Origin of the sequence: Bernardetia aquimarina (genome assembly GCF_042180575.1) — a bacterium.
In the GTDB taxonomy this organism is placed as follows: Bacteria; Bacteroidota; Bacteroidia; order Cytophagales; family Bernardetiaceae; genus Bernardetia.
Genome location: NZ_CP170094.1, coordinates 3,027,672 through 3,143,014, shown reverse-complemented (window position 1 = coordinate 3,143,014; position 115,343 = coordinate 3,027,672). Strand labels below are relative to the sequence as shown.

Below are 115,343 nucleotides of genomic sequence, written 5' to 3'. Positions count from 1 at the left end.
AAGTTCATTTGAAATAGCTGATTCTATTTCAAATAATTGATTTGTTCCTTCTTCTTGTATAGAAATAAGAGTTCCTATTTCTTCAATAATTCCTGTAAACATAGTTTTGATAATATGATTTTTTGTAGAAAATGATAAAAATAGATAAAATTTATTTAAAAAAATTAAAACAGCTAGGTAAACGTACTCAGAACTTATTTTGATTGAATTCGTTTACTTGATTAGAATGATACTTGTTATATTTATAGATTGGTAATCTCTTTCTAATTACAAAACACAGATTATGCAAATTATTATAAAATATTCATAACGATTTGCAAGTGAGTGTGTTAGCATAAAAACAACTATCAATTTAATTTTGCTGAATTAATTTATTCTTTTCAAAAAAATATCTTTACAAACTCATTATTCTATCCTACTAATTTGATTTTTTTTACTTTATCTTTTTCAAAAAATTATAAAATAGATACAAAAATACACAAAAATTATTCGTACTCTTTTTTTAAGGTAATGAATAGTTTGAGGTTATTTGTATGCCTTATTTTGTTGTTTTCTGTTTGTTCTTTTGCTTCAGCTACTACAATTCATACTAATACTGTCGATGGCGATAATTTGTTTAAACTGATTGGAAAATCCAAAACAGACCCATTAGTAAGAGATTTTTTGAATAAATTAGGTGTAAGAGATGAGTCACTTAGCTCTACTTCGGTCTGGACATATCCAAATAATGGAATTAGAATAGGTTTTTATAAGGGAGATATTATTGATAAAATAATGCTTTATGATAATACATATTCAGCTAATGACACCAAATTTGCAGCCTACTCTAGTAAACTTCCAAAAAATCTAACTTGGAATGACACAAAATCCTCTACTATCATAAAACTAGGCAAACCATCAAAAGATAATGCAAATTATATGGAATACAATAGTCTTCCTGTGGAAGTAGTATTTTATTATACAGGTTCACGTATCAAGTCAAGATTAAGAGGAGTATTATTGCGTTTCAAAAATTGTATTTCTGGAGATTGCCAAGATGGAGAAGGCATTTATGTAGAAAGAGATGGTTCTCGTTATGAAGGTGAATGGAAAAATGGAAAAAGACATGGAAAAGGAAAACTTGTATATACAAATGGAGTAACAAAAAAAGGGTTTTGGGAAGGTGGAAATTATAAAGGACAAGATTTTTTTGCATCAAATGGCTTATACGACCTTTTAGGAAAACATAAAGACAGTGAAGAAATAAAATCTGCTAGTAACAAACAAAAAGATGGCTATCAGCAAATTCATCTTGCTTATGACCACTTTCAGTACGTTTTTAATAATAATAAATTGCGTTTTTATTTCAATGATTATGGATATTTGTATAAAGTAGCTGTCAATAAATCAGGTTTTGGTGATGTTTCTCATCCTCTTACAGAAAAAGTAACTCCTTATTCAGACCAAAATTATGTAGCCTATATTATGGGTTCGCCGTATAAAAAATATACTTATCGAACAGGTTCGACGTGGTTGTATAAAGATAAAAAATTTGACCTTCGTATTCGTTTTGACAAAGATGGAATTATGGATGGAATAGATGTTACTCTCAATGATGAAGATATGGTGGTAAATGCAGAACAAGGAGTTTGTAAAACAGGAAACTGTCAAGATGGTTTTGGAGAGCTTATTTCTGAGGTAGGAAGGTATGTAGGAAAGTTTAAAAATGGAAAATTTGATGGGCAAGGAACAATGTATTATGCTTCTGGTGGATATTATAAAGGAAATTTTTTGGCAGGAATGCGTGATGGACGAGGAACATATATTTGGTCAGATAATAGTAAATATATAGGAACTTGGAAAAACAACCAAAAACATGGAGTAGGTTCGATGCACTATCAAAACAAAAGTCGCTATGAAGGGCAATGGTATCAAGACCAACGACACGGGGAAGGCTCAATGTATTACCCAAATGGCGAACATTATATCGGAGATTGGTCGTATAACTCACAAACTGGAAAAGGAACACTCTATAAAACTAACGGAAAACAACAAACAGGAATTTGGGAAAATGGACGGCTTAAATCTACTTTGTAAAACAGTTTGTAAAATAAAATACACAAAAAAACAGCTATTCTATTTATTTCTAAATAAAATAGCTATTCGATTATTTTATATATCAAATTTGAAGTATAAGGTATTTAGTCTTCTTCTTCCATTTGATTTAAGACAATTTTCACGTCTATAATTTCTTGAAAATCTTCTCCAGATTCTTGCATGTCTTCATCATCTTCTTCATAAAACCAGTTGATGAGTACATTATCATTTTTTTGTTGTAGAGCTTCTAATTTTCTAAATATCTCTACTAAGCATTTTGATGAGCTTGTATTAAAATACTCCAACTTTACATCTAAAATCGTATTTGATTTTGCTTGACTGACATAATTATCTAACCACTCAAAAAGAGGTTTGTAAAACTCAATAGAGTTTTCTGGAATAGAACGTCCTGCGATAAGGAATCGTCCTTCATTAGAGTTAAAATCTAGCTGAGGTGTTTTATTAGTGCCTTCTAAGAAAAAATTTTCCATTCAAATATATTGTTTAAGCCGAAACTTTTACTTTCAAACTAAAAAAAGAATTATCATTGCCTGCATCTTCAAATGCATAGACAAGTTTTTCGCCCGAACGACGTGCGATATCAATTATTCCTAATCCTGCTCCCCCTTTTACAGAAACTTCTCCACCGTGTAGTTGTTCACGATATAGTTGTTTGATTTCATCAGCAGAAGACTGATTAATTCGTTCAATATGTCCTTGTAGCGTAGCGACAAGAGAAGTAGGGATATAATTTCCAGTAGAAATTTCATATCCTGTTGTGTTTTTGGAAAGAACAAACAATACTGTTTCTGGGCTTTCAGATTTTTGCACACCTTCTCCCTGCGTGTGATGGTATACGTTTTGAAGAGCTTCTATCATAATATGATAGACCTTTTTTCGAATTTTGGATTTTTGTTCAAGAACAGCTAATCGCTCATCTGCCACGCTCAAAATCCCATCGAAAAGAGGCTGTGATGGTGCTCCTTTATACGATACAATTACTTCGCCTTCCAGCATTTCTCTATAGTAATCATTCAGGTTCAAGATTCTTATACTGCTTTAGAGTGGAACTAAAATTTTCTAGAGTTTTCTAGTCTATTTTATTAATTTAGAATTATGCAATTTTATTATTCATTATTCAGGTAAAACTGACTAATTTTTAGAAATATACACAAAATACATGGTTTACAAAAGAATTATATCAAAAAAAACGCAATTCTATAATTTTGTTTTGCTTTTCGTATTTGTGTCTTCTTATCAAATTAAGAAAATAGAATCTCTCTATGTTTCGTAAATATATAAAATAATTTTAAAACACAAACATTATTTTTCTATTTTCTGAATACCTTTCTTGTCAATACTAATTTTTCGTTCTCTATAAAGATTTCCGATGAGTTTCTTAAAGGTTTTTTTACTCATATTAAAATACGCTACAATCTCTTCAGGTGTACTTTTATCAGAAATAGGTAAAAATCCATTATTTTCCTCTAATTTTTGCATAATCATTGTACTTTGGTCAGCAATTCCATCAAAGCCATCTTTTCGAAGTCTTAAATCAATACGACCGTCTTCACGTACTTTTTTGATATATGCTGTTCGTTTTTGTCCTTGTAGGTTTTCTTCTCCAAAAATTTCATTGTGATAGAGCATTCCATAATAATAAATCCCCTCTTTTTCTACAATACAACGATAACCAATTTCTGTGTCTGCACCAATGATGGCATTTACTTCTTCATCTTCTTGCAAATCAACTTCTTCTCTTTCTACAAAATTACCTAGCTTTCCTAAGCCAATAACCCGATTAGTTTTGTGGTCTAGTGCTAGTTTTACAAACATATAATCCCCTATTCGTATTGGTTCTTGGGTTTCTCTTGCTTCTTTATTGCCTTTTGGTACTTCATCATGAGGAAGAAATAAATCTTTTTCAATCAGTCCCCAGTCCAAAAAGAATCCAATTTTTGTAATATCAACTACTTTCAAAGCAGCAATTTCTCCAACAGTTGCCAACGGTTTTTCGATAACTGCAACAGGACGGTCTTGTGTGTCGGTATAAACAAAGACTTCTATTTCGTCGCCTTCTTTTGCTGTTTCGGGAACGTATTTTTGAGGTAAAAGTACCTCATCTAAAAGTGAACTTCCTACATATACACCATTAGGAGAAGTACGTAAAATGGTAAGTGTATTATATTGACCGATTTGTATGGTTTTGATGGGCATAACGTCTTTTTTTGTGCTTTATAAATTATACTACAAATTTAGCTTTATTTAGTTAGAAAGTTTATATAAAAAAATATGCGTTTCAAGCACTTTAAGCTATTTTCTTGATGTTAGGAAAAATGAAGGAAAATGTAATACAGACTAGAAAGTCTTTTACAATAACAGGCAAAAAAGTGCTTTTAAAGGCTTTTAAGCTATTTTCCTAACGTTAGGAAAAATGAAAAGCTAAAATAATAAGCTCTAATTTTCGGTATTTTGAACTGACTAGAAAGACATTATATAAGTAAAAAAGTGCTTTTCAAGCCTTTCAAGCTATTTTCCTAACATTAGGAAAAATGAAAAGCTAAAGTAATAAGCTCTAATTTTCGGTATTTTGAACTGACTAGAAATACATTATATAAGTAAAAAAGTGATTTTCAAGCCTTTCAAGCTATTTTCCTAACGTTAGGAAAAATGAGAACTTAAAAAAAGCTAGTCCAAACTCTTATAGTTGAACTAGCTTTTTTTAGTATTTACTTGAAATTTATAGTTGAAATCTAAAAATCTAATAAATCTAAATGATAACGCTTGATAATTTTCTTCAAAATTTCACCATAAATTGGAGAAGTTGCATAACCTACACCACCATATTTTGTAGAACCAATTTTGTCAGCCCAGTCTTCATAATTTTTTCCTTTTGTAAATAAAGGTGAATAACGTTTGTTGGTACTAAGAAAAACTGAGTGCGAACGAAACGAATGCCAAGGCGAATTATACTCTGCAAAATGGTCTTTTACGATACACTTGTAAAGTGTTTTTCCATTTTTTACTACTCGTTTCGAACTTACAATTATATTTTTATTGGCTTGCATTTCTAAAGCTGTATAATATTCTGTGGTGGTGGTAAGGCTACTTTTTTGTGCTTTGTCTTTTATTCCAAAATAATTATTATCTACAATTCGCTGTCCGTAAGCTGTTTCTAATGCAGATTGAGCCAATTTTATCGATGCAGGAACGTGAAATTTTGCTTGTTCCATTAGCGAAGTTTCAATTTTATTCAAATCTGTATTATCTGTAAAATAAGTATAAACGTGTTTTTGTGCATTTACATTATTCAAAACCAAATCAATAAAAAGCTGTGTAATTTCCTTGTTTAAATTCAATAACTCATCATCAGCCAATTTATCCAAACGAGAAGCCTTATTTTCTATTAAATATTTAGTAATCAGAAGCTGTTTTTGTACCAAAAAATTATCTCTTTGTTCTTGGTGTGTCTGTGGTGTTTCATTTTGTGATTCTTCTAAGTGTGTCATTATGTACGAAAGAACATCATTAATAGGCTGTGAAGCTGGCATAGAAGCAGGAATTACACTACTTTTATTTGGCATCTGAACAAGCATATTATCAATTTGTGTCGTGTTGCTGTTCTGTGGAATCCACCATTGAAGTCCGATAATCATTACTAAAATTGCAATAATTACCATCAGCCAACGGTCAGTAATTTCTATTTTGAAATCAACTGTTTTTTTCCAGTATGGAATTTCAAAACAGACAGGCTGTGAAAGAAGTTTTCTTCCATCATTTAGAGTTTGGAATGCGTCGTCGAGTATTATTAGTTGCTTCATCATGGTATTTGTTTATTGGATGAGTTTCTAAAAACTATCCGAAGTGATAAGTAGAAATAGGTCAATAAAAACAGAATTATTTGTTTGATAGAATATATAGAATATAAAGACGATTACGACCTGCAAAAGCAGCGAAGCTAATTACGATTGTAATCCATACTTTTTTGATGATTTTTGTAAAATGATTAACAAAACAGGCAAAAACTAATATAATTAGCAATTTTGGAGTAAAACTTATTTATTTGATAAATAATTCCAAAAAAGATAACAGATTGACAAGAATAATTTCTAACTTGCTGATTCTTTAGTAAAAAAAAGAGACAAGACTATTTTTTTTGTTTTCCTCTCCCAATTATCAGAGTTTTTTTATCTTTATTGCTAATATTATAAGCAAATATAAGAGTTGATTCGATAACGACCAAATATTTTGCTAAAAATTTTATCAAAAACCTATTATTTTTTTCAGACCTCACATAGCTTATGTTCTTCTCTTCTAACTTGCGCTACCTTCGTCGTGTCCATAATTTAACTCAAGAAGCCTTAGCAAAGCACTTAGGAGTGTCTTTAAAGAAGATTGGCTCGTATGAAGAGGAAAGAGCGACACCAAAATTAGAACCTTTAATAGAAATTGCTAATTTTTTTAGTGTTACACTAGAGCAGTTTATTAATCAAGATTTATCTGTCGAAGCTGAAAATAAAAATACACCTGAGTTGCCAGAGTTAAAAAAATATGCAGCAGCCGAAAGATTGCGTGTTTTGAGTATTACACAAGACCGAAATGAAAATGAATATATTGAGCTTGTTCGTTTGGATTCGGAGGAAGATTATGTAAAAGGCTATTCAGATATTGATTTTGTAGCAAACCTTCCAAAATGCCAGTTGCCAGCTTTACCACTCAATCACACATATAGAGCATTCGAAATTTCAGATTCATTATTAGCTGCACCAACAAATAGTATTGTAGTGGGAGAGTTTGTCGCTGATTGGAATGAGCTAAAAGATAATGAACCTTGTATTATTGTTTCTGAAAGTACAGGGATTATTTTTCGTAAAATCAAAAATCAGATTGCACAAAATGATACACTTCTTTTGGAAGATACAAATGGAATGTCTTCTTCTTATTCAGTTTCGGTAGAAGATATTGAAGAAATTTGGCGTTTTGCTGCTTATATTAGTTTGGACTTTCCAGAAGTTCCGACACAAGTAAATCAGTTGCGCCAAACCATGCAAAATCTTCAAAGTGCTTTAGAGGTTTTGGAAAATAAAAAAAACAAAGAAGAAAAATCTTAATTTCTTGGAAGAGCTAAAATGTTAGATTCAATTTTTTGGCTGTCTTTATGAAGTCGTTCTCCTCCAATTTCATTGACTCCAAAAAGAGAGTAGTCTAGTTCTTCAAAAAAAATATAGAAATCAATATAGCTTTTTTTACCTCTTTTTACACAATAATTATCATCGTATTCGAAAACTATCGAAGGACGAAAACGTTTTATACTTTCTTTTAAACCTATCAAGACTTGATATTCAAAACCCTCTACATCTATTTTGATAAAATCAAGTCTTTCTATTTTCATCTCTTTTAATAAATCATCTCCTTTTCTGACTTGAATTTCTGTGTTTCCATTGTCAGAAAGTGATGCTGTACCTTGGTTAGAGTCTTCTGGGTTGATGTTCATGGTAGAAGTTCCCGAAAAATCAGAGAGTGCATACGGCAAAACTTCTATTTGAGAGGCTTTATTTAAGGCAATATTTTTTTCTAATCGTTCTCTCAAATAACTGACAGGTTCGAAGGCAATTACTTTTCCCGTTTGTTTGGTTTCTTGTGCCATTCTCAAACTCTGAATCCCTACATTTGCACCAATATCCAAACATACATTTCCTACTTTTACTTGACTCTGAATAAGACGTGCTAGTTCTGTTTCATATTCTGCCATCGAAAATACACACCATTCTACATAGCTGCTTGTATCAATATGAAGTAATATATTTTCATTTTGCATCCACGAAATTCCCGTAAAAGAGACAGGTTTTGTTTTATTTTGTTTGGACATATAACGAGCCAAACGATATTTACCAGATAAAGACCACCCTCTTGAAGTGATAATTTTTATTTTTTCCCAGCGTGTCATTTTAAAGTAATTTATGAGTTTTTGACTAACAATTTATAAGGAGAGAATCTAAAATACTGCTTTTTTTATTAAAAATAAGCTCTTCTGACAATTTAGCGATAATTTACTAATTTAGCTTTCCTATGGAGACTAGACCACAGTTTCTATTTGCCATGGAAAAGAAAAGGATATTACAATTCTGAAAGAACTTCAATTTCCTCATTCTTTAGGACTTTTGTATTCTGCTTTTATGTATTACACAGATTTTAAAGTCAATTCAGGAGAATATAAATTGATGGGACTTGCTCCTTACAGAAATCCAAAGGCAGAACAAACCAAAGAATTTGTAAGAAAAATAAAAGAAACTCTTTGTCATGTTTGCTCTGATGGTTCGATTTGGCTTGACCAATCGTATTTTAATTATGCGACAGGTTTACACATGATTCAAGAAAAAAAATGGGAGCAACTTTTTGGTGTTCCGACAAGAAAATCGGAATCTCCTATCGACCAAGTGCATTGTGATTTAGCTATTCAACAAGTAACAGAAGAAGTAGTTATTTTGATGGCAAAGGAAGCAACGCTTAACAGATACAAAAAATTTTTGTATGGCTGGTGGTGTTGCTCTAAATTGTGTAGCCAATGAACTTGTTTAAGAATGTTGATTTATTTTTAAAAAAAGAGGTCAAAATAGTTATCATTAGACTTTATTACGATAATTTTTGATAGGTTATTCTTGTCTTTACCCTTAAATTATGAATACCACACGCAATTTCCATGACTTGGTCTCTTACCTCTTCTCCCCACAATCGGATTTCATCTAAGACAATTCTAAGTCTTTTTACTCCTGCTATGCTGTGTTCTGCACGTACTCTACGACTAGACTTTTTACTATTTTCAGCCTTGTCCTGCTCCGATAATTCTTTTCCTCTAGGCTTTTTTTTGGGTTGCTCAATAAGGACACCTTTAGGTCTATGACCTTGATAACCAGTATCTTGATGAAGAATAGTTCCCTCAGGAAAGGTAATATCATCTTCTTCTAATAAACGTTTATCGTGTACTTTTCCTGTTTCTGTATCTCCTAAAAAAACTACCTCTTGATGTTTATCTGTAACTAAAGTATTTTTTATAGTGTGCTTTTTTTTTTCCACTATATACTTCTTTTTGAGCTTTGTAATCGGAGGGACGAGGAATTTCACGTTCGCTTCCATCTACCCATAACTCTAAGGCTTTACCTGCTTCTTCAACACGATCTGCAAGTTTTATTGTCCATTCCGATTCATTTCTTGCAGGCAATACATTAATTTTTCTTAAACTTTCTTTTAAAATGGGAAGAAGGCTGTTAATCCATTGATTAACTTTTCCTTGAGAAACATCAAAAGTAAGAGCTAAAGATTCCTGTAAAGGGTTGTTTTTCAAGTAGTAAAGGATAAAAAAAAGTTTCATTTCACTACCTTTTAGTTGTATTTTTGCGTGTTCTCGGAAGGTGGGCTTATTTCTAGCCTTTCCTTTGAGGTCATAATACATATAATGTTTTTCCCAAAGTGGAGAAAAAGTAGCTAATAACTCATCAAACTCTTTGATAGTCAAGCTAGTAAGAGCCATAAAAGGCTTTTCTTTTTTACGTAAGTTAGGTAAATCAATCATAAAGTAAGGATAAAATGACCGCTAATATAATAAAATTTACGTTTTAAAGTCTATTGTAAATCATCACATTTTCAATCTAACTATTTTTCCCTCTATCTACGTAAACTTATCAAAAAATTTATAGCCGAAAATATTTTACCTTATTTACATCAATTTACAAAAGGTCGTCGGGTAAAAGTAGCTCTTTGGCGTATTATCCAAGCCATTGTGTATCACTTAAAATCAGGCAGTCAATGGCGAGAACTTCCTATGAAACATTTTTTTAGAAACCTATCAATTAGCTGGAATACAGTATATTACCATTCATACTACTAGACATTTTCAAATAAATAGGTCAGTCCCAGAGGGCAGACCGTCTATATAAAAAAAACAAGTAAAATTGACTATAAACGGTCTGCTCTACGAGGCTGATATACAGTAATTAGTAAAATGTCTAGTAGTATGCTCCTTTTGTATAAAAAATTCAATCACTTGATTATTTGTGGGTCATAAGGAACTCCCAACAGTCCTATTTTTAGTTTTAAGGTAACTTTATCAACACTTTTTATATAGTTCTCATCTTCCTTTTCAACTTTTAGTATGTCATATCCATAACCTTCAAAAATATATTTTTTGTCTGTGTAAGTCCCAAAGTATCCATTCTCAAGACTAGATTCTTTGTATAGTTTAAACTCTCTTTTTTCAGTTTTATCAAATGATACAGAGTTAAATTTTAATAAACAAACTGTTATTGCTTCCGAAGTTACATAAAAAGATAGGTAAGACAAGATAAGCATAAACAAAATTATTAGAATTTTACTCTCCTTTTTCCATTCTTCTTTATCAAAACAAATAAATATACTCAATAGAACTGAAGCTGTGATATTAAGAATAAATATTTTATCCTTAAATTCTCTAACATCACTTTTGATATAAGAATCAAGACTATCAAAAAAAGCAAAAGTTGGTAGTGTTCTAAATATAAGGATGGTTTAGTTGAAAAAATGGCAATGAGTTGTGATATTTGTAAAATGCAAACTAAACAAACTCACATTTGCCCTCATTGCCAAGGCAAATATACTGTAAAAAATGGTCAAACTTATTACAATAAGCAAAATTACAAGTGTAAAACTTGTAAACGCCAATTTGTAGAACGTCCTTTACCTGAAAGTAAGGAAGCTATTATTAGTTCTTACCAAGATGAGTTAGTAGCTCAACTTCTATTAGAACGTATTGCTTTAAGAGGCATTAGTCGCCTTTTTAAAAAAAGTGTCAGTTGGGTTACTTCTCGTATGAAACTCTGCTATGAGCGAATAAAAGAAGATTTGCCTATTGGTCGTTTAGCTTCAGCAGAGATAGATTTATATCTGGTAGAAGCCGATGAGTTATGGAGTTTAGCTACGCTGAGCTCGCAAGCTCGGTTTGTAGGTGCTAAAGATTGTCCAGAATGGATCTGGTTAGCTATCGAAAGACGTACAGGATTGGTAGTTGGATTTCATAGTGGAGGTAGAGATCAAGAGGGTGCATTAGGACTTTATTTGAGTATAGATAAGAAATTAAGAGAAAAAGCCATTGTTTATGCTGATGATTTTGCTTCTTATGGAACTGTATTTCCTAAAAAACAACTCCGACAAGAAGGTAAAAAAGAAACTACTAAAATTGAGCGTTTTAATAACACAATCAGACAGAGAAATAGCCCATTAGTTAGGCTTTCTTTATCCTTTTCTAAAAAATGGGAGAATCATTATAATTCAATCAAATATTTTATAGTAAATTACAACAATGAAATTATTGCAAAGAATCCATCCTTATAAAAAGAACACCACCTAAAAACCAGTTGCAAGAAGAAAGTGAAGAATTGTATGGAAGTACACAATGCATGTTAGAAAAACTGACTTATCCAGTTTTGATTGCTAGTCATATAAAGCCATTTATAGATTCTGATGAAAACGAAGCTTATGATGCCAACAATGGACTGTTACTTAGTCGAACTATTGATTCTTTGTTTGACCTAAAGTATATTTCTTTTACTGACGAAGGAAAAATGATTTTTTCAAAAAGAATTGCTGCTGATGTAAAAGCATTTTGGAGGAATTATGTCTTAGAAAAAAGTATTTTAAATGATGATAGAAAGAAATATTTGGCTTATCATAGGAATTTAATGATACAAATGGATGCAAAGTAATCTCTGCTATCTCTCGCAAGATTAAAATGGCTCTTGCTTGGCTTTGCCGAGTGAGCAATATGTATTTCAGCCGTATATTTTGTATTTCTAAACTAGAACAAATCTAAGATTTTATACTCAAAACCAAAAAAGTGTAGAACTAAAATACCAACTACGAAAACCACGGCTACAAGCCGAATACATCATAAATCACTCGTTAAAAACGAGCGATGGCAATCTTACGAATCCTATACATTCAGTTTCTATATAGAATTTAGTCTTCCCAAACGGTATATTTTTTAGTAGAAATGTAGGGTTTGGGATTTTTTTTGTTTTTGAAAATGGTGTTTTTGGGTGTTCAAAACCTAGTCTGTATATTTGTATTTCAGTAGCAAAGTTTGTGTATTGATTTTATAAGGAAATGAAACAAATAAATCTACAAACTAAATTATGTTTATTGAAGACAGAAAAAACAGAAACCTACTAGAGCTATAGATTAGTATATAATATAGGTTAATCACATCTAATTTAGGCATTTTGTAGGGAAAAGACATGTCTTTTTCTACCCAGTAGGAAATTCTATGAAGTGAAATCAACGACAACTTTAGGAAAAGGCGTATCTTTTAGCTTCGATGACTTGCTGTCTTCCAGTTCCCTACTAATTTCAAAGTTTCATTTTTTTATTCTCTATTGAGTTTAAAACAAATGATTTTCAATTAGAGAAAGCGTTGTTGCATCAACTGAAACGCAGTTCTACAAAACAAAGTAATGTCTTTTTGCTTATCAATCAGCTCTTTTTGTACCTATCTTTTGACAAAAATACGACAGAGTAAAAAACGGAAAATAGCAACAATTATTAAAAATGTCTAGTAGTATAACTCTACAAGTTAATCTTTGAAGAAGGCGTATAGTTTTTAAAGAATTATCTACTTTTACAAATAAAACTACTTTATTCGTATTTATCAATCACTAAAAAATACTACAAAAATGATAGAAATGTACACCGACGGAGCAGCACAAGGAAATCCAGGAAGAGGAGGATATGGAACAGTTTTGATGGCAAAATCATTAGGATTACGCAAGGAGTTTTCAGCAGGTTTTCGATGTACGACCAATAACAGAATGGAACTTTTGGCTGTCATTATCGGCTTAGAAGCTCTCAAAAAGCCAAATATGAAAGTAAAAGTCTATTCAGATTCGAAATATGTAGTTGATGCAGTAGAAAAAAAATGGGTCTTGGATTGGGAGAAAAAAAACTTTATCAATAAAGGCGAACCACGTCTAAATGCAGACCTTTGGAAACGATTTTTGGAGATTTATAGAAAGCACCAAGTAACTTTTCAATGGGTAAAAGGACATGCAGGAATTCCAGAAAATGAACGTTGTGATGAGTTGGCTGTGGCTGCTGCCTCTTCATCAAACCTTCCTGCTGATGAATATTATGAAAAACATCAAATGAAATAGAGTTGTTTTCAAACTTTTTACAGCTACAAATAGACTCATAAAAAAAACCACTATTTACTTACTTTTATATGAATGAAAAAGAAGCACGTAAAAAGTATTTTGAATCCATAGGAAATGAGCAAAAAATCGAAAGGCTTTTGAAAGAATTGCAAGATATAAAAAATCCATCTGCACTTTTATTAGCATATCGTGCTGCTTGTGAGTCTATGATGGCTCAATTTTCTTGGAATCCATACACAAAATTAGCACAAGTAAATAAGAGTTTTGATTTCTTTGAAAAAGCCATAAAAGAGGATTCCCAACATGTAGAAATTCGTTTTTTACGTTTTTCGGTGCAGCATAATGTACCCGATTTTTTGAGGAAAAATAGAGAATTTGAAGAAGATAAAACTGTTTTAGTAGGAAATTTTGATAAAGCTAACTTTGATACAGAATTTGCTCAGTTTGTTATTGGTTATTTGAAAGATTCGGGACGTTTTGAAGTGAGTGAATTGGAGGTTTTGGGGTAAAAGTTAATACAGGACCTGTTCATAAAAACTTAGTCATAATGCGAATAAGGAGTTAAATTAAAGATAGATTTGTTTTTTTTAATTTCTTGATTTTCAATTAGTTATAAACTAAAAAAAACAGACTAAGCAGTTTAGCCGTTTTAGATTTTATGCATGACCTAAAACTAATTTCGCTTTACTACAAAGTCTGTGAGTTATACAACTCGACTTTGCAATATAATGTTCAACGTTTCAGTAACAACGGTAATAAAGGAAATATTACCGATGAAGAACTGATTACAATGCATTTATTTGCTCAAATTTATGAACAGAAACACGAAAAAAAACAAGTCTATGACTACATCAAAAATCACTGGTTAGCTTGGTTTCCTACTTTGCCAAGCTACCCAACTTTTTGCAATCGTCTAAACAATTTAACGGGAGCTTATGAGCATTTTATTATTCATATTTTTGATAGTTTGTTTCCAAGCACACAGCAAGAATTGCATATTATTTTAGGAGATTCAATGCCTATCATAACTTGTTCTGGTAAAAGAAAAAACAAGGTAGCTACTCATATATGCGATAAATCGTATTGTGCAAGTAAAAGTGTATGGTATCAAGGCGTTAAATTACATCTTTTAGCAGACCGTAGAAAAGGCACATTACCAATGACTGTCTATATCAAAATAACACCTGCATCTGTTCACGATTTGACAGCCGTTAGAGAAGCTATTAAAAAGGAAGAAAACACTATTTTTGTGCTAGATAAAGCCTATTGTGATGAAAAATTATCAAAAGAATTGCATAAGAAAAACTCTTGTTTATTTACACCAGAAAAAGGCAAGAAAAATACACCTAAAACACTCAAACAGATGGATTTTGCTTTCAAAAAACAACTTAACACAGCAGTCGCAAAGATTAGACAACCTATTGAATCAGCTTTTAATTGGATACATCAAAAAACAAATATTCAAAATGCTGCTAAAATTAGGTCAGAAAAAGGATTATGGTTACATATTTTTTCTAAATTAACGGCTGCATTCATCATTCTAACAGAATTTTAACCCCTTATTCGCATTCATTAGTTTTTAGTAATCTAAAATAACTCTGACAATAGTTTAATGCAGAAGTGCTTACTTTTTTAACTATACTTTCAAACTTCAACTATTTTTTATGAACATGCCCTATATCTGTAATGAAGACTCTTCACTATTTAAACATTCCAAAAGAAGATAGAAAAATTTTTTCAATGATGAGTCTTAAAGTGATGTATCACAATGAGTTCCTGCTAAATATATTTTTTGATGCGTGTGGTATAAATCCCAAATAATACATAAATAATTCAAAACTAAATGGACTATTGTTTAGTTTGCATTTTACAAAAATTACAACTCATTGCCATTTATTCAACTAAAATATTCTTATATTTAGAATACTACCCAAAATACAATCTTTTTACAAAATAGCTTTAATTATGAAAAATACAATAAATAAGATAAAGTGGACAGGTGGATTATTGTTCGTTTTTTTCTTGATTTTGGCAACTAACCTTCTTGACAGAAGACATATCGAAGGTGTCCGAAATTCGGTTTCTGCAATGTATGAAGATAGATTAATCGTAAAAAATTTAATCTATAATATTTCTACACTCACAGAAGAGAAAAGGATTGCATTTTTACTTTTCAATACTGACTTTTATACAAAAAAAAGCACAAGTATAAATGATTCTATCTACACTTTATTAGATGAGTTTTCGAATACGACTCTCACTTACAACGAAAAAAAGTATTTAGACAGATTACACAATGACTTTAAAAATATAGAAATAATAGAAAAACAAACCCTAAATGATAGTAGCATTATAAAAAACCTAGAGTGGAGAACTAAAATGGAAATCCAGTTATCTTACCTGCGAAAAAATTTAGACAAATTGGCTATTATTCAAGTTGAAGAAGGAAAAAGAGAATTATCTAGGGTAAACAGAGCTTTTAGCACAATAGATTTATTTACAAACATAGAAATTATGTTTCTTATTGTGATTGGCATCATCGTTCAAATAATTATTCTTTATCCTGTCAAAAAATAAAAAAATAATCTTAACTGAGAATTTAGTTTTTAGTTAGAAACTCTTTCAAATCATCAATTTTAGAAGAAAGCGAGACAATTTTCTTTTCTTTTCTCAATGCTTCTTCCAAAAAAGGAGGCATTTCTAATTCTATATCAAAAATAGTTTGTTTTACTACTTCATAATACTTAGCTGGGTGTGCTGTGGCAAGAAAAATACCTACTTCGCTCTCTGGAGTAAGATAATTTTTGAGTGCAGCATAAGCGACCGTAGAATGTGGATCAGCTAAGTAATTATAACCTTCATAGAGGTCTTTGAGAGTATTTTTTGTTCTTCGGTCGGTTAGTCTGTATCCTGCAATATCTGCCGAAAAACGAGTATAAGAATGGTTGTAAAGTGTCAGTAAACGCCTAAAATTAACGGGGTTTCCTGTGTCCATCGAACTAGAAATAGTACGAACAGCAGGGCGAGGCTCAAAACTTCCATTCAATAAATATTGAGGAACGACATCATTAATATTGGTAGCTGCAATAAAACGACTGATTCGAAGACCCATTTTTTTGGCGATAATTCCTGCTGTTAGGTTTCCAAAATTTCCACTTGGAATAGAAAAAATAGCTGTTCGTTTTTCTCCTTTTAGTTGAGCAACAGCCCAAAAATAATACAAACATTGTGGCAAAAGGCGAGCAATATTATAAGAGTTTGAGGTCGTAACTTGTATTTTTTTATTCAATTCTTTGTCTGTAACAGCTTCTTTTACTAGTCGTTGGCAGTCTTCAAATGTTCCATCAATTTCTAAAGCTGTAATATTTTCTCCCCATGTATTGAGTTGTTTTTCTTGTAACAAACTCAATTTATTTTTTGGATACAAAATACAGACTTTTATTCCTTCTTTTTTAAAAAAAGCACTTGCTGCTGCACTCCCTGTATCTCCTGTGGTGGCTACCAAAACAATTACTTCTTTATTATTCTTCGTTTTTTTGTCTTTTTCTAGAAAATAACTCATTAGTTCTGCCATAAAACACATTCCTACATCTTTGAAAGAAAGCGTTTTGCCATGAAAAAGTTCTAGTGAATAAACTTCTTTTTCATAAATTTCTACTAACGGAATTTCGAAATCAAATGCCTTTTGTATTATTTTCTCTATGTCTTGTTCAGGAATTTCATCTCCAAATAAATTTATACAGATTTTCAAACAAATTTCTTGAAATGAAAAAGTATGAAGATTAGCTAAAAAATCTTTGGGTAAAGGATTTATAGTTTCAGGCATCAAAAGACCACCCTTTGAGCTAAAAGTTTGAAATAAGGCTTCACGCAATGAGCCAACTTGTGTATCTCCGTTTGTACTAGAATAATTCATTAAAAGGAATAAGAAAAGACGAAAGAATAAGATTTTGGATAAAAATAAAAAATCATTTTGCCAAAACCTATACTAACAGCAAGTTATTTTCCTCTAATCTTCTTTTGAAATACCGAACTCAATAAATTGATAGGTCTTTTTCCATCAATTTCTGTTTCAAAATCTACCACCTCTTGTTTCAAAAACTGAATGTAATTACGAATTGCTTTTTGATGCTCTTTATTTTCTTCATTAGTATATTGATTTTCCCGTTTACAAACTTCTAAAAGGTAATTATTCTTTTCTCCTGTGATATTTATGATAGATTTTTCTACTTTCAATCCTTTTTTTATCAATGCCTTTACAACAGGTTGAATAACTATATACCAATCTAGAAGTACATCAGAATAACAATTTAACTTTTCTAATAAAGTAGGTCTAAGACGGAAATAATCATTTTCTATAAGTAGTACAAAAGCAGGAATCAAACACTTATCGGCATTTTTTTCTAAATAACAACCCAAATTTTCTATATACAGATTCAAAATTTCTTTTGTGTATTTATTTTTATATCCCAAAATGGCTTTATTTTTAGCTAAAACTTCTACCGTTTTGATACTACACTCATCAATAGCATATTCTAAATATGTTTTCTCTGTCTTGCTATAATAATTCAGAACATAATTTTTAAATGTAGCATCTTGACTCATCAAACTTTCTAATTTCTGTGCATTATCTCTATCTATTGTTCAATAAATATTAATTTGTCTGTTTTTTTTAAGAGTTATCTTTGTTAAATCAAACTTCGCTTTTTTTATGACTAAATTTAGAATCCATTTAAGTCCTCTTGAACATTCAGAATTGGTAGAACAAGTAACAACTCAAAATATTCAATACGCTCATGTTCTTTTATCTAGTGACGAATCGGTTAAACGAGAAACAGCAACTACTATTTCACAAAACTATCATATTTCTGTAAAAACAGTAGAACGAGTTAGAAAATTATTTTGTGAACAAGAAATGGATATTTTTGTCAAAAAACCAAATAAGATAAGAAGTGATAAAAATTTTGATGCTAGACTAGAAGCTCATTTAGTTGCTTTAGATATGAATTTTCTTATCACTCTCATTTCATCTTGTAATTCTTGAAAAAAAATAAAGGCTTCATCAGTTGCATCAACTTCATTATTCAATATAGATAATACAACTTCAGCATAACCGACATCGCTTAATTCACATTGATTTAATTTCTTATTCAAATTATTCTCTATAAATTTTTCTAATGTTTGAATGCTATTTTCATTATTAAACTCTAATAAAGCATACATATATACCATTCTACCAATAGTAGCTCCTCCTTTTAAAAGGCAGTCAGATATATAAGATTGAAATTCTGTTGCATTAATAACCACACTAAACCAGCTCACTCCAACTTTTGTTCGCCAACCGTATATACTCACAGTATTTGCTACTATTCTGAGGTCTTTTATTATAGTACAAGTATGTGTAATGTCTTTTATTATTATGTAAAAATCATTTTTTTCCCTCGTCTGACATATCTAAATATTCAAAATTAAATACACCTAAGTACAAAGGCTCTATATATTTTTTGATTATGTTATACTCTTGATTTTTCATTCTATATCTTAAAAGTTAAGATTACTATTTTAGATTAAATTTTCTATAACTAACACTTTTTTACTTAAAAAAAGTAAAATTTATACGTTTGCACTTTGTTTTTTCGTATATAGTAGTGAAGTCAATTTTTATTAACTAATTATCAAATCTTGATTAATTGCAAATTTAATTATTGTCTTTATTTTTTAATCAAAACTGCTACTACGATTTAGCCAAAAATCAAATTTAACTAAAATCATTATGAAACCTTATTTTTTAATTGCTCTACTGAGTATTTTTTCTTTTGTCATTTTTGAAGCAAATGCACAAAACAAAACAGTAGAAAAAACCAAAAACAAAGCAAAAAACAAAACCAATAATCGCATTGATAACAAAATCGATAACAAACTAGATGAAGGTTTAGATGCCATTGAAGGACTTTTCAAACGCAAAAAAAAGAAGAAGAAAAAAGATGAAGAAGAGAATACAGACGATAATTCAAATCAATCCTCAGAAACAGAACAAGAAAATGAGGGTGTAGATTTTCTAAATAAAATGCTTGGAGGCGAAGGAAATATAGAGGTAAAATCTAGTTATAATTTCAATTCTAATTTTGTTATGCGTATGAAAACCTATAAAAAAAATGGAAAAGAGGATGGTGATATGTTTATGCGTTATTACAATTCGGCTGACCCCAATTATATGGCTATGGAAGTCGTGGAAGGCACAAAAGATGGAGAAACCAAGAAACCTCAATCAACAGTAATTGTTGATGGTTCGCAGCAAGCTATGATAACCCTCATGGAAGAAAGTAAACAAGCCATTGCCATGAAAATGCCGAATGCTGAAGATTATGAACAGACACAAGAGCAAAATCCTGAAGAAGCCATGAAAGATGTCAAAATTACTCGTACAGGACGTACAAAAAATATTTTGGGATATACATGTTCGGAAGTAATTATGGAAAATGATGATATGAAATCTGTTTCTTGGACAACTAAAGATGTGAAAATATCTCAATTTAAAGCCTTTGCAGGAATGTTTGTACAAGATAAAGAAAAGAAAAATCAAGTCATGGCAATGTCTGATGAGTTTACAATGGAAATGGAATCAACCGACAAAAAAACAGGCGAAAAAACAATAATGACTGTTACCGAAATAAACGAAAACCAAAACTCAACTATCAATACAGAAGGCTATAAAGTAATGGATATGTCTGGATTGATGAAAGGCAAAAACTAAAATATTTATACACTCAAGAAAATAATAAAATCACCAAATTTATCAATTTCTGATAGAGTTATGTGTTATGAAATTGAGCTTAGTTTTTTGCTTTAGCTCATTTTTATTTTTTACAGATACCTTTTCAGAATTATCAAATTACTTATTCATTTAAAAAATTAATTTAATGAAAACTCAAATTTTAAACTGTTTTTTTCTCACCTTTTTCATTCTCACTTTTGCTGCTTGTAATCCTAAAAAAGCATTAGAAGACAAAATAAATGAAACGATTGCTGAAGAGATAGTTAGTGCAGGTCTAGGAACAGATGTAGAAACTTCTAATATAAGCAATACAGAAAATGCTTCTGCTAAAGTAGATATTACCATGGACGGAAAATCACTAGACTTTGAAAATGCAAAACCTGTTTTCAATATTGCAGCAGGAAGTAATGATGAGGTTATTGTAGCTATTAATCTTGTACAAGAAACAGAAGGAAAACAGCGTACTTTGCAACTTGGAATTAGTGGAAAAAAAGAACTTTTAAAGCAATCACTAACAGCAAATTTTGAAAATAAAACAAGTGATGGAAAAGTAGTTCCAATATTTAATATTATGACAATTACTGATAATGGAATCAAAATGAGTACTGTCAAAAAAGGAACTTTCAAAGTTGTAGAGTTTTCTGATGAAAAAGTTGTGCTTGAAATCGATGCAGAAGGAGGAGAAAACAATGCAGAAACTCATGAAGGGAAAAATTTAGTTCCAGTAAAAGGAACAATCATCTGTGAAAATCCTGTCATGACATTTATGGGAGTAAAGAAAGAAGAAGTTTTTAACTAAAATTTACCTACTCCTATTGTACTTAACCCAACAAAAATGAATTTTTGTTGGGTTAATAGCATATTAATTTTCATAATGTTGAGAAAATCAACATTATTTATTTAATTCTTTCCATCAACAAACTTACTTATTCAAGATGAGAAATATTTTTATTCTATTTATATTAATAGCTTTTCTTAAAACAAACACTCTTACAGCTCAAAACCAAGATACTCCTGAAATATTTAAAGAGATTATTTCAAAGATGCTTTCAAAAACTGAGATTCAAGCTCTCAAAACAGTTAAACAATCTTTAGAAGCTGATGGGTTAGATGCTAAAGTACGTTTAAAAAAAGGATATAGAATAAATGGTTTATTTGATGGATTTAAGGAATACCAAATTGATATTAAAGATGAAACACTTACAGATGAAAAAGTAGCTACTGTAGCTAAAGATTTTAGTAGTCTAATCTGTTTGTTTTTCTTCATAAACTTGAGTGAGCAAGAAGCTGAAGATTACAAAGTGATATCTATTAAGCTATATAATAAAAATACAGTTGTCCTATATAAATACTCTAATAATCAACTTCATGATGCTAGTACTTCTGTAAAAAATGCACAACTATTTTTTAAAGGGATAATAGAAAAAGATAAGAAAAGTATACTATCTTCTTTTGACAAGAGTATGTCATCGGATGCTCTTATAGAGCAAATGATAGAAACAGAATTATAAACTCAAAAAAAATGGGTAAGACGACAACAATAGCTATTCATAAACTTATTTTTTATAAAAATAAAAATAATGAACCTAGGATAGAAATTCAATTTTTAGTAGAAAGAACCAATTTGGAAGAGTATCAACAGTTTGACATAATTATTAATCAAAAGAATCAAAAAATAGTAGGGTTAGACTTTTGATATAACTGCTACAAGCGAGTATTCTACAAATTCAAGTTCTTTTACAGACTAAACGCACTATTAAATGAACATTTTGGTAAAAAGTTGTTCAGCATAGCTTGTATTCCAATTAATTTTATTCATCATTTTTTTAGTGCTAAGTTTAGTTTCATACATTTTAGCAGCATTTAGTATTATTTTTCTGACTAGTGCTAAATTATGAACTGAATTGTCTTTTCGGTTTCTTTTTTCGTCTTCTTTTAAAATAACGTCTAGTTGCCAATGTAATTTATTTTCTATTGCCCAATGCCCTCTAGCTAATTTATAGGCTTGTTTTGCACTCAAATTTTTAATACTTGAGATATAATAGCGTATATGTTCTCCTCGTAATGAGCTATTTGTAGTTAATTTTATTAAAGTTACTAAACCTAACCAATTAGCTAGATTTTCTATCCATTTACAGTTTGAACTTACCTCTACTTTATATTCTACTACTTGATTAGCACTTGCTGACCAATCTTGTGTCTCAAATATATCATCAGCCTTTTCTACTTTAAAAGTAAGCTCTGTTTGCTCTAAAAGATGTTTTTGGTTTCCTTTTAGGGCTAAAAAATAATCTCCTTCTTTCTCTATAATCTGTTGAGCAATCGCTTGTTGTGTTCCCATAGCATCTAAAGAAACAACATATCCTTTCAAATAAAGCATTCCTAAAAGAGCTGGAATAGCCGTAATTTCATTACTTTTTTCTTCTACTTGAACCTGTCCTAAACTCAAACCTAGTTCACTAGCAACAGCACTAACTAAATAAATCCCCGTTTTACTACCCCGAAGAGCTTTTCCATCCACACTAATTTGCTGATAAGGTAAACCTAAATCTTTAATGCAAGCTGAAATCCAATCCATAAAACAACTATTAAAAAAAGCACTATCTAAGTGTAAAAAAACTCTACGTATAGTATCATGGGAAGGAATTCCGTTAGGCAAACGTAGAAAATTTTGTAAAAATTCCTTTTTCTCAATACCAAAATCGGCTATTTCTTCATAACCATCTGCACCATGAAAAATAGCACATACACTTAAAAGCAAAATATCCTGCAAATTGTGCAAGTAATTTTTATTTTGCCTACGAAAATCAGGAACTTCTGATAAATAAGAGCTTAAACTGACCATAAAAGAGAAAAAATTAAAAGTGAGAACGAAAATTAACTCTTTTTTATTAATTTTATAGTGCGTTTAGTCTGGTTCTTTTAGCTTTCCTTACAAAAATATTCAAACGACACATAAGATTATTTGTATTTTACAAAAGATAGCTGCGTAAAAAGAGGCCAACTTTTTCAGATAGCCTCTTAGTGATGAATAAATATCATATTTTGAACTTTAATGTGACATAATTTGGTTCTGATTTAATATATCAAATTATATTAACCCATAGGCCAAGGAAGTTTTGGTGGCTCTACATCATCATCACCACCACCATCAGTAGTCATTTCTAGTCTTTCTTCTAATTCTTCAATGTGAAGTTCATTTTCTAATTCTGAGAAAATTTCGTTTTGCTCGTCAAGTTTGTTTAAATTGTTTGGAGTGTTCATAGCGTAAAAATTTTGAAGTGTAAAAGTATATTTAATTGATAAATTAAGTAAAATATAAAAAAAGGTGTCTATTAAAATAATCTAATAAGATTACAAAACTAAGAGTGATAAAGAAGTCTTGTACAATTCCTTGTTTCTATATACTCAAAGATATAGCATAAGGTTGCAGAATCAAATACTGATTGTGGACTATTTATTACGTGAGTTATCTGAAAGTTATTTATAAGTCAAAATTAAATTTGGCAAATCAGCAATAAATCAAAACAACACAACAAAAAGGTATAAGCTGATTGATTAAAGTCATTCAGTATATAAAAAATCTAATTTTCAAATTTTTATAGAAAATTGATAGTGTAGTTTAACTTTAAAAACAAACTCTTTAACAAAGCCATAACACACTGAAAATGTGGGTTTTACAACAAAACAGTACACTAAAATCATTTTTTTTACAAAAAAATTAGGACTATTTTATGTTTTTTTTAGCTTAATTTCTCAAAAAAACACCCTGTTTTTTACTAAAACTTATTTTGGTTTATTGAATTTTTAGGGTCTGAGTGGATAGCTCTTCCAAAGAGTAGTCTAGAAAACGTTATCTTTGTTTTCTATTGATTTAGAATATTTCGTCTATTTATAAAACTCATCAAAAACGATATGAAACTTAACTATAAGGAATTAGGAAGTCCAGAATCACAACCTTTGCTTATTTTGCATGGTGTATTTGGCTCACTTGATAATTGGCTTACTTTGGGACGTCAGTTTGCAGAGCATTACCGAGTATTTTTGATAGATCAGCGTAATCATGGACGCTCTCCACACGACTCAGTAATGAATTATGTAGTCTTAGCAGATGATTTACATAACTTTATAGAAGAACATCAACTCAAAAACCCTTTACTTATTGGACATTCTATGGGAGGAAAAGTAGTAATGCAATATGCGCTTACTTACCCTAATACATTTGAAAAAATGGTAGTTGTTGATATTTCTCCTAGAAAGTATAATGTGTCACATCATGAAGCTATTTTAAATGGATTAAATGCAATTCAGGTAGAAAAACTAGAAAGTAGAAATGATGCTGATGAAATATTAGGACAATATATAGATGAAGAAGGGGTACGATTATTTTTACTCAAAAACTTAGCTCGTTCAAAAAATGGGTTTGAGTGGAAAATGAACCTACCTGCCTTAGAAAAGTCTATTATAAAAATAGGGGGGGCAGTAACCAAAAACAAAAATATAGATACGGCTGTCGATTATAATGAGCAATCTACCTTATTTATAAATGGAGGACAATCTCGCTACATTCAAGAAAAAGATATTCCAAACATTACAAAGTATTTTCCAAACGCTCATATACATACTATACATGAGGCAGGACATTGGGTACATGCTCAAGCACCAAAAGAGTTTTTTGATGTAGTAATGAAATTTCTTAAAGATTAATTTTAAATAGAATAACTGTTTTAAAATCGGTATTTGAAACAGTTATTTTTACTTCTGATTTTATATTAGTTTTACACCCCAAAATGTAATATCATCACGCTGTTCGGCATCTTGTTTATGTGTTTTTAGAAAATCAATCAGTAAGTCTTGCTGTGTAGCCATATTTTTATCTAAAATTGTATTGAGAAATAATTTCAAATTATGGCTACCTATACGTTCGGCTTGTGGAGAATTTTGGTCTGCAAAACCATCAGTAGTAAGGTATAAAGACGAACCAGCAGGAAGTTGAATAATATCTTCTTCAAAAAGTCGTTTTTGTTCTCGTTGTTTTCCTCCTATCGAACTTCTTGTAGCTCTAATTTCTTGTATTTCTGAATGTGAAGGTTCTGCATACCAAAAAGGACGTTTTGCACCCGAATAAGCGACTTCGTACATTGCAGAAGTGCGTTTTTCTATTCTACACAAAATCATATCCATGCCGTCTTTGTTACTTTTTGCCCTATTTTTGGCATTTGGTTTTACATCTTGTTTTAATAGTTTTCGTATTCTTTCGTGCATCAATTTTAATATTTTGGACGGTTGCATGTGTTTTTCTTGATTGATGAGTTCGTCCAAAAGCATATTTCCAATCATAGACATAAATGCACCTGGTATTCCGTGTCCAGTACAATCTACCACAGCAATAAAAGTATAACCATTTACTTTTGTGAGCCAATAAAAATCTCCACTTACAATATCTTTAGGGCTATAAATCAAACAATATTCAGAAAATTGATTCAAGATTGATTTTTCAGTTGGAGTAAGCACACCTTGTATTGTTTTGGCATAACGCATACTATCCAAGATATTTTGATTTTTATCTCTGATAAGTTTGTAAGCATTTGCATTTGCAACAGCAATCGACACATAAGTAGAAAGGTTACGCAAAAGAGCTAAATTATCTTCTGTATAAGGGTTTTTTGCAAAACTCTGAATAGTCATGACACCAATAGGACGTTCACGAATTCGAAGAGGAACAAAAAATGCTGTTTGAGGAACTTCTCCAAGAAGAGGAGCTAGATTTTGCTTATTTTTTTGGAAATATTCTTTTTTTACATCAATAATAAAAATTTCTTTATCCTCTAAAAAAGATTGTACTGAAAGACTTTTTGTACCTTCAGTCGCTGATTCTAAATGAAAAGGAAGCACCTCATTTTTTTCTATAAAATTATTATACTCAATGGCTTGTGAACGAGGATTATAAATTCCTATTCCAAATCCATCAACAGGCATAATATGTTCAATACTTTCTTTAATAATGGAGATAAGGGCATTTTCATCCATTGTAGCTGTTATTTTTCGTCCAATTTCTGACAAAATAGAAAGGCGTGAAAAAGTTTCTTTGAGTTGGTTATTTTGCTGTGTAATTTCTTCTTTTTGCTGACTTATTTCAGTGCTTTTTTCTAAAATTTCTTTGTTTTGGTTATCTCTGTCTCTTTTTTGAATGAATACTAAAATGGCAATTACAAGTAATAAAATAGCTCCACTAGCCAGCGAATAATTCCAAATTTCTTGGCGTTCTATTTCAGATTCGTGTAGTTTTTTTTGTTCTCTTAGGACTGAAATAACCTGTTCCTGACGTTCGCTTTCAAATACAGCTTGTAATCTTTTTATTTCATTGAGGTTTTGTTCTTGTTTGAGAGAGTCTTCTAAAACAATATATTTGGTTAGGTAATTTGTAGTTTTTTCAAACTCATTATTCTTCTTATGAATTTCTGCTAGAAGACGATATACATCGCCGACTTGTTTTCTCAGTCCTAAAGTTTGAGCAATACTTAACGCATTTTTAGCCAAAAACTCAGCTTTTTTGTTTTGATTATCAAAAAGGTAATATTCTGATTTACCCAAATTAATGTAAAATAGAATATCTTTATTTTGGAGTGATGAAGTTATTTTTTCAGCTTTATTAAAATACTCTAAAGCAATGGGTTTATTAGCAATAGTTTTTAGAGAATCAAATTTTGAGATACTTCGTCCTAAGTTAATATAATATTGACAAAGCAACATTTTATCATTTAACTGAATAACTAAAGGAAGCCCTTTTTTGAGATATGTAATGGTTGAGGGATAGTCTTCTTGTTCGAAATACACAGAGCTAATATTTAAATATCCTATTACAATTCCCAAACTATCATTCAATTTTTCTTTCATGGTAATAGCTTGTTTGTGCATCAGAACAGCTTTTTCATATTGATTGTTTCTTTTATAAATTAGAGCAATATTGTTGAGTGCACGGGATACTTGTAATTTTTTGCCATAGCGTTGCTGAATATTTAAGGCAATCAATAAATTCTCTAAAGCTCTTTCGTAATTTCCTTGGACATAATAGATACCTGCTAGATTATTTAAGACCAATGAATATTCAATAGAATCGCCTATTTCTTGGTATAAATTAGAAGAAGCTTTAAAAAAATGAATTGCTGAATCATAATTACTTTGATAACGATGATAAAGCCCAATAATATGGAAAGACTTTGCTTTTCCTTTAAAATACATCTGTTCTTCTGATTTCTGGATGCCTATTTTTGCCAAAATTTTACTAGAATCATGTTGCCGTTTGCTATAATATTCTGAAATATCTAGAAGTCTGTTTATTTGAGTTGTGTCTTCCAAAGCCATTTCCTTAGCTGATTTATAGACACGCCAAAGACTATCTAATTCTTTATTTTCATCTTTAGATATATCAGATTGAGCCAATACTTCAAAAGAAATAAAGGTAATCAAGCAAAACCAAGAAATAAAAAATAGAGCCAGTTTAAACATTATACCATTTATAAATTAGAAAATTAGGCTTTTAAGTGTAGAGTTTCCCATTTCACTTCTTGTACAATATCACTATGCAAACTAAGTCCGACAGGACATGTCATAGCTGCACGATGCAACTTTTCATGCTCCTCAACTGTAAACTGTAAAGTTTCAGGACACCTATAAGTAATCTTGATACGAGCTATTCGACGAGGTTTGTCTGTCATTATTTTTTCTATGTATGCCTCCAAACCTTCCAAGTTTATTCCCTCTCGTTCAGCCAAAATCCCCATGATTGTCATCTGACACGAAGCTAAAGAACTACATACCAAATCAGTAGGAGAAAATGCCTCTCCTTTTCCATGATTATCTTTTGGAGCATCTGTAATAAGTGTTTTTTGAGAGTTTATATGGGTGGATTGTGTACGTAAACTTCCTTGATAGACTATTTTTATCATAAAATTGAATTGATTTTGATACCTTAGTAAGAGATCTTATTATTTTCATTAAATAACTCGCTATTTTCCTCAAAAATGCTTTTTTTAGACTAAAATTATTTCATTTTTGCTAGTTAAAATAAAAATTTAAACAAGGTCTAATTGAATAAGTTAAAAGGTCTGGTTATTTTTATAATTAAAATTAGATAAAAAAGATGACTTTAACTGTATTTTGCCTTAATTTTTAATTACTTTTTCAGTATACTGATACATAAACGACTAATTATATTTTATTTTGAATATTGATTTTTCTTCTAATTTATTTCCTTCTTTATTCTCTTCTTTTCTTTCTCCTATCTTTATTTCAGACTGGAAAAATGAAGTCTTTGAGGACAAAAAACTGACTATCAAAGTTTTACGATTAGATGCAGAACATCAACATATTGGAGGAAATAAGTTGTACAAATTGTATTATAATTTGTTAGAAGCTAAAAAACAAAATAAGACTAAAATCTTAACTTTCGGCGGGGCATATTCTAATCATTTGAGAGCGACTGCCTTTGCAGCAAAAGAGCTAAAACTAGAAAGTATTGCTATAATTAGGGGAGAAGAACATCAAAATTTGAATCCTGTTTTGACTTTTTGTAAGCAGCAAAATATGCAACTTCATTATATTTCAAGGACTGATTATAGAGAGAAAAAAAATGTAGATTTCATAGAAAAATTAAAACAACAGTTTGGAGATTTTTACCTTATTCCAGAGGGAGGTTCGAATGCCCTTGCACTCAAAGGAACAAGTCATATTACTAAAATCGCTTATGATTTAGTCGAAAAAAATATAGATTATTTTGCCTTAGCTATCGGAACAGGAGGAACAGCAGCAGGAATCTTGAATGGAATGCAAGAAATAAATAATGAAAAACAAAAAACAAAAGTTTTAGCTATTTCTGCACTAAAAGGAGGAGATTTTTTAAGAAACGATATAGAAATGTTACTAAATGATTTTTATGGAAATAATGATGAAAGAACAGAAAGAGCAATGCAGAATTTAATATTAGAAACTAATTTTCATGAAGGAGGGTATGCCAAAAAATCAGAACGATTGATACATTTTATTACTGATTTTAATCAACAGAATAATTTTCAAATTGAACCAATTTATACAGGAAAAGCATTTTTTGCTGTTTATAATTTAGCTAAAGATAATTTTTTTGAGAAAGGAGCTACTATTGTTTTGATTCATACAGGAGGAATTTTTTAAACTAAAAAAACGCTACAAAATTTTTAAGCTTCATAACGTTTTTAAGTAAATTTGGTAATTATTATTATGATAACGTATTTTTCACACAAAGGTTCGTGTATCTTTTACAATTTCTATTTATTTTTTACAATTCTTCAAAAATTATTTTAGATTTTATATTGGTAATTAGCTTTTTTAAAGATTTTTTAGCAATTTGAATAGTCTGAATTTTTTAATTTTTCTTTAATAATAAGCAGCAAATACAATCATAATCAGATGAACAGTAAACAACAAAAAACAAAGGCAAATAATTGGACACTTTTTTTGGATAGAGATGGCGTACTGAATCGTAAACTAGAAGATGATTATGTCAAAAATTTGGAAGAATTTGATATTTTAAAGCATTCAAAGGAGGCTTTAGAGCTTTTGAGTAAACACTTCGAAACTATTGTTGTTGTTACGAATCAACAAGGAATTGGTAAAGAATTAATGACAGAAAAAGACCTCGAACTTATTCATAGTTATCTACAAGAAAAATTGCCACAAATACACAAAATTTATTTTTGTCCAGACCTTGCCAAAACAAATTCTCCACGTCGAAAACCTGCTATCGGAATGGCGATTGATGCAAAACAAGATTTTTGTAAGATAAGTTTTAAGCGTTCGGTTATTGTAGGAGATAGTATTTCGGACATGCAGTTTGGTAGAAATGCAGGAATGAAAACATGTTTTATCAATGAAAAAAATACTTTCGAACGAATAAAAAATAAAGCTTTGATAGATTTTGAAACGACTTCACTTATCGAAGCTGTTCCGTACTTGATTCATTTGACTAAATAAAAAATCCCTTTCAAAATGAATTGAAAAGGGATTTGGAAAGATTTTAGAATGAATGTTATACTTTGTGCAAAGTTCCATTCGTTTCGCTTTTTTTCAAACGAAGTGAATAAACAGATTTATAATTTTTACCTGTCTCTAAATAGTGTTGTAGTTTTTGAAATAAAGTTTCGTCGATATAGGCTTCTAATGCTTGTTCTGAATTATGATAAACGCCTAAGGCATCTTTTATTTCTTTGTCCCACTCTCCAAACAAAACATCAAAATCAGAAGGACTAATATGTTTTCTGCAGTTTTTTGCACTACATCCACATTCAAAGTTTTGTTCTAAATTAAAGATAGCATATTCATCTGTAACTTCTTCATTTAGCTCAATATCACGAAGTGCAATTTCGAATCCATAGCCTGTACTGACTGTATTTCTATTACAAGAATGATTGACATACTTTGCAAAATCCCAACTTACAATTCTGTAACCACGCTCATCACGATACGAATATTTATCGACAACACTACGAGCATACGTATCTAATTTTGCATATTTTTTGGGAGTTACCTCAATTTCTAAACTGTCTTTTACATAGACAATCGTTCCTTTCGGAATAAATTCTTTTGCGAAAACACCATAGCCAATTTCAGGACTTACAAAGCGAAGTTCGGTAGAAGGATGAATCATTTGTTATAAAGATTTTATAAAAATAATGAATGATTGAAAGAATTTTGAATAAAATGAAATTGATATACTAATTCTACTAATTAATAATATTTTAAGGTTTTTGTAGCAATAATTTAAAACTTTATCTACTAATAATTAAATAAATTAATGCTGATTAAGAACGTAAAAATGAGAAATAAGTTGCTAAAAAAATCTATTTTGAGAAGCTATTTGAAAAAATAGATTTTTAGCAAGAAAATAGTTGTTTTGATAATAAAATTTCAAAACAAGGCTTTTAATAGGTTTACTTTTTATCAAAAATTCAAAGATACCTACTTTCTATATTTAATTTTTAGACAAAAAAAAGCCAACAAAACTAAAATAGTCTTGTCGGCTTCTATTTAATTTAATTTTTGAGTTTTATTCGAATGAATAGTTTCAAAAATTTCTCTAAACAAACGATTTTTACATAGCTGCTTTTGCAGTAATATCAAATCCTACATTTACAGTATTATTGATAAACTTGTCTTTTACTGCTGCTGCACCTTCTGCCATATAGCTTACATTAAATTCAGTACGGTCAATATTAAATTTAGCACTTGCTTTTACTTCTCCTTCTGATGGCATAGTTACATTTGCATAAAAGCTAATTGCTTTTTCAGTATCCATTAATTTAAGGTTACCTGTAATTTTGTGAGTTGGGTTTTCAGTAGAATGCTCACCTTCTACAACTTCAATAGTTGAAGCATCAACTGCCTCTATACTAGCAATAGTAAAAGTAGCTGTTGGATGTGTTTCAACAGCAAAAAAATCATCACTTTTAAGATGTCCTACCAATTTGGCATTATCTTCAGCAGCTTCGATATCTAATACTGTGATATTCGTCATATCAAGTACAATCGTTCCACCCACAAGCGCACCATTATCTACCATTAAAGAAGAACCTTCTGCAATGCCGATAGTTCCATTGTGTTGTCCACCTGGTTTTGAACCAATCCAAGTAACTGCACTTTCAGATTGTGCTACTGGGAGTTCTTGTTGTGCAGCAACTACTTCTTTTGTATCGACAGTAGCAACTGTATCAGCTACTGCTGCCTCTTGGCTTTTAGGAGCATTGTTACAGCTTGAAAGGAATGATAATGAACCTGCTACCAAAATAGCACTAGCAAATAAAGAAATACGTTTCATAAAAAATGAGGTTAAGTTTTGAAAATACAAATTTAATAAAAATAATTGTAGGTACAACTATTTTTTTCTAAACTGTACAATTTTTTTACTAAAAATTCAATCAAACAATTTAGTTTTTGTTTAATTTAGAAGGAACAACACATAGTTGCTCATATTGTTTTTGTATTTTTGTTCTCATATAAAATCTTGATTTATTGATATTCATCCATTTATAACTAAACTTTACCAAATGACTACTCTTCCTATCCTATACGAAATTTTTTTAGAATCTTCTGGTGTTTCTACGGATACTCGCCATGTAAAAGAAAACGAACTTTTTTTTGCTTTAAAGGGAGGTAATTTTGATGGAAATAAATTTGCCTATCAAGCCTTAGAAAAAGGAGCTTCTCATGTTGTCATTGATGATGCAAGTGTAATTCCTAGTTTTGATGAACATGACCAAAAGAAACTCGCTTATAAAAATAAGTATTTATTGGTAGAAAACGTATTAGCATCACTTCAAAAACTAGCTAATTTTCATAGAAAACAGTTTACTATTCCTTTTATCGGAATAACAGGAAGTAATGGAAAAACAACTACAAAAGAACTTTTACGTTCAGTTCTTTCTCAAAAATTCAAAACCTACGCCACCGAAGGAAATTTGAATAATCATATTGGTGTTCCTCTTACTGTTCTCAGAATGCCAACTAATACAGAAATTGCCATTATAGAAATGGGAGCAAATAAAGTAGGTGATATAGAAGAACTTTGCACAATTACAGAACCTAATTATGGAATGATTACCAATATTGGAAATGCACATTTAGAAGGTTTTGGTAGTTATGAAGGTGTTTTGAGAGGAAAAACAGAATTATATCAATCACTTATCAAAAATAATGGAACTGTCTTTATAAATAGTGATGATGCTGTTTTGATGAATATGGAAAAGCGTTTTGAGAATGGAAAAGTAATGAAATATGGAACAGATAATGTAGAAAATTATTATTCGGCTACACTCTCTGAATCTGTACCTACAATTATTTATGAAGACGAGGAAAATAATAAAGTTCAAACTCAACTAACAGGCGCATACAATTTTCCAAATATTTTAGCAGCCTTAGCATTTGGTAAATTTTTCGGTCTTTCCAATTCTCAAATAAATAAAGGGATTTCAGATTATCTTCCAAAAAATAACCGTTCACAAGTCGAAGAGCGAACAGAAACAAAAAATACTCTTCTTCTTGATGCCTACAATGCAAATCCTGATAGTATAAAAGCTGCTTTGTTGCACTTGGAAGCAATGCCAAAAAATGGAAAAAAGAAAATCGCTATTTTGGGAGATATGTTTGAGCTTGGAAAAGAGTCATTTATCAAACACAAGGAAGTTTTAGGACTTGCCTTGCAACTCAAAATTGACAAAATAATTGTTTGTGGGAAAGACTTTACAAAAGCCAAAACGGCTGGAAATATTGTTTCTAGTCTGATTTTGAGTTTTGCAGATAAGAAAGAATTAGCTGACTATTTAGAGAAAAATTCTCTTCAAGAAAGTATTATTTTGTTGAAAGGGTCTAGAGGAATGGGCTTGGAAACGGTGGTGGAGCTTCTTTAATAATGCTTTCTAATTATTTTATCAACCCTATCAATTCTGTGTCTTTTTTCTTGCAATCAAGAGCCTGTAACTGATAATCAAAAATCTTATTTTAAAAAATAGAAAGAGTAGTAATGACTGTCCTTAGTGCAAAAATTAGTCAAAAATGAAATATCCTTTTCTATTAATTCTTACAGGAATATATAGTCTATTGAGTACTAGTGAAATTCTATCTATTCGCTTTGATTTCATTTCTATACTCATAAAACTGATATTTATAGGATTGCTATTTTGGAATGTAAATTCATTGTATCAGAAAAATTATAAAGCTATTTCTATCATATTTTTTTCTATTGGAATTATGATGACTGTATTTTTTTTAGGAATTTATAAACAAGTTGCCTTTTTTCCTACTTTTGGAGATTATCAAATAGCTGCTACTTATTATGACTCAAAAGAAAAATCTATATCATCACAATCAAGAATAGAATATTTTAGAAAAGAATATGGATTATCTGATACAGCAGAAAAATATGAAAAAATAGAAGTGTTTTTAGATTTTTTCGAAAGCAGAGAAGTTATTTATCCAAATTATGAAGAGCTAAAAGAAATTGAATTTGTAGAATATCACAATAATTATAGACCTGTTTAAATTATTACCTTATTTTTTCTAAGATAAAGTCTGCTGCTTGGTAATATTTAGTAACAGAAACGTCATTAGATACTTTTCTTTCCCCTATAATCTGTTTTTCGACAATTTTATTTTCATAATCCAAAACATAGACTTCCTCTTTGAAAACCTCACTGACTCCATTTTCATAGTCTATACTCAGGTCTTGGTTGAATCTAAAATTTTCTTCAATTTCAATAATTTTGATAATTTTATTATTATCGAAATAAAAAATTGTGGATAACCTTCCGTATGAAGTTCCAATTTCTCTATGTATCTTTTTGATATTATCTTGTATCCAATACAAAGTTATTGCAGCACCTCCATCAAAAGCCTGTTCATAAATTTTATTAGCATCTAATGTTTCTGGACGCAAAGCTGAATAATGATCTATTGCATTTGTAATTTCATCAATTTCTTTTTTGCTATATTTTTTTACTGCAAAAGCTGAAAGAATTATTCCTAAAAATAAGACAATAACTGATATTTTTTTCATAAGACTAGAAAATTATAAAACCTAAAAATGAGCGAATCTGCTAACAAAATAAGCAATTTTTTTCGTAAATTCGTAATAAAATAGAATCAAAGATTAATTACGCTTTGCCGTTGTCGGTGTCCCCACCAACAACAAAACACTACCATATATGTATTTAGTATTCGACACCGAAACCACAGGACTTCCAAAAAACTTTAATGCACCAGTTACAGATTCTGAAAACTGGCCTCGTTTGGTTCAGATTGCTTGGCAGTTGCACGACAAAACAGGAAATCTGTTATCTGCTCAAAATCACATTGTTTATCCAGATGGATTTACGATTCCTTTTAATGCCGAAAAAGTTCATGGGATTTCTACCAAACGAGCAGAAGAAAATGGAAAACCTCTTTCTGATGTTCTGAATGCTTTTGCTGATGATTATCAAAAAGCTGATATTCTTATCGGACATAATGTAGAATTTGATGTCGCTATAATGGGCGCAGAATTTCATAGAACCAGTATTGAGCGTGGTTTTATGGAAAAAGAAACGCTTTGTACCAAACTTACTTCGGTAGATTTTGTGGCAATTCAAGGTGGACGTGGTGGACGTTTCAAATGGCCTACGCTTACTGAGCTTCACACCAAACTTTTCGGAGTTCCCTTTGCAGATGCTCACGATGCTGCCTATGATGTTGATGCGACGGCAAAATGTTTTTTTGGATTATTACAAAATAAAGTAGTTCCGACAGTAGAAGATATTACGCCTGAAATGGTCGTTTATCAAGCTCCAGAACTTGATGAAGCTAATTTTCAGCAAGTACAAAAGAAAAGTAAGGCAAGCGATAGACTAAAAAAAGATAGAAAATTAGATGAGATTTTGCCATTTGTACATCTTCACAATCACTCTCAATTTTCTATTTTACAGAGTACGGCAAATGTCAAAAAATTAGTTAGTACAGCTAAAGAAATGGGAATGCCAGCCATTGCCATTACTGATATTGGAAATATGCATGGTGCTTTTTATGCTGTTGGAGAAGGTGAAAAGTTAGGAATAAAAGTCATTATTGGTGCAGAATTATACCTAACAGAAGACAGACACAAACATAAATTTACCAAAGACAATCCAGACCGTAGAACAAAACAAGTTTTCTTAGCTAAAAATCAAGCAGGTTATCATAATTTGGCTAAAATGTGTTCTTTTGGATACGTAGAAGGCTATTATGCAGGTTATCCACGTATTGATAGAGAGCTTGTTGTAAAATATAAAGAAAACGTAATCGCTACAACAGGAGGAATTGGTGCAGAAATTCCTCAACTGATTTTGAATGTAGGAGAGCTACAAGCAGAAGAGGCTTTTCAATGGTGGTTAGAAGAATTTAGAGATGATTTTTATATTCAATTACAAAGACATGGATTAGAAGAAGAAGAGCGAGTAAATGAAATTCTTTTGAGTTGGGCTGACAAATACGATGTAAAATATTTTGCTTCCAACGATTGTTTTTATCTCAAAAAAGACGATGCAGATGCTCATGATACGCTTTTGTGTGTAAAAGATGGCATTCCAAAAAGTACACCAGTAGGTCGTGGACGTGGGTATCGTTTTGGTTTTCCGAATCACGAATTTTATTTTAAGTCTGTCGAAGAGATGAATCAACTTTTTGCAGACCTTCCAGAGGCGATTGAAACGACAATGGAAATTGTAGATAAAACGGAAGTCATAAAATTAAAACGTGATATTTTATTACCAAAATATGATATTCCAAAAGAGTTTGATAATGAAGATGATTATTTACGTCATTTGACTTATGAAGGTGCAAAAAAACGCTACAAAGAAATTACTCCTGTCATTACAGAACGCATCGACCACGAACTCAAAATCATGAAAAACATGGGTTTCCCTGGTTACTTCTTGATTGTACAGGATTTCATTAATGAAGCTAGAAGAATTGGAGTTGCCGTGGGTCCAGGGCGTGGTTGTTTGACAGCCGATGCAAAGGTGGTTTTGCATGACGGAACAACAAAAAATATTTGTGATATAGTCGTAGGCGATAAAGTAATTACAGAAAGTGGAACAATTAGAAAAGTAAAAAATACATTTGTTTATCCTACTAATAACAAAGAGGAGTTACTAAAAATAAAAACTTATTACGGAGAAACAGAAGGAATTACACTTACCAAAGACCATAAAATTCTGACAGAAAAACAAGTATTTCCAAAGAATTATGAAAACTGGGCAGAAAGCACAAAAAAGAAAAGGTCAAAACCACGTCCAACAGGAAATTTAGAATGGAAACAAGCGCAAGACATTTCTGAACATGACTGGCTTTTTGTTCCAAAACCAAAAGTTGAAATAAAAGAAATAAAAGAATTTGATTTGGCTGATTTGAGTGAAGATTCTCTTCTAAATGATTTGCGTTTTGATGAAGAAACAATTTATCATGACGTTCAAAATACTCTTTGCAATACCATTCAACGAACAAAAACCCAAGAGAGAAAAATAGTTTTAGATAAAGATTGGTATAAAATATTCGGAATTTTTACTGGTGATGGTTGTTTCCGAAAAGATGAATATCCTATGATTGGTTTTGCTTTTCATCAAGACGAAAAAGAAAGTCTAAATTTTGTAAAAAATAAGTTTGAACAAATTGGTTGTCAAGTAAGTGAGCAACATTCAAAAACTAAAAAACTGATTCAACTGGCAGTAAATAGCAAACCTATTTATCTATTATTCAAAAAGTTGTATGATAAATACGAGTTTACATCAGCAACTAAATATGTTCCCAGTTTTGTTCTTTCTGCATCAGAAGAAAATGTAGCTTCATTTTTAGAGGGATATTGTGCAGCAGATGGACATGAAGATGAGAGTAAATTTAGATTTACAACAGTTTCAAGAAAATTAGCTGACCAAGTTCGTTTTCTTTGTTGGAGAATTAATATTCCTGCTTCTCTAGGAGTTGATAATCGAATAGACAAAAGAGAAGCCTTCAAAAATACGCAAACAGCTTATTATGTAACCATTCCACAAGATAAACGAATTGGAAAAACAAAAGCTAAGGCAAACTACATTTATGAACCAATCAAAAACGAAACACATGATGGTTTTTTAGTAAAAATAAGAAGCATCGAAACCGTTCCTAATCAAACCCTAGTTTATGATTTTGAAGTAGAAGAAGAACATAATTATCTCACCTCTTCGTTTTTGGTTCATAATTCAGCAGCAGGTTCAGTAGTCGCTTACTGCATCGGAATTACTAATATTGACCCAATTTTATACAATCTACTTTTTGAGCGTTTCTTGAATCCAGAACGTGTATCTATGCCAGATATTGACGTTGATTTTGACGACGTAGGAAGGCAATCGGTTATCGATTATGTAGTAAAAAAATACGGTCGTAATCAAGTAGCACAAATTGTAACATATGGTACAATGGCTGCCAAAATGTCTATTAAAGATGTTGCTCGTGTGATGGAATTGCCTTTAGATGAATCAAATAGAATTGCCAAACTTGTCCCCGAAAAACCTGGGACGACACTAGACAAAGCCTTTGATGAAGTAGAAGAATTAAGACAAATCTTTAGAGCAAAAGACTTGCAAGGGAAAGTTTTGCAAAATGCTAAGGTTTTGGAGGGTTCTGTTCGAAATACAGGAACACACGCAGCAGGGGTAATCATTGCCCCTGATGATATTACCGAATATATTCCTGTCTGTACAGCCAAAGATGCCGAACTTTTTATTACGCAATTTGATGGAAAAGTAGTTGAAGATGCAGGAATGCTAAAAATGGACTTTTTGGGTCTGAAAACTCTGACTATTATTAAAGATGCCATTGATTTAATAGAAAAAAATCACGGTGTAAAAATTGACCCAGACGAAATTCCGATTGATGATACAAAGGCGTATGAACTCTATCAACGTGCTGATACAGTTGGAACATTTCAGTTTGAGTCGGACGGAATGCGTAAGTATTTGAAGGAGTTAAAACCGACAAATATTGAAGATTTGATTGCCATGAATGCCTTGTACCGTCCTGGTCCGATGGATTTTATTCCTTCTTATATCGACCGAAAAAACGGAAAAGAAACCGTAGAATATCCTCATGAACTCTTGCGCCCAATTCTTGAACCTACTTTTGGGATTATGATTTATCAAGAGCAGATTATGCAAGCAGCCCAAATTATGGGAGGGTATTCGCTTGGTGGTGCAGATATTTTGCGTCGTGCAATGGGTAAGAAAAAAGCCGAAGAAATGGCAAAACAAAAGGTCATTTTTGTAGAAGGTGCAAAGAAAACTCACGGCATTGACAAGAAAAAAGCCGAAGAGGTTTTTGAGGTAATGGAAAAATTTGCTTCCTATGGTTTCAACCGTTCTCACTCGGCAGCTTATTCTGTGGTTGCTTTCCAAACAGGTTATTTGAAGGCGCATTATCCAGCCGAATATATGGCAGCCGTTATGACCAATAATATGAGCAGTATCGATAAAATCACGTTTTTTATTGATGAGGCGCAGCGTATTGGCGTTCCTGTTTTGGGACCTGATGTCAATGAGAGTATTGAGCGTTTTGGTGTCAATGATAAAGGACAAATTCGTTTTGGACTTGCAGCCATAAAAGGAGCAGGAGAAACAGCCGTTTCGCATATCATTACCGAAAGGGAAGAAGAGGGAAAGTATAAAGATATTTTTGATTTTGTGGAACGAATGGATTTGTCGGTTATCAACAAAAGAACCTTTGAAGCCCTTACTTTTGCAGGTGGATTTGATTGTTTTGAAGATGTGCATAGAGCGCAGATTTTTGCACCCACCGACACAGGAAAAACAAATTTAGATTTGCTTTTAGCCTACTCAAAAGCACAAAAAGAAGAGGCAGCATCTTCACAAGTTTCTATGTTTGGAGGAGCAGATGGAAAAGTAGAAGTGATGCGTCCACGGCTTGCCGAAATAGAACGTTGGACAGAAATAGACAAACTCAATAAAGAAAAAGAAGTCGTAGGTTTTTTCATTTCTGGACACCCACTAGACCAGTACAAAATCGAAATGAAAACAAACTGTTCTTCTACCCTTCTCAACCTTGCCAACGCACGAAAAGGAGCAGAACTAAAAGTAGGAGGAATGATAATCGAAGTAGCACACAGAAAGACAGCTTCTGGACGTGATTTTGGATTATTTACGCTAGAAGACTACTCTGGAACATACAAATTTGCCCTTTTTGGGAAGGAATACGACCATTTTAAAGGCTTTTTAATAATGGGAGAATTTCTACTTATTACAGGTAGAATGGAAGAACGCTATAAAAGTCCTGACCAAGTCGAACTCAAAATAAAAAATATTTCGCTGCTTAGTGATGTCAAACAAAAACCGATTTCAAGTATCAATATTGCCATTAATTTATTGAATCTAAATGAAACATTGATAATGGATTTAGAGAATTTATTTAATGACTGCCAAGGGGGAGATTGTAAAATAAAAATGGAGTTTTTCCACCAAGCACCACAAACAGGACGTACTTTTATAAAAACCGTTTCGCACCATTTACAGATAAATCCGACCAGTGACTTGGTTAGGGATATTGAGCAGTTGGGCGTGGTTTGTCAGGTGGGGTAGATTCATAGGTTTAATAAATCCATATTATTTTTTCTAGAAGATTCTATTTGCTGTTTATAAGATTGTATTTTAGATTCTATATTAGCAACTAAATTGTGTATATCTTCCTTAGCTTCTAACTCTAGGTAAGACTTGATAAGTCTGTCAATTCCTTTTATATTATCAGTATCACTAAGCTTCAATGTATACTCACCTTGTTTTTTATCATAGTTTAACTCAATAACCTCATCAAAAGCTGAATCAAAATAAGGTGTTAAATTACGATGACCTAATCTTTTTGTATATAGATTACAAAATCTCAAAACCATAAATTCTTCCACTACAGCAGAACTAGAGCGAGTCAATGTTGTTTTGTTATCTTCAAACTTTAATGTAACCTGTAACTGCAATAAGCTCCATAATTTCTTTATCATTTCAACATCTGATAGATATTTTATAGATAACAAAAATTTACTGAGTTTAGGTATTAAAATATTTTCCATAAAACCTTCTTTATCTAGCTCCTTCAACAAATACCATAAATTAAAGTCATATAGTCTAATCGACTTTACTTTTTCTGAGTTTTTATATGCAATTTTTTTTTCTTTAATGGTCAATTTACTTATAAATAGTGCTGTAAAATACTCTTGCAAAGAGCGATGAGGAAAAGTATATTCTAATCCATCTAGCAATAAAATAGAAATAGCTGTATGTAAATCCTCTATTAAATAAGAAGTATTGTAATTATAGTTACTAAATTTATTTATTTTTTGTAAAACATCTGTTAGATACTCTTCTGTAAACGAATATTTTCCCTCTTTCAAAGTTAGATAAGAAAAGCGAGATAAAATGTCTTCAAAATCCTCCCTTGTAAGTTGTGTCTTTTTTTCTCTAGCAAAGCTGTTTTTAGTAAATCCGTCATGTTTTGAGTAAAGAGTATCAAATACATTCCTATAAAAAGCACTTTTCTTCTCTGGAATTTCAGGATGACTTTCAAATGCTAGGATAAACATAGAAAGCAATAAGGGGTTTCTTAAATATTCTGTATAATTATTATGTTGTGGATTTTTGATAACATTGAATATTGCTTCTTTTCTTTCTTCTTCATTTACTACTTTAGCCACAAAATTAGTAATATCACTATCTGATAAAGAACATACTTTAAAGTCTGTAAATCTATCAAAATTTTCTATCCCACTCCCTTGACGTGTAGTTATTACAAATTTATTCTTCGAATATTTATCTACAAAATCTTCTATTTGAGCATTTATTTCTTGCTTTTTTTCTGAATAAATTTCATCATATCCATCTAATAAAAAAAGAAATTTTCCTTTTTTTAAAGCTCTTTCTACTATCTTATTACTAGATTTTGCTCCAAGTTTTACTATTTTATCTAAAAGTAATTTTTCAAAATTACCTTCATATTGATTTAACCTTCTAAGCTCAATAAGTATTGGTATTCTACTCTGTGACTTTATAGTTTCTAAAAATATATATTTTACTAAAGTCGTTTTTCCACTTCCAGCCGACCCAACTAAAGTAATATTACTATAATCATCAAATAACTTATCTAAATCACTAAAGTCAGTATTCAAACTTTTGTAGGTCGCTTTTATAGGAAAATATATATCATAGAATCTTACTTTTTCTTGTCTATGCAAAAATGTATTTGTAGAATAATATTTGTCAGTTTGAGAACGTAAATATTCTTTTAAATCGTCTCCTATTAAATTTTTCCACTCTGCATCTCCTTCTTCTAGAAGTTTTATAAATGGTGTAATTAAATTTGTCGCTTCTGCTTTTAAATCCATCAGTTTGTCAAAAATTTATGTTATATATTTAGGATAATTCTACCATATACAATTTAGAAAAAATAACTAGATTAGTAAAATATTTTCTCATTAAATAAAAACAAAATCTATAGGTCAGATAAATCAAAAAGAGGAAAAAAAAGCAGCTAATTGAAAACTTACTCTATCCTTTAAACTATCAAAATGAAACTTTTTAGGAATTGATGGAATATGCTAATTCGTATTTTTCTAATTAAAATGAATAACCCAAAATCTGTTTTTTTTATAGTAGTGCAAAAAAACACTAATTTTTCTAGATTTTATATTGAGAATTAGCTTTTTAAAAAATTAGGCTAATAAAAAATGAATTGCAAAACAAAAAGACTTTCCCAATAAATAGGAAAGTCTTTTTAAGGTTTTTTGAAAGAAGTATTATTGAATTTCTTTAAGAGTAACAAAACCAGTTTCATAATTTTGAGAAAGTAAAAGAGATTTTCCTCCTCCCATTATATTATTGATTTCATTAAAATCAATTTGATTAGGAGAAGAAAAAAAATCATTCAAATCTACTCTCAAAACAATTTTCTTATTGTCTGTACTAAAAACTCCCTTTTCATTGACAGTATCAAAACTCAAACTAACTTTTTTATAATTTTGGTTTTGTCCAATATGAAAAACTAAAGGAATAGAAGAATCTGAGTTAGAAGGATTAGTATAATACTTTCCTTCCATGACCACAAATTTATAACCTGTATTCCAATCCCACGCCATACTATTACTAATATCCAAGTCACCAGTATTGTCCAAAGAAGTATTTTTGATAGAATCTATTCCAATAGAAAAGGTCATTTTACTAAACTCTCCTTTTTTTATCAAAATTTCTCTCTCAAATGTATTTTTTTCTCTATTTGCTGAAAACAAATAATAAGAATCTTCTACTTTGAAAGTTTCATTTGTTGAAGCAGATTCAAATTCAAAATTACTTAGATAGAACTTAAAACTTTCTAACAAATATCGTTGATTTAAGTCATTTTGATATTCTTGCAATAATTTTAAAGGCTGATTTCCTACAAAAAATTCTACTTCTAAAATTACTTTTTCTGTTTCGTCTTCTTTTTTAGATTCATTTTCAGAACAGGAAAAAAACAAAATCAATACAACAAATAGCGAATAATAATTTAATTTTTTCATAACTTTTAAACCTGAATTAGATTATTTTTTATTTGCTCTATATTTATCTAAGGCTTTTTGTGCTGTATCTTTAATTTTGCTTTGCATAAAAGAACTCCAACCCAAAAGTTTTCCAGATATTCCTAAAGCCATTCCAGACCATTTCCACAAATCAAAATCGTCGGTATGACGAATAATTTTGCCATTTTCAAATTCAAAAACAGCCTTTATTTTATTATGAACTGTATTTCCAGTTTTGCTAAAAGGGTAAATTGCTTCCCAGTTGGCAGAACCTTTAATTCCATTCGTTTCTACATTTGAAAATGAAACTTTCAAGTTTGTTGCACTTCCAAGCAGCATTCGCCACATATCTCTCGCTTCTTCTCCTTTCAGATTCTTAAAAACAGGGTCATTAAAAACTATATCATCAGCATAACAATTTGCCATTTTTTCTGCATCTTTATTCATAAATGCAGTATAAAAATCAGTAATTAATTGTTCTTTTTCTTGAGTAGTCATAAATTAGTTATAAAATAATAATTGATATAAAACTTAATTTTGCCATTATTTGTGTCCTCACAAACGACATACAAATTCTTTCTTTTAAAATGCAAACAAAGTAACTCCAATCGTAATTGGGCTTCCTCCATTACAGTCGCAATCTAACTTATCTTTTTGGAATAAAGAATTAAATCCATAATATCCAAACAAATAAAAGCTACCATAACCAATACGAGCCAAAGCACCATAACGCACCTTTGAAACGAAAAAATTATTTTTAGTTTTTTCTATAAAATTAGCTCCATCATCTTTATATCTTACTTTTGTAGCTCCCGAAACAGGAATTCCAAACTTTCCACCCAAGGCAAATCGTAGTCCTTTTTTGGTAGGATTAGGAATATAATGAAACTCTAAAGGAACATCTATATAAGTTACTGAAAATTTACTTTTTATAATTTCATCTTTTTCAAGCTCATAAAACTGTATTTTATCTTCCCCTATTACGTTTTTTCCTCTAAAAAGACTTACATCATCTTTAAACATATAATTATCTACGGCAAGCGAAACTCCAGGTAAAAATTTTACTTTTGTACCCAAATTTATATTTCCCATATATGATAAATTGAATGACCATGAACCCCAAATCTTCAAATCCATTGGGTCAGGTGCATCTATCAAAGAACTTACACCAAAATCAAGAATAAAATAACCAGGGATAATTTCATCTCTCGTCGTAATAATATCTTTATCTTTATCAATACGCATATCTTGTGCAAAAATAGAAGTACTAGGAAACACAAAAACTATCGAAAGAAGCAAAAAAATAGAGTAAGCAAAAAAACGAGTCATAATCAGAAAAATTAAAGAAATAAAACAGAGTTGAAAAGAATCTAATACTGAAGTTGTTTAAGAATGAGTTTTTTTGTACGTATTTTTGTTGGTGTCGCTACGCTAAAACACCAACAAAGGCAGTGTTATTTTTCCATAAAATTGGGATTGCAAACCCAATTCTATGGAAAAATGAACATTCTTAAACAACTTCATTAACTTAAAACTTTCGTAAAAAATAAAACTTGCCTTTTGTTCATTAGAAGTTTAAATTCTATCTAAAGATTAAAACTACACCAAACAAAAGTCTGTGTGAACTTTTAAATTACAAAAATCCTAATTACTTAAAAGATAAAACTTAAAAGATAAAAAAGAATTTTAATTCAATTAATAACTCAAAGTAATTAGGATAGTTTTAAGTTTTGTAAGATACACAGACTGATATAAATCTATCCATTACTTTCATTTTTCATCCAAACTGTACGTTGAGGAAACGGAATTTCAATTCCAGCCTCATCCATTTTGTATTTTAGTTCTTCAATCAAATCATTGTGTACAGACCAATAATCAGATGTTTTTGACCACGAACGAACAGCAATATTTACCGAACTATCTCCCAAACTCGTTACTACAATAACAGGATTTGAAGGTGCATTTTCTTGTCCTTCTTTCAAAACAAGTGGGTGTGCATTAGCAGATTTTGACATAATTTCTTTTGCTGTTTTTATATCATCACCATAGCCTATTCCTATAGTAATATCGACTCTTCTGATAGGTTCTCTTGAATAATTGGTAATCGGACTGTTTGAAAGTTCGCCATTTGGAATAATAATACGTTTGTTGTCGGTTGTATTCAGCATTGTATAAAAAATCTGAATCTCTTTTACTGTTCCCATCATTCCTTTTGCTTCAATAAACTCTCCAATACGGTAAGGTTTTAGAAGAATAATCAAGACACCACCAGCAAAATTGGATAAACTTCCCTGTAATGCCAAACCAATAGCCAAACCAGCAGCACCAATAATAGCAGCAAAAGAAGTAGTATCAATTCCGACAATGGAAGCAACAATGACAAATAAAAGAACCTTTAAAACAACTCCTATAATACTAGACAAAAAATTAGCAAGAGCCACATCAGGTACTCCTTTTTTTAGGGCTTTTTTAATAAGACTACTAATAAACCCAACGATTATCCAACCAACAATAAGAGCTACAAGGGCATAGATGACCTGTAAACCATACTTGACTACAAGTTCTTCAATTTTAATTTTTGATAAATCAAATTCCATAAAGTATTTTTATATTAGATGAGAAAATAGAGTAACCCAAAACAAACTATTGCTTGTTTTATATGTTATGAACTATAAAGTAAGGAAATTGAACGTAGCATTCCAAATAAATTAGACTTTAAAACGTAAATTTTATTATATTAGCGGTCATTTTATCCTTACTTTATGATTGATTTACCTAACTTACGTAAAAAAGAAAAGCCTTTTATGGCTCTTACTAGCTTGACTATCAAAGAGTTTGATGAGTTATTAGCTACTTTTTCTCCACTTTGGGAAAAACATTATATGTATTATGACCTCAAAGGAAAGGCTAGAAATAAGCCCACCTTCCGAGAACACGCAAAAATACAACTAAAAGGTAGTGAAATGAAACTTTTTTTTATCCTTTACTACTTGAAAAACAACCCTTTACAGGAATCTTTAGCTCTTACTTTTGATGTTTCTCAAGGAAAAGTTAATCAATGGATTAACAGCCTTCTTCCCATTTTAAAAGAAAGTTTAAGAAAAATTAATGTATTGCCTGCAAGAAATGAATCGGAATGGACAATAAAACTTGCAGATCGTGTTGAAGAAGCAGGTAAAGCCTTAGAGTTATGGGTAGATGGAAGCGAACGTGAAATTCCTCGTCCCTCCGATTACAAAGCTCAAAAAGAAGTATATAGTGGAAAAAAAAAAGCACACTATAAAAAATACTTTAGTTACAGATAAACATCAAGAGGTAGTTTTTTTAGGAGATACAGAAACAGGAAAAGTACACGATAAACGTTTATTAGAAGAAGATGATATTACCTTTCCTGAGGGAACTATTCTTCATCAAGATACTGGTTATCAAGGTCATAGACCTAAAGGTGTCCTTATTGAGCAACCCAAAAAAAAGCCTAGAGGAAAAGAATTATCGGAGCAGGACAAGGCTGAAAATAGTAAAAAGTCTAGTCGTAGAGTACGTGCAGAACACAGCATAGCAGGAGTAAAAAGACTTAGAATTGTCTTAGATGAAATCCGATTGTGGGGAGAAGAGGTAAGAGACCAAGTCATGGAAATTGCGTGTGGTATTCATAATTTAAGGGTAAAGACAAGAATAACCTATCAAAAATTATCGTAATAAAGTCTATTATAGTACTATAAAAACTGAAAAATTAAATTTTGAACTTTATTACTCTACTTATTGGTTAGGCATTTGTAGTAAGATAGTTGTAATTTTTAAAACGAAATTATTTCATGTAATTTGCAACTAATTATTTTTCAGACTTTTATTTAGGAAAAAGATTTTATTAAAGCAAATACTCAAAACACAAGTTGTTTATAATCAACATATTAAAATCATAATTGATTTCGTTATCTTTCAATTCGTAATTGTTCCTTATTCTTATAAATCGCAATAAAAACAAAGAAAATAAAGGAATAAGACAATTATTTTTTAAACTAGATATTTTAACAAACACAATTTAATCACTTAAAGAAATTAGAAGAATTAATTATACACTAGAAAAGAACACACAGTTCGGATTTCTGACTTCTAACTTCTAACTTTATTATATGACAAAGAGAAAAAAAACAAAAAACGAGAAAAACCCTCGTCTTAGCCGTGAAGAAATTCAAAAATTAGCCACAGGGCTTATAGAAACGCTTGCTCAAAGCAAATCTGAAAGTTTTACACTTCGCCAGCTCTACAAAAAAATGGGCTTGACAGAAAAAGAAGACAAAGAAAATATAAGAAATATTGTAGAAACAGCTTCTACTCCTGAAAATTCACCTTCAAAAAAACAAGAGCCTAAAAAACAAGAAGACAAAGAGGAAGATAAACAAGAATCTCACAACAAAACTACTTCTACTACTCAAAAACAACAAACTCAAAATAATCAAAAGCAACCTTCAAAAGAAGTAGCTAAAGAAACAGTTAGAGCAATTCCTGTACAGAAAAAAGTTCTTTCTGATGAGAATAATGAACCAAAACGAGACGTAGAAGAAATAAAATCAGATGATGTAGAATTACAAAAAGATGAATATATTGGTACTGTTGATGCAGGACGTGATTCTTCTTACATAATCTGTGAAGGGCTAGAAGAAGATGCTTGGGTTGGAGGACACAAAATAAAAGGTGCAATTACTGGAGATACTGTCAAAATTAAATTAACAGGAAAACAAAAAGGAAAAAATCCAGAAGCCGAAGTACTAGAAATAGTCGAACGTGGAAGAACTGAGTTTGTAGGAAATGTACAACTACTCAATCGCTTTGCCTTTGTAGTAGTAGAATCCAAAAAACTCAAAATGGATATTTTTGTTCCTTTGGATAATCTAAATGGAGCAAAAAATGATGATAAAGTAATCGTTAAGATTATAAAATGGACAGAAGAAAAAGGAAAAAATCCAGTAGGAGAAGTAACCGAAATTTTAGGGAAAGCAGGAGAGAATGAAGCCGAAATACATGCTATTATGGTGGAGTTTGGCTTACCAATAGATTTTGATGAAAAACTAATCAAAAAAGCAGAAGATGTACCTGATGATTTGACTGAAAAAGAATTCAAAAAACGTAGAGATTTTCGTCCTGTATTGACTTTTACCATTGACCCACACGATGCAAAAGATTTTGATGATGCTATTTCATTAGCTTATTTACCAAATGGAAATTATGAAATAGGTGTTCATATTGCAGATGTTACACATTATATTCGCCCTAATACACTATTAGAAAAAGAAGCTCAAAAACGTGCCACTTCGGTGTATTTGGTAGATAGAGTTGTGCCAATGCTTCCTGAAAGAATTTCTAATAATCTTTGTTCTTTACGTCCACAAGAAGAAAAATTAGCTTTTTCAGCAGTATTCGAATTAGATAAACATGGAAGTGTTCATAAACGTTGGTATGGCAAAACAGTCATTTATTCAGACCGTCGTTTTACGTATGAAGAAGCACAAGAACGCATCGAAACCAAAGAAGGAGATTATGCAGACGAAATAAATGTCCTTAATGATATTGCCAAAAAACTACAAGCTAAACGATTCAAACATGGTGCAATTAGTTTCGAAACGCAAGAAGTAAAATTCCAGTTAGATGAGAATGGAAAGCCTTTAGGAGTCATTCCAAAAATCCGAAAAGATGCCCACAAACTCGTGGAAGAATACATGTTGCTTGCCAATAAAAGTGTTGCCGAGTTTGTCTATCGTTACAAAAATGGAAAAGAAAAAAATACAATGATTTATCGTGTCCATGATGATCCAGACCCAGATAAGTTAGCAAATTTGAAAGCCATGGCAAAAACATTTGGTTATGATATAAATACTGAACCAGAGCATTTTGCTGCTTCTTTAGCAAAATTAGTTCAAGAAACAGAAGGCAAACCCGAATACGAAACCCTTCAATCATTAGCTATTCGTTCGATGGCAAAGGCAGTTTATACCACAAAGGCAACAGGACATTTTGGTCTTGCATTTGAACATTATTCTCACTTTACATCGCCTATTCGTCGTTATCCTGATATGATGGCGCACCGTCTTTTAGAAAAATATTTAAAGAAAAATATCAAGTCTGTCGACCCTTCCAAATACGAAAGTATGGCTCGTCATTCATCAGATATGGAAAAACGAGCTTCTGATGCCGAACGTGCTTCTATTCGTTACAAACAAGCTGAGTTTATGTCTGCTCATATTGGAGAAGTATTTGAAGGAATGGTCTCAGGTGTAACAGAATGGGGCTTGTATGTAGAAATTACCTCAACAGCTTGTGAAGGAATGATTCGTTTGTCAGACTTGAAAGGAGATTATTTTGAATACGAACCAAAAAACCAACGAGTAATTGGTCGTAAATCTAATAAAACCTATACGCTAGGAAACAAAGTAGAAGTACGAGTAAAAGGTGTAGATATGGAAAAACGAACGATTGATTTATGGATGGAAGTAGAAGAAGAAGCGTATGTTAGTTCAAATAAATCTCGCAAACCTCGTGGAGGTAGAAGACGCTAAAAACTTTTTTTTAGACTTTAGAAAAGAACTTAATTAAATTAGGTTCTTTTTTTTGGATAAATACAATCTAAGAAGCAAATAGCATCATAAACAAAAGTAGTAAACAAATACTTTGAAAAAGTGTGCTTTACTTTCTAAAAAAATACACAATAAGTAACGGAGCAAAATATAACATCTCTAAAAAAGAATTAGAAAGTGGGAGTCTAAAAACTGTCAAGACACCTTTGAGATGTCAGACAAATTATAATACCAATATAAATATTGCATTTCCCTTTTGCTGGCACAAGATTCTATCTTGTGTCTGTCTATTCTGTCAGCATATGCTGACAAAAAAGAGCGTCCAAGCAAAATGCTTGAACGAGAAATATGTAAAGGAAAAAATAATTTTTATTTTGGTATAATAACCTATAAACAATTTTACCCAGTTACTTAATTTTATTTATTAAAAATAATAACTAACATGAAGAATATATTATTCTTTGGTGATAGTCTAACAGAGGGTTATGGACTACAATCTAACCAAGCTCCTCCTGCTCTTATTCAACAAAAAATAGACAGGTATGGGTTACCTTATACTGCTATTAATGCAGGTGTCAGTGGTGATACTACTCATAGTGCTGTTATGCGTTTGCCGTCTATTTTACAAACACAAGAGGTAGATATTTTTGTACTTGCTTTGGGAATAAATGACCTTTTTAGGGGAATTAGTCCTGAACAAATGCAGCAAAATCTTACTCAAATTATTGAACGTACAAAAGCACAATACCCTCATGCAATGATTGTGTTAGCAAAAGTAAAGTTACCTATTGAGTTACTTGTAGGTTTTGGTATGATGGGACAAATTGCTGCACAATATGCTGTTCAGTATCAGAAGGTATATGAAAACTTAGCTAAAAAATATGGTTCACCTCTGATTCCTTCTTTATTAGAAGGAGTAATGGGAGAAGTTCATCTCAATCTTTCTGATCGTTTGCACCCTAACGCAAAAGGATATGAAATTGTAGCAGATACAATTTGGAAAACTATTTATCCTATTTTACGTCAGACTTATTCTAATTGAAATGACTTTTTATAAGTTGATTAATTTGGTTGTCTGACAATTTTTGCACCTTATTGATTTTTTCGAATTTTGAATATTGGTGGTCATCGGTGGAGACACCAACGACATAGTGCAAAAATTGTCAGAGAACCATTAATTTACTATAAAAAAAATAGAGTCCTTAACTTATAAGATACAAAGGTCTCAGTAAGTACTCTATAATAAAGTAAAAACTATTTATTCTATATTACTATTTTTTTAAATCTATTAATACTGTTACCGATATAGTAAGTCCATCTTCAGTTTCTTCTTCAGAATAAGACAGTTTTAAATCGCTTGAAGAAAGGGAAGTAATAGTAAATGTCGTTTCATCATCTGTTCCTTCATCAAAAATAACATCTTTTTCTCCATTAGAAAATTTCCAAGTACCCGAACCATCAAAAGTTCCATTATCATCAGAAGTATAAGTTCCATTTGATTTGAACTCAATAAAAGAACCTGAAAGGTCTTGTACATCAACAGGAAATGCTACTCCATTGAGTGTTGCATTAGTAGTAACTGTTTCACCCTCCCAACGAGATGCAAGAAGATCTGTTTTAGTTTCTTCATCGTCTTTGTTACAAGAAGAAAAAGATAGGGAAGATACCAAAAGAATCAAGACAATAAATAAAAAGTTTTTTTGCATAAAATAAGTCATCAAATAAAGTAATAAGTTTCAATAAAAAAGTCAGGTTTTATATTCTGACTTTTGTAAAGACGTGTTAAACTCTAAAAAAGTTATGATTTTTTATGATTTGTTTTAAAAAAGTTCATCGCCTGCCAAATATTCATCTTCATCTACATCAAAATTGGTTTCTTCTGGTAATGGATATGCTGCAAAAAATCCTTTTTGGTCTTGAATATGCTTACAAATTCGTTCTACTTCTGGCGTATCTACAAAAGCACACTGCAAACGCAAAATATCCGAACCATTAGAAAGAAGCATATCGCCTTGTCCAACAAGCTGCTCTGCTCCTCCTGTATCCAAAATAATCCTAGAGTCAATTTTGGAAGTAACACGAAATGCCATACGAGCAGGAAAATTGGCTTTAATAATACCTGTAACTACATTTACTGACGGACGTTGCGTAGCCACAACTAAATGAATACCAATAGCACGAGCCATTTGAGCCAATCTAGCAATCGGTTTTTCGGCTGCTTTTCCTGCAATAATCATCAAATCAGCAAGCTCATCAATTACCAAAACAATATATGGTAAATAACGATGTTGCTCATCCAAAAGCTGATGTGTTTTGAATTTTTGATTGTATTCTTTTATGTTTCTACAATCTCCATCTTTTAGAAGGTCATAACGACTATCCATTTCTCTACAAAGAGCTTCTAATGTTTTGACTGCATCGACAGAGTCTGTAACAATCGGTTCGGCATTTGGAAGATGTGCTAAATAATGTTTTTCTAGCTTAGAAAACAGCGAAAACTCGACCTTTTTAGGGTCAATCATCACAAATTTGAGTTCACTAGGATGTTTTTTATAAATAAGTGAAGTCAAGATTACATTTATACCAACTGATTTTCCTTGCCCTGTTGCTCCTCCGATAAGAAGATGAGGCATTTTGGTAAGGTCAGCAATAAAAATTTGATTCGAAATATCTTTACCCAAAACTAAAGGCAATTCTTTTCTTGAATGTTTAAAAGATTCGTGTTCTAAAAGCGTTCGGAGAGGGACAATTTCTCTGTCTTTATTCGGAACTTCAATTCCAATAGTTCCCTTTCCTGGCATTGGAGCAATAATACGAATTCCTAAAGCTGAAAGATTGAGCGCAATATCATCTCCCAAATTTCGGATTTGTGCAATCTTTACACCTGGTGCTGGTACAATTTCATAAAGTGTAACAGTAGGTCCTACTTCTGCATGAATTCTTTTTATATCAATTTTAAAATTTTTGAGTGTTTGTTCGATTCTCAATTTGGTTTCATTGAGTTCATCTTTATCAACTTGATGCTTTTTAACAACAGGATTATCTAATAAATCTGTTGGAGGAGATTGGTATTTTGGAAGTTCATCATTCGGATTATAAACCGTAATTCCTGAATAAAGAGGTTTTCCACCTTCTTCTTCGATTAACTCCTCTATATTTTCACCATACAAATCCTTTACTCTACTTACAGATGGAGGCATTGGCAAATCCAAATCTAGTTCTGATTCTGCATTTTTATCTTCTTCTTTGATTTCTTGATTTTGAGAAGATATTTCTTGGTCTTCTTTTTCTGTATTTTGTATTATGTTTTCTACGTTTTTATTTTTTGGAATTTCTTGCTTTGGTGTTTTGGTAGAAGGAATATGAATTGCAAAAGGATTTTCATCTTCTGTTTCTTGATTTTTATTTTCGGAGTCTGTAACACCAAAATCTCTCGCTGAAGGAATAAAAAAACCATCTTTGTCTTTTTGGTCTTCTTCTCTTTTTCCATCTTTTTTAGCTAACTTATTTTTACTATTTGCTTCTTCTTTTGCTTTTTGTATTTCGCTTTTTAGGTCATTTTCTTCGTTTTTCTCTATTTCTTTTCCAAACTGCTCGTTTTTGAGTTCTTTTTGAGGAAGTTGTCTATTTAGATTATCTTTTATTTTAGTGTTACTTTCAAAAGGATTTTCTTGTTTAGTGTCAGTTTCTTTTTGCTCTGTTTGTTTTGTTGTATCAGCACCAAATATTTTCTCAAAGAAAGTTTGTTGTTTGGGTTTGCTCTCTTTATTTTGCTGTTTTGAGTCTTGTTCAATTCTTACGTTCGGTTGTTTTTCTGTTTTGTCTTCAATTTTTATGTTTGGAGAAGATTCTTTATTTGTTTTTATATTATTTTCTTGATTTGTATCTTCAACTTGGTTTTCGGTTTGAGTATGTGCTTTAGTGGCTTCAATTTCCTTAAAGGCATCAACAGAAGCAGAAGGCACAGGATTTTGAACACTTGTTTTTTGTTTATTTGTATCTTTTTTGTCTTTCTTATCTGAAAAGTTAGTGTATAATTCGATATTCAAACGGTCTTTTCCAAAGAAATAACCAAAACCCACTAAGGCAGTAATAATAAAAATAGGCGTAAAAATCTGTCCAAAAAGAGCCGAAATAGCATAGCCAATTCCACCACAAAGAAATGCCCAAGCTGTTTGAGTTTCGGTCATATACACCAAATACCCCAAAATAGAACTCATCAAAAAAATCACAAAAAACAAACTAACCGATAATTCTTTCCATTTATTAAAAGCATATTTTCCTATCAAAACGAGTCCAGAAGTCGCTCCAATAACCAAAAGCAGAAAAGCACCAATTCCAAACCAACGCTCAATCAAAAAGTGAGAAAGTACTGCTCCAAACATTCCTAACCAATTTTGAGGCTTCTCTTGGGTAGGCGTATCTGAAAAGAATCCCAAAACAAGGCTTTGGTCAGCTTCCCCTGTATAAATAAAAGATACAAATGAGATAGCCAACAATACAACAAAAACCCAAATACCAATCGCAGAAATTAAATTGATTAGTGAAGAGGAAGTAGAGTTATTTGTAGTATCTTGATTAGAAGACGAAAAAACATCTTTCATTTTTTGAGAAAATGAAGATATAGAGTTTTGTGTATTTCCATTTTCTATTATTTCTTCCTCTGTTTCTTGAGAAGAACTTTGATTATCAAAAATGGATTTTTTAAATGAATTATCTGCCATAAAAAATGAATGTATAAAATACTGGCTTGTATAAATGATGGTATCAACTATCTTTAAAAGTAGAATGACTAACTAACAAAAATAGCAATTTTTAGCATTTTTGCTACTATATTTTAATTATTTTGCTTAAATTTTTATCAATTAATCAAATTTAAAAAAAAGTAAGACATTAAAAATGAAATTAAGAAATAAGTTAATCTTCTCAATAGGTATAATTGGATTAGGAAGTATTGCATTTTATAACCTTACATTATTTAGGAAGATATTTATACACCCATTTTTTTGAAGTGAAAACCATAGTTGGTGTACAATTAGGACTTGCTATTAAATTCTACTCTATTATTTTATTTGCTTTACTTGCTGTATCTGTCTTGTATCAATTATTTTTCAAACAAAAAAAATACGTTCATATTTTTGCTTCTCTTATATTTCTTTCTTGTTTAGTAATTGGAGGTTTTTTTCTGGTTCATCCTCTTAGGGCAACTCATATTACACTTTGTGCAATAATCAGCTTTTCTATTGTTCAACTTTTAATTATTAAAGCAAATGAAACTTTTCTAAAGTTTAAGTAATTTATTCTCTATAAGATTCTTCAAAGGCTACTTTAAGTCAGAAATTAAAAAACATGAAATCACAATATATTATTCTTCTACTGTTTGTTTTCTACTTTATATCTTCTTTTCAGTTATTCAAAACAAATAGCTGGAATGAGCTAAAAGAAGCAACCCATCAATTAGGTTTTTGTATTTATAAAATCGATGAACCTAATTGCAAAAAACATAGCCAATTGGATAGTACTACAAATTTGCCACGAGTATTTCCATTAGAAGAAGAGTGGGCATCAGAAAGACTTAAAGGTTGGTCTGAAACACAAAACACAAATATTAATGATGGATTGATACTTTTTGATTTAGTTCAAGAACACACTCTTCCAAAAAAATCTTTTAATAGCTTTTTGATACTCAATTTATCTACTACTCACTTAGAATCTTCTCAAATTAGTATTCAAAATGAGATAACCTACCTTACATTAAAAGGAAATAAAATAGTTTATTGTACTATGTGGCGAGAATTTGGAACTGGTAGAGGAGGGGTGTTAGTAGAAGAAATGAATATAGAATTTAGAAATAATAGTAGTACAAAAGTCAAAAATTTTATTGAAAAATTAGACAAATATCAAAAATTAGGTTTTAAAAAATAAGATTAAAATGAATACACACATCAATTCGAAACAAAAATTTCTTCAACTCTCTTTTTATAGTGGACTAATTGCTATTATTATTTTGCTTGTTATTAGTGTTTCTCCGTTAGAATTTATTTTTATTAAACATCAACTTATGTATTGGAGAGTTTTCTTGTATGGAAATATAATTACGTTTATTATTTATGTGTTGTTCATTCGTCATTTGATGAGGGAAAGAGTTTTAATACATCTGTATTGGTGTGTCTGTTTTTAGCTTTTATTTTGCTTGTTTATTCCAACAAACCAAGTAAAGATAGTCAATGGAAAGAAAATAAGGTCTTGGCAGTCAATAAACAAGACAAATCAGAAAAAGTAGTTATGCAATCAAAAATTAGCTCTGGAATTAAGAGAGAATATGAAAGAAGAATAGTAAAGAAAACCCAACTAAATAACTACCTAAACTGGTGTGAAGAAATTTATGATAAAAACAAATTAGATGGAAATTGGGAAGTTTATGAGGATTTTTCATTTTAAGAATTGTATTACATTAAATAATTGAAAATGAGGCCTCTATCAAAAATTAATTTTCTGTTTGCATTTTTTTATTTTTGACTATTTTTTTTGATTTTCTAATTGTTTTAAAAGCAGTTCTATTTTTAATCTTTCTTGTTCTATTAAGTAGTTATATGCTACAATTTTGTTAGATTTGATTTTTTATTTCAAAAAACACAATTTTATATTTCTGATGCGTTTTATAGCTCCCCTAAGTATTTTTCAAGAACAGGAACTTCGTCGTTATTTATCTAGTAGTGATGTAAAACTCTTACCAAGAGAACGTAAACGATTTAGTTCAATTTGTTTGAGTTCCAAACATAAGTTTACTATTAAGGAGCTTTCAGCACAATTTGATGTGAGTGAAAATAGTATAAAAAGTTGGTTTGATAGGTACGAATCAATGGGCTGTTTGGGGCTTTTAGATAAAAACATGGCTCATTCTCAAAGTAGTTTAGCTACTGAAAATGCAGAAATTATTTTAGAAGCTGTAAAACAAACACCTCAAAATTTAAAAAGAACCGTTGTTTTATTGAAAAAAGAACATCAAATTGAAACTAATCCTTCTATTCTAAAACGTTTTCTTAAAAAAAAAAGTGGAGTTGGAGACGAATACAAAAATCGCTAAAATCTCAACGAGATGAGTGGATGCACGACTTTTTTAAGAAAGAGCTTGACTGGTGGTTAAAAGAAGAAGAAAAGGGAGAGGTAGAAGTGTGGTTTAGTGATGAGAGTAGTTTTCATCTAAATCCTAATAGTATGTATGGTTGGCAAGAAAAGACTTTGGAGACGCTTAAAAAAGTATTTTTACCTGCCAACCGTGCTAGAGGAGCAAATATCTTAGGATTTATGCGAACTAATAATGAAAGCGAATTTTATGAATTCTATCAATCTATGGATGCAGATACGTTTATTGCTTGTGTAAATAATTTTATTGAAAAACGAGCAAAAGGGCAGAAAATACTCTTGATTTTAGATAGAGCGACCTCTCACAGCAATCATAAAGTAGATAAAGCAATAAAAAAGTGGAAAGAAAAAAATGTATTTATTCAATTCCTTCCTTCTTATTGTTCAGACTTAAATTATATTGAAATGTTGTGGAAACATATTAAGCATTATTGGTTAGATATAGCAGCTTGGACAAATGTGAAAACGCTCCAAAAGGCTGTTTTAGATATATTAGCTCAGTTTGGAAAAGAAAAAGAATATACTATAAATTTTGCACCCTCTTAATTAAAATAGCATTATTAATAAGAGAAAATCAAAAATAACAAAATTGTTATGAGCAACTACTTAATTTTTCAGTTTTTGCTTTACTTTCAGCTAGTGCTTGTTCTAATTTTTGCTTTTCTTCTTCTAGTTGTTTTTGTTTCTCCTGTTCTATTTTTTCAATTTCTACACGCATTTTTTCTTGTATTTCTGCCTTTGTTTTTTCAAAATCATTTTTGTTATTTTCCATAATTCAAGTTTTTTAGAGTTGATTGTGTACGCAAAAATGCTAAGAAACATGTTTATTTCCTTCTTTTTCTACCATTCCTTTACAAACTATGGCTTTTTCTTAATAATCATCGCCTTCTCCTTCTTCTTCCTGTATTTTTTGTTGTAGAGGTGTTCCTTTGATATAGAGTTTTTTAAGACTTTGCTTTTTGAGTTGTTCGGCTATCTCCATACTATCTAATTTTGTATCTATCAAAACCAGTGTTTCAAGTTTTTTACAGGTTATGATAGGAGTAAGGTCTTGAACTTCTGTTTTTTGAGCATCTAAAATTTCTAAATTGGGTTTGTTTTCCAAACCTTCTAATGACTTAATTTGTGTTTCACCACAAAATAATTTTTCTAGTTTTACCAACTCAGAAAGAGGTTTTAAGGTTTTTATTTGAGTTTGATAAATATACAAATCCTTTAAATTTACTAACTTTTCAAGCCCTTTCAATGAATTTAACTCTGTTTCACCTACCTCTAAAAGCTCTAATTTTGTAGCGTTTTTTAGAGAAGAAATACTTTTAATTTTGGTTTTGTTGAGAAACATTTTTTTCAAATGAATGAAGTTTTCTAATACATCAATTTTTTCTACTTCTGTTTCTGAAACAGAAAGGATTTCTAAATTTTTGGCGTTTTTGAGTGGCTCTATATCTATAACTTTACTATCATTTAATTGAACTTCGGTAAGTTGTGTCATATTCGAAAGCACAGAAATATCACTTATTTTTGTATTCCCCAAACCAATTACACGAAGTTTTACAAGATTTTTGAGAGAGGAAATATCTTCTACAAGTGTCCAGTTTAGATACAACTCTTCCAAATTTACCAGTTTTGATAAGGGAGAAATATCTGTTACAGGAGTTCGCCACGCTAAAATAGATTTTAATTTTTTGAGTTTGGATAATGGCGAAAAATCTTTGATTCCTGTTGCTATAAAACTCACTTTTTCCAAATTATCAAGATTTTTGAGAGCCGAAATATCTTTAACTTTTGTATGTGCTAAATAAAGACGTTCAAGACTAGAAACCGAACTTAAAGCAGAAATATCAGCCACACCAGTTCCAGAAAGAGATAATTTTTTAAGATTTTTGAGAGAAGAAAGTGAAGCAATAGAATTAATTCCTGCACATTTTTGCACCCAAATTTCCTCTAAGTTTTCCAGTTGAGAAATAGGAGAAAGGTCTGAAAGAAGTGTTCGTTCTGCATCTATTTTACGCAAGTTTTTGGCATTTTGCAAAGGCTCTAACGAACTGACAGGGCAGTATGAAAAATTGACTTCCTCCAAAAAAGGTAAATCTTTTAATGGATTAATATCCAAAATAAGTTTGTTGTAATATTCTTCTGTTCCTGCACAATCTATTTTTTTGAGATTATAGATTTTTTCCAAATTTTGAGCTGTTGGAATGCTGTCTATTTCGTGATTATATCTAAAATAAAGCTGCCAACCTTCATTCAAATCATTCCACCATTTTTGATTGATGTTGTTTTTTTGAGCAAAAGTTGATAGAGAAATACATATAAAAACAGAACATAGAATAAGAAAACGAAGGGTTGCCATAGATTTTTTTTAGAATAGTAGATTACTTTTTTGACTATATGAGAATTAACGACAAAAATTTGATTTTGATATACTTTTACTTTCTTACAAATAGAAAATTGATGCCAAAATCTATTTTTCAGTAAAATCAAATATGAAATGCTTTAAAATTCCAATTTCAATATGTTCTGACTCATAATAAAAATCATGTAAATCAGATTTTTTGAAATTTAAAAACTCTGCATCTCGTTTGTCTTTCTTTAGTAGAGAGTTGATTCCTTCTACTGTAAGTTCTAGATTTCCTTTTAACAAATAACCCACTAAACAACCATTTTCATATTTCTTTGATGTGAAATTATCTATTCCTGTATTTATATATCTACGTTTGAGTTGTGAACCTTTTAAGCCCTTCTGCTCAATATTTTTAGCTTCAATAAAATAAATATGTTCAAATGCAGAAACAAAATTTGAAAATCTTAAATCTATTCTAGCAAATTTTGCAGAAAAACCTTTCGTTTTTTGAGTATCATTTTTAGGTAAATGATGTTCGACATTCGTATGTATTTGCCATTCTAATCTAAGTGGATTCTCACTAATGTAACGATTTAGTTCAGCAGTAATATCATTTTCCTCTAAATCTATCTTTACAGAATTATTCTTTATGGCAGATTTATAGGCTGAAACAAATAACTTTAAACACTTTATTTCAAAACTATCCTTAAATTTCTTGCGAATACTTTTTTGTACGGACATAGTAATTTAGTTATCTGTTAGAATTTCAAGAATTAGTTCAGAAGCATCTTCTAAAGCCATTGACTTTGTCCAAAAACGTCTTTGATTTGGACGTATTATATAAACATCATTACCTGTTTTATAATTGAGTTTTTTTCTAAAATAGATATTAGTAGATTTTTTTTCCACCAAATATTTATCTAATTGTTTGAGTTCATTTGTTAGTTGTTCTTTTGATTCAAAAACTTCTTTTTTTGTATCTTCAAAAGAAATTTTTATCATCATTAAAGGAGAAAATCTATTAACTTTATATATCATAGCATTAGCAAATAACTCATCTCCTTCAAGAAAATTATTTATCTCTTCACAAAATATATGTGTATATTCTGATGTATTGATGATAGGTAATAGGGCTTTTGAGTTTTGTTTGTTTTCAAATAAATCTAAGCTTACTTCTAACATATCATTAATATATATTAGTTGTTTCTTAGATAAGTTTAAAACATCACTAAATAAAATTTCATCAATATACTTTTCTATACTAGAAGATTCATCATATAAGCCGTAAGTATTTCTAGCATCTAAAATTTTATCAAAGCATTTTATTATTTGTGCTTTAGCTTTATCACTTGTAAGTGAAAATAATTCTGGTATTTCTAATACTTCATCTTGAAAAATTTGTTCACGCTCAATTCCCCAAGAAGATCCTACAAGAAAAAGAAAGTATTTTGTTATACTAGAATTTAGAAAACATGTTAATAATTTTTTCTCTGTACTATTTACTTTTCCATTAAATATATAACAAGCTGTGGTACAATATGTAAAATAATCTATGTAAGAAGAAATAATTTTTTTGTCTGTCTGTCCTTTCTTTAATATCACAAAAGGAGGCTTGAATAGTTTTTTATCAATATTTCTAAAAAACTTATCATTTGGCTTACAAGCATTTTCTAAAGTATAATATCTTTCTATGAGCCTAGTATCTAATATTTTTTTAGGTATAAAGTCTTGTTTTGCAGAAGCTCCATGTAATCCCACTTTAGGAAGATGCCATCCATTTTCTTTATTTTTGAAATATGTTTTTAGTGTATCTGAAGTTTTAGTTAGATTATTTACTATCTCAAAGTCTCCCATTCCACCCCACATTGCGATTTTCCAAATTTTGGTATTTGGATTTTGACATTCTTCTCTAGGTAAATATTTTACATCTGTACTATCAAGACTTATTCCTTCAATAATATTTGTCTTAATAAATGTCTTAGGAGCATAATAAATAATTCTATTTAAAGGCTTTTTTGGAGATTCTTTTCTGTAAAATAGAATACTAATTGGTACAGTAACTGACTCAAAAAGTTGTCCTCCGAAATTTTTTGGAGCATTTCTTAAAATAGAAAAATTATAAATTTTTTCTACATAACAATCATTGAACAGCCATTTTCTGAAATTTTGGTATGTTCCACGTGTATTTGTTAAAACTTTTGTATTAAAAATAAGTGCAATTTCTCCATTGGGCGAAAATTTAACTGCCTTGTGCAAGAAAGGTAATACCATTTCTTGTGCAAAATTATGTTCAGTATTATAACTACTAATAGATGAAAGTAGATTGTTTGTACCAAAAGGAGGATTTCCAACAACTAAATCAAATTCAATTTTTTCAATTTCTTCATTTTCTAAAATTGTATCTCTACAATAAAGATTTTTTCCTTGTTTCTTGACTGATTTACTTTTTGGATCATTAATTAAATAAGGAAGTTGATGCTTTTTGTCTTGCCAAATTGTTTTTGGGTCTAAATTATCTACCAAAGCTAAATACAAACTAAAAGCTGCTACTTTTATTGATTGGGAATTTATCTCAATTCCAAATATATTATCAGTAAGAAGTTTTGACAATGTTTTAAAATCATCAAGTTTTGTATTGTGATTATTTTCATATCGCTTAACCAAACGTTTAAAACTTTCCACTAAAAAAATCCCAGAACCACAAGATGGGTCTAAAATTTTTACATTATATTTTTTTTCATGATTATGTAGTGGTAATTTTTCATTCAAAATCAACTCTACTAAAGCAGGAGGAGTATAAAAAGAACCAGTTTGTTTTTTAGACTTCTTATCTATTTCAGACAGAAAGTTTTCATAAATTTCACTCAACAATTCTATCTGAATAATGCTAAAATCAAATAATCTCCAATTGGGAAATAAATTAATTTGAGCAGTTTTATCATTTCCACGAATAAAACATTTTTTGATTAATTGAAGCTGTTTTACTGTAATATCTTCTTCATTTTCTAACGCAAATACATTTCCATTAAAATGTGTATCTAATTTCTCAAATAATGAATTAGTATCTTCTACATTATCAAGAATATCAAAATAAGATGTTGCTCCTTTTTTAATTTTAGAATAAAAAGTTTCGTCAGTTGCTCCTCTATCTTCAAGATATAAGAGAAAAAGAGAACGCATAATAATTTTATGAATAAAATCAATACTTAGTCCTTGATGTTGAAGTTGCTTGGCTGTATTTATCAAACTTTCGACTAAATATTTATCAACTCTTCTTTGCAGGTTTATTTTTTTTCTAATCTTGGCAGCTTCTTCTATTGTCCAAATTATACCTGTATCAATAGCTATGGAAGAAAATAAATTATTTAATTCTTGTAAATCTTTTTTATCAGAAAATTCATAAGATTCTAGTTCAACCTTCTTTATTTCACTTTTAAAATCAAAGTTTTCTTTTTCAATCAATAATGGTTTTTCTGCACAGTTATAAATTTTTATATCTGTTTCTGAATAAACATAGAGAAAAAGAACTTTCTTATAATTCCATGCTTTTTTTTGAACTTCTGCTATTCTTTTAAAAGTATCTTCATCAAAACAATCTACCTTTTTTATAAAAACAGCAGGATAACTAATATTATTTTCATCAGTACAAAAATAGACAGCATCAATACCAAAATCTTTTACTTGAGTTAGGACAGTATTTTGACTTTCAGATACTTTGTTAGCATCTGTAAAAACAGAAATTGCTCTGTCTAAGCCTAATTGTTCTAAATTATTATTCGTTTCCATTTTGTGTTTAGCTGTTTATCTTCATTTTCAAATAAAGAATTTTGTATCAAATATACAAATGATTTTGCTAATTTTATTAGAAAAATCAATTATTTTTTTGTAAGACATTTTTCAACCTTACAAAATTCTAAGAAATCACAAAAGGTTGAGGAGAAAAACAAAGAATAAAAATGATAAAAGTAATTATTCCCAAAGTCATTCTGTTTTTATCTAATGGTGTAACTTGGTTTTGAGTAGGTGGGTGAGAGAGTCCTAAAACTCTTCCCAAAAGAAAGCCAAAAGCTAACCAACCGTAATAACCTTTTGCTTCTGGAAAAAAGCTGACCACCAAAAACTGAAAAGCATAAATTCCTAGAGCAAAAACAACAGCATTAATTGGTTTTTCGGTATTTTTGAGAAAAATAATAAACAAGAAAAAGAGATAAAAAATACTGTACAGCGCAATATCTTCAATTGGGTCTTGAGGTGAAATAAGTCCTAATCCTGCATACGTCAAGAAAAGAGTAAACATTCCCATTGATATTCTTTTGTGCCATTTTTGCCCAAACATTGCATACAAAACGTGTCCACCATCAAGCTGACCAATCGGCATAAGATTCAGAGCCGTAAAAAATAAAGCTAAATAACCTGCAAGCAAAAAAGGATAATGAAAAATTTCTCTATTATTGGGTACCCATTCAGGATTTGGAGCGACATAATTTTTGAAAAATTCAAATAAAAGATTTGTTCCCAGTTCCATACTTGCGCCTTCTGGAATGGCTTTATACACAAAATTTGCATAGTCCAAACCATATTTTTGCCAAGACGGATGCGCTACTTCAATGACATATTCAGGGGAAGGAAGATTTAGAAATCCATAAAAAAGAACACCCAAAGCAATCACAAAACCAGCCAAAGGTCCTGCAACACCAACATCAAAAAGTGATTTTTGAGAAGTAAAAGGCGATTCAATTTTGATAAATGCACCCATTGTACCAATAGTAGAAGCCATTCCCAAAAAACCAAGCCACATAGGAATATAAAAAGGCAAAGAAGCACGAATATTGTGATATTTAGCAGCAAAATAATGTCCGAACTCGTGAACAGTCAAGATTCCTAAAAAGGGAATGGAATAAGCCAGTCCAGCCACAAAACCATCAAAACCAAGTCCACCTCTTCCCAAACCATTAAAACCATCACTATCAAAAAGAAGAATTACAAAACTTTTTTCTCCAAAAATCCATTCTGCACCAGCAAAAGTAGTTGCAAGAAAAGTAATTACAAATAGTAAAATGTGCAACCAATATTTTGGTTTTTTCTTCTTATAAATAACTTCTTCATACAAAAATGGGTTAGAAGTGTTGTTATAAGAAGGTGGATTAAATAAATTATCTTTTTCGTTTTGCATAGTTTATTTGATAGAATACGTTTTATAACACAGAGTTCACGGACAAGCACAGAGAATAAAAATACAATTTTTATATTTTAATGAATACTAATTTTTCTTATCTAAAGTTTTTGTTTAGTCTTACTTGTTTTCTTTTTTTAATATTATTTAATATAGAAAAAGTAGCTGCACAGATTGAAATTACCATTTCATATCAAAATTCTTTTGAAGCAAAACTTCCAAATATTGAGATTCCCAAAAAAACACAATCTATTTTAGAGTTAAATGAGCTAACCACAAATCTACTCCAAAATCTACACAATGAAGGCTATTGGAAAGCAAAAATACTTCCTTTTACAATTAAAAAGAGTAGTGATAGTCTAAATAAATCAAATTCTAAAAATAAAATAGAACTTATTATTGATTTGGGAAAACGAACTTTTTGGAAAGAGTTAAGCACAAAATCACTTCCTAGTTTGATACAAAAAAATGTTATATCAGATTTTCAGCGAAAAGACTTTTTGAAAAAATTACTAAAAAATGACCCAAATATACCTGTCATAACTCAAGATATAAAAAAAATACAAGAAGCTATCTTAAAATATGCCGAAAATAATGGTTATCCGATGGCTAGAACAAGTTTGGACAGCGCAGAAATTATGGAAACTGAAAAAAGACTTTATTTTTCTGCAAGCCTAACTTATCAAAGTGGTGCATTCATTCAATTTGATTCTGTGATTATTGATGGTAATGCAAAAATAAAAAAAGATTTTTTGATGAATTATTTACATATCCAACAAGGAAAAGTATATCAAGAAAATACTGTCAAAAATGCTATTCGTTTACTCAAAACAATGCCTTATCTGAAACTAAATGGAAAACCAAATGTAGAATTTCGATATGATAGAGCTTATCTACGACTTCCACTCAAACGAGTAAAAAGCAGTCAGTTTGATGGTGTAATTGGTTTTTTACCTAAAAGCCAAGCAGGTGGAAGTTCTTCAAATGAAAACGGCTCTTCTTTGCTTCTGACAGGACAAGTAAAATTAAATCTTGTAAACCCTTTTGGAGCAGGAAAAACAATCGCTTTCGAATGGCAACGAATCCGACCCGAATCTCAAACACTTTTTGCCAATTATCAACACCCTAATTTTTTAAAAACAAGTTTGGAAATAGGAGGAAATTTTAATTTTATCAAAGAAGATTCTACTTTTAGTATCGTCGAAAGGCGTGCAAATATAGCTTATCCGAGTGCAAAGTTTGGCAAAATAGGTTTCTTTACATCCCTTCTTACTAGCACACGAACTGGAATTATCAGAAATGCAGATACGGCTAATGTTCCGACAGCAGATAGTCGTTTTTGGCATTACGGAATTTCACATTCGTATAATACCTTAGACGATGTTTATTTTCCAAGAAAGGGTTTTCAAATTGTTACTGAAATCTCAACAGGAAACAAAACTTTTACTGATTCGCTGAGTAGAAGTCGAATTTCGGATACTCAAAACCCAAATACAGAAAATGATGATTTTAGCAATCCTCAATTAAAATTTAGTACAGATATAAATCTATTTTTTAAAATAAATAAATTATCTTCTCTTCGTCTTAAAACACAAATTCAGTTTATAGAAAGTAAAGATTTATTTTTGAATGAACTTTTGAGAGTAGGAGGATTGCAAAATCTTCGTGGTTTTGACCCTAATAGTTTTTTTGTTTCTCGTTATGGACTTTTGGGGGCAGAATGGCGTTTTTACTTCGAAGAGCGTTCTTATTTGATGGCTTTTGCAGAACAAGCAGCAGTTCGGGCGCATACTCGCAGGAATGAAGCCTATTTAGATTTGCCTACTTCGGCAGGTGCAGGAATTAGTTTTGCAACCAAAACAGGGTTTTTTTATTTTGTTTATGCGATGGGAAATTCGAAAACACAACCTATTTCTGTTATTAATTCAAAGATTCATTTTGGTCTGATAAGTCAATTTTAATAAAAGATGTAATGTAGCCTTTAGGCTGCAAAATTCTTTTAAAAAAGAAAAGCAGATAATCAATCAAATTGACTACCTAAGTAGTTAGACATAATTATCGTAACAATTTTCCTTTATATATAGTAAAATCAATTTTATACTTTTTACTATTGTATTTTTTTAGAATATTTTTTACAGCTTGATGTAAGTCTTCTTTACTCGTGAAATCTTGAGGTCTTAACCACTCTATTTTGATTTTTCTCCATAGTGTTTCTATGGGATTCAAATGTGGACTGTAAGAAGGTAAGTAGAAAATAAGTACTCCTTTCTCTTCCCATTCCTCTATTTTCTCTTCTATTTCTTTAGAAATATGCCAAGGTCCATTATCTAACACTAGAACAGTCGTTTTTTCAATTGTTTCTACAAACTGATCTATACAATCAATGATAACTTTAGAATTAATGTTTTGGGTGCTTACAAAACTGCTTAGTTCTCCACGCAAGTTAAGCAATCCAAATACATTTAAATTACCTCCCTTACTACTTTTAATGCCTACTTGTTCTCCTATTCTACACCAACCATAAGGAACATTGGGTTCTAAATTGAAGGAAGACTCATCACAAAAACGCAAATCTATACAGCCTGCTAAAAATAAAAGAATGAGAAATTCTAAACTACGTTTTTTTTCTTCATATACAACAGGGTCAGGTTTCTTAACAGTTACTTTTCTGAAGCGTTTCCAACACCATTTTTTTTTTAAGCAACCTTTTTAAAGTCTTGACTGACATAGATTTACCCAATTCCTCTTCCAATTGAGAAACAACTACTTTCAAACTTTGAGGACTGGCTTCAACTAGAGATTCTACTTTATTCATTTCTTCTTCATTATCTATACGAAGAATAGGGCGACGACCTTGTCCTTTACTCGTCTCTAATCCTGCTATGCCCTCTTTTTCATACCGATTAAACCAACGAATAACTAATTGGCGAGTAACTTGATAAAAATCCATTATCTCACTAACCTTTTTTCCTTGATGGCTTAAAAGAATGTAATGACAACGAGTACGGAAAGTTGATGATTTACCTTCTTTCCAACCTTGCTCTAAGGAAGATACTTCCTCTATACTCAAACTAATAAAACGTTTTTTTCCTCTCATAAAACAAAGATAAAAAAAATATTTAATAATTTTGTCTAACTACTTACTTCCTTTTGGACGATAATAGTTTGACAAAAGTACGATAAAAACTTTGATATTGATATTTTTATCTTGAAATTGTCTATTAACAAGTGTTATAAATATTTTTATATCAAAAAAAATAAAGATACATTATTATTCTACTTTTTTTATAATATTTTTGTAAATTAAATATTTTACCAATTTTTATTTTCTAAAAAATGATTGATGATTAGATGAATTATTTTTTGCTTAGATTAATAATTTGAGTAGTATTTTTGCTTAATTATAAACTTATACTTTGTGCATTTTAATTTTTTCTGTTTTCTTAGTTTAACTTTTATAGAATGAAAATCAAATTCGCTTTATTTTTTGCTGTTTTCTTAATTTCCTTTTCGATATTTTCTTTCGTTTCTGCTCAAAATACAGACGGCAAAGTGGAGGGCAGATTAGAAAATAAAATGAAAAATATCACAGGTAAAAAATGGGGTTTGGCTCATTATATAGAAATTTATATTGATGAATCAGATACTCTCTTTAGTGTCAGAGATTGTGAAAAAGAATTTTTAGAACTAAATGAAGATAAAAGTTATAATTTTTCTGCCTTTGATAGAACGGAAAAAGGAACTTGGCAAACTGAAAATGACTCTACTTTTGTCTTGAAAAAACAAAATGGAAAAGTGCTTCGTAGATATGAAATTTATGGAATTTCTTCAACTGGTAAATTTGACAGTATGGCAATTTTAGATATTACGCAGCGAAATAGCTACTTAGAAGTTTATGCTGAATGTAAAAAAGATGATGTTAGTCAGTTTTATGATTCTCGTTCTTTATTTCAAGAAACTGTTGGTTGGGGAATTGTTGGGGGATTTCATTATTATTACAGTCCTGTTTTAGAACTCGGAATTGCCAAAGCAAAATGGAATTGGAAAAAAACATTTTTTGCCGTTTCGCTTTCAGGAGAAATTGCACCTTTCAACAACTCATTTAAAGAAGAATATGACGTTAGACAAAACTCAACAGGTACACTAGATTCCATTCAAACCTCTCCTTGGAACAACTATTATGGACTTGCTCTGACAGGCTGGACACAGTCTTGGGTAGCTTTAGGAGGTGCTGCAACCATTCATACAGACGGAGAAAAAGTAAATCCGGGAGTTCGTATTTTGATGGGAGTTTCGCCCAGAACTTTATTTGGTGCTGGAAATATGGGTAAAATCGGAAATGGTTTGCATTTTACTTATTCCTATCAATTTCTTATCGTTCCACAAGGACTTGATAAAGTAATTACTAATCTAAACCGTCATGCTTTTTCGCTTCGCTTTGTGATTCCTGTCAAAACTAGAGAAGTAGAAACTCGTAAGATTTTGGATTATGAGAATTAGAATGTAGTAGGGTAGGATTGGCGAGTGATTTTTATGGTCTATATGATGAATGAAGATAAATACAATTTCAATACGTAATTAAATTTCCAATTGCGTTTATCCTGTAATTATCATATAAATTACTCGCTAATCAGTTACAGTATTTTTCTTCATCTCATTTACTAAATCCTTTGTCGTTTTTCGGCTTCCGTCATGACTCCACCCTGGAGGTTGTATCAGATAATTAATTCTATGTTTCCATGAGATAGGTTTTCTAATATCTTCCCAAATTTTTTCATATTCATAAGAAGCAATACGAATTGGATTGTAAGTTTCTAAATTCTGAACAAGTCCGTAGATTGGTTTCTCTTGGTCTTCTTTTATAAATGTTCCGAAAAGCCTATCCCAAATAATAAAAATTCCTGCATGGTTTTTATCTAAATATTTGACATTTGTAGCATGATGAACTCTATGATGAGAAGGTGTATTCATAAAATACTCCAAAAAACCAAGCCTTCCAACAGCTTCTGTATGCAAAAAAAACTGATAAATAAGACTAATAGACATCATCACAAACATCATAATTGGATGAAAACCAAGCAGAGGCATCCACAGCCAAAAGATATATTTATAAAACATCTCTGTCCAACTTTGACGCAACGCAACAGCCAAATTATAACTCTGTGCCGAATGATGATTGGAATGTGCAGCCCACAAAATACGCACTTGATGACTTAATCTATGATGCCAATAAAAAGAAAAATCATCTGCAAAAACGAGTAAAATCCAAACCCACCAAACATTAGGCAAGGTAAAAAGACGGAAATTATCATAAATCCACATATAAATTCCGATATAAAAAATTTTGGCTAAAAGACTCAAGAAAATAGAACCAATTCCCATTGCTATCGAAGCAAAAGCATCTTTTTTAGTGTACCATTCTTTTTTTTGAGCTAAATCAATTCCTAACTCTAGTAAAATCAAGAGTAGAAAAAAAGGGGCAAAATAGGTAACTGGGTCGCTCTGACTTATTTTGTCAAAAGAATCTTTTATGTGTTCGTAATTCCAAATCATTTTTACTGTCTCAATTATTTTGTGTTTGTTTTACTAATTATAACGTATTTGTTGAATCAGAAAGTTTTCTCTAGTAATTTTTTTCTAAGTAAATTCAGAACTGCATTTGTAGTAAGTTGAATATTTAAGTTTCTGTTTTTAGTAAGTTGATAAGTTTTTGAAATAGTTTCATTTTCATCAGAATAGGCAACCCAAACTGTTCCAACAGGTTTTTCTGGTGTGCCTCCACCTGTTCCTGCTACGCCTGTTGTAGAAATTCCAATTTTTGTTCCTAGCGTTTTTCTTACTCCTTCTGCCATTTCTAAGGCTGTTTGTTCGCTGACTGCTCCATGTTTTATTATAGTGTCTAGTGTTACTCCCAAAACTTTCATTTTGACATCGTTTGAGTAGGCAATTACGCCACCTTCAAAAAAAGCTGATGCACCTTCATGCTGTGTAAATGTGCGAGCTGCATATCCACCTGTACAACTTTCTGCAATCGATAAGGTAAGTTTTTTTTCTTTTAATAAATCAGCTACAACTCCTTCTATTGTTTCATCATCAAAACCATAAACATATTTTTCTATAAGAGGAACTACTTTTTTTAGTTGATTATCTAGTTCTTTCTCAATTTTTTCTTTGTCATCTCCTTCACTTGTCAGTCTCAAAGTTACTTTTCCCAAATGTGGAAGATACGCCAAACGAACATGAGTAGGTAATTCATTTTCCCATTCTTCAATCGTTTGAGCCAAAATAGACTCTGGAACTCCTATGGTTTGAATTTTTTTATGAACAATAAAAGGAGGTTTGAAAAACGCTAGTAATTTAGGAATAACCTCTTTTTGCATTATATTTTCTGTTTCATACGGCACACCAGGCATTGAAACAAATACACAACCATCTTTCTCAAACCACATGGCTGGAGCAGTTCCATATTCATTATGAATAACTTGACAGTTTGTTGGAACATCAGCTTGTGAAATATTTAGATCTGTCATCATTCTTCCTCTACTAGAAAAAAGATTTTCAATGTGTTTCAAAACGGCTGCATCTCTTCGCATTCCTACCTTAAAATATTCTGCAAATGTTTTTTTTGTAATATCATCTTTTGTAGGACCAAGTCCTCCAGTAATCAAAACTACTTTTGCCACCTTTGCCATTTCCTCAAAAGAATCTAAGATTACTTGCCTCTCATCAGCAATAGAAATATGTTTGATAACCTTAAAACCAACATCAGTTAGCATTTTGGAAAGAGAATGAGCATTGGTGTTGAGTGTTTGTCCGTAAAGAAGTTCGTCGCCGATAGCAACAATGTAAGCTGGAATCATTTTGGAAATAGTTGGTATATAACAGATTTAATTGTCTGTATAAATTTAAGTAGAAACTTTAGAAAGAAATTAAAGTTACGAACAAAATATCACTTTTTTGCATAGCTTGAGAAGTAATACTATTAGGCTAAAATTTTGTCATTTGTACTTATTTGATTCAAACATAATAAAATGCTATGAATATATAGTTTTTATTTAAGGCAAAAATACGAAGTTTATTTTTCAATTTTTTCGCTTAGGAATGCTTTATTTTTGAAAAAAATGAATTAAACTTTATAAACTTGACTGATAGGATAGCTACTCAACGAAAAGGATGTTTTTACCGTACTAAAAATATCTTATAATTTAAACCCTCATCAACTATGAAAACCACTTACTTATTACTTTTCCTAGCCTCTACTTTTATAGCCCTAACTAGCTTTTCTATTCCTACAAATTCTATTTCAAAAATGAATGAAACAGAATGTGTAATAGAAAAAGATACACTCAATATTATGGCTTCTCATGGAATTTATTTGAGAGATAGTGCCAATCTAACTTCAAATAAACTAGCAAAACTTCCTTATGCTACAAAGCTCATTTTATTAAATCAAGATACAATTTCTATGGAAATTACTGTTCAAGAAACGAAATATTTTGAAATAAAAGGAAGAATGCAAAAGGTAAAAGTCATTAGTCAGATTGATAGTTTGAATAATTTGGAAGGCTATGTTTTTGATGGATATTTGACCAAGTTTCCTGTGCCTGTTTTGAATTATGAAATAAAACGAGAGAAAAACGACGAGTTTGTTTACGCAGATTTGAATTATTTAAGAAGTAACTTTGAAAGCACTAAGAAGCAAAAGGTAAAGAAATTTAATTTGTTTGAGAAGAGGAAAACATTCTGTGCTTGGGAACAAAATTTTGATAAAGACATAAGATATGAATACTCAATTTGTACAGAAAGTGGTCAAGACATAGAAATACAGTTTGCAAATTTGACTTTAAGAGAAGCCTATTTTTTTTCTCTTATCTTATATTATCCTAAAGAAATTATGAACCAAGAGTATTATATTTTCATTTTTGATAAAGAGAAAAATCAAATTACGATTGAGCCAAAAGATGGAGGGGCAGGTTGTTTTTATAAAATAACTCAAAAAGAAAAGGACATTTTGATAAAGTATGAATGTTGGGGCTGTTAAAATTCTTACAAAAAATTGCCTTACTTCTATCAAAAAAAGTAAGGCAATTTGTTTATAAAAGCGTTGTTTGTGTCCCTACGAGCCACTTACAAATAAACCTACTCCATTTCCTTCATAATTTTCAAACGTACCATTTCTCTATTTGCAGGTTCTACTTCTTCGGAAGTTGGATAAAGAACCTCTCCTTTATGTCCTTTCCAAGTATGAATTACCCAACGTTTGGTATAAGCAATCATTCTACGCATATCATTGACGACAAGAATAATAACTGGGAAAATAAGTAAAATCAAAAACGTACCAAAACCAATTCCATACGCTACCGAAACAGCCATCGGAATTAAAAATTGAGCTTGAAAACTCGTTTCCATAATTAGAGGTGCAAGTCCTGCCACAGTTGTAACTGTTGTAAGTAAAATTGCTCTAAAACGAGAAATTCCTGCATTGTAAATGGCATCAGGCATAGTCATTCCTTCCTGTAAATTGGAATTGAATTTACTTACCAAAACCACGGCATCATTGATAATTACACCCGAAAGTGCTAAAATTCCCCACAAACTCAAAAGTGAAACAGGCTTATCAGCAAAGAAATGACCAAAAACAGCACAAAATAATCCTAAAGGAATCAAACACATCACTAAAAGTGATTGACTAAGCGAACGAAAAGTAAGCGTAATCAAAAGAATAATTACAAAAAGCATAATCGGAAGTGCAAATTTTAGTGATTCTTGCGACTGACTACTACGCTGCTGCTGCCCTCCAAACTCAAAAGAAAGACTAGGATATTTACTTTTCATATCTACAAATGTAGAATCTTTTAGTTTTGCAATAATATCAACAGGCGAACCATTTGGGTCAGCTAACTCTGCTTCTACAGCAATTTCTCGTGAGCCATTGAAATGTTTGATATCTACAATTCCTCTGTCAATGGTATAAGTAGCAACTTCTGAAAGTGGAATTTCTTTTCCATCTGCTGTTTTGATACGCATTGTTTCAAGCTGTCCTAAAGTTTCTCTACTTTCTTCTGGATAACGTACCCAAACACGCACTTCATCCGTTCCTTTTTGAAGACGTTGTATTTCTTCTCCAAAAAATCCTTGTCTAATTTGATTTGTGATGTCTGCGTGAGTAAGTCCTAAAAAGTAGGCTTTCGGTTTGAGTTCTAGTTGTAACTCTCTTCTTCCTACTCGTTGATTATCTGTAACTTCTTTTAGACCTGCAAAATTTTCTAATTCTCGTTTTAGTTCTTCAGTAGCTTGGTCTAAGGCTTCATTGTTTTTGGATAATAAACGAACTGAAATAGGTTTTCCAAAACGATTCCTTCCTGCCACAGTAAAAGTTTCTGCTTCTGGAATTTTACCTATTTTTTCTTTTACTCGGTTTGAAATTTCATTACTGGTAATCTCTCTATCATCCATATCCAAAAGCGAAATCGAAACGTGTCCTGCATGCGAACCACTTTCACTTCCGTCTGATGTTCTGCCTAGATTTCTAAAGGTAAAGTTGATGAAATTCTTCTCATCATTGTATTCTTTTTTGAGTTCGTCGTTTACTTCCCATGTAGCTTTTTCGAAGCGTTCTAAATAAGAAATCACTTTTTCTTTTGGCGTTCCTGCTTTAAAGGCAATACTAGCATCAAAACTATCAAAAGGAATATTTGGAAAGAAAACTACTTTTATAAATTGTCCATTTATCATTCCCAAAACAAGCATTACAAAGACAACAGGAACAAAAACATAGACATAACGGAAACGCAAAACGTGAGCAAGCGCAGTTCCATAAACTTTATGACGTAAAAAATCAATCCCTTTGTTTAGTGTTGTTCTGAATTTCCCTTCACTTTTTGTATCTCCCATATCTTTATGTGTAAGGTGAGAAGGCAAGACAAAAAAGGCTTCAATAAGTGAAACTGCCAAACAAAGCACTACAATTAGTCCCATTTCTTGCAGGAAATCAAAGCCTTCAATACCAATAGCAATAGGCAAAAAAGCTACAATCGTTGTAAGAACAGACGTAAAAACAGATGGCATTACTTCAAAAGTACCATCAACAGTTGCTCGCATAGGCGACTTGCCCATTTCAAAGTGCGTAAAGATATTTTCTCCAATCACAATACCATCATCTACCAAAATACCCACTACGAGTATCATTCCGAAAAGAGAAATCATATTAATTGTAATTCCCATCAAAGCAGCAATAATAAACATTCCTGCAAAGGAAATCGGAATCCCAAGAGCCACCCAAAACGACAGACGAAGACTAAGAAACAGTCCTAAACAAATCAGAACCAAAATAAGTCCGACAATACCATTATCGATAAGCATTTGAAGACGTTGAGAAAGTAAATCAAAGAAATCAAAGGAAACGACTAGTTCTACATCAGAATGTTTGCTATTGAATTCTTCTACGTATTTATTGGCATAAATAGAAATCTCTTCTAAATCTTCTTCTTTAAGTTTGGTAAGTTCTAATGAAACAGCTCTTTCTCCGTTGATATGTAGTGCATTAGGAACATCTGCAAACTGTTCTTTTATGGTCGCAATATCTCTCAAACGTAAGTTACTTCCATCATCATTGGCACGAAGAACAATATTTCCAATTTTTTCAGCCATTTTTTCTTTGGCTCTAGAACGGATTAGAATTTCTTCTTCTTTTGACTTTATTGCTCCTGCCGAAATATCACGGTTATTGAGTCTAACGGCTGCTGCAATCTGCTCAAAACGCAAATTATAACGCAAAAGTGTAGCTTCTGGCACTTCAATAGAAATTTCTATATCTGGATAACCACTGATATTAAGTTGAGAAATAACACCTGAGGCAAGCATTTCATCTTCAATCTGTTCAGCATATTTTTTTAAGAGAAATAAATCTAATTCTTTTCCTTCTTTTGCTCTCAAACCCAAATACATAGTCCTGCTTCGTGGTTTGACTTTAAAAACTAAAGGTCGTTCTGCATTTGTTGGAAAAGAGTTGATTCTATCCACAGCATTTTTTACTTCTGCAAGAGCTTCATCGGCATCCACTCCACGTTCTAACTGAACAATAATACTCGCATTATTTTCAGAAGAAGTAGAGGTAATTTCTTTTATTCCTTCAATTCCCTTCAAAGATTCTTCAATTTTGATAGTAATTCCTTCTTCCATTTCTTGAGGAGAAGCTCCTGGCATTACTACACCCACCGAAATATTAGTAGGGTCAATTTCAGGAAAAAAGGAACGTTTCATTACCATTCCATAAGAAACTGCGCCAAAAATTACCATTGTAAAAATGATAGCGTTTGCCCAAATTGGATATTTTACAAAATATTCTACAAGTTTTTTCATAGATTTTAAATTTTGTTGTTGGTGTCATTACACTAAAACATCAACAACAGCATGGAATTTAAACCCTAAGAGTCTTCGAAGCCCTTTAGGGTTTGTAGTTATTTAACTGATAATTTTGTTTCAGAACTTCCTGTATTTTCCTTCAAAACTTTTACAACCATTTCATCATAAGCATTTATCAAAGGTTCTGTTACTACTTTTTCGCCTTCATTTACTCCAGAAATAATCAATGTTTCTTTATTTGATTTCTTTATTTGAATCCTCTGAAGATGCAAAATAGAATCATTTTTGACAGTATAAATTTCATTGTCATTAAAAACAGCTCTTCTTGGTACTTCAATAGCATCTTTGATTGTTCCTCCTTGCATAGTTGCACGCAAATACATTCCTGCATAAATCGGTTTTTTTCCATTCTGAATTTTGACATATACATCCAAAGATTGCGTTGCAGGATTGACAATATCTCCAATTCGTGCAATCGTTCCTGTCCATTGTTGGCTATCATCTTCTGTGGCTACTCCTACTTTTGTTCCTTCTTTTAACCAATGTACATCTCTAGTATCAACAGGCACTTTGAGTTCTAACTGACTATTTTGAGCCAAACGCAATACTTTACCATTAGGAGGAGAAACCGAACCATTTTGCAAATAAACTTCAGTAATAGAACCCGAAAAAGGTGCAGTTACGATGTATTTATCTAAAGTAGCTTCTTGTGCTTTTATATTGTAATAGCTCGTCAAGATTCCTTTTGTGGCAAGAAATGTTTTTTCTTTTTCTGATTGATAGGCAGGCAGTTTGGGTAATGCTTTTTCTACTTCCAAACTTGCAAAATAATTACTCCAATCTTGATAACGATTCGAATAATCAATTTTCATATCAGGTAAAATCATTGCAATTTCTCGCATAAAATTACTTTTCTGTGCTTGAAGACCTAACTCAAATGTTTCTTTTCCAAGTGTAAATAAAACTTGTCCTTTTCGGACTGATTGTCCTACTTGCAAATGAACACTTTCACGGATTTTTCCAGAAACCTCAGCAACAATATCAACAGGCTGCTCAGATTCTACTCTACCAAACGTAACTATTTCGGCTTCGATAGTAGAAGGAGTTGCATTTTGGATTTTGACAGACATTGCTTGTGGTTTGGCTACTCGTTTGGGTGGGGCTTTTTGCATACTTCCGAGCCATACGTAAAGACCATAGCCTCCACCTAAAAAAATAATTGCAGCAGCAAGAGAGAGTAAAACTTTGTTTTTCATAACGTTTTATGGCTATTTTTATAGATAAAAGACTAAAAAAATAGAGAGTTTATCATATCTTTCAACTAGAAATAGCAGAAAGTAAAAAATAAATTATTGAATAAAAATTTGGCAAAATAAGGAAACAAAAAAATAAAAATTATCTTGTAACAACTTTATAATCAAGCTATAAGAAATTATTAGATAGACTGTAAAATAAAATCACTTCTATTTTAATAAAATAAGTAGTCGAAGTGTTTGCAAAGTTACGAGCTATGTATGTATATTTGCAGATAATTAACACTCTTTATTGTAAAGGTTGTTAAGATAAACACAAAGGACTATTAGCTCAGTTGGTTTAGAGTACTACCTCGACAAGGTAGGGGTCATTGGTTCGAATCCAATATGGTCCACACAAGTAATTATGATGAATATGAAATCCTCTTTAAAAGTTGTTCAACTTATTAAAGAGGATTTTTTGTTTATACCAACTTAATATCTAAGAAAAATGAATAGTAAAAAAGAAAAATTAGAATTTATAAAATTTTTGCCAACTGCATTTTTAGAAATACTCATTATTCTGTCAATTTTGATAAGTTTAATTTCAAACTATACAATAGATTATAAAGAGTATATTGGTTTTATACTAGCATCAGTTGGAACTGGTTTATTTTTTATACGGACTATTTCAAAAAAAATATATCCCATTTATACCCTTGTTATAATAACTTTAGGTGTTTGTGATGTTATTAGTTTTAGTATATATCATTTGGTATTTACATTAAACTCTCTTTCTTTTCAAATTATTCCCTGTATATCTTTGTTTATATATTTTTATGCTTTTAAAGAAGGTATAAAAAATATAAGGAAAAATATTAGTAGAGAAAGCGAGTTATCAAAAACAGAACAACAATCAAAACAAAAAGCAGACTATAAGACAAGATTTGAAAAGTTATCTGATGAAGAAATAGAGAAAAAATTGAGTCAAGGACTTGTACAAGAAGCTATAAATGCATTAAAAGAAATTCAAACTGAACGTGTTCAGAATAAATAATGTGGACTAAAATTAATTATGTCTCTTATCTAAGGAACAATTACGAAATGAATATTCAGCGTAGCTAATTAAAGATTGCGAATGTAATACGCTGAATATAAATGATTTGTTGTTTTAAATGAGTATGTTATTTAATTTCAATTCTTGATATTGGAGTGATAAAACTTTAATCACAAAAAAGCCTTTTCAAAATATGTGAAAAGGCTTTTTTATTTTCAGAAATTACAAATTATTTATTCTTTGTATTGTTATAACGACGACGAGGATTTGGCGTTTTTAAGTCTAATTCTATTGGAGGACGAACGTTTGTACGTGGTCTTCTTCTAGATACTTTTTCTTCTGTATCCTCTTGTTTAAGTCTAGCCAAACGAGAGCTTTCTTTTTGTTGTTCTTTCTGCTTTTCCTCTTTTGGAGCAATAGATGCTTTACTACTTTCTTGTAGGTTTTGATGTAATTTTTCAATTACGTTATCTTTTTTGTTCTGCTCTTTGTTCTCATTTTGCTTGCTCTCACTTTTGGTGTCAGTTTCTTTTTCTTTGTGGTTTGCTTTACTTTGAGATTGAGCTTTTTGAGCTTTATTCTGACCTTGTGGAGTTACTTCTTTTTGTTTTTGAGTATTCTCTTTTTTGGGTTGTCTTTTTCGGTTTTGCTGACTTTTTTGTTCAGTATTTGATTCCGTTTTTTGCTCATTTTTCACCTCATTTTTAGAAGTTGATTGCTCTGTTTCTACTGTTTTGCGAGTAGGTCTTTTGTTGCTTCTAGTTTTTCTAGTCGACCTTTTATATTTGTACCTACGGTTTTTCTTAGGTACATTTTTTTCTTCAGAAGCATCAGAAGAGTTTTGCTTTACGTCTTTTACCTCTTCAACATTCTGTTTTTGTTCAGTTTGCTGCATTGCTACGTTTTCTTCTTCTTTTTTATCAGAATTAGAAGTTTGTTTTTTGCGTTGAGAAGCTCTAGCAGGAGGTGCTTGCTTTTTGTTAGTAGGCAAACTCTTTGTTTCTTCTTGTTTTGCTTCTAGTTGCTCTTTCTTTGTGTCTTGTTTTTCATTCGGATTTTCTACAACAGGTTTTTGTATTTTCTTTGGATTAAAGCTACTTTTTTGTTCTACTTTATCCTTAAAGCCCTGTTTTGATTCATTTACTGAATCAGCAAAATCTTCTTTAGATTTCGTTTTCTTAGATTGTTTTCTTTTAGCAACTCTCTCCATAGCTAACCTTGCTCTTTCCGAACGAGCAGCTTTTTTTCTTTCTTCTGGTGTTTGAGTTTCAGTAGAATTATCATTTTGAGTGCTACTTCTATCTTTGCTATTTTTTTTATTTGAAAATTTGGAATCAGTAAGACTTTCTTTTTTATCCCTACGCTCTACTCTGTCCATCAAAGTAACAGGAGAGGAAGGTATTTTGTGTTGGCTTTTTGTTCCTTTTGAGCCATGAATTTTGGGATTATATTCACTTATTTTTTCATTTGTAATCTTTATTCCACTTGGATTGCTATTTTGGTCATAATGATAACGAATGATATGTTCATTTAGAGATTGATACGTTTGAATATTTTCTCTAATATAAAGTCCAATAATTCCACGATAGACTTTTCCCTTTTCACAGTTTTTTTGTAAAAGTTTGTCATCTACGATTGCCGAACTACAATTTGTACAAAAGTAATTTGTTGTTGAGATAATAATTTGAGGGAGCGTATTTGTAGCACATACAAAAGTAGCTACTTTTTTTTCTGTTTCAGATTCGCATCTAGGACAAACAGAAGTTTGTTTGATACGCTGTGTACTGTACAAATTTTGAACATTTCCTTGAAAAAGGTCGAGGTTTATTTTTTCTGCAAATGCTTTTATTTCTTCTTTGCATTCCTCTTCATTTAGTGAAGTCAGATTTTTCGCTGTTCCACCCAAACCAATGAGTTTGCGTAGCCAATTCATCATAATTACGTGTTATTTTTTAGTAAGAAAGTCTTTTTTACTTTCCTTTGTTGTACTAGTTTTAAAAATGTACTTAGAAGATAAGGAGTAACTTACAAAGCGTTTTTTATCAAACTTTATTCCTTATAGAAAGATGAAAATGATTGTGGAATAGATACTATTTACTCTTTAATGAATTCTGATATAAAATTCTTTATTGTAATTCTCTTTTCTAAATCTTGTTTCCAAAGTTTTTAACTTTAGATTTGAGTATAAAAATGTTACTTTTTACTATTCTACTTCCAAAATTTTCTATCTTAATCTAACTCTTCTAAATATGTATTGATTTAATGTTGTCAAAACTTATGAAATAGTATTTATCTTCCTTTATTCAATTAAATATTAACTCATTACTATCTCGAAATTTCTGCAAAGTTCGTTAAAATTTTCGATTTAATATTCAATTTATCATGAAGAATACGAATTTTTTATTGTATTTCAAACATTTTTTTTATAAAATAATTAACTGACTAGCTATTTAGTTTGTTTTTTTTGTAAAAACTCCATTCATTCTCTCAAATTATTTCATCAAAATAGTATGACTACTCAAAAATCTAATCTCAAGCGAATCCAAAAAGACGAAATCCTAGACATGGAAAAACGTTTTCGTGCTAATTTTATCAATTCTATTTCAGGTTTTAAGAGTGTCGGACTGATCGGAACAATTTCGAAAGAAAATAAAACCAATTTAGCTATTTTTAGTCAAGTTTTTCATTTGGGAGCAAATCCTGCTTTGATGGGTTTTATTGTTCGTCCAGATATTTCTCCTCGTCATACCTTAGAAAATATTGAAGAAACTAACTATTTTACTTTCAATCATATCAACGAAGAGTTTTACAAACAAGCACATCAAACTTCTGCTCGTTATGCAAGAGAAATTTCAGAGTTTGAAGCCACAGGACTAACTCCTCATTTTGAAAATGATTTTATTGCGCCTTACGTAAAAGAATCTCATTTCAGAATTGGATTGAAATTAGAAGAAAAACAAGAATTAGTCATTAATAATACTATTTTTCTGATAGCTAGTGTGCAAGAAGTAATTTTGAATGAAGAAATTATAGAAAAAGATGGTTATGTTGATATTGAAAAAGCAGGAACAATTACCTCATCCTGTTTGAATAGTTATCACACTACCAAAAGATTAGAAAGACTTTCGTATGCAAAACCCTAAATAAAGTCAGAAGTTAGGTTTCAGAAGCAGGGTTTTCTTATTATAAAGATATTTGGTCTCTTTTTGTATTTTAGACCTCTACTTTCAACTTGTAGTTGTCGGTGTCGCTATCGCTAAAACACCAATAACGGCATTTTTCTTTTTTTATAAGAAAACCCTACTTGTTATAATCAATTTTGTTGAAATCTCAAAAACACATATAACTAATGGGAATAGATATTTACCACATGAAAGCAACCTTTTAAAAGCCTAATGTTATTATGCAGTGTGTGCTAGAAGAAGAGTTTGAAGGATTGGACGTTCCTTTCTCATTTTTTAAGGCATATATCCAAAAGGTAAAATTTAGTAGTATAATAGAGAAGATTGTAGTTTTTGATTATGAAAAACACTTATGAATATGTAATGAATGAATTTTAGGCGTGGTACTCTTCATTAGGGTTCTCGTTCATATAAATCAGCATAAACCACAACTTTTTTTTGCACTACCAAAAAGACTACTTAAACGGGATTCTTGAAAGAGAGGACGAGAAATATTTTTAGGCTCTTCCGACTTTTTAGCGATTATATGAATTTGACTATCATTCTCAATCTAAAATTTTGAAAGTTTCTAAACCCATACCCACTCCTTTTGAGGGTCTTAATTTTATTATTAATTCCCTCTACTATTCCGTTAGAATATCTATCTTTGAAGAAATTAATAATATCATTTTTCCAAGAATTAAACGTATTTATAAATCTATTTAGAGCCTTATGATTTATTTTTTGAGCTTCTTCTATCCATTGGTCTAGTAGTTTTTTAGCTTCTTGTTTACTCAAATCAGTATTAAATATATTTTGTAATTCCACTTTCATAAAATACACCTGTCTAAGCGTTGAGCTAAACCTAAACGCTTTAAGTAAAACTCGTCTTTCTTTATAAGTAAGGTCTTTCCATGCCTTGTATAAAAGCCATTTTATTTGCTTGAAATGAACGTTTTTATCATCTTTTCGTCGTAATTCTTTACGAATGCTATCTAGCACTTTATTACAATGCTGAAAAAAATGAAAGCGATCTATTACTACATCAGCGTTAGGAAATACTTCTTTTGCTGTATTTGAAAATCCCTCCCACATATCACAAGAAAATACTTCTATACTAGTACAAAAAACTTCGCCTTTGGATAAAAAATAGGCTTTTAAATACTCTTTATTACGGTATTCTAAAATATCCCAAACTTGACCTGTATCTAAATCTACTAAAACAACAGCATATTCCTTTTTTCCTTTTTTGTAAGCAAATTCATCAATACCTAAACGTCGAGGAAAATAATCTAGGTGTTTTTTTATCTCACGTTTACTATAGGTTTTAAAAATACCATCTAAAACATCCCAAAGTATGTTTTCTCGGATAGCTACTTCTTTGAAACTGCTATCTTTCAAACATAAATAAAGATATTTTTCCAAACGATGAGTTTGATTTTTTTGCTTAGAAACAAAACTAAAAACTTCTTGAAAGTAACGAGTACAATCTTGACAATGAAATTGACGAGAAGTTAAGTGTAAATAAACCTCTTTGTCTAAAATATTTCGGTCACGAACAATACGTTCTGAAGTAGAAGTCACTTTATTGCACTTTTTCAAGCAATTAGGACAAATAGAATCGGCTAAATTACTTTCTCCATAAATAGTTAAGCGAAGTGGAGAAGATTCTATTTTCGTTACTGAAAAATCTGAAAAACCTAATAAAATTGCTATTGTGTTAGTATCCATAGAAAGGCTAAATTAAGAAATTATCGCTAAATTGTCGGAAGAACCTATTTTTATTGGTATAAAGCATCTATTTACTAGACATTTTTGCATCAAAAATTTCTAGTAAACCTTTAAGTTCGTCTTGGTTAGATCACTAAAACTCCTAAATTTGGAATCTGCTTTGGGAATAGTTAAAATTGTATTTCGCATTTACAAAAATAACCGTGATAATGTTTAAAGAAGTAACATACAAAAAACCACCTAGAAAAATCAATTATTGATTCTCTAAGTGGTTTAATATTTTAAACTTAGTTGTTATTGATCTCCACCAATAACATATTTATCTTTATTCAAACGCAGGAATTCCAGTAATTTCTCTTCCTAAGATAAGTAAGTGAATATCATGTGTGCCTTCATAAGTCAATACAGATTCAAGATTTGCCATGTGGCGCATAATTGGATATTCTCCTGTAATTCCCATTCCACCCAAAATCTGACGAGCTTCTCTTGCGATATTAATAGCAATTTCTACATTGTTGCGTTTTGCCATCGAAATTTGTGCTGTTGTGGCTTTTCCTTCGTTCATCAATGTTCCTAATCTCCAGCTAAGAAGTTGTGCTTTTGTGATTTCGGTAAGCATTTCAGCTAATTTCTTCTGAATTAATTGAAAACCTGCAATCGGCTTACCAAACTGAATACGCTCCCCAGCATAACGACGAGCCGTATCATAACAATCCATAGCAGCACCCAAAGCACCCCAAGAAATACCATAACGAGCCGAATCCAAACACATCATTGGTGCGCCTAGTCCGTCCTTGTTTGGTAACATATTTTCTTTAGGAACTTTTACATTATCAAAAACGAGTTCGCCTGTTACACTTGCACGAAGCGACCATTTGTCTTTGATTACTGGAGCAGAAAAACCTTCCATTCCTTTTTCTACAATAACACCTTTGATACGTCCGTCTTCATTTTTTGCCCAAACAACAGCAATATCAGCCTCTGGAGAATTTGTAATCCACATTTTTGAACCATTCAGAAGATAATGATCGCCCATATCTTTAATAGTTGTGAGCATTCCAGAAGGGTTTGAACCGTGGTTTGGTTCTGTCAATCCAAAACAGCCTAGCCATTCGCCAGTTGCTAATTTTGGTAAATATTTTTTGCGTTGTTCTTCATTTCCAAATTTATAAATTGGATACATAACGAGTGAAGATTGCACAGAAGCCATCGAACGCATACCCGAATCGCCACGTTCCACCTCTTGCATAATCAAACCATACGAAATGTAATCCATTCCACCACCACCATATTCGGTAGGAATAGAAGGACCAAAACAACCCATTTCGCCAAATTTAGGAACTAACCAATTTGGAAAAATATGCTTATCAGCGCATTCTTCAATGATAGGAGAAATGTCTTTTTTGATAAATTCACGAACCGAATCACGAATAAGTTTTTGTTCTTCTGTAAGAAGTGAATCTAAAGCATAAAAATCAGGAGAAACGAACTCGTCGTTTACATTTTTTGGTGTAATGCTAGATTTTTCGGACGGTTTGTAGTGTCCGTTTTTTTGTGTTTGATTATGTTCAAGTGTTGTGTTCATTATTTTTTTATAATTTTTTTGAATTGATTTCTTTGTAAATTTTCCTCTAGTTCAAGCGTCGACGCTTGAACTAGAGGAAAAACATTTTTGCAAAAATACGTATTTCTTTACAAAAACTACGATTTTATAGAGAGAATATATTGTGAAACAAGAAGGCTTTGAGGTTTTAATGAACTGAATTACAGCTTGTTATCGGATTAGCTGTACTATTAATCAATTACAGTTTTTTTTATCTATCAATTTCTTTCCTTCTCTAGTCAATCTTCGCTTTACTTTTTTTACATCTTCTGCTACTGGCAAATTTTCTGGAACAATTCCTCTTTCTATCATCAGTTTTCGTACACCTTGATTATTTAGCGAATGTTCGTTTGAAATTCCTTGCGTATCATTCAAGTTTTTGATATTATCATTGGTCAAACTGGCTGCAAAATCTTTACCTTTCAAAAGTGTATTTGTAGATAATTAGATAAGGGTTTATTTGCTGTACCCTACCTTTTTAATTAAACACAGAGTTACAGAGAACACAGAGAATGCAACTATATTTTAAAAAAAACAGTCTTTAAATTAACTTATTCAAAGAGTATTTTGTATTATCTGTATTTTAAATCCTACAAATCCTTAACTAATCATACCTTACAAAAAAAGTAGGGTGCAGTAAGTTATTGATATTCAATGTATTAAATTTGTAATTAGCTTCGCTGTTTTGACAGGTCGTAATCTTTAATTCGTAATCGTTCCTTAGATTTAGAATCTACAATTATTTTTCTAAAAAACTAAATGCTGAACCAACTTCATAAATCGGTTGATTTTTTCCACACACTCAAAATATGACAAGATTTGTGCAAATATAACATACTTGCACTCCTTTTATTTTTTATAGAGAAAAGCCTCATGTTTAATAATCTTTCCATTACTCAACTTTCTATGATTGTAGAGTTTGGAATCGCAAAAAATTAAGTGTTTTTGCAGCCAATTTAATATATCATTTCGCCTGTTTCCTTTTGCATTTTGTGTCAATAAATTGAAAACGATATATCCACCCTTATTTAAAAATGTTGTATATTTTATAAACTCTTCTAATTGCATGTGGTTTGCAGCTCCACTAATTGAAACGCAATTAAAAGAATAACTGTGGAGGGATATGAAATCTTCCTTTTCCCTAACTGTGTAAGTTTTATCATAAATACTAGGATAGTCTCTTTGCAAAGCTGTAGTGGCTTCTACAATAATATCTGAACCTATTAATGATTCAATTTTTACAGGACTATTTTGTTTCAAATACTTTCCCATTAAGCCACTACCACAGGCCACATCCAACACTCTTAACTCCTCGAATTTATCGGAAACATTTTCTAATAACATTTCGCCAAGCACCTCAAAAGCCTTGTAGTCAAGCAGGTCACAATAAAGCTTTTCGTATAAAAATGGAACAGAATAAATAAAGGTATAATCCCAACTTTTTATTACTTCCTTCTGACCATCTGAAAATTCTATTTCAAAGGATTCATGTCCTTGAACATCTCCAGACAAAGGAGAGATCTTTGTTACAACATTGGACATTTTTTTCTCGTGGTTTTTCATTTGCTTTTAATACTTGTGACTATTCATCTTGCCAAATGCCTTGTTGTTATTTTTTTTTTAGGTTACAAGTAATGAAGCAAGAATTTACGAAAGTAAAAAATCTGAGTTTAAGGAGCAAATTTTCAATTTTATAATTTTTTCAATTTCGTGTTAGGTGAAGTGTCATAGTGAAGCAAAGATATTTCACACCCAATGTTTATATAAACCTTCTACTGTACCCTACTATTTTTTTGTAGGGTATGATAGTTAAGGATTTGTAGGATTGATAGGATTTATTTTTAGGAACACCAAGTTTACTCTTCATTTGTTTGATAAATTGGGACATTATTTTTTCTCTAGTTGTTACTCGTTCAGATTCTAAATAGCATTTTTCTATTAATTCCTGTTTGCGTGTCTGTACGGCAAAATAACTTTGTGCAAAAGCAATTTCTTCTTTGCTTGGGTCGCCATTTTGTGCAATCAAGTAACAAACGTAACGAGTAAGTGCGTAATCTTTGATTATTTTTCCCCCTCCATTTGGCAAAATGTATGACTTGCTGACCTCAACAAAATCTAATTCCACGCTCTCAGAGGTGTTTTCGACTGAAATGGCAGCTTTTTGAATTACCTTTTCAAAGTTTTTCCATTGTGTATAATCGAAAACTTCCTGCAAATCTCTAGCAGACCAGTATTCTACATTTTCGATTTCTTTTCTAATTGTTGGAACAGTTGATTTGATAGTACGCTTTTCATAATGAATAAAGTTTTTTAGCGTTATAATTTTGAAAGCAATTACAAGACAGCTAATTAAAATAGAATTTGCTTTAAATATTAGAATAAAACTTTAACTTTTTTAAAGTACAATCTTTTTTCAATCCATTTTGAAATTGATTAACTTGTATAGTTATTAGTGTACCTTTCTATAAAAATCAAAAAAAATGTCAAAATATCTTTTTATTTTTGTTATCTGCCTACTATCTAGTTTTTCTGTTTTTCAAGAAAAAGAAAACCAAAAAAGTTTTTACTTCGAGGAGTTTGAGCCTCTTGATTACAGATATGCTCTTGAAGATAGTATTTTGCTGATGTACAAAGATAAAATCAAAGAAAATAAGAGTTTGGAAGCAAAAGCTAAAGAAGCATCACGTACTTTTTTCCATAAAATGGAGGATAATCAGAAAGAAGAAAAGCAACAAATTCTGAAATTGATAGATAAAAAAGGATACAAATTAGTACAAGAAAAGGAAGAAAATGCATACGTAATTCAGTCAAAATTGAATGTACTGGCTGGAGAAAGTAAAAAAGTGACAGAAATTCTGTATGATATATCTCAAAATAGTCAAGAAATAAAAAAAGACTTAAACTTGAAAAAGCTAAAATCTTTTCTAAAAAAAATATAGATAGTAAAGTTTAATTGAATTAGAAAAATAAGAATAAAAAAAATGAAAACATCCATAGAGGCATTATATGCCAATATCCAATCCTATAAAAGAAAATATTACAAAAATTTACTCCTAAAAGGTTCTCTACTTGCTATTTCGGCATTTTTGGGAGCGTTTGCCATTGTGAGTATTTTGGAATATTTCGGTAATTTTAGTTCTACTTTTAGAGCTGTTTTGTTTTATAGCTTTATTTCGGTCAGTATTTTTTCCCTTGTTTATTGGGTAATTATTCCGATTTATCAACTCTTTACGCTAGACAAACAACTTCCTCACAATGAAGCTGCAAAACAAATTGGGCGATATTTTCCACAAGTTCAAGACCGTTTATTAAACGTTTTGCAATTACATTCTACAAATTCGAATCCTCAAAATTCAGATTTGTATCAAGCCAGTATCGAACAAAAAGCGTCGCAGTTTGCACCTATTTCCTTCGCTGATGCAATTGAATATGAACAAAACCGTCGTTATCTTAGGTTTTTATTTATTCCCATTGCTTTGATTGGGGCGTTTTTGGTGTGGGATATGGATTTTTATAAAGCAAGTGCCGTTCGTCTTGTTAATTACGAACAAGATTTTGCACCAAAAGCACCGTTTCAGTTTTCGGTTGATACCAAACAACTGATTGCTTTTAAGGGAGAAGATTTGAATTTTGATGTAAACCTTAGTGGAGAAGCATTTCCGAATGAAGTTTTTTTGATAACAGATAATGGTCGTAAAATTAAGCTAGACAAAAATTCGGCTTCTTCGTATTCCTATCAATTTACAAATATTCAACGTCCGTTTGAGTTTTCGTTAGATGGCGAAGGTTATACTTCAAAAATGTATGAAATTATTGTTCGTGAGCGTCCACAACTTCGAAACTTTGTGGCTTATCTCAATTATCCAAACTACACAGGAAAAAAAGATGAACGTTTAGAAAACACAGGAAACCTTATCGTTCCAGCAGAAACACAAATTGAATGGCGTTTTCAGACACAAGAAACTGAAAAGCTAAATTTCGTTTCGATTATTTCAGACGATTCTACCAACGTAAAAACAGCCAAAAAAGAAGAGGATGGGTTTTTACTTCAAACAACAGCTTTAAATTCTGAAGCCTTTGAGATAGAATTAGAGAATAAATACAGCAAAAACAAAGAAAAGATTAGTTATTTATTGACAGTCATTCAAGATGAGTTTCCGAAGGTTTCGCTTAATCAATTTCAAGATTCGGTAATGTACGATTATTTGATGTTGGGAGGGAATATTTCTGATGATTATGGAATTACAAATCTGCGTTTTAATTATCGTATTACCTCAAATAAAAAGACAAGTGAGTACAAATCATTACCATTAAAATTCAATCCAAATGCTATCAATCAGCAGTATTTTCATCAAGTAGAATTAGCTCCTCTTGAATTAAAAGCTGGAGATGAGCTAGAATATTTTGTACAAGTTTGGGATAATGACGGCGTAAATGGTCGTAAAAGTAGCAAAACAGGAAGTTATCGTTTCCAAATTCCGAAAGAATCAGAAATGCGTGAATCGGTTTCAGAAACAAGCAAAAGTGCAGAATCTCAAATCGATAAAACGTTAGAAGAAGCACAAGATTTAAACAAAAAACTAAAGAAACTTGCCGAAGATTTAAAAGGAAAAAAGAATCTAAATTGGCAACAACAAAAGGAATTAGAAAAATTATTGGAACAGAAAAAACAGCTTGAAGAAGACATCAAAAAGATGCAAGAGCAAAACAAGCAACTCAATGAACAGCAAGAAAAATTTACAGAACAAGATGACCGAATTGCTGAAAAGTCAAAGAAATTGCAGGAATTGATGGACGAACTTATGGACGAAAAAACAAAAGAATTGTACGACAAATTACAAGAGCTTTTGCAAGAACAGTCAAATAGTGAGGAAATAAAAGAGGTTTTAGAAAAACTCCAAAACAAGGAAATGAATCTTGAAAAGGAGTTGGACAGAACGCTTGAAATGTTCAAAAAATTGGAAGTCGATAAGAAAATGCAAGACATTGCAAAACAGCTTGAAGAGCTTTCAAAAGAACAAAAAGACCTCGCCAAAGAAACCGAAAAACAGCAAGAAAAAGAAGAGAAGCAATCTAAAAAAGACAAGAAGGAAGAGGCAGACAGTCGTCTGTCTGAAGAAGACACTGCCAAAAATGAAGAAATCAAAGAAAAGCAAGAAGAACTCAACGAAAAATTTGAGGAAATGAAAGAGCAGATGGAAGAGTTGGACAAAATGAATGAGGAACTCAAAACGCCAAAAGACTTAGAAGACACAAAGAAAAAAGAAGAAGAAGTAACCGAGCAGCAAGAACAAAGCAGTGAGCAATTAGAGCAAAAAGAAAAGAAAAAAGCTGCTCAATCTCAAGAAAATGCTGGCGAAAAAATGGAAGAAATGGCTCAACAGATGCAGCAAATGACTTCTTCTGCCGAAATGGAACAGGCGCAGGAAGATTACGACGATTTGCGTCAGCTTTTGGAAAATTTATTGAAACTTTCTTTTGAGCAAGAGGAAATAATGGATGGTTTTAATGAAATTGACCAGCGAGACCCAAAATATATTACGCTTTCTCAAGACCAATTAAAGCTAAAAGACGATGCCGAAATTGTAGAAGATAGTCTTCGTGCGCTTGCCAAGCGTGTTTTTCAGATTGAGAGTTTCGTTATGCGTGAACTTACTGATATGAATGATTATATGGATCAAGTTACGCAGGAAGTAAAAGACCGTAAAAATCCTCGTATGCTTGCTAGTCGTCAGCAATCTGTCATGACTTCGATTAATAATTTGGCGTTGATGCTCAATGATGTTTTGGAACAAATGCAACAATCTATGTCGTCGATGGGAATGGGAAAACCAAAACCGAGCAATCAGAGTGGAAGTCCTTCGATGAGTGAAATGCAACAATCTATCAATCAGCAAATCGAAAATCTAAAGAAAAGTGGAAAATCGGGAAGACAGCTTTCTGAAGGTCTTGCCAAAATAGCAGCCGAGCAAGAAGCCTTACGCAGAGCCTTACAAAAAGCGATGCAACAAGGAAAAGGCAAAGACGGAAAAGGAAAAGGTGGGAAAGAAAGCAAAGAAGGAGGGCAAAAAGGACAAAACGGAATGCAAGACGGAGAAGGCGAAGGTGGCGAAAATGGAAATCAAGACGGAGGTTCGCAAGGAAACGGTGGCAATATGTCCAAAATGATAAAAGACATGGAAAAAACCGAAGAAGACCTAGTAAACAAACGCCTAACCCAAGAACTCATCGAACGCCAAAAGCAAATTATGACACGTTTGTTGCAATCTGAAAAAGCCGAAAGAGAGCGAGATTTAGACGAAAAACGAGAAGCCGAACAAGCAAAAGTAAACAAGCGAAGAGTTCCACCACAGTTTGAAGAATATTTCAAGCAAAAGGAGCAACAAATCGAACTTTTGAAAACGATTCCTCCTGCGCTTAGTCCGTATTATAAGCAGCAAGTGAATGAGTATTTTAAGAAATTGGAGGAGTAGAAAGTTTCAAGTATTATGTTTGTATTTTGCCACAATAATAAACAGAAATTAAAAAAGAACATAAAAAAAATATGAGTAAATATGCAGTTATAAATTGGAATGCAGAAAAATTAAAATCTGTAAAAAGAGATATTTTATTTTTTGAAAATGTTTATTATGATTCTTTTTTCTTCAAGTTAAGAATAGATTTGATGATTAATGTAGCTAAATTGATGAAACACGAACCTGTAATTATAGATGAAATACAGGCAAATATAGACTTTCTAGAGCAACAAGAAATATTGAAAAAATTTGACATGAGAGAGATAAAAGAGGGAAAAGTAAAATTAACCCAATTTAGTGAAGAAGAACATAGACGTACATTGCAAGCAGTAACAGATTATGATAAAGTACACACAAATTTTCTCAATAAATATAATGAAGTTGTAAATTTATTACAGAAAAATTATAATAGTGGATTTTTGAAATTTATCAACTTATTAGAAGATTTTGAACAAGTTGCAAAGTATCATTCTCGTGTATCTTCTTTATTACTTAGTAAAATTAATGTCAATAATACATTTACTTCTGTTTTGGAAAGTGTTGATGATTTTCAAGAAGGTAAAGAGAGTACAACGATACAGATTATTGTTTCCAAATTTCCAATACCTAATAATAATTTTTCTTTGCAGGATATATTAGATTTTAAAAATGATTCTGACAATAAACGTAGGTATTTAGGTTTAGTTAATTGGATAAATGAAATCTCAAAGTCTAATCTAAGTGTAGAAGAAATTAAAGACAAATTAGAGTATTTGACTCTAGAGTTTGAAAATAAAATGAAACTTGAAAAGATAGATTATAATATAGGTACAGTTGAAACAATAATTACTCTTCCTTTGGAAATAGTAGAAAATATATTAAAATTAAATTGGAGTAAAATTCCTAAAAGCATTCTTCAAATAAAGCGAAATAAAGTAAAACTATTGTTAGGGGAAAGTGGAGCATTCGGAAGAGAGATAGCTTACATCAGCAAAGTAAATGAAAAGTTTAAATAGAAATTCTCATTTATTTTTCTACAACTTTATCAACAAAAAATGCAATACATAGAAAAAATAACAGACAAAGATTATTTCGTAACAGAAATAAATGCTTCTAAATTTAAAGGCTATAAAAATTTGATAGAAGAATTTAGCCTTGCTTTTTCTATTCCTTCTACTGTTTCAAATCTTGATGCTTTAGATGAATATTTGTGTGATTTGGAGTGGATCGAACAGAAAAACTACAAACTCATTATCAAGAATATGAATAAAGTAGAGAAAAATAAAAATGATTATGAACAGTTTTTCTCTATAATTGAAGGTTTAGAAGACCATTGGAAAACTAAAGAGAATGATTTTATTGTAGAATATGTGGGTAATTTTTGAAGAACTTTATTAGATTTAAAAACCTATATCACAAAAGAAATGAAAACAGTTTGGAAATTCGAACTCAAAATGGAAGCTATGCAAGAGATTAGCCTTCCCAAAAACTACAAAATTTTGTCCATCGGAGTAATAAAAGGTATTGCTTATATGTGGATAGAAGTAACAGGAGATATTTCAAAAACTCACAAGATAAAAATTCTTACCATTCCTACAGGAGTAGAATACAGCCAAAATGCTGAATTTATAGGAACACTTTTTTACAAAGATGGAGAGATTGTCCAGCATGTTTTTAAAATATAATTCAATGAAAAAACTATTCATTCTATCTATTTTTTGTTTATTTAGTTTTTCCTCTTTTGCTCAAATAACGATTGAGTTTTCAGACTATATTAGAAATGCTAAGAAAAATCACAAATGGAAAGTCAATGGAGCTACCTTCAAATCTGCTAATGAAAAAGTAGAAATAAAGACCAATTATCCCAAAATGGATACTATATTTTTTTGGGATGAACGTGGAAGAGATACAGTTCTTACTCGTTTGAAACCGAATAGAGAATATATAATGACAATAGGCTGTTGTGATGCAGGTTTTGATATTTATTACAAGGAAACTTTCAAAGAATATCAAGCCGTTTTGGATACCTCAGAAATATGGTTTAAATGGATAGAAGTTGGAAAAGTAAAAGTAGAAATTCAGAATAATTCTGAAAATGACACACTAATTTTTGTTTATGGAGATTTTGCAGGAGTTCCAACTGGACAAGTCCTTATTGGCAATCAAAGTTCAGAATGGACATTGCCTTTTAAAGGATATTATACAACTAATAAGTAACTGAGCAAAATAAAACATATCTAAAAAAGAATTAGAAAATGGAAATTTAAACTGTCAAGACACCTTTGAGGTGTCAGACAGATTTTATTAACCTATAGATAATTTTGCCCAGTTACTTAATGATAACTTAGTCATAGCTAAATATACTTCTGTTTTAGAATCTGAAACAGAAAAAGGAACTGTTAATTGGGATACTTTGCTTGATTATTCAACACTAGATATTATTTGGAGTGAAAGAGTAAGAATTTTTGATAAAGAAAAAATCATTATTCATTATGACCATAAAACTAAAAAAGTGAGATTAGAATGGAAAAAATAGAAACCCTCTACTATTGCTAGATTATTTTGTAGCAGGAGCAATAAGTAATTAGTCCCTCCTTACAAATTCAAAAAATAGCTATTTAAGTTGCAAAATGGCTGTTTTTTACTATGTTTCATGGAAAATTTAGTGTTCCTCTTTGCAATATTTTTTGTTTAGAGTCGTAAAAATCTTGTAGAAATTGCTTTTTTTTATGGTCGGAAGTAGCCCTAATCAACCTCAAACAAATCTTTTTTCTCCTCATTTTTCTGCCTATTTGAACATGAAACATGAGCTTTTTTTACTGGCTCATTAGATAGACTGGAAATATTTTGAGGATAATTTTAAAGTTTATTATTCTCATTTAGGTCAACCAGTTCTTCCTACTCGTTTGATGGTAGGTTGATTGATGTTGAAGCAACTTTACAATTTAGGAGATGAACCACGAAGTAGCACTGAAGGTAAACATTGTTTAAAACACTAAAAGTGCAAAGTTTTAACTTAGAAAGCACAAAACTAACAGAGCCAGATAAAATGGCTAAACTTATTGCTCTGTATTCTATTGCATTCGTTTGCAAAGTAGGAGAATGGAAACATCAAAAAATAAAAATAAGGGTATGTACAAATGGACATAACGAGTACTCTTTTTTTAGGTATGGATTAATCGAAATCAAAAATACACTTAATAATCCAATGATTAAAGAAGCAAAATTTAATCAGAAAATTAAAGTTTTGTCAATGGAGTGAGCTATTTTTTTTCAAATTTACATTCAAAAAATTAATTCGTAAGGAGGGACTAAATACTAATGGTAGCAAAAAAAGAATTGCAGGTATCATGTAATGATTAAAATAATCAACTTTATCCAACTTTATTCTTTTGGTTTTCATCATTTTAAAGATTTCTTCTTAATAAGAATTCAAATTTTGCTTTTTATTTATCCTTTTTTTCTCTAACTTTTTTTCGTTGTCTTTTGTCCATAATTCTAAAAAATTTAAAAGTATATTCTAACAAATTTAACTCATTTGTATTCTATTTCTAAACCATTTTTAGTACATTGATATAAATTGATTAACTTTCAGTTATAAAAACTAGAATTTACAAACTTACACATACAAACACATTTTTTATGAGCAAAATAAGAAAAGATGAAGCCTTACGCTATCATTCAGAAGGCAAACCTGGGAAAATCGAAGTAATCCCAACAACTGCTACCAAAACACAACGAGATTTGGCTTTAGCCTATTCTCCAGGGGTAGCAGAACCGTGTAAAGAAATTGCAGAAGATATAGAAAATGTCTATAAATATACAGCAAAAGGAAATTTAGTAGCTGTTATTTCAGATGGAACAGCCGTTTTAGGTTTGGGAAATCTAGGACCCGAAGCCTCCAAACCTGTTATGGAAGGAAAAGGCGTTTTATTCAAAATTTTTGCAGGAATAGATGTTTTTGATTTAGAATTAAATACCAAAACGGTAGAAGAATTTATTGCAGTTGTGAAAGCATTAGAACCTACTTTTGGAGGAATAAATTTGGAAGATATAAAAGCTCCTGAATGCTTTGAAATTGAGCAGCGTTTGAAAAAGGAACTCAATATTCCGATTATGCACGACGACCAGCACGGAACAGCAATTATTACAGGTGCTGCCCTTTTAAACTCGTTGGAACTTGTCGAAAAAGATATTGATAAAGTAAAAATTGTAGTTTCAGGTGCAGGTGCTTCGGCTACTTCGTGTATGAATATTTTTGTTGATTTGGGCGTAACTCGCAGTAATATCATTGTTTGTGATAGCAAGGGAGTAATTCGTAAAGACAGAGAAAATCTAACAAAAAGCAAAGAAATATTTGCAACAGATACAGATGCACATACATTAGAAGATGCTCTCAAAGGAGCAGATGTTTTTATGGGACTTTCGATGGCAGATGTAATGAGTCCAGAAATGCTTTTATCGATGGCTGAAAATGCGATTGTTTTTGCACTTGCCAATCCAGACCCAGAGATTAATTATGAACTTGCCATGAAAACTCGTCAAGACATTATTATGGCGACAGGGCGTTCGGATTACAACAATCAAGTAAATAATGTTCTTGGTTTTCCATTTATTTTTAGAGGTGCTTTAGATGTTCGTGCCACTGAAATCAATGAACAAATGAAGCTTGCAGCCGTAAAAGCTCTAGCACAACTTGCCAAAGAACCTGTTCCAGATATTGTAAAAATTGCATATAATCAACAGACAATTTCTTTTAGTAAAGATTATATTATTCCTAAGCCATTAGACCCTCGCCTTCTCACAACAGTTGCGCCTGCTGTAGCTCGTGCAGCTATGGAAAGTGGAGTAGCCAAAAATCCGATTAAGAATTGGGAGAAGTATGAAAGTGAGCTTGTGGAGAGAATGGGACGAGACCAAAGTATCATTCGAAGACTTGTTAGTATGGCAAAACAAGATCCTCAACGTGTTGTTTTTGCAGAAGCTGATAATGCCAAAATCTTGATGGCTGCACAGATTGTAAAAGATGATGGAATTGCAGAACCTATTTTATTAGGAGATAAACGCAGAATTCAGAGGTTGATAGAAGAAAATAATTTAGAATTAGAGGGGGTTACTATTATTGACCCAAGAAGTGAAGAGTCAAATGAGTTGATAGAAAAGTATGCAAACACATTCTTCGAAAAACGTAAGCGTAGAGGTTTCAACAATTATGAAGCTCAAAAGGCAATGCGTGAACGCAATTATTTTGGTGCAATGATGCTGGAAGAAGGCGATGCAGATGCGCTTATTTCAGGACTTTCTAGGAAATATTCGGATACCATTCGTCCAGCTTTGGAGGTTGTCGGAACGTATAAAAGTCATCGTAAAGTAGCAGGTATTTATTTGATGATTACTCGTAAAGGTCCTATTTTCTTTGCTGATACGACAATGATTCCCAACCCAACAGCCGAAGATTTGGTAGGAATTGCAGCTATGACTTCGAATACAGTAAAAGAATTTGGTTTAGAACCACGAGTAGCATTTTTGTCGTATTCTAATTTTGGTTCGTCTGATGATGAAGAGCCAAGAAAAGTAAGAAAGGCAGTAGAGCTAATGAAAGAACACTATCCTCATATTACGGCTGACGGAGAAATACAGGCAAATATCGCTTTCAATAATGATATTTTGAAAGAAAATTATCCTTTCTCTGACCTTGCTGATGGCGAGCCTAATATTTTGATTTTTCCAAATCTTGCCTCTGCAAATATTGCTTACAAACTCATTCAAGAAATTAGTGGGGCAGAAGCTATTGGTCCTATTCTGACAGGAATGAAAAAATCAGTTCATATTTTACAGTTGGGAAGTTCGGTTCGTGAAATTGTAAATATGGTAACGATTGCCGTCGTAGATGCACAACTCAAACGTAAATATGCTGTGCAGGATGCGAAAGAGAAGTTTATGTAAAAAATAAATTTCTCTTTCAAGAAATTATTATGAAACTAAAAAACTTCTTCTGCTGTTATTTGGCAAGAAGAAGTTTTTTAATTTAAAATAATCTATATGAATGTTATTTGCGACACCAATGTATGGTATCATATTGGAAATGGAAAGTTGAAGTTAGAAGATATTGAAGGATTACCCATAGATGATTTATGTGTTACTTACACTAACATAATTGAAATTCTATATTCTAATAGTAATTTTAAAAGCTATAAAAATGCTTTGCATGCTATAAAAAAATATGCTAAACGTTTTATAGATAATGATCCATTTCAAGAAGTAAGATCAAGAATGGATGATAAATACATCGTCAATAATAATTTGGAAAATATTTTAGATAAAGCTCTCTTAGAAACAGAAAGACAAAGAACTCAAAACCAAAATACATATAGTGAATATTACAAAGCACATCTAGAAATTAAGAGTAAGTTTCTAAAAAGTTTTGAATCACGTCGTAAAGAAATAGAATCTAACTTTACACAAAACGATGAGAAACAAAGAAGAAGGGAAAAAAAAGAGTATTTTGTTAAATGCAAAAAGGAAAGTGGAAGATTGATATATGAAGAGGTAAATGAGTTAGTAAGTTTATTGAATGATATACAAGGTGATTTTGTGTTTAAGGATTTAGAGTTTGATGATTATGCAATATTTATTAATCTATTTAAAAACTACCTAATAGTTTCTCAGTTTTTTCTTGTAAAATTAGTTTCGAATGAAAAAATGAAAATCGATTCAAATGATCTTTACGATCTAACAAATATGTTATATATTGGAAAGCTAGATTTGTATCTTCATGGAGAGAAAAGATGGAAGAATATATTTAATGATATAGGTTTTTCTCCACAAAAATATATTTATACTTTAGACTACATAGTTAATTAATTTTATATCAAAACACCTTACTGAAATATGAAAGAAGAAATCATTTATAAAGAACGACTAACTTCCTTGTTTCTAAATTTGCTTGAATTAGCAAACTATGATGTAGAATTTTCAGACAAATATGAAAAGGAATATCAGAAAAGACTAAAATTTCAAAAGCTTACTGATTGGAAAAAATTTAGAGCTAGTGTTGATTTATTAGATGATACTGAATATGCTCTAATTAGTTTCTTTACTTATCAACTTGGAGATAAAAGCAATACTGATAATAATGTTGGAGAAATACAATTAAGACTTTATGGAATTCTTAATGCTGTATATTTACAAATAGGTGCTTACAAACAGTTATGTAATCTAATGAATTATCCTAAAGCAAAAGAAGCCATAAGAGATTTAGAACAATTAGATATTTACAAATTACGTAATATAGCTGGTTCTCATACAGTTGATTACATGTATGACAAAGATACTATCAAGAATAATCCAAATGTTACAAAAACTACTAGTTTTAGAATTGTTCAATGTCATTTAGAAAAGACAGGTAGTAAAGTAGTTGCTTTAGATGAAAATAACTTGAGTTATGAATTTAATGTACTAGAATGTTTGACTATCTACGAAAAATTTGCAACTGAACTGCTAATAGACTTGCTTAACCATTCTATAAAAAAGCTAGTATTTGATAGAAATGATAGAATAGAAATGCTTGAAAGGCTTAGTTATTTAACTTCTAACTTAATTGACTATGCAACTTTAGATAAAAATAAAAATTATTCTCCTCTCTCTTCTTTTGATAAAATATAGTATTTTTTATTTCTCAATATAAAATCTAAAATTTAGCCTATATTTAATTTGCAAAAAATTAAGCCTAGGCTTTTTTCATTCTCAAAACATTTCCCTTCAAAAATCGCTTTAAAAGGTTATGAAACTAATTTATATTTATGATGCCCTTTGTGGCTGGTGTTATGGTTTTGCACCTGCAATGCGTGATTTTTATCAAAATCACAAAAACGACTTCGAAACTATTGATGTTATTTCTGGAGGAATGATTACAGGAAGTCGTATTGGTGCGATTGGAGAAGTTGCACCTTATATCAAAACAGCTTACAAAGACGTAGAAAACCGAACAGGCGTAAAGTTTGGAGAAAAATTTTTACAGGATATTTTGGAAGAAGGAAGCGCAATTTTTACTTCTATTCCTCCGTCGATTGCGCTTTCAGTTTTTAAGAAAGAAGTAGAAAATAATCCACAATTAGCAGGAGAAACGAACGAAAAGATTCTTCATTTTGCCGAAGACCTTCAACATCTTATTTATTTTGATGGAATAGAACCAAAAGATGATTCAAAATATGGCGAATTAGCTACAAAATATGGTTTGGATAAAACAGATTTTGTTGAAAAAATGAATGATGCAGAATATGAAAAATTAGCTCAAAAAGATTTTCAGTTGTCGCAAGATTTTGGCGTAAATGGTTTTCCAACGCTCATTATTCAAAAAGGAGAAGAATATTATTTATTTGCTAGAGGTTTTGTAGCTCTGACAGAGCTAGAAAGGCGTTTTGAGGCAATGAAAGTTTCTATTTAAGTGTATTTCATACGAACTGTGAAAGCAATAAAGCTAATTAAAAATCATGAATTAGTATATTCAATCAACTCCTCAAAAGTTTCATTTTGGTAGTTTAGAGGATAAAGCAAATTTTTGATTAGCTCTTTTTTTCCTCTTTTGTATATTCTATCCACTCATCAAATTCTGAAAGGTGTTTTTTGCTATTTTGATTTATCTGACCTACAGATTTTATTTTTTAATGAGAAAATGTTTTACAACCGTACACAAAAATGTTTTTCTAAAGCCTTTTTAAATAGCTTATTTAGTTTTAAAATTCATTCTTGATAATAGTCTATAATTCCTCTTCCAATTTGAAAGGTTGATAATTCGTGTATTCTATCTATTCTAAAAATTTTTGGTAATAGCTTTTCTATTTCTTTACTTAGCCATTCCAATAATTATACATAAATAGAATGCAATAGCTACTATAATAAGTAAATTATGTGATATTTCAGCATCTTTTATTCTTGTTTTATAAATATTAAAGCCTCTTGATTTAATATCAGTAAAAAGTGTTTACCTTCAGTGCTACTTTGTGGTCTATTGCCCATCTTTGCTTGTAATAGCTCATCATATCATACGCCTACTGTTTACCCACATCTTTTTTAGAACAAAAAATAGTAAATTTTGAATAAAAATTCAGTATTTGTAGGGAAAAGGCACGCCTTTTCCTAGTCGGTCTTTGATATTTCAATCAAAAATACACAATATGTTTAGGAAAAGGCGTGCCTTTTCCCTACTCAAATTCGATATTTCGGCTTTTTTACTTCAAAAAAAGCAAGTTTCAGACTTGTGGGTAATCGATAGCATATCATACGCTCATTCTCAATTAGAAACCAAATAGATAAGGTCTTTATGTTTTGGACTATGCCATACTAGACAGGAAACTGAACTGTATTTTTTCTTGGTAAACGCACAATTCTCCAACCAAAGATACTCCATATTCCCAAAGGGAATAAGTTCTCCAATCTTATAACCATCTCCTTTACTATCTTCTAGGTAAGTATCTTTTGCCGTGCGTAAAACATAGTTCCATTCTTTATTTTTTATAAATTCTTGCAATTCACAAGAATCAAATTCTTCATCTCCTATCAAATGGTAACAGGAATAGAAATAGGAAGTAAACTAGCTATTTGTTGAAGTACTTCTATGTGTTCTTCTGAGGAAAATGCCCTTTATTTCCTTTTTTGACTAACCAAATTAAAGGTAAAGAACGTTTGCCTAAAACCAAAGAAACAAGTAATGCACCACATGACTTACCTAAATCAGTTCCATTTATGGCTAAAACAAATTCTTTTTTTGATACTAATCCTGCTAGGATTTCCTTCACAAAAGGAAAAAAGAGTAACTCATAATCTGTGTATTTACTTTGTAAAAAACGTTTCACTTTTGTAGTCTGACTAGCTAAATCAGTATCATCTAGAAAAACAGAATCTAAGGTATTTAAATGACAATTCCCTTTTTTTATTATACCATAAATTATATAAGTTAGGCTAGAAAGACACTTTTGATTTGCTTTTTCAGCAGTAAGATAGAATTTTAATAGATTTTTTTTTATAGTTTTGTATAGCATAGTGTAAATAGAGATAATTTGTAAGGAATGGTATTTTTACAAAAATCTATTTCATTATGCTTTTTCCAAAAAAAATATATAGTAATCTTATCTAGCAATAAAAACACTGATTATCAACAAATTAAGATTTTTTTTTTTAAAATCCGAAACAAGCAAAAAATAAAAGTGTACGGTTTTAAAGCCTAATTTGTATAAAAATAAACCAAACAACATAATTTCTAAAAAAGACCTTAATCAAGAACTAAATACAATGGAAAAAATACTTATAATTGGTGCAAACGGACAACTAGGAACAGAGCTTTCGGCTGCTTTACAAGAAAAATATGGACAAGATGCCATTATTAGTTCAGATATACGAAAACCAAAAGAAGAAAATGGTACTTTCGAAATGCTTAATGTTTTGGATGCAGAAGCACTTGCTACGATTGTAAAAAAACATAAGATTACACAAATTTATCATTTGGCAGCCATTCTTTCAGCAAAAGGAGAAGAAAATCCGATTCAGACATGGAATGTAAATATGAATGGACTTTTGAATGTACTAGAAATTGCTCGTCATGAGAAGTTGAAGAAAATCTATTATCCAAGTTCTATTGCTGTTTTTGGAACGACTACACCTTCGCCAGCTCCTCAATATACATCTATGAATCCTGCAACAATTTATGGAATTAGCAAACGAGCTGGAGAGCAGTGGTGTGAATATTACCACAATAAATACGGTGTGGATGTGCGTTCATTGCGTTACCCAGGACTGATTAGTTACAAAGCTCTTCCAGGAGGAGGAACGACAGATTATGCTGTTGATATTTTTTATAAAGCTGTTGAGGGAGAGCATTTTAATTGTTTTTTGAGTGAAAACACTCGTCTTCCGATGATGTATATGCCTGATGCTGTTCGTGCAACAATGGAACTTATGGATGCACCAAAGCAAAATTTATCTACTCACGAAGGTTATAATCTAAATGCTTTTGATTGTACGCCAAAAGAGCTATATAACGAAATCAAAAAACACGTTCCAAATTTAGAAATTAGCTATAAAATAGATGAGCTTAGACAATCTATTGCTGATTCGTGGTCAGATACAGTAACTGATGATGTAGCTTGTAAAGATTGGAATTGGAGTCACAAATATGATATGGCAAGCACAACAAAAGAAATGCTAGTTAATTTGAAAAAGAAACTTACAGTAGAAAAGTAGAAATAGATTCACACCTATACAATTTTGCAAACTGTATAGGTGTGAATATTTTACAATCTATTCGGATTAATAACAGTTGCTTCTCCACTAATGGTAACTTTTCCTGTCGTCTTGTCTATAACTTGTGTCTGAACTTTTGCACGATTTTTTTCTCTAGTAATTTCTGTAATTGTCATGACAGCTTCATATTCTGTATCGACAAACATTGGACGCATAAAATTCATGGTTTGATTCATATAAATTGTTCCTTCTCCTGGAAAAAGTGTTCCAAAAATCTTTGAAAAAACACTTCCTCCCAAAAATCCATGCATAATCGGACGTTTGAACATTGTCGTTGCTGCATAACTCTCATCAAGATGTAAAGAATTATTATCGCCTGTTACTTCTGCAAATCTATTTACTTGTTCTTGTGAATACGAAAAAGTCAAACGATATTCGTCTTTTTCATTTAACTTTTCTGTGCTTGTTGTTGTGTTAGTATCCATAAATTGCGTTTTTTTGTTTGTGTGAAAATTAGGTTTGTATTAATAATTATGCTGACTTTTAGCTTCGGACTTTATTTTTCAGACTTCTAACTTCTGAAATTAGGGTTTTCTTATAAAAAAAGAAAAATGCCGTTGAAAGGTATGTTTTAATAGCTTCTAAATTATTAGCAATACGTTGATGTTCGGCTTGTTTTCCTTCTTGAAGAAGAGCGATATCTAAATGGTCTTTACTTACATCAATACCTATAAAATTTTGGTAAGTTGGCATAAAAAAATTAATTTAGTGTGATTCATTTAATTTAGTATTCATCCTATTCAATCAGACTTAAAACCTTATCTAATGAGTTTATTTTTAGGTCAATAAAAATACTCCAAAAACTATTTGAGTTTGAGATTGAATAAAGGTAGGTAGAGCCTCTTTCAAAGGATAGAATTTATATTCTTGTTGGTGTTATAGGGTATCTACCTACTTGATGAATTCTTAATTACAAGATAAGAAATTCATCAATATTTATCTTAGTACAAACCTAAAGGTTAGGTTAATCGCATCTAATTTAGGCGTTTTGTAGGGAAAAGACATGTCTTTTCCTACCCAGTAGGAAATTTTATGAAGTGAAATCAACGACCATTTTAGGAAAAGGCGTGCCTTTTAGCTTCGCTGACTCGCTGACTTCCAGTTCCCTACTAATTTTCAAAGTTTCGTTTTTTTATTCTCTATTGAGTTTAAAACAAACCTTTTTTATGCAAAAATCTTCGTTTTTAGGTGCAATTAACCTACCTAAAGGTTGGTGTTTTAGCAATAGCGACACCAAGAAAGTAGAGGTCTAAAATACAAAAAGAGACCAAATATCTTTTATAAGAAAACCCTATTATAACAAATAATACAAATCTAATCACTCCCCAATAAAATCACTGCTAATTCAAACGAGCAAAATCTAACTTTCTCATTTTTTTTCAGATTCTTGCAACCTTTATTTTTTTGTCTTGTCTTTCATAGCATAAGAGATAACAAAAAAGATTTGAATATCTCTACAACAACAACTAACGAAAAAGTGTATTTTTGAAAAAAATACAATCAGAACAATAGAATTACTTAAATGTCTAATCCAACTGTTGATACTAATTACGAAGAACCTAATGCCGAACTTATTGAAAGAGTTCGCTTAGGAAGTCAGAAGGCGCAATACCAACTCTACGAAAAGTACGTCAGAGCAATGTATCATGTCTGTGTCAGAATAGTGGGCAAAGGACACGAAGCTGAAGAAGTATTACAAGATTCTTTTGTAAGAGCATTTATGCGAATTGAAGAATATCGTGGTGATGCAACTTTTGGAGCTTGGCTCAAACGCATTGTGATTAATACTTCAATTAATTTTCTTCAAAAAAAGCGAATTGACTTGGTTTCTTTAGATGAAATGCTTGTCGAACCAGCCATTGAAGAAGATGAAAATAGCGAAAATGACTTTACAGAAATAAATATTCATACAGGAATTTCTGAAAAAGACACCAAACACAAATCAGAAGTCAGCCGAGTAAAAGAAGCTATCAATAAGTTATCTGACGGTTATAGAATCGTTCTTAGCTTATATCTTTTTGAAGGATACGACCACGAGGAAATTGGCGAAATATTAGGAATTTCTAGTTCTACTTCCAAATCTCAATATAGTAGAGCAAAAAAACGACTGAGAGGATTATTAGCAGCTTAATTTTGAATAAAATAGCACTCTCAAATCAAAACTAGACTTTTATAAACAAACAGAAATGTTTGTTATACATAAAAAAGAATCACTTTGCCGTTGTTGGTGTTCCCACCAACGACAAAAAACTAAAACAAGATGTAAAAATGGCAAATCAAAATAAAAATCCGAATCAGGAGAAAGAAGAAAGACAGCTTGATGAGCTTGAAAAATTCTTACAGACTCATCGTAGTAAACTTCAAAAAGAAGAACAAAAATCAATCGATGAACAGTTTGATGCTTCTTTTTCTATGGAAAAAAACTTTTTAGCCATTCAAGCCAAAATCAAAAACGAACAAGCAGCTCGTTTAGAACCAAAAAATATTCTTGAAGAAAAAGCTAGAAAGTTACTACAACTAGAGCAAGAAGAAAAACAAGAGAAAGAAGTAGCCAAAAATTGGGTCAAACCTTCTCCTGTTTCTTCTGAAACTGAAAAGACTACCAAAAGTGTTAAAATTGGTCACACAAAAGTAAAAAGAGATGTAAATAATTGGGTCAAGCCTGCTCCAATTGCTTCTCCGTACTCTTCTACTTCGCTTGAAACTAAACAAGACAATACACCTGCACCAAAAACGGTTTCTTTACGCAAATTTTGGACAGTTGCAGCTTCTCTTACTGCGCTTTTAGTTACTACTTTTATGTATCATGTCGATACGATAAGTATGCTAACAGCCGAAAATGAAGAATTGATTTCTATGTATGAAGAAAATGGAATGAGAGGTTTTGATGAAGGTTTTGAAGAAAATAATGGTCAGAGTTACTCTCAAAACGTTTCTTTACCTGCCGAACTGATAGAAGCCGAAAATTATTACACTTCTATTATTGCAAAAGACAAGAAAGAACTAAAGAAAAAAGATACCGAAAACTGGGTAACTCCAGAAACTATCCAAACTTTAGATGAACTTGATGAAGCCTATAAGGTAATGAAAAGCGACCTTTTAGAAGAGCAAAATCCAAAAAAACTTGTCGATGAAATGCTCAATAATCTAAAACTACGCAAACAGATTTTAGATGAAAGTATTGAAATCTTAGAAAAATCAAACTCATCTGATTCAGAAACCAACAAAAACATATAAAACAAATGAAAAATCTATATAAAAATCCCTTTGCTGTTCTTACGCTTATTCTATTTTCTTTTGGAGTGTTGTTGCCTATTTCAGACGCACATGCTACAAAAAATCATCCTATAAATCAACCCAAGGAAGAGAAACAAAAAGTAGTAAAAGCGACCTTTAAAGTCAATTCAACAGACTTGCTTAGTATTTCTAATAAATATGGAAATGTCAATTTCACCAATCATAATGAAAATAAAGTTTCTGTACATATCACCATTTTAGCTTGGGGAAGAAGCGATAAAGATGCTCAAGATATTTTGGATAGAATTACTATTGACCAAGATAATGACTCTGAAAGTATTCATTTCGAAACTCAAATTGAAGAGTCTAAAGGAGGTTATAATTGTAACCAAAGAGAAGGTTTTGAAATCAATTATGAAGTCAAAATTCCTAAAAGCCTAAATATAGATGTAGAAAATAAGTTTGGTTCAGTAACGATTGGCGACCTCAACGGAAAATTAAACCTTGATGTAAAACATGGCAATTTTAATGGACATAACCTGACAGGTCAGCGTCATGCAATTAGTGTTCAGTTTGGGAATCTTTCTATCAATGAAATAGCCTCAGCAGATATAGACGTAGCTCATGGAAGTATCAACATTGATAAAAGCAGTACAGACTTGAAGATTGAAAGTAAACATTCGAATGTCAGAATTGATGAGGCTAATGTTTTACAAGTAGATGCCAAACACGGAAATATGAGAATTGGAACAGTTTCAAAAATTACAGGAGAAAATAAATTTGGACGAATAGAAATCAGAAAAGTATTAAAATCTGCTGTTTTACAACTCAAACATGGAAATTGTCAGTTAGAACAAATTGCAAAAGGATTTGAGAGAATAGAAGTAGAGAATAGTTTTGGGGCAATAGAGTTACGTTTTGATTCAGATGCAAAATTTCAATTTGAAGCAAGAACAGAACACGGAAGTATCAGAAATTCAATGCCCAATACAACTGTTCAGAGACAAGAAGACGATGACAATGAACAAATATTAGAAGGCAAAACAAACGGAGGTGGAAATGCAAAAGTACGTATAACCAATGAGCATGGAAGCATTCGTTTAGAAGAGCGTTAGTTTGAAGTAAGAAAAAAATAGACTAAAATAGTTTTATTTTCTCTTCATTGAGATTGAAATTCGATAGACACTTTGTGTTTATCGAATTTTTTTTGTTCTATTTTTAAATGACTTTTTTAGCTAAAAATATTTGACGCTATTTCAAGACGAGATAAGTCTAAAGTTATAATTTATCGAAAAGACAAGTCATTTTCTGGGCGCATCTCAAAATGTCGTTTTGCATTTTAATGTAGGGAAAAGATATATCTTTTCCTGTCTAGCAGGAAATTTTATAGCCCAAATTAAGCTAAAAACGACTGTTTTAGGAAAAGGCGTGCCTTTTCCCTACAAATAAAAATCGTTAGTGCGACAAAATGAGATGCACCCCATTTTCTCGACTTTGATTTTTTATTAAAAAGTATAACTAACTCCAACAGCTCCTTGTGCTGCTTTATATCTAAAACGATCGTTGCCATCTTGATACTGTCCATCTGTTGTGTATTCTGTAAATAGATACGAAAAAGCTCCTCTTACCATTACATTTGAGGCAATCCTATACCCAATCCAAAATTCCGAATTAAGTGTTCCAATATCATTATCTCCTACCAAAAGAGCATTAAAAGAAGTGGGTTTTGCAGAAGTAGCACCAATACCAATCAATCCAGAAGCATTCCTTTCATCGTAAACAGTTCCTTCTTTTTTTGCACCAAAACTAAAACCAATGACATCAATATTAAATCCTACAAGTACATTTTCTGTAATTGAATAGTCAGTATAAAGCCCTAAATTAATGGCATTTAATTGGCTTTTATTGTCTGAATCGCTAGGAACACCAAAAAAAGTTTCTCCGACTCCAAAATATTGAGGGTTATCTTCTGAAGCCAAATCAGGTGGTGCAGCCGTAAACTTTCTATCTGAACCAAAAAAGGAAGACAAACGTACACCATAACCCAATTTGAAACGACGAGAAGAACCAAAACCGTAAAGATGTGAAAACCCTAATGTCATGCTAGTTGCACCTTCTCCAAAAGCTCCTGTAATTCCGATTCGTTTTTCCCAAGGAGAAATTGCCATATCTGTATCTTTAGTAGAAAAAGAAACCAAAGAAGAGTTTTGAGAAAAAGATGTTGAAATTGAATTACTAGAAAAAGAACTTTGATAGTTTTGAGCTAAAAGGGAAGTACTTCCTACCAAAAAAAGTCCTAAGCCTGCAAAACCAGTAATAACTGTTTTTTTAATTGAATTTTTTAATTTCATAATAAATTATTGAAAAGTAATAGAGATAAAAATAATTTGATGCTTTCCCCAAAAAATGAACTAAAATCAATGAGTATTTCGAAGTAACGTTGTAAAATTAAAAGTGTTATCAATTAAATCATAACAATTTCTAACACAATCAATTAACTATTTTATATAAAAATTCGTATTTTAGATAAACGAATACTATAAAGTTATTTAGGAACAATTACGACTTGCCAAAGCAGCAAAACTAATTAAAAAATTACCAATTAAGAATTTAATTTATTGATTTTAAGTTGGTTATTGATTCTAAAATAGTAATTTATTTAATTTCTATTCCTTATTGATAAAAATCATGAAAAAATCTACACTCAAAATTCATTCTCACTTCATTGATAAGCATAAACATGCTCCTTTTTTAGCGCAAAAAAGACAAGATTCTATTACACATGAAATCATAGAAGAAGGCGATGAGGTAGTTTTTTGTAGTGTTTGTAAATCAGCTTTTATGGTGGATTCTTGGGAATATATTGGTCGTTCACATTGTCATCAATCTCAAACGCTCAAGAAAGTTCCTGCTCTTCGTTCACTTTCTTTGGATAGAAAGAAAATTGAGAAAAGAAAAAAAGTAGCTTTTTATAAAAAACATTCGGGAGGTGTTTTGATGGCTATTTTTATTTTGGTGGGTGTTTTTGGAATGCTAACAATGGCAATAAATGCGCTGAATGCACCTGCTACCAGTATCAGTGTGCAAGGAATTTCGATTACAGAAAAGCATTATATCAATAATGGAAAAAAATATTATCAAGCTCAAAATTATACTGAAGCAGAAAATTATTATATCAAAACTCTCAATATAAACCCAAGTAATACAGAAGCCTTACACCTTTTGGAACAACTAGAAAATGAGTATTTATTAGCTTTAGAAGAAGCAGACCGTTTTTTTAAATCCAATAATTATGATGATGCGAAATATTGGTACAAAAAAGCAATAAAATACAAACCCAATTCAGCATATCCGACAGGGCAGTTATCACTCATTATACAAGCACAAGCAGAACCACCAAATTCTTTTATCAAAACAGAAAATTTAAAAGTAAATGCTCAACACTCTATTTTGAAAGAATATCCAAAAGAATGGGAAGAGTTTATCAATAAAGATGAAAAACTATATTTTTGGGTAGAAAATTTGCAAAAAACAGAAGTCCTTTTGAGCTATGAAAGTGGACTTGTAGAGCTTAGGAGTTTGGAAAAAAGAGAAATTAAGGAAAAAGAAACACAAAAAGAGAATCCAAAAAATTCTGTTAGTTCTAGCACTAATACTAAGTCTGTTGTACAAAATCATAAGGATATAAGCCCAGAAGAAATGACAAAATTACGTGCTGAAATAGAAAAAAAAATAAAAATAGGAAAACTTCTCAATACTTTTAAAGGTGCAAAAATGCCACAAGCTACTTTTATATATGCAGAACTATTTTTGAAAGAGTTTGATAAATTAGACAAAAAAACAATTCAAAAAGCAGAAGAGATTAATTCAAATTTGAATTATGGATCTATTGCCGTAATTAGTAAAGGAAACAAAATCTATTATTATACTTTAGACAAACGAGGTGCAAGACAAGTAAATCAGTTTTCTACCTTTCATTTTAAGAAGAATGAAAAAATGATTTTGAGTGATAATGGAAGGTATTTTCTGATTCAGAATGAAGATAAAATGCTTCATTTGTATGATGCAATAACTAAAACATTACTCAAATCTATGAGAACAAATGAACACAAACCTTTTTTAGGAAATGTGTATTTTGATTTAGAAAATAATGAAATTGTTGCTAGTACAGAAATGGGTGAAAGTAGATGGAATATTGGGAATTAGGATTTGGGAAATAGATATTAGGAAATAGAGAATAGAAATTTTACCTACAATTAATTATCTGTAATCAGACATTGGTACTAGTAAAATCTATTTCTTCTTTTTCTTGACACGAAAAATATAACCGTCTTTTGGTGCAATAAAATTATATTTATTATCATTAATTCCGATAGCAGGATTATACAAACGAAATTCTTTATAGGTCATTCCTTGCTTTTTTGCCCATTCGGGGACACTTTCAATATCTTCTGTAATGGTTACTTCATCAAATTCGAAATTATCATAATATTCATATTCTTCTATGCAATAACCATATTTTTTGGGGTTTTCTAAGACCATTTTTAAGGCTGCAATTCGGAGGACATAGCGAGAAGTTTCGGCATTTAAGAATAAATCATAATAATTTCTAGTTCCTTGATTATCCATAGCTGTTTCTAAACCTGCCATTCCTCTATTGTATGAGGCAGCCACAGATGCCCAACTGCCAAACTTATTGTAGGCTTGATGAAAATATTTAGTTGCAGCAACACACGATTTTAAAGGGTCTTGTCTTTCATCAATATGGTCATTTACAACTAATCCAAACTGTTTTCCTGTTCCTTCCAAAAACTGCCACATTCCTAATGCATCTCTATTTGACTTTATCAATGGGTCAAGGCTACTCTCTGCAATCGCCAAATAAAAAAAATCTTTATGAATGCCATATTTTGTAAGACTATCTTCCATGGGTTTGCGCCATCTGCCTGAACGTTTGAGTAAAAGCATTGTATAGGCATGTCCATAAATAATAGAAGTAAGTTCTCTATCTAACCTTTCTTTTACATCCTCGTCTTCTAAAGGAATTCGCTCGCCAGCAAAATAAACAGTATCAGGAATTTTGATAGGAACGACAGTCTGAATATCGCTGACTTGTTGTGCCACACAATGAAAAGTAGTAAGCACAAATAAAATTACCAACAAGAAAGAAAAATAAGTAGTTTTCAAAGTAGAATAGTAAGAAGTAAAATGAGAAAGAAAAATAGCTTTATAAGGCAAATAAAGTTATTGATTATTTGCCTATTTACCAAAAAAAGTCAAAAAGCATTCCTATTTATAATCTACTATTTCATTCGTTTTATGCAGAAGTAAACAGTACTAAAAGAAAAAGAATAACTCCCAACAAAAAACCACCACCAACACCAAAAAGAATCAGTTTTACATAAAACATATTTTGTTTATCTCTTTTGATTAATTCTTTTTCAAATTCTTCGTCATTCATTGTCGTAATTTTTTAGTTTGATTATTATCGAAAAATTAAAATCTTCGCTACATTGATTACAATTTAAAAAAAACTGTGAATAGATTTAGTTTTATTTTTCTTTAAAATCTGAATACAAATACTTTCTTGATTCTTTTTCGATATAATCTAAAACCCAACTAATCTCTTCATCGCTCAAATGATTATGATTGGGCATCATTTGTCCATACTCATTATAAAGGCGAGATGCATATCCATTTTCTTCCTCTTGGACAATAGTTCTTTCAGGATATTTAATAAAATTAATCAGATATTGACGATTTCCCCAACGAAATTCTGAACCAGCTAAAGCAGGACCTACTATTTTTTTATGAATGGCGTGGCATTGCTTACACTGACCTTCAAAAAGCTGCTTTCCCTTTAATAAATCCATTTCATGACAGCATTCTTTATAATCATCTAAAACAGGTTTGCTTTTGTAATGATTTTCTAAGGCTTGTTCAAATTTTTTAGCTGAAAAATCTTTGCGTGTAATTCTCGGAATTATAGAACTAAATGCAACAAAATTGTCTTCATTAACAATAGTTTCTGATACAGTCGTCATTTTTTGTTCAAATTCTTTGATTCTATCAGCCACTTTTTTATCTGTCGTTTCTGCAATTTTGATCGTTTTTTTAATTTTACTTTTTATGGTTAAATCAATTTCTCCTGTATAAAGTTGATTGTTTTTTTCTGTAACTGCTTTCAAAATTATATCTATACCTTTCGGTAAATAAATAAAATCTTTATCATCTTGCCTTCCGTAAAAATTGCCTTTTTCATTTCTACTTAAATCAAGAATCGTTTTTTCATTTGGGAAAATTAAAAATACTCTTCCTTCTTCTTTGAGTTCTAAATCTTTCACTTTTATGTCAAAAGTAACTTGAATTTGATTGTCAAGTTTCATTAGTTTGTCAAGGTTTGTCCAACCAAAACGGATCAAATCAAAAGCATACCTTAGACGTACTGCAAATTTTCTTTCATTCTCTAGCTTGTCAACTACTTCTGTTTGTAATTTTTTCTGTTTTTTGTGCCACTTATCAGAATCCTTTTCAAATTTTGCCCAAGCTTTTTCTTTATTCTTAAAAAGTTTATCAATATATTTTTGTAAAGCTCGGTTTACTTTCCCTTTTGGTTTTATTTTGGTTGCTTTTTCGGCTGCAAATTCTTCAAAAATATATGCTCTACATTTTTTATTTTTTGTCAAATATTCGGCTGCTAGTTTGTCTGATTCCCATAGGTTTTTATCCAAATTTTTGAGATAAATTGCTATCAAATCATTTCCACAACATTCATTCATCACTTTCAAACGCTTTTCAAATTCGTAAGTAGAAATGAAAGTTCCTTGAAACTTCTTGTCTGAAAGTCCTTCTAAAATATATTTTGAAATGCCACAAACTTTAGGTTCTTCTTCTGCATCTTGTACAAAATGAAAGATACTTTGTGATTGTTTTTTTTGATTGAAATTATTAGAGTTTTCTCCACTTAAATCATCATAAACAACACGAATACTATCTCCTAAATAATAAGTTTCTAATGTTCTGATTTTATCAGCAGGAATAATAATTTCTCGTTTAGAATATTTCTTTACATCATCTTCATTCTTAGGAAAAAAATCAAGTCTTTCTAACGGAATTTCTGTAAGCCAGTTTTCTAATTCTTTTTCTTTTTTCCATTGAACAGGCGCATCTTCATTTACTTGTATTCCCTCATAAACCGACATATCGCCAATCTTTTTTTGTGTTGGAACTTCAGCATGAATGGGTTTTGAAATATTTATCTTTCCATTTTTATTCGATTTGGCTGTAAATTCAAACATTCCACCACTTTGCAAAATCTGTCCGTCTTGCGTTTGAGTAGTGAGTTTGTTTTCCAACATTTCAGAAAGTGATAGAGCTTCTTTGAGATTGAGCGTAAGATTTCCCTTCAACGGTTTTCCATTTTCATCTGTAAAAGTCCCTGCTTCAATGGCGAGTAAAGTTCCAGATTTTCCAAAAATGACTGTATCTTGTTCTGTATCAATGACAAACTCCTGTGGAAGAGGCGAATCAAAAAGATGTGGGAAATTATAAGCCAGCTCTTCGGCTGACATATTTGCAACTCTATCATTTTGAGTATTTTCAGAATCTGAACATGAAGTAAAGCAAAATGTAAAGACAACAATAAAAACAGAAAGTAATTTTTTCATGGCTTGAAAGTAAGTTGAGAATATAAAATCTACCTTCAAAATACATTTTTTATTAAAAAGTAACTTATTTCTCTAAAACAAAAAAGCCGTCTGAATCATCAACCTATCATTTGATTTTATTTGATGGTTGGCTAAATTTTGTTTCAAAGGTGTATGATAATTTACACCAAACATAAAACGTCCAGTATAAATTTGTGTTCCAAAAACAGCATTTACTAGATGTCCTCCTGTATCAAAAACAGTTTTATTTTCTCGTATATCTTGTTGGCTATGTTCATAATATGTTCCTAAAGTAGGCATAAAACCAAATTTTCCAATTTGTTTTACATAAAAAAGTGTTGCATTACTACTTACACGATTCCCAAAACGATAGTCTTGACTGTTTTCGGTATTGATTTTATAAGAAGCATCGGCTGTAAGACCTATTTTTTTGTAACGAATAGTATATTGAGTTGTCAATAAAAAGTCTGTACTTCCTGTTCCAAGTTGAAAATTTGCATTAGCAACTTGTAGAACATCTTCTTCGCTATAATCTGACTTTCCTGTTGGTAGTTTTACTCCACCTCCTACAAAAAAACTATGTTCAAATTTCTGTGAAATTGTATCATTTGTCGTATTCCAAATTTCATATTGAGCCAATACAGAAGCATCAGCCATTCCACTCAGTGATTTTGTTTTGTTGTTCTCATCTTGAAAATTCCATTGATACGGCAAAAAAGCTAAAACTTGTAATTTTGGATGGGGATAAAATCTAGCCCAAATTTCAGTAGTATAAAAACGCTCTTGTGTTTCGAAGAGTGAAGAATAGTTACTATTTCCTCCTAGGTGGGAATCAAAAGAAGCACTACGATAACGCAAACCAACAAAATTTTTTTGAAATTGTGGCATCACTCCCAAATAATAGCTTCCAGCTCCACAACCACACAAATCACAGGCTTTTGAAGAAGTTGAAAGGAATAAAAATGAAGTGGTAAAAAGTAAAAAAGCGATTAAATTTTTCATAGTTAATTAATTTAAACCTATAAGGTTTTTGAAAACCTTATAGGTTTGAGTTATTTAAAATTCAGATAAAATAGGGTTATTCAAAAAATCTTCATCAGTAAGTGTTTTTAAGAAGGCAATAATGGCTTCTTTTTCTTCTTGATTAAGCTCAATTTTGAGTTTTGCTTTCAGACTCTCATCTAACGTTTCAGAATCTTGTATTCCCTCTGTATAATGGTCTAAAACGGCTTCCAAATTTCTAAATCTTCCATCGTGCATATACGGACGAGTAACTTCTACATTTCTCAAACTAGGAACTTTAAACTTAAATTTGTCTTCATCATTTTGTGTAATTCGGTGTCTTCCAGTATCGTTTGGATTCCCGACTTTCAAACCATTATTTCTATAAGATTGGTCTGTAAAAAGTGTCGTAGAATGACAATTTGAGCAATTTTGTTCGAATAATTCTAAACCTTTTAGTTCTTGTGTAGTCAGTTTTTCTTCATTTGTACTTTCATTTCTAACATGTTTATCATAACGAGAATTAGCCGAAATACACATGAGTTGAAACTGTGATAAAGCCTTCAAAAAACGGTCAGTGGTAATTTCTTTTGTTCCAAAAGTCTTTTCAAAAAGCAATGGATAATCTGTTTTTGGAGATTGTAAACCTTCTGTATTTCTCAATTTCTGTAAAACATTAGGTAATGTTTCGCCCATTTCGTTTTCTGCTTCTATTGGTGCAATAGCAAACAAGTCTAAATGAAAAACACCTCCATCCCAAAAGAAATTTTTAGACCAAGCTAGGTTTTGAATGGGGAGAGAGTTTCTTAATGTAAGTTGGTCATCAATTCCATGGCTAAGGTCATGTCCATGTTGTGTAAATCCTGATGTTTGAGCGTGGCAAGAACCACAACTTATAGTTCCATCTCTTGACAACATTCCTGTATAAAATAATTTTCTACCAAGTTCGAAACCTTCAACAGTTACAGGATTTTCTTTCAAGTCATAAGTTGGTTGTGGAAAATTAGAAGGAGTTTTGAATTCGAATTTTTCTTTTGGATTTGCATTCTCTTTTTGACAGGAGAAAAATAGAATTGAAATAGTGAAAACAAGAAGAATTTTATATAAAAAATACT

At 30.9% G+C, this 115,343-nt stretch carries 104 protein-coding genes, 1 tRNA gene and 1 pseudogene (2 of these 106 cut by a window edge); 53 read left to right on the top strand and 53 right to left on the bottom strand.

Features of this window, described 5'->3' with window-relative positions; genetic code table 11:
* Positions 1 to 102: the 5' end (the start) of a riboflavin synthase gene (locus ACE193_RS13400; RefSeq protein WP_375558733.1), read on the bottom strand. Its footprint begins 531 nt before the window's first position; the window shows 102 of its 633 coding nt (coding positions 1-102); the start codon lies at positions 100 to 102; its stop codon lies off the left edge, out of view.
* Between the two features lie 408 nt (positions 103 to 510).
* Here ACE193_RS13400 and ACE193_RS13395 point away from each other — a divergent pair, with 408 nt between their 5' ends.
* Positions 511 to 2,076 carry a hypothetical protein gene (locus ACE193_RS13395; RefSeq protein ID WP_375558732.1) on the top strand — a complete coding sequence of 522 codons (1,566 nt, stop codon included), beginning with the start codon at positions 511 to 513 and terminating at the stop codon, positions 2,074 to 2,076.
* A gap of 104 nt (positions 2,077 to 2,180) precedes the next feature.
* Here ACE193_RS13395 and ACE193_RS13390 read toward each other — a convergent pair whose 3' ends face one another.
* From ACE193_RS13390 to ACE193_RS13375, 4 genes are all read right to left on the bottom strand, one after another.
* Positions 2,181 to 2,567, bottom strand: a complete 387-nt coding sequence (locus ACE193_RS13390; RefSeq protein WP_338793895.1) for a DUF1987 domain-containing protein — start codon at positions 2,565 to 2,567, stop codon at positions 2,181 to 2,183.
* A 13-nt stretch (positions 2,568 to 2,580) separates the two neighbouring features.
* Positions 2,581 to 3,120, bottom strand: a complete 540-nt coding sequence (locus ACE193_RS13385) for a SiaB family protein kinase (RefSeq protein ID WP_375558731.1) — start codon at positions 3,118 to 3,120, stop codon at positions 2,581 to 2,583.
* A gap of 279 nt (positions 3,121 to 3,399) precedes the next feature.
* The gene (locus ACE193_RS13380) at positions 3,400 to 4,293 is read right to left on the bottom strand and encodes a S1 RNA-binding domain-containing protein (RefSeq protein WP_375558730.1); all 894 of its coding nucleotides are present in this window, start codon (positions 4,291 to 4,293) and stop codon (positions 3,400 to 3,402) included.
* A gap of 536 nt (positions 4,294 to 4,829) precedes the next feature.
* Positions 4,830 to 5,900: a glycoside hydrolase family 73 protein gene (locus ACE193_RS13375; RefSeq protein ID WP_375558729.1), complete on the bottom strand. Its 1,071-nt coding sequence runs from the start codon at positions 5,898 to 5,900 to the stop codon at positions 4,830 to 4,832.
* Between the two features lie 477 nt (positions 5,901 to 6,377).
* On the opposite strand from ACE193_RS13375, the gene ACE193_RS13370 reads away from it, so the two are divergent.
* A complete protein-coding gene (locus tag ACE193_RS13370) occupies positions 6,378 to 7,187 on the top strand; it encodes a helix-turn-helix domain-containing protein (protein WP_375558728.1) in 810 nt (269 codons plus the stop codon).
* On the opposite strand, the gene ACE193_RS13365 is transcribed toward ACE193_RS13370, so the two are convergent.
* The gene (locus ACE193_RS13365) at positions 7,184 to 8,023 is read right to left on the bottom strand and encodes an FkbM family methyltransferase (protein WP_375558727.1); all 840 of its coding nucleotides are present in this window, start codon (positions 8,021 to 8,023) and stop codon (positions 7,184 to 7,186) included. The two genes, ACE193_RS13370 and ACE193_RS13365, sit on opposite strands and share 4 nt — an antisense overlap.
* Before the next feature lie 145 nt (positions 8,024 to 8,168).
* Between ACE193_RS13365 and ACE193_RS13360 the strand changes: the two genes are divergently transcribed.
* A complete protein-coding gene (locus ACE193_RS13360; RefSeq protein ID WP_375563359.1) occupies positions 8,169 to 8,645 on the top strand; it encodes a carbamoyltransferase N-terminal domain-containing protein in 477 nt (158 codons plus the stop codon).
* 64 nt (positions 8,646 to 8,709) lie between these two features.
* On the opposite strand, the gene ACE193_RS13355 is transcribed toward ACE193_RS13360, so the two are convergent.
* Positions 8,710 to 9,150 (bottom strand): transposase family protein, encoded by a 441-nt coding sequence (locus ACE193_RS13355; protein WP_375558619.1) that lies wholly within the window; start codon positions 9,148 to 9,150, stop codon positions 8,710 to 8,712.
* On the bottom strand, positions 9,104 to 9,646 hold the full coding sequence (locus tag ACE193_RS13350) for a transposase family protein (RefSeq protein WP_375558620.1): 543 nt from the start codon (positions 9,644 to 9,646) through the stop codon (positions 9,104 to 9,106). Before ACE193_RS13350 ends, ACE193_RS13355 begins: the two co-directional genes overlap by 47 nt.
* Before the next feature lie 108 nt (positions 9,647 to 9,754).
* On the opposite strand from ACE193_RS13350, the gene ACE193_RS13345 reads away from it, so the two are divergent.
* Entirely contained in the window at positions 9,755 to 9,961 is a 207-nt protein-coding gene (locus ACE193_RS13345) for a transposase (RefSeq protein WP_375563358.1), read from the top strand.
* A gap of 152 nt (positions 9,962 to 10,113) precedes the next feature.
* Here the strand turns inward: ACE193_RS13345 and ACE193_RS13340 are convergent, their stop codons facing one another.
* On the bottom strand, positions 10,114 to 10,491 hold the full coding sequence (locus tag ACE193_RS13340) for a hypothetical protein (protein ID WP_375558726.1): 378 nt from the start codon (positions 10,489 to 10,491) through the stop codon (positions 10,114 to 10,116).
* Positions 10,492 to 10,656: 165 nt separating this feature from the next.
* Here ACE193_RS13340 and ACE193_RS13335 point away from each other — a divergent pair, with 165 nt between their 5' ends.
* The 6 genes from ACE193_RS13335 (at position 10,657) to ACE193_RS13310 (ending at position 15,830) form a co-directional block, all read left to right on the top strand.
* Positions 10,657 to 11,439, top strand: a complete 783-nt coding sequence (locus tag ACE193_RS13335; protein ID WP_375558725.1) for an IS1 family transposase — start codon at positions 10,657 to 10,659, stop codon at positions 11,437 to 11,439.
* 23 nt (positions 11,440 to 11,462) lie between these two features.
* Positions 11,463 to 11,810 carry an HNH endonuclease gene (locus ACE193_RS13330; RefSeq protein WP_375558724.1) on the top strand — a complete coding sequence of 116 codons (348 nt, stop codon included), beginning with the start codon at positions 11,463 to 11,465 and terminating at the stop codon, positions 11,808 to 11,810.
* 966 nt (positions 11,811 to 12,776) lie between these two features.
* Positions 12,777 to 13,253, top strand: a complete 477-nt coding sequence (gene rnhA / locus ACE193_RS13325; protein WP_375558723.1) for a ribonuclease HI — start codon at positions 12,777 to 12,779, stop codon at positions 13,251 to 13,253.
* 68 nt (positions 13,254 to 13,321) lie between these two features.
* Entirely contained in the window at positions 13,322 to 13,762 is a 441-nt protein-coding gene (locus ACE193_RS13320; protein WP_375558722.1) for a hypothetical protein, read from the top strand.
* 149 nt (positions 13,763 to 13,911) lie between these two features.
* The gene (locus ACE193_RS13315; protein ID WP_375558721.1) at positions 13,912 to 14,808 is read left to right on the top strand and encodes a transposase; all 897 of its coding nucleotides are present in this window, start codon (positions 13,912 to 13,914) and stop codon (positions 14,806 to 14,808) included.
* Positions 14,809 to 15,218: 410 nt separating this feature from the next.
* Positions 15,219 to 15,830 (top strand): hypothetical protein, encoded by a 612-nt coding sequence (locus ACE193_RS13310; protein WP_375558720.1) that lies wholly within the window; start codon positions 15,219 to 15,221, stop codon positions 15,828 to 15,830.
* Positions 15,831 to 15,852: 22 nt separating this feature from the next.
* On the opposite strand, the gene thrC is transcribed toward ACE193_RS13310, so the two are convergent.
* Both thrC and ACE193_RS13300 read right to left on the bottom strand, forming a co-directional pair.
* Positions 15,853 to 17,169, bottom strand: a complete 1,317-nt coding sequence (gene thrC, locus ACE193_RS13305) for a threonine synthase (RefSeq protein ID WP_375558719.1) — start codon at positions 17,167 to 17,169, stop codon at positions 15,853 to 15,855.
* An 83-nt stretch (positions 17,170 to 17,252) separates the two neighbouring features.
* A complete protein-coding gene (locus ACE193_RS13300) occupies positions 17,253 to 17,858 on the bottom strand; it encodes a hypothetical protein (RefSeq protein ID WP_375558718.1) in 606 nt (201 codons plus the stop codon).
* 106 nt (positions 17,859 to 17,964) lie between these two features.
* On the opposite strand from ACE193_RS13300, the gene ACE193_RS13295 reads away from it, so the two are divergent.
* The gene (locus ACE193_RS13295) at positions 17,965 to 18,297 is read left to right on the top strand and encodes a hypothetical protein (RefSeq protein ID WP_375558717.1); all 333 of its coding nucleotides are present in this window, start codon (positions 17,965 to 17,967) and stop codon (positions 18,295 to 18,297) included.
* Here ACE193_RS13295 and ACE193_RS13290 read toward each other — a convergent pair.
* A complete protein-coding gene (locus ACE193_RS13290; protein WP_375558716.1) occupies positions 18,237 to 18,608 on the bottom strand; it encodes a DUF6000 family protein in 372 nt (123 codons plus the stop codon). The two genes, ACE193_RS13295 and ACE193_RS13290, sit on opposite strands and share 61 nt — an antisense overlap.
* Before the next feature lie 418 nt (positions 18,609 to 19,026).
* On the opposite strand from ACE193_RS13290, the gene ACE193_RS13285 reads away from it, so the two are divergent.
* The 4 genes from ACE193_RS13285 to ACE193_RS13270 all read left to right on the top strand — a co-directional run bounded on the left by ACE193_RS13285 (position 19,027) and on the right by ACE193_RS13270 (position 21,724).
* Positions 19,027 to 20,007, top strand: coding sequence for a hypothetical protein (locus tag ACE193_RS13285; RefSeq protein WP_375558715.1), 981 nt, complete (start codon positions 19,027 to 19,029; stop codon positions 20,005 to 20,007).
* Positions 20,008 to 20,173: 166 nt separating this feature from the next.
* On the top strand, positions 20,174 to 20,827 hold the full coding sequence (locus ACE193_RS13280) for a hypothetical protein (RefSeq protein WP_375558714.1): 654 nt from the start codon (positions 20,174 to 20,176) through the stop codon (positions 20,825 to 20,827).
* A 136-nt stretch (positions 20,828 to 20,963) separates the two neighbouring features.
* On the top strand, positions 20,964 to 21,539 hold the full coding sequence (locus tag ACE193_RS13275; protein ID WP_375558713.1) for a hypothetical protein: 576 nt from the start codon (positions 20,964 to 20,966) through the stop codon (positions 21,537 to 21,539).
* Positions 21,540 to 21,550: 11 nt separating this feature from the next.
* A complete protein-coding gene (locus ACE193_RS13270; protein WP_375558712.1) occupies positions 21,551 to 21,724 on the top strand; it encodes a hypothetical protein in 174 nt (57 codons plus the stop codon).
* Between the two features lie 60 nt (positions 21,725 to 21,784).
* Here ACE193_RS13270 and ACE193_RS13265 read toward each other — a convergent pair whose 3' ends face one another.
* A complete protein-coding gene (locus ACE193_RS13265; RefSeq protein ID WP_375558711.1) occupies positions 21,785 to 22,873 on the bottom strand; it encodes an ISAs1 family transposase in 1,089 nt (362 codons plus the stop codon).
* Positions 22,874 to 23,124: 251 nt separating this feature from the next.
* On the bottom strand, positions 23,125 to 23,292 hold the full coding sequence (locus ACE193_RS13260; RefSeq protein WP_375558710.1) for a hypothetical protein: 168 nt from the start codon (positions 23,290 to 23,292) through the stop codon (positions 23,125 to 23,127).
* Positions 23,293 to 23,943: 651 nt separating this feature from the next.
* Between ACE193_RS13260 and ACE193_RS13255 the strand changes: the two genes are divergently transcribed.
* Positions 23,944 to 24,735 (top strand): alpha/beta fold hydrolase, encoded by a 792-nt coding sequence (locus ACE193_RS13255; RefSeq protein WP_375558709.1) that lies wholly within the window; start codon positions 23,944 to 23,946, stop codon positions 24,733 to 24,735.
* Positions 24,736 to 24,795: 60 nt separating this feature from the next.
* Here the strand turns inward: ACE193_RS13255 and ACE193_RS13250 are convergent, their stop codons facing one another.
* Positions 24,796 to 27,537, bottom strand: a complete 2,742-nt coding sequence (locus ACE193_RS13250; RefSeq protein WP_375558708.1) for a tetratricopeptide repeat protein — start codon at positions 27,535 to 27,537, stop codon at positions 24,796 to 24,798.
* 23 nt (positions 27,538 to 27,560) lie between these two features.
* A complete protein-coding gene (locus ACE193_RS13245) occupies positions 27,561 to 27,977 on the bottom strand; it encodes an OsmC family protein (RefSeq protein ID WP_375558707.1) in 417 nt (138 codons plus the stop codon).
* Between the two features lie 274 nt (positions 27,978 to 28,251).
* On the opposite strand from ACE193_RS13245, the gene ACE193_RS13240 reads away from it, so the two are divergent.
* Positions 28,252 to 29,217, top strand: coding sequence for a 1-aminocyclopropane-1-carboxylate deaminase/D-cysteine desulfhydrase (locus ACE193_RS13240; protein ID WP_375558706.1), 966 nt, complete (start codon positions 28,252 to 28,254; stop codon positions 29,215 to 29,217).
* A 255-nt stretch (positions 29,218 to 29,472) separates the two neighbouring features.
* Entirely contained in the window at positions 29,473 to 30,036 is a 564-nt protein-coding gene (locus ACE193_RS13235) for a D-glycero-alpha-D-manno-heptose-1,7-bisphosphate 7-phosphatase (protein ID WP_375558705.1), read from the top strand.
* 55 nt (positions 30,037 to 30,091) lie between these two features.
* On the opposite strand, the gene ACE193_RS13230 is transcribed toward ACE193_RS13235, so the two are convergent.
* Positions 30,092 to 30,709: an SET domain-containing protein gene (locus ACE193_RS13230; protein WP_375558704.1), complete on the bottom strand. Its 618-nt coding sequence runs from the start codon at positions 30,707 to 30,709 to the stop codon at positions 30,092 to 30,094.
* A 444-nt stretch (positions 30,710 to 31,153) separates the two neighbouring features.
* Positions 31,154 to 31,876 (bottom strand): YceI family protein, encoded by a 723-nt coding sequence (locus ACE193_RS13225; RefSeq protein WP_375558703.1) that lies wholly within the window; start codon positions 31,874 to 31,876, stop codon positions 31,154 to 31,156.
* 229 nt (positions 31,877 to 32,105) lie between these two features.
* Here ACE193_RS13225 and murF point away from each other — a divergent pair, with 229 nt between their 5' ends.
* Entirely contained in the window at positions 32,106 to 33,464 is a 1,359-nt protein-coding gene (murF, locus tag ACE193_RS13220; protein WP_375558702.1) for a UDP-N-acetylmuramoyl-tripeptide--D-alanyl-D-alanine ligase, read from the top strand.
* Positions 33,465 to 33,609: 145 nt separating this feature from the next.
* Positions 33,610 to 34,095 (top strand): hypothetical protein, encoded by a 486-nt coding sequence (locus ACE193_RS13215; RefSeq protein WP_375558701.1) that lies wholly within the window; start codon positions 33,610 to 33,612, stop codon positions 34,093 to 34,095.
* Between the two features lie 4 nt (positions 34,096 to 34,099).
* Here ACE193_RS13215 and ACE193_RS13210 read toward each other — a convergent pair whose 3' ends face one another.
* Positions 34,100 to 34,609, bottom strand: a complete 510-nt coding sequence (locus ACE193_RS13210; RefSeq protein ID WP_375558700.1) for a hypothetical protein — start codon at positions 34,607 to 34,609, stop codon at positions 34,100 to 34,102.
* A 148-nt stretch (positions 34,610 to 34,757) separates the two neighbouring features.
* On the opposite strand from ACE193_RS13210, the gene dnaE reads away from it, so the two are divergent.
* The gene (gene dnaE / locus ACE193_RS13205) at positions 34,758 to 40,187 is read left to right on the top strand and encodes a DNA polymerase III subunit alpha (protein ID WP_375558699.1); all 5,430 of its coding nucleotides are present in this window, start codon (positions 34,758 to 34,760) and stop codon (positions 40,185 to 40,187) included.
* A gap of 2 nt (positions 40,188 to 40,189) precedes the next feature.
* On the opposite strand, the gene ACE193_RS13200 is transcribed toward dnaE, so the two are convergent.
* From ACE193_RS13200 to ACE193_RS13180, 5 genes are all read right to left on the bottom strand, one after another.
* The gene (locus ACE193_RS13200) at positions 40,190 to 41,977 is read right to left on the bottom strand and encodes an NACHT domain-containing protein (RefSeq protein WP_375558698.1); all 1,788 of its coding nucleotides are present in this window, start codon (positions 41,975 to 41,977) and stop codon (positions 40,190 to 40,192) included.
* A gap of 411 nt (positions 41,978 to 42,388) precedes the next feature.
* Positions 42,389 to 43,147 carry an MbnP family protein gene (locus ACE193_RS13195; protein WP_375558697.1) on the bottom strand — a complete coding sequence of 253 codons (759 nt, stop codon included), beginning with the start codon at positions 43,145 to 43,147 and terminating at the stop codon, positions 42,389 to 42,391.
* 21 nt (positions 43,148 to 43,168) lie between these two features.
* Positions 43,169 to 43,645, bottom strand: coding sequence for a nuclear transport factor 2 family protein (locus ACE193_RS13190; RefSeq protein ID WP_375558696.1), 477 nt, complete (start codon positions 43,643 to 43,645; stop codon positions 43,169 to 43,171).
* Between the two features lie 84 nt (positions 43,646 to 43,729).
* A complete protein-coding gene (locus ACE193_RS13185; protein WP_375558695.1) occupies positions 43,730 to 44,476 on the bottom strand; it encodes an outer membrane beta-barrel protein in 747 nt (248 codons plus the stop codon).
* Between the two features lie 428 nt (positions 44,477 to 44,904).
* Positions 44,905 to 45,744, bottom strand: a complete 840-nt coding sequence (locus tag ACE193_RS13180) for a mechanosensitive ion channel family protein (protein ID WP_375558694.1) — start codon at positions 45,742 to 45,744, stop codon at positions 44,905 to 44,907.
* Between the two features lie 165 nt (positions 45,745 to 45,909).
* Here ACE193_RS13180 and ACE193_RS13175 point away from each other — a divergent pair, with 165 nt between their 5' ends.
* From ACE193_RS13175 to ACE193_RS13160, 4 genes are all read left to right on the top strand, one after another.
* Entirely contained in the window at positions 45,910 to 46,452 is a 543-nt protein-coding gene (locus ACE193_RS13175) for a transposase family protein (protein ID WP_375558620.1), read from the top strand.
* Positions 46,406 to 46,846: a transposase family protein gene (locus tag ACE193_RS13170; RefSeq protein WP_375558619.1), complete on the top strand. Its 441-nt coding sequence runs from the start codon at positions 46,406 to 46,408 to the stop codon at positions 46,844 to 46,846. The genes ACE193_RS13175 and ACE193_RS13170 overlap by 47 nt, the downstream gene beginning before the upstream one ends.
* Positions 46,847 to 47,280: 434 nt before the next feature.
* Positions 47,281 to 49,701, top strand: a complete 2,421-nt coding sequence (gene rnr / locus ACE193_RS13165; RefSeq protein WP_375558693.1) for a ribonuclease R — start codon at positions 47,281 to 47,283, stop codon at positions 49,699 to 49,701.
* 460 nt (positions 49,702 to 50,161) lie between these two features.
* Complete coding sequence (locus ACE193_RS13160; RefSeq protein ID WP_375558692.1) at positions 50,162 to 50,761, top strand: arylesterase; 600 nt, start codon at positions 50,162 to 50,164, stop codon at positions 50,759 to 50,761.
* A 229-nt stretch (positions 50,762 to 50,990) separates the two neighbouring features.
* On the opposite strand, the gene ACE193_RS13155 is transcribed toward ACE193_RS13160, so the two are convergent.
* Together ACE193_RS13155 and ACE193_RS13150 are read right to left on the bottom strand one after the other, a co-directional pair.
* Positions 50,991 to 51,425 (bottom strand): lipocalin family protein, encoded by a 435-nt coding sequence (locus ACE193_RS13155; protein ID WP_375558691.1) that lies wholly within the window; start codon positions 51,423 to 51,425, stop codon positions 50,991 to 50,993.
* Positions 51,426 to 51,539: 114 nt separating this feature from the next.
* Complete coding sequence (locus ACE193_RS13150) at positions 51,540 to 54,443, bottom strand: DNA translocase FtsK 4TM domain-containing protein (protein ID WP_375558690.1); 2,904 nt, start codon at positions 54,441 to 54,443, stop codon at positions 51,540 to 51,542.
* A gap of 625 nt (positions 54,444 to 55,068) precedes the next feature.
* Between ACE193_RS13150 and ACE193_RS13145 the strand changes: the two genes are divergently transcribed.
* The 4 genes from ACE193_RS13145 (at position 55,069) to ACE193_RS13130 (ending at position 57,411) form a co-directional block, all read left to right on the top strand.
* Positions 55,069 to 55,644, top strand: coding sequence for a hypothetical protein (locus ACE193_RS13145; RefSeq protein ID WP_375558689.1), 576 nt, complete (start codon positions 55,069 to 55,071; stop codon positions 55,642 to 55,644).
* Between the two features lie 141 nt (positions 55,645 to 55,785).
* The gene (locus tag ACE193_RS13140; protein ID WP_375558688.1) at positions 55,786 to 56,160 is read left to right on the top strand and encodes a hypothetical protein; all 375 of its coding nucleotides are present in this window, start codon (positions 55,786 to 55,788) and stop codon (positions 56,158 to 56,160) included.
* Between the two features lie 211 nt (positions 56,161 to 56,371).
* The gene (locus tag ACE193_RS13135; protein WP_375558687.1) at positions 56,372 to 56,806 is read left to right on the top strand and encodes a hypothetical protein; all 435 of its coding nucleotides are present in this window, start codon (positions 56,372 to 56,374) and stop codon (positions 56,804 to 56,806) included.
* A 20-nt stretch (positions 56,807 to 56,826) separates the two neighbouring features.
* Positions 56,827 to 57,411 (top strand): IS630 family transposase, encoded by a 585-nt coding sequence (locus ACE193_RS13130; RefSeq protein ID WP_375558686.1) that lies wholly within the window; start codon positions 56,827 to 56,829, stop codon positions 57,409 to 57,411.
* Positions 57,412 to 57,457: 46 nt separating this feature from the next.
* Here the strand turns inward: ACE193_RS13130 and ACE193_RS13125 are convergent, their stop codons facing one another.
* The 5 genes from ACE193_RS13125 to ACE193_RS13105 form a co-directional block, all read right to left on the bottom strand.
* Positions 57,458 to 57,637, bottom strand: coding sequence for a hypothetical protein (locus ACE193_RS13125; protein WP_375558685.1), 180 nt, complete (start codon positions 57,635 to 57,637; stop codon positions 57,458 to 57,460).
* Between the two features lie 99 nt (positions 57,638 to 57,736).
* The gene (locus ACE193_RS13120; RefSeq protein ID WP_375558684.1) at positions 57,737 to 59,218 is read right to left on the bottom strand and encodes a leucine-rich repeat domain-containing protein; all 1,482 of its coding nucleotides are present in this window, start codon (positions 59,216 to 59,218) and stop codon (positions 57,737 to 57,739) included.
* 111 nt (positions 59,219 to 59,329) lie between these two features.
* A complete protein-coding gene (locus tag ACE193_RS13115) occupies positions 59,330 to 59,950 on the bottom strand; it encodes a hypothetical protein (RefSeq protein ID WP_375558683.1) in 621 nt (206 codons plus the stop codon).
* Positions 59,951 to 59,956: 6 nt separating this feature from the next.
* Positions 59,957 to 62,995: a class I SAM-dependent DNA methyltransferase gene (locus tag ACE193_RS13110; RefSeq protein WP_375558682.1), complete on the bottom strand. Its 3,039-nt coding sequence runs from the start codon at positions 62,993 to 62,995 to the stop codon at positions 59,957 to 59,959.
* Positions 62,996 to 63,122: 127 nt separating this feature from the next.
* Entirely contained in the window at positions 63,123 to 64,382 is a 1,260-nt protein-coding gene (locus ACE193_RS13105; RefSeq protein ID WP_375558681.1) for a site-2 protease family protein, read from the bottom strand.
* Positions 64,383 to 64,462: 80 nt separating this feature from the next.
* Between ACE193_RS13105 and ACE193_RS13100 the strand changes: the two genes are divergently transcribed.
* The gene (locus tag ACE193_RS13100) at positions 64,463 to 66,343 is read left to right on the top strand and encodes a POTRA domain-containing protein (RefSeq protein ID WP_375558680.1); all 1,881 of its coding nucleotides are present in this window, start codon (positions 64,463 to 64,465) and stop codon (positions 66,341 to 66,343) included.
* A gap of 94 nt (positions 66,344 to 66,437) precedes the next feature.
* Here the strand turns inward: ACE193_RS13100 and ACE193_RS13095 are convergent.
* Together ACE193_RS13095 and ACE193_RS13090 are read right to left on the bottom strand one after the other, a co-directional pair.
* Positions 66,438 to 67,004 (bottom strand): annotated as a pseudogene (locus ACE193_RS13095) (IS630 family transposase); the annotation flags it as partial.
* 31 nt (positions 67,005 to 67,035) lie between these two features.
* The gene (locus ACE193_RS13090; protein WP_375558679.1) at positions 67,036 to 67,479 is read right to left on the bottom strand and encodes a helix-turn-helix domain-containing protein; all 444 of its coding nucleotides are present in this window, start codon (positions 67,477 to 67,479) and stop codon (positions 67,036 to 67,038) included.
* 365 nt (positions 67,480 to 67,844) lie between these two features.
* On the opposite strand from ACE193_RS13090, the gene ACE193_RS13085 reads away from it, so the two are divergent.
* A complete protein-coding gene (locus ACE193_RS13085) occupies positions 67,845 to 68,882 on the top strand; it encodes a hypothetical protein (RefSeq protein WP_375558678.1) in 1,038 nt (345 codons plus the stop codon).
* 126 nt (positions 68,883 to 69,008) lie between these two features.
* Here the strand turns inward: ACE193_RS13085 and ACE193_RS13080 are convergent, their stop codons facing one another.
* Entirely contained in the window at positions 69,009 to 69,935 is a 927-nt protein-coding gene (locus ACE193_RS13080) for a sterol desaturase family protein (RefSeq protein ID WP_375558677.1), read from the bottom strand.
* A gap of 56 nt (positions 69,936 to 69,991) precedes the next feature.
* Positions 69,992 to 71,242 carry a competence/damage-inducible protein A gene (locus ACE193_RS13075; RefSeq protein ID WP_375558676.1) on the bottom strand — a complete coding sequence of 417 codons (1,251 nt, stop codon included), beginning with the start codon at positions 71,240 to 71,242 and terminating at the stop codon, positions 69,992 to 69,994.
* Between the two features lie 362 nt (positions 71,243 to 71,604).
* On the opposite strand from ACE193_RS13075, the gene ACE193_RS13070 reads away from it, so the two are divergent.
* Positions 71,605 to 72,423 carry a hypothetical protein gene (locus tag ACE193_RS13070; protein ID WP_375558675.1) on the top strand — a complete coding sequence of 273 codons (819 nt, stop codon included), beginning with the start codon at positions 71,605 to 71,607 and terminating at the stop codon, positions 72,421 to 72,423.
* Between the two features lie 98 nt (positions 72,424 to 72,521).
* Here the strand turns inward: ACE193_RS13070 and ACE193_RS13065 are convergent, their stop codons facing one another.
* Together ACE193_RS13065 and ACE193_RS13060 are read right to left on the bottom strand one after the other, a co-directional pair.
* Positions 72,522 to 75,743 carry an efflux RND transporter permease subunit gene (locus ACE193_RS13065; protein ID WP_375558674.1) on the bottom strand — a complete coding sequence of 1,074 codons (3,222 nt, stop codon included), beginning with the start codon at positions 75,741 to 75,743 and terminating at the stop codon, positions 72,522 to 72,524.
* Positions 75,744 to 75,841: 98 nt separating this feature from the next.
* The gene (locus tag ACE193_RS13060; RefSeq protein ID WP_375558673.1) at positions 75,842 to 77,002 is read right to left on the bottom strand and encodes an efflux RND transporter periplasmic adaptor subunit; all 1,161 of its coding nucleotides are present in this window, start codon (positions 77,000 to 77,002) and stop codon (positions 75,842 to 75,844) included.
* A 317-nt stretch (positions 77,003 to 77,319) separates the two neighbouring features.
* Between ACE193_RS13060 and ACE193_RS13055 the strand changes: the two genes are divergently transcribed.
* Both ACE193_RS13055 and ACE193_RS13050 read left to right on the top strand, forming a co-directional pair.
* Positions 77,320 to 77,394: transfer RNA gene (locus ACE193_RS13055), tRNA-Val, on the top strand.
* 95 nt (positions 77,395 to 77,489) lie between these two features.
* Positions 77,490 to 78,035 (top strand): hypothetical protein, encoded by a 546-nt coding sequence (locus tag ACE193_RS13050; RefSeq protein ID WP_375558672.1) that lies wholly within the window; start codon positions 77,490 to 77,492, stop codon positions 78,033 to 78,035.
* A 229-nt stretch (positions 78,036 to 78,264) separates the two neighbouring features.
* Here the strand turns inward: ACE193_RS13050 and ACE193_RS13045 are convergent, their stop codons facing one another.
* On the bottom strand, positions 78,265 to 79,971 hold the full coding sequence (locus ACE193_RS13045; protein WP_375558671.1) for a hypothetical protein: 1,707 nt from the start codon (positions 79,969 to 79,971) through the stop codon (positions 78,265 to 78,267).
* A gap of 574 nt (positions 79,972 to 80,545) precedes the next feature.
* Here ACE193_RS13045 and ACE193_RS13040 point away from each other — a divergent pair.
* Together ACE193_RS13040 and ACE193_RS13035 are read left to right on the top strand one after the other, a co-directional pair.
* A complete protein-coding gene (locus ACE193_RS13040; protein ID WP_375558670.1) occupies positions 80,546 to 81,178 on the top strand; it encodes a flavin reductase family protein in 633 nt (210 codons plus the stop codon).
* A 260-nt stretch (positions 81,179 to 81,438) separates the two neighbouring features.
* Positions 81,439 to 81,573: a hypothetical protein gene (locus tag ACE193_RS13035; RefSeq protein WP_375558669.1), complete on the top strand. Its 135-nt coding sequence runs from the start codon at positions 81,439 to 81,441 to the stop codon at positions 81,571 to 81,573.
* A gap of 166 nt (positions 81,574 to 81,739) precedes the next feature.
* Here ACE193_RS13035 and ACE193_RS13030 read toward each other — a convergent pair whose 3' ends face one another.
* From ACE193_RS13030 to ACE193_RS13010, 5 genes are all read right to left on the bottom strand, one after another.
* Entirely contained in the window at positions 81,740 to 82,927 is a 1,188-nt protein-coding gene (locus tag ACE193_RS13030) for an ISL3 family transposase (protein WP_375558606.1), read from the bottom strand.
* A gap of 325 nt (positions 82,928 to 83,252) precedes the next feature.
* A complete protein-coding gene (locus tag ACE193_RS13025) occupies positions 83,253 to 84,512 on the bottom strand; it encodes an acyl-CoA dehydrogenase family protein (protein ID WP_375558668.1) in 1,260 nt (419 codons plus the stop codon).
* A 213-nt stretch (positions 84,513 to 84,725) separates the two neighbouring features.
* Positions 84,726 to 84,956: a hypothetical protein gene (locus ACE193_RS13020; protein WP_375558667.1), complete on the bottom strand. Its 231-nt coding sequence runs from the start codon at positions 84,954 to 84,956 to the stop codon at positions 84,726 to 84,728.
* A gap of 423 nt (positions 84,957 to 85,379) precedes the next feature.
* On the bottom strand, positions 85,380 to 86,093 hold the full coding sequence (locus ACE193_RS13015; protein ID WP_375558666.1) for a hypothetical protein: 714 nt from the start codon (positions 86,091 to 86,093) through the stop codon (positions 85,380 to 85,382).
* A 196-nt stretch (positions 86,094 to 86,289) separates the two neighbouring features.
* Positions 86,290 to 86,778 (bottom strand): BRO family protein, encoded by a 489-nt coding sequence (locus tag ACE193_RS13010; protein ID WP_375563357.1) that lies wholly within the window; start codon positions 86,776 to 86,778, stop codon positions 86,290 to 86,292.
* Positions 86,779 to 87,010: 232 nt separating this feature from the next.
* Here ACE193_RS13010 and ACE193_RS13005 point away from each other — a divergent pair, with 232 nt between their 5' ends.
* From ACE193_RS13005 to ACE193_RS12950, 12 genes are all read left to right on the top strand, one after another.
* Positions 87,011 to 87,469 (top strand): hypothetical protein, encoded by a 459-nt coding sequence (locus ACE193_RS13005; RefSeq protein WP_375558665.1) that lies wholly within the window; start codon positions 87,011 to 87,013, stop codon positions 87,467 to 87,469.
* Between the two features lie 42 nt (positions 87,470 to 87,511).
* Positions 87,512 to 91,003: a DUF4175 family protein gene (locus ACE193_RS13000; protein ID WP_375558664.1), complete on the top strand. Its 3,492-nt coding sequence runs from the start codon at positions 87,512 to 87,514 to the stop codon at positions 91,001 to 91,003.
* 71 nt (positions 91,004 to 91,074) lie between these two features.
* Complete coding sequence (locus ACE193_RS12995) at positions 91,075 to 92,040, top strand: hypothetical protein (RefSeq protein ID WP_375558663.1); 966 nt, start codon at positions 91,075 to 91,077, stop codon at positions 92,038 to 92,040.
* A 39-nt stretch (positions 92,041 to 92,079) separates the two neighbouring features.
* Entirely contained in the window at positions 92,080 to 92,409 is a 330-nt protein-coding gene (locus ACE193_RS12990; protein WP_375558662.1) for a barstar family protein, read from the top strand.
* A 39-nt stretch (positions 92,410 to 92,448) separates the two neighbouring features.
* Positions 92,449 to 92,709: a hypothetical protein gene (locus ACE193_RS12985; RefSeq protein WP_375558661.1), complete on the top strand. Its 261-nt coding sequence runs from the start codon at positions 92,449 to 92,451 to the stop codon at positions 92,707 to 92,709.
* A 4-nt stretch (positions 92,710 to 92,713) separates the two neighbouring features.
* Entirely contained in the window at positions 92,714 to 93,241 is a 528-nt protein-coding gene (locus ACE193_RS12980) for a hypothetical protein (RefSeq protein WP_375558660.1), read from the top strand.
* Positions 93,242 to 93,437: 196 nt separating this feature from the next.
* Positions 93,438 to 93,560, top strand: a complete 123-nt coding sequence (locus ACE193_RS12975; protein WP_375558659.1) for a hypothetical protein — start codon at positions 93,438 to 93,440, stop codon at positions 93,558 to 93,560.
* A 465-nt stretch (positions 93,561 to 94,025) separates the two neighbouring features.
* Complete coding sequence (locus tag ACE193_RS12970; protein WP_375558658.1) at positions 94,026 to 94,286, top strand: hypothetical protein; 261 nt, start codon at positions 94,026 to 94,028, stop codon at positions 94,284 to 94,286.
* Positions 94,287 to 94,666: 380 nt separating this feature from the next.
* Positions 94,667 to 96,970: an NADP-dependent malic enzyme gene (locus ACE193_RS12965; RefSeq protein ID WP_375558657.1), complete on the top strand. Its 2,304-nt coding sequence runs from the start codon at positions 94,667 to 94,669 to the stop codon at positions 96,968 to 96,970.
* Positions 96,971 to 97,066: 96 nt separating this feature from the next.
* Positions 97,067 to 97,888 carry a hypothetical protein gene (locus ACE193_RS12960; protein ID WP_375558656.1) on the top strand — a complete coding sequence of 274 codons (822 nt, stop codon included), beginning with the start codon at positions 97,067 to 97,069 and terminating at the stop codon, positions 97,886 to 97,888.
* Between the two features lie 27 nt (positions 97,889 to 97,915).
* Positions 97,916 to 98,689, top strand: coding sequence for a hypothetical protein (locus ACE193_RS12955; RefSeq protein WP_375558655.1), 774 nt, complete (start codon positions 97,916 to 97,918; stop codon positions 98,687 to 98,689).
* Between the two features lie 118 nt (positions 98,690 to 98,807).
* Positions 98,808 to 99,470 (top strand): DsbA family protein, encoded by a 663-nt coding sequence (locus ACE193_RS12950; RefSeq protein WP_375558654.1) that lies wholly within the window; start codon positions 98,808 to 98,810, stop codon positions 99,468 to 99,470.
* Between the two features lie 846 nt (positions 99,471 to 100,316).
* Here the strand turns inward: ACE193_RS12950 and ACE193_RS12945 are convergent.
* Together ACE193_RS12945 and ACE193_RS12940 are read right to left on the bottom strand one after the other, a co-directional pair.
* Positions 100,317 to 100,586, bottom strand: coding sequence for a hypothetical protein (locus tag ACE193_RS12945; protein ID WP_375558653.1), 270 nt, complete (start codon positions 100,584 to 100,586; stop codon positions 100,317 to 100,319).
* Positions 100,587 to 100,638: 52 nt separating this feature from the next.
* Positions 100,639 to 101,064, bottom strand: coding sequence for a hypothetical protein (locus ACE193_RS12940; RefSeq protein ID WP_375558652.1), 426 nt, complete (start codon positions 101,062 to 101,064; stop codon positions 100,639 to 100,641).
* Positions 101,065 to 101,314: 250 nt separating this feature from the next.
* On the opposite strand from ACE193_RS12940, the gene ACE193_RS12935 reads away from it, so the two are divergent.
* The gene (locus ACE193_RS12935) at positions 101,315 to 102,262 is read left to right on the top strand and encodes an NAD-dependent epimerase/dehydratase family protein (RefSeq protein ID WP_375558651.1); all 948 of its coding nucleotides are present in this window, start codon (positions 101,315 to 101,317) and stop codon (positions 102,260 to 102,262) included.
* A gap of 50 nt (positions 102,263 to 102,312) precedes the next feature.
* On the opposite strand, the gene ACE193_RS12930 is transcribed toward ACE193_RS12935, so the two are convergent.
* Positions 102,313 to 102,747, bottom strand: coding sequence for a MaoC family dehydratase (locus tag ACE193_RS12930; protein WP_375558650.1), 435 nt, complete (start codon positions 102,745 to 102,747; stop codon positions 102,313 to 102,315).
* A gap of 58 nt (positions 102,748 to 102,805) precedes the next feature.
* The gene (locus tag ACE193_RS12925) at positions 102,806 to 103,015 is read right to left on the bottom strand and encodes a hypothetical protein (protein ID WP_375558649.1); all 210 of its coding nucleotides are present in this window, start codon (positions 103,013 to 103,015) and stop codon (positions 102,806 to 102,808) included.
* A gap of 829 nt (positions 103,016 to 103,844) precedes the next feature.
* Between ACE193_RS12925 and ACE193_RS12920 the strand changes: the two genes are divergently transcribed.
* From ACE193_RS12920 to ACE193_RS12910, 3 genes are read left to right on the top strand one after another with little or no spacing between them, the layout of a single operon-like run.
* The gene (locus tag ACE193_RS12920; RefSeq protein ID WP_375558648.1) at positions 103,845 to 104,453 is read left to right on the top strand and encodes an RNA polymerase sigma factor; all 609 of its coding nucleotides are present in this window, start codon (positions 103,845 to 103,847) and stop codon (positions 104,451 to 104,453) included.
* Positions 104,454 to 104,512: 59 nt separating this feature from the next.
* Positions 104,513 to 105,559 (top strand): hypothetical protein, encoded by a 1,047-nt coding sequence (locus tag ACE193_RS12915; protein ID WP_375558647.1) that lies wholly within the window; start codon positions 104,513 to 104,515, stop codon positions 105,557 to 105,559.
* A gap of 5 nt (positions 105,560 to 105,564) precedes the next feature.
* A complete protein-coding gene (locus ACE193_RS12910; RefSeq protein ID WP_375558646.1) occupies positions 105,565 to 106,674 on the top strand; it encodes a DUF4097 domain-containing protein in 1,110 nt (369 codons plus the stop codon).
* Positions 106,675 to 107,064: 390 nt separating this feature from the next.
* On the opposite strand, the gene ACE193_RS12905 is transcribed toward ACE193_RS12910, so the two are convergent.
* Entirely contained in the window at positions 107,065 to 107,910 is an 846-nt protein-coding gene (locus ACE193_RS12905) for a hypothetical protein (protein WP_375558645.1), read from the bottom strand.
* 337 nt (positions 107,911 to 108,247) lie between these two features.
* Here ACE193_RS12905 and ACE193_RS12900 point away from each other — a divergent pair, with 337 nt between their 5' ends.
* Complete coding sequence (locus ACE193_RS12900; protein WP_375558644.1) at positions 108,248 to 109,765, top strand: tetratricopeptide repeat protein; 1,518 nt, start codon at positions 108,248 to 108,250, stop codon at positions 109,763 to 109,765.
* A gap of 87 nt (positions 109,766 to 109,852) precedes the next feature.
* Here the strand turns inward: ACE193_RS12900 and ACE193_RS12895 are convergent, their stop codons facing one another.
* The 5 genes from ACE193_RS12895 to ACE193_RS12875 form a co-directional block, all read right to left on the bottom strand.
* Positions 109,853 to 110,746: a lytic transglycosylase domain-containing protein gene (locus ACE193_RS12895; RefSeq protein WP_375558643.1), complete on the bottom strand. Its 894-nt coding sequence runs from the start codon at positions 110,744 to 110,746 to the stop codon at positions 109,853 to 109,855.
* Positions 110,747 to 110,876: 130 nt separating this feature from the next.
* Positions 110,877 to 111,020: a hypothetical protein gene (locus ACE193_RS12890; protein ID WP_375558642.1), complete on the bottom strand. Its 144-nt coding sequence runs from the start codon at positions 111,018 to 111,020 to the stop codon at positions 110,877 to 110,879.
* A 91-nt stretch (positions 111,021 to 111,111) separates the two neighbouring features.
* On the bottom strand, positions 111,112 to 113,226 hold the full coding sequence (locus ACE193_RS12885; RefSeq protein WP_375558641.1) for a c-type cytochrome: 2,115 nt from the start codon (positions 113,224 to 113,226) through the stop codon (positions 111,112 to 111,114).
* 72 nt (positions 113,227 to 113,298) lie between these two features.
* The gene (locus tag ACE193_RS12880; RefSeq protein ID WP_375558640.1) at positions 113,299 to 114,228 is read right to left on the bottom strand and encodes a hypothetical protein; all 930 of its coding nucleotides are present in this window, start codon (positions 114,226 to 114,228) and stop codon (positions 113,299 to 113,301) included.
* Positions 114,229 to 114,282: 54 nt separating this feature from the next.
* A protein-coding gene (locus ACE193_RS12875) for a cytochrome-c peroxidase (protein WP_375558639.1) crosses the window boundary here: on the bottom strand, positions 114,283 to 115,343 show its 3' portion. The gene runs 7 nt beyond the window's last position; 1,061 of the gene's 1,068 nt are visible here — the last part of the coding sequence; the start codon falls outside the window, past its right edge; its stop codon occupies positions 114,283 to 114,285.

Excerpts from the sequence above, each read along its gene's own strand:
- ACE193_RS13395 (WP_375558732.1), top strand. The coding sequence starts at position 511 with ATGAATAGTTTGAGGTTATTTGTATGCCTTATTTTGTTGTTTTCTGTT.
- ACE193_RS13390 (WP_338793895.1), bottom strand. The coding sequence starts at position 2,567 with ATGGAAAATTTTTTCTTAGAAGGCACTAATAAAACACCTCAGCTAGAT.
- ACE193_RS13380 (WP_375558730.1), bottom strand. The coding sequence starts at position 4,293 with ATGCCCATCAAAACCATACAAATCGGTCAATATAATACACTTACCATT.
- ACE193_RS13375 (WP_375558729.1), bottom strand. The coding sequence starts at position 5,900 with ATGATGAAGCAACTAATAATACTCGACGACGCATTCCAAACTCTAAAT.
- ACE193_RS13370 (WP_375558728.1), top strand. The coding sequence starts at position 6,378 with ATGTTCTTCTCTTCTAACTTGCGCTACCTTCGTCGTGTCCATAATTTA.
- ACE193_RS13365 (WP_375558727.1), bottom strand. The coding sequence starts at position 8,023 with ATGACACGCTGGGAAAAAATAAAAATTATCACTTCAAGAGGGTGGTCT.
- ACE193_RS13350 (WP_375558620.1), bottom strand. The coding sequence starts at position 9,646 with ATGATTGATTTACCTAACTTACGTAAAAAAGAAAAGCCTTTTATGGCT.
- ACE193_RS13335 (WP_375558725.1), top strand. The coding sequence starts at position 10,657 with ATGCAAACTAAACAAACTCACATTTGCCCTCATTGCCAAGGCAAATAT.
- rnhA (WP_375558723.1), top strand. The coding sequence starts at position 12,777 with ATGATAGAAATGTACACCGACGGAGCAGCACAAGGAAATCCAGGAAGA.
- ACE193_RS13320 (WP_375558722.1), top strand. The coding sequence starts at position 13,322 with ATGAATGAAAAAGAAGCACGTAAAAAGTATTTTGAATCCATAGGAAAT.
- ACE193_RS13315 (WP_375558721.1), top strand. The coding sequence starts at position 13,912 with ATGCATGACCTAAAACTAATTTCGCTTTACTACAAAGTCTGTGAGTTA.
- ACE193_RS13310 (WP_375558720.1), top strand. The coding sequence starts at position 15,219 with ATGAAAAATACAATAAATAAGATAAAGTGGACAGGTGGATTATTGTTC.
- thrC (WP_375558719.1), bottom strand. The coding sequence starts at position 17,169 with ATGAATTATTCTAGTACAAACGGAGATACACAAGTTGGCTCATTGCGT.
- ACE193_RS13300 (WP_375558718.1), bottom strand. The coding sequence starts at position 17,858 with ATGAGTCAAGATGCTACATTTAAAAATTATGTTCTGAATTATTATAGC.
- ACE193_RS13295 (WP_375558717.1), top strand. The coding sequence starts at position 17,965 with ATGACTAAATTTAGAATCCATTTAAGTCCTCTTGAACATTCAGAATTG.
- ACE193_RS13285 (WP_375558715.1), top strand. The coding sequence starts at position 19,027 with ATGAAACCTTATTTTTTAATTGCTCTACTGAGTATTTTTTCTTTTGTC.
- ACE193_RS13280 (WP_375558714.1), top strand. The coding sequence starts at position 20,174 with ATGAAAACTCAAATTTTAAACTGTTTTTTTCTCACCTTTTTCATTCTC.
- ACE193_RS13275 (WP_375558713.1), top strand. The coding sequence starts at position 20,964 with ATGAGAAATATTTTTATTCTATTTATATTAATAGCTTTTCTTAAAACA.
- ACE193_RS13270 (WP_375558712.1), top strand. The coding sequence starts at position 21,551 with ATGGGTAAGACGACAACAATAGCTATTCATAAACTTATTTTTTATAAA.
- ACE193_RS13265 (WP_375558711.1), bottom strand. The coding sequence starts at position 22,873 with ATGGTCAGTTTAAGCTCTTATTTATCAGAAGTTCCTGATTTTCGTAGG.
- ACE193_RS13260 (WP_375558710.1), bottom strand. The coding sequence starts at position 23,292 with ATGAACACTCCAAACAATTTAAACAAACTTGACGAGCAAAACGAAATT.
- ACE193_RS13255 (WP_375558709.1), top strand. The coding sequence starts at position 23,944 with ATGAAACTTAACTATAAGGAATTAGGAAGTCCAGAATCACAACCTTTG.
- ACE193_RS13250 (WP_375558708.1), bottom strand. The coding sequence starts at position 27,537 with ATGTTTAAACTGGCTCTATTTTTTATTTCTTGGTTTTGCTTGATTACC.
- ACE193_RS13245 (WP_375558707.1), bottom strand. The coding sequence starts at position 27,977 with ATGATAAAAATAGTCTATCAAGGAAGTTTACGTACACAATCCACCCAT.
- ACE193_RS13235 (WP_375558705.1), top strand. The coding sequence starts at position 29,473 with ATGAACAGTAAACAACAAAAAACAAAGGCAAATAATTGGACACTTTTT.
- ACE193_RS13230 (WP_375558704.1), bottom strand. The coding sequence starts at position 30,709 with ATGATTCATCCTTCTACCGAACTTCGCTTTGTAAGTCCTGAAATTGGC.
- ACE193_RS13225 (WP_375558703.1), bottom strand. The coding sequence starts at position 31,876 with ATGAAACGTATTTCTTTATTTGCTAGTGCTATTTTGGTAGCAGGTTCA.
- murF (WP_375558702.1), top strand. The coding sequence starts at position 32,106 with ATGACTACTCTTCCTATCCTATACGAAATTTTTTTAGAATCTTCTGGT.
- ACE193_RS13215 (WP_375558701.1), top strand. The coding sequence starts at position 33,610 with ATGAAATATCCTTTTCTATTAATTCTTACAGGAATATATAGTCTATTG.
- ACE193_RS13210 (WP_375558700.1), bottom strand. The coding sequence starts at position 34,609 with ATGAAAAAAATATCAGTTATTGTCTTATTTTTAGGAATAATTCTTTCA.
- dnaE (WP_375558699.1), top strand. The coding sequence starts at position 34,758 with ATGTATTTAGTATTCGACACCGAAACCACAGGACTTCCAAAAAACTTT.
- ACE193_RS13200 (WP_375558698.1), bottom strand. The coding sequence starts at position 41,977 with ATGGATTTAAAAGCAGAAGCGACAAATTTAATTACACCATTTATAAAA.
- ACE193_RS13195 (WP_375558697.1), bottom strand. The coding sequence starts at position 43,147 with ATGAAAAAATTAAATTATTATTCGCTATTTGTTGTATTGATTTTGTTT.
- ACE193_RS13190 (WP_375558696.1), bottom strand. The coding sequence starts at position 43,645 with ATGACTACTCAAGAAAAAGAACAATTAATTACTGATTTTTATACTGCA.
- ACE193_RS13185 (WP_375558695.1), bottom strand. The coding sequence starts at position 44,476 with ATGACTCGTTTTTTTGCTTACTCTATTTTTTTGCTTCTTTCGATAGTT.
- ACE193_RS13180 (WP_375558694.1), bottom strand. The coding sequence starts at position 45,744 with ATGGAATTTGATTTATCAAAAATTAAAATTGAAGAACTTGTAGTCAAG.
- ACE193_RS13175 (WP_375558620.1), top strand. The coding sequence starts at position 45,910 with ATGATTGATTTACCTAACTTACGTAAAAAAGAAAAGCCTTTTATGGCT.
- rnr (WP_375558693.1), top strand. The coding sequence starts at position 47,281 with ATGACAAAGAGAAAAAAAACAAAAAACGAGAAAAACCCTCGTCTTAGC.
- ACE193_RS13160 (WP_375558692.1), top strand. The coding sequence starts at position 50,162 with ATGAAGAATATATTATTCTTTGGTGATAGTCTAACAGAGGGTTATGGA.
- ACE193_RS13155 (WP_375558691.1), bottom strand. The coding sequence starts at position 51,425 with ATGCAAAAAAACTTTTTATTTATTGTCTTGATTCTTTTGGTATCTTCC.
- ACE193_RS13150 (WP_375558690.1), bottom strand. The coding sequence starts at position 54,443 with ATGGCAGATAATTCATTTAAAAAATCCATTTTTGATAATCAAAGTTCT.
- ACE193_RS13145 (WP_375558689.1), top strand. The coding sequence starts at position 55,069 with ATGAAATCACAATATATTATTCTTCTACTGTTTGTTTTCTACTTTATA.
- ACE193_RS13135 (WP_375558687.1), top strand. The coding sequence starts at position 56,372 with ATGCGTTTTATAGCTCCCCTAAGTATTTTTCAAGAACAGGAACTTCGT.
- ACE193_RS13130 (WP_375558686.1), top strand. The coding sequence starts at position 56,827 with ATGCACGACTTTTTTAAGAAAGAGCTTGACTGGTGGTTAAAAGAAGAA.
- ACE193_RS13125 (WP_375558685.1), bottom strand. The coding sequence starts at position 57,637 with ATGGAAAATAACAAAAATGATTTTGAAAAAACAAAGGCAGAAATACAA.
- ACE193_RS13120 (WP_375558684.1), bottom strand. The coding sequence starts at position 59,218 with ATGGCAACCCTTCGTTTTCTTATTCTATGTTCTGTTTTTATATGTATT.
- ACE193_RS13115 (WP_375558683.1), bottom strand. The coding sequence starts at position 59,950 with ATGTCCGTACAAAAAAGTATTCGCAAGAAATTTAAGGATAGTTTTGAA.
- ACE193_RS13110 (WP_375558682.1), bottom strand. The coding sequence starts at position 62,995 with ATGGAAACGAATAATAATTTAGAACAATTAGGCTTAGACAGAGCAATT.
- ACE193_RS13105 (WP_375558681.1), bottom strand. The coding sequence starts at position 64,382 with ATGCAAAACGAAAAAGATAATTTATTTAATCCACCTTCTTATAACAAC.
- ACE193_RS13100 (WP_375558680.1), top strand. The coding sequence starts at position 64,463 with ATGAATACTAATTTTTCTTATCTAAAGTTTTTGTTTAGTCTTACTTGT.
- ACE193_RS13090 (WP_375558679.1), bottom strand. The coding sequence starts at position 67,479 with ATGAGAGGAAAAAAACGTTTTATTAGTTTGAGTATAGAGGAAGTATCT.
- ACE193_RS13085 (WP_375558678.1), top strand. The coding sequence starts at position 67,845 with ATGAAAATCAAATTCGCTTTATTTTTTGCTGTTTTCTTAATTTCCTTT.
- ACE193_RS13080 (WP_375558677.1), bottom strand. The coding sequence starts at position 69,935 with ATGATTTGGAATTACGAACACATAAAAGATTCTTTTGACAAAATAAGT.
- ACE193_RS13075 (WP_375558676.1), bottom strand. The coding sequence starts at position 71,242 with ATGATTCCAGCTTACATTGTTGCTATCGGCGACGAACTTCTTTACGGA.
- ACE193_RS13070 (WP_375558675.1), top strand. The coding sequence starts at position 71,605 with ATGAAAACCACTTACTTATTACTTTTCCTAGCCTCTACTTTTATAGCC.
- ACE193_RS13065 (WP_375558674.1), bottom strand. The coding sequence starts at position 75,743 with ATGAAAAAACTTGTAGAATATTTTGTAAAATATCCAATTTGGGCAAAC.
- ACE193_RS13060 (WP_375558673.1), bottom strand. The coding sequence starts at position 77,002 with ATGAAAAACAAAGTTTTACTCTCTCTTGCTGCTGCAATTATTTTTTTA.
- ACE193_RS13050 (WP_375558672.1), top strand. The coding sequence starts at position 77,490 with ATGAATAGTAAAAAAGAAAAATTAGAATTTATAAAATTTTTGCCAACT.
- ACE193_RS13045 (WP_375558671.1), bottom strand. The coding sequence starts at position 79,971 with ATGATGAATTGGCTACGCAAACTCATTGGTTTGGGTGGAACAGCGAAA.
- ACE193_RS13040 (WP_375558670.1), top strand. The coding sequence starts at position 80,546 with ATGACTACTCAAAAATCTAATCTCAAGCGAATCCAAAAAGACGAAATC.
- ACE193_RS13035 (WP_375558669.1), top strand. The coding sequence starts at position 81,439 with ATGCAGTGTGTGCTAGAAGAAGAGTTTGAAGGATTGGACGTTCCTTTC.
- ACE193_RS13030 (WP_375558606.1), bottom strand. The coding sequence starts at position 82,927 with ATGGATACTAACACAATAGCAATTTTATTAGGTTTTTCAGATTTTTCA.
- ACE193_RS13025 (WP_375558668.1), bottom strand. The coding sequence starts at position 84,512 with ATGAACACAACACTTGAACATAATCAAACACAAAAAAACGGACACTAC.
- ACE193_RS13015 (WP_375558666.1), bottom strand. The coding sequence starts at position 86,093 with ATGAAAAACCACGAGAAAAAAATGTCCAATGTTGTAACAAAGATCTCT.
- ACE193_RS13005 (WP_375558665.1), top strand. The coding sequence starts at position 87,011 with ATGTCAAAATATCTTTTTATTTTTGTTATCTGCCTACTATCTAGTTTT.
- ACE193_RS13000 (WP_375558664.1), top strand. The coding sequence starts at position 87,512 with ATGAAAACATCCATAGAGGCATTATATGCCAATATCCAATCCTATAAA.
- ACE193_RS12995 (WP_375558663.1), top strand. The coding sequence starts at position 91,075 with ATGAGTAAATATGCAGTTATAAATTGGAATGCAGAAAAATTAAAATCT.
- ACE193_RS12990 (WP_375558662.1), top strand. The coding sequence starts at position 92,080 with ATGCAATACATAGAAAAAATAACAGACAAAGATTATTTCGTAACAGAA.
- ACE193_RS12985 (WP_375558661.1), top strand. The coding sequence starts at position 92,449 with ATGAAAACAGTTTGGAAATTCGAACTCAAAATGGAAGCTATGCAAGAG.
- ACE193_RS12980 (WP_375558660.1), top strand. The coding sequence starts at position 92,714 with ATGAAAAAACTATTCATTCTATCTATTTTTTGTTTATTTAGTTTTTCC.
- ACE193_RS12965 (WP_375558657.1), top strand. The coding sequence starts at position 94,667 with ATGAGCAAAATAAGAAAAGATGAAGCCTTACGCTATCATTCAGAAGGC.
- ACE193_RS12960 (WP_375558656.1), top strand. The coding sequence starts at position 97,067 with ATGAATGTTATTTGCGACACCAATGTATGGTATCATATTGGAAATGGA.
- ACE193_RS12955 (WP_375558655.1), top strand. The coding sequence starts at position 97,916 with ATGAAAGAAGAAATCATTTATAAAGAACGACTAACTTCCTTGTTTCTA.
- ACE193_RS12950 (WP_375558654.1), top strand. The coding sequence starts at position 98,808 with ATGAAACTAATTTATATTTATGATGCCCTTTGTGGCTGGTGTTATGGT.
- ACE193_RS12940 (WP_375558652.1), bottom strand. The coding sequence starts at position 101,064 with ATGCTATACAAAACTATAAAAAAAAATCTATTAAAATTCTATCTTACT.
- ACE193_RS12935 (WP_375558651.1), top strand. The coding sequence starts at position 101,315 with ATGGAAAAAATACTTATAATTGGTGCAAACGGACAACTAGGAACAGAG.
- ACE193_RS12930 (WP_375558650.1), bottom strand. The coding sequence starts at position 102,747 with ATGGATACTAACACAACAACAAGCACAGAAAAGTTAAATGAAAAAGAC.
- ACE193_RS12925 (WP_375558649.1), bottom strand. The coding sequence starts at position 103,015 with ATGCCAACTTACCAAAATTTTATAGGTATTGATGTAAGTAAAGACCAT.
- ACE193_RS12920 (WP_375558648.1), top strand. The coding sequence starts at position 103,845 with ATGTCTAATCCAACTGTTGATACTAATTACGAAGAACCTAATGCCGAA.
- ACE193_RS12910 (WP_375558646.1), top strand. The coding sequence starts at position 105,565 with ATGAAAAATCTATATAAAAATCCCTTTGCTGTTCTTACGCTTATTCTA.
- ACE193_RS12905 (WP_375558645.1), bottom strand. The coding sequence starts at position 107,910 with ATGAAATTAAAAAATTCAATTAAAAAAACAGTTATTACTGGTTTTGCA.
- ACE193_RS12900 (WP_375558644.1), top strand. The coding sequence starts at position 108,248 with ATGAAAAAATCTACACTCAAAATTCATTCTCACTTCATTGATAAGCAT.
- ACE193_RS12890 (WP_375558642.1), bottom strand. The coding sequence starts at position 111,020 with ATGAATGACGAAGAATTTGAAAAAGAATTAATCAAAAGAGATAAACAA.
- ACE193_RS12885 (WP_375558641.1), bottom strand. The coding sequence starts at position 113,226 with ATGAAAAAATTACTTTCTGTTTTTATTGTTGTCTTTACATTTTGCTTT.
- ACE193_RS12880 (WP_375558640.1), bottom strand. The coding sequence starts at position 114,228 with ATGAAAAATTTAATCGCTTTTTTACTTTTTACCACTTCATTTTTATTC.